The 114,916-nt window shown below is 53.5% G+C and carries 103 protein-coding genes and 1 pseudogene (2 of these 104 cut by a window edge); 66 read left to right on the top strand and 38 right to left on the bottom strand.

Annotated features, from left to right (window positions below):
• The 3 genes in view from ACW17M_RS00810 to ACW17M_RS00820 are tightly spaced (at most 58 nt apart) and all read right to left on the bottom strand, a layout consistent with a single transcriptional unit that may run on beyond the window.
• Positions 1–1,267, bottom strand: the 5' portion of a protein-coding gene (locus ACW17M_RS00810) for a tripartite tricarboxylate transporter permease (RefSeq protein WP_022521125.1). It extends 236 nt beyond the left edge of the window; the window shows 1,267 of its 1,503 coding nt (coding positions 1–1,267); its start codon is at positions 1,265–1,267; its stop codon lies beyond the left edge, outside the window.
• Between the two features lie 21 nt (positions 1,268–1,288).
• Positions 1,289–1,765, bottom strand: coding sequence for a tripartite tricarboxylate transporter TctB family protein (locus ACW17M_RS00815; protein WP_400670005.1), 477 nt, complete (start codon positions 1,763–1,765; stop codon positions 1,289–1,291).
• A gap of 58 nt (positions 1,766–1,823) precedes the next feature.
• Entirely contained in the window at positions 1,824–2,825 is a 1,002-nt protein-coding gene (locus tag ACW17M_RS00820; RefSeq protein WP_022521127.1) for a tripartite tricarboxylate transporter substrate binding protein, read from the bottom strand.
• A gap of 445 nt (positions 2,826–3,270) precedes the next feature.
• On the opposite strand from ACW17M_RS00820, the gene ACW17M_RS00825 reads away from it, so the two are divergent.
• The 8 genes from ACW17M_RS00825 (at position 3,271) to hglS (ending at position 12,283) form a co-directional block, all read left to right on the top strand.
• On the top strand, positions 3,271–5,115 hold the full coding sequence (locus tag ACW17M_RS00825) for a bifunctional sugar phosphate isomerase/epimerase/4-hydroxyphenylpyruvate dioxygenase family protein (protein ID WP_230804261.1): 1,845 nt from the start codon (positions 3,271–3,273) through the stop codon (positions 5,113–5,115).
• Positions 5,116–5,172: 57 nt separating this feature from the next.
• Positions 5,173–6,039 (top strand): shikimate dehydrogenase family protein, encoded by an 867-nt coding sequence (locus tag ACW17M_RS00830; protein ID WP_230804259.1) that lies wholly within the window; start codon positions 5,173–5,175, stop codon positions 6,037–6,039.
• Positions 6,036–6,485, top strand: coding sequence for a type II 3-dehydroquinate dehydratase (gene aroQ / locus ACW17M_RS00835; RefSeq protein WP_027958712.1), 450 nt, complete (start codon positions 6,036–6,038; stop codon positions 6,483–6,485). The genes ACW17M_RS00830 and aroQ overlap by 4 nt, the downstream gene beginning before the upstream one ends.
• A gap of 30 nt (positions 6,486–6,515) precedes the next feature.
• A complete protein-coding gene (locus ACW17M_RS00840) occupies positions 6,516–7,559 on the top strand; it encodes a Gfo/Idh/MocA family protein (protein ID WP_230804257.1) in 1,044 nt (347 codons plus the stop codon).
• A 225-nt stretch (positions 7,560–7,784) separates the two neighbouring features.
• Positions 7,785–8,771 (top strand): Bug family tripartite tricarboxylate transporter substrate binding protein, encoded by a 987-nt coding sequence (locus ACW17M_RS00845; protein WP_022521133.1) that lies wholly within the window; start codon positions 7,785–7,787, stop codon positions 8,769–8,771.
• 72 nt (positions 8,772–8,843) lie between these two features.
• On the top strand, positions 8,844–9,350 hold the full coding sequence (locus ACW17M_RS00850; protein ID WP_457546735.1) for a tripartite tricarboxylate transporter TctB family protein: 507 nt from the start codon (positions 8,844–8,846) through the stop codon (positions 9,348–9,350).
• A 27-nt stretch (positions 9,351–9,377) separates the two neighbouring features.
• Positions 9,378–10,874, top strand: coding sequence for a tripartite tricarboxylate transporter permease (locus ACW17M_RS00855; protein WP_457546736.1), 1,497 nt, complete (start codon positions 9,378–9,380; stop codon positions 10,872–10,874).
• A 47-nt stretch (positions 10,875–10,921) separates the two neighbouring features.
• Positions 10,922–12,283, top strand: a complete 1,362-nt coding sequence (gene hglS, locus ACW17M_RS00860; RefSeq protein WP_457546737.1) for a 2-oxoadipate dioxygenase/decarboxylase HglS — start codon at positions 10,922–10,924, stop codon at positions 12,281–12,283.
• Between the two features lie 41 nt (positions 12,284–12,324).
• Here hglS and ACW17M_RS00865 read toward each other — a convergent pair whose 3' ends face one another.
• The 7 genes from ACW17M_RS00865 to ACW17M_RS00895 all read right to left on the bottom strand — a co-directional run bounded on the left by ACW17M_RS00865 (position 12,325) and on the right by ACW17M_RS00895 (position 18,639).
• On the bottom strand, positions 12,325–13,068 hold the full coding sequence (locus ACW17M_RS00865; protein ID WP_051912793.1) for an SDR family NAD(P)-dependent oxidoreductase: 744 nt from the start codon (positions 13,066–13,068) through the stop codon (positions 12,325–12,327).
• 51 nt (positions 13,069–13,119) lie between these two features.
• On the bottom strand, positions 13,120–14,070 hold the full coding sequence (locus ACW17M_RS00870) for an AEC family transporter (protein WP_161463599.1): 951 nt from the start codon (positions 14,068–14,070) through the stop codon (positions 13,120–13,122).
• A gap of 201 nt (positions 14,071–14,271) precedes the next feature.
• A complete protein-coding gene (locus ACW17M_RS00875) occupies positions 14,272–14,745 on the bottom strand; it encodes a hypothetical protein (protein ID WP_457546738.1) in 474 nt (157 codons plus the stop codon).
• A 168-nt stretch (positions 14,746–14,913) separates the two neighbouring features.
• Positions 14,914–15,612 (bottom strand): GntR family transcriptional regulator, encoded by a 699-nt coding sequence (locus ACW17M_RS00880; RefSeq protein ID WP_457546739.1) that lies wholly within the window; start codon positions 15,610–15,612, stop codon positions 14,914–14,916.
• Complete coding sequence (locus tag ACW17M_RS00885) at positions 15,612–17,123, bottom strand: tripartite tricarboxylate transporter permease (protein ID WP_457546740.1); 1,512 nt, start codon at positions 17,121–17,123, stop codon at positions 15,612–15,614. The genes ACW17M_RS00880 and ACW17M_RS00885 overlap by 1 nt, the downstream gene beginning before the upstream one ends.
• Before the next feature lie 12 nt (positions 17,124–17,135).
• Positions 17,136–17,597 (bottom strand): tripartite tricarboxylate transporter TctB family protein, encoded by a 462-nt coding sequence (locus ACW17M_RS00890; protein ID WP_457546741.1) that lies wholly within the window; start codon positions 17,595–17,597, stop codon positions 17,136–17,138.
• A gap of 55 nt (positions 17,598–17,652) precedes the next feature.
• The gene (locus tag ACW17M_RS00895; protein ID WP_230804246.1) at positions 17,653–18,639 is read right to left on the bottom strand and encodes a Bug family tripartite tricarboxylate transporter substrate binding protein; all 987 of its coding nucleotides are present in this window, start codon (positions 18,637–18,639) and stop codon (positions 17,653–17,655) included.
• A gap of 500 nt (positions 18,640–19,139) precedes the next feature.
• Here ACW17M_RS00895 and ACW17M_RS00900 point away from each other — a divergent pair, with 500 nt between their 5' ends.
• Genes ACW17M_RS00900 through ACW17M_RS00910 form a run of 3 tightly spaced genes read left to right on the top strand, consistent with a single transcriptional unit; the run spans position 19,140 to position 21,218 of the window.
• On the top strand, positions 19,140–19,304 hold the full coding sequence (locus ACW17M_RS00900) for a hypothetical protein (protein ID WP_457546742.1): 165 nt from the start codon (positions 19,140–19,142) through the stop codon (positions 19,302–19,304).
• 46 nt (positions 19,305–19,350) lie between these two features.
• The gene (locus tag ACW17M_RS00905) at positions 19,351–20,235 is read left to right on the top strand and encodes an isocitrate lyase/PEP mutase family protein (protein ID WP_457546743.1); all 885 of its coding nucleotides are present in this window, start codon (positions 19,351–19,353) and stop codon (positions 20,233–20,235) included.
• Positions 20,232–21,218, top strand: coding sequence for a C-terminal binding protein (locus tag ACW17M_RS00910; RefSeq protein ID WP_161463594.1), 987 nt, complete (start codon positions 20,232–20,234; stop codon positions 21,216–21,218). The genes ACW17M_RS00905 and ACW17M_RS00910 overlap by 4 nt, the downstream gene beginning before the upstream one ends.
• Here ACW17M_RS00910 and ACW17M_RS00915 read toward each other — a convergent pair.
• From ACW17M_RS00915 to ACW17M_RS00940, 6 genes are all read right to left on the bottom strand, one after another.
• Positions 21,208–21,921 (bottom strand): GntR family transcriptional regulator, encoded by a 714-nt coding sequence (locus ACW17M_RS00915; protein ID WP_159177793.1) that lies wholly within the window; start codon positions 21,919–21,921, stop codon positions 21,208–21,210. The two genes, ACW17M_RS00910 and ACW17M_RS00915, sit on opposite strands and share 11 nt — an antisense overlap.
• A 198-nt stretch (positions 21,922–22,119) precedes the next feature.
• A complete protein-coding gene (locus ACW17M_RS00920; protein WP_457546744.1) occupies positions 22,120–22,995 on the bottom strand; it encodes a shikimate dehydrogenase family protein in 876 nt (291 codons plus the stop codon).
• Complete coding sequence (locus ACW17M_RS00925) at positions 22,992–24,878, bottom strand: bifunctional sugar phosphate isomerase/epimerase/4-hydroxyphenylpyruvate dioxygenase family protein (protein WP_457546745.1); 1,887 nt, start codon at positions 24,876–24,878, stop codon at positions 22,992–22,994. Before ACW17M_RS00925 ends, ACW17M_RS00920 begins: the two co-directional genes overlap by 4 nt.
• 28 nt (positions 24,879–24,906) lie before the next feature.
• Positions 24,907–26,172, bottom strand: coding sequence for a TRAP transporter large permease (locus tag ACW17M_RS00930; protein WP_009286280.1), 1,266 nt, complete (start codon positions 26,170–26,172; stop codon positions 24,907–24,909).
• A complete protein-coding gene (locus ACW17M_RS00935) occupies positions 26,169–26,666 on the bottom strand; it encodes a TRAP transporter small permease (protein WP_457546746.1) in 498 nt (165 codons plus the stop codon). Before ACW17M_RS00935 ends, ACW17M_RS00930 begins: the two co-directional genes overlap by 4 nt.
• An 87-nt stretch (positions 26,667–26,753) precedes the next feature.
• The gene (locus ACW17M_RS00940; RefSeq protein ID WP_457546747.1) at positions 26,754–27,800 is read right to left on the bottom strand and encodes a DctP family TRAP transporter solute-binding subunit; all 1,047 of its coding nucleotides are present in this window, start codon (positions 27,798–27,800) and stop codon (positions 26,754–26,756) included.
• Positions 27,801–27,968: 168 nt separating this feature from the next.
• On the opposite strand from ACW17M_RS00940, the gene ACW17M_RS00945 reads away from it, so the two are divergent.
• The 8 genes from ACW17M_RS00945 to pcaG all read left to right on the top strand — a co-directional run bounded on the left by ACW17M_RS00945 (position 27,969) and on the right by pcaG (position 35,802).
• A complete protein-coding gene (locus ACW17M_RS00945) occupies positions 27,969–28,634 on the top strand; it encodes a TetR/AcrR family transcriptional regulator (RefSeq protein ID WP_161463591.1) in 666 nt (221 codons plus the stop codon).
• Between the two features lie 198 nt (positions 28,635–28,832).
• Positions 28,833–30,161, top strand: coding sequence for a class-II fumarase/aspartase family protein (locus ACW17M_RS00950; RefSeq protein ID WP_457546748.1), 1,329 nt, complete (start codon positions 28,833–28,835; stop codon positions 30,159–30,161).
• A gap of 201 nt (positions 30,162–30,362) precedes the next feature.
• Positions 30,363–31,196 (top strand): CoA transferase subunit A, encoded by an 834-nt coding sequence (locus tag ACW17M_RS00955; RefSeq protein ID WP_161463589.1) that lies wholly within the window; start codon positions 30,363–30,365, stop codon positions 31,194–31,196.
• Entirely contained in the window at positions 31,196–31,969 is a 774-nt protein-coding gene (locus ACW17M_RS00960; RefSeq protein ID WP_089691070.1) for a CoA-transferase subunit beta, read from the top strand. The genes ACW17M_RS00955 and ACW17M_RS00960 overlap by 1 nt, the downstream gene beginning before the upstream one ends.
• A gap of 26 nt (positions 31,970–31,995) precedes the next feature.
• A complete protein-coding gene (gene pcaF / locus ACW17M_RS00965; RefSeq protein WP_161463645.1) occupies positions 31,996–33,198 on the top strand; it encodes a 3-oxoadipyl-CoA thiolase in 1,203 nt (400 codons plus the stop codon).
• Between the two features lie 11 nt (positions 33,199–33,209).
• Positions 33,210–34,379: an alpha/beta fold hydrolase gene (locus tag ACW17M_RS00970; RefSeq protein ID WP_457546749.1), complete on the top strand. Its 1,170-nt coding sequence runs from the start codon at positions 33,210–33,212 to the stop codon at positions 34,377–34,379.
• A 33-nt stretch (positions 34,380–34,412) separates the two neighbouring features.
• Positions 34,413–35,144, top strand: a complete 732-nt coding sequence (gene pcaH, locus ACW17M_RS00975; RefSeq protein ID WP_457546750.1) for a protocatechuate 3,4-dioxygenase subunit beta — start codon at positions 34,413–34,415, stop codon at positions 35,142–35,144.
• 25 nt (positions 35,145–35,169) lie between these two features.
• On the top strand, positions 35,170–35,802 hold the full coding sequence (pcaG, locus tag ACW17M_RS00980) for a protocatechuate 3,4-dioxygenase subunit alpha (RefSeq protein WP_457546751.1): 633 nt from the start codon (positions 35,170–35,172) through the stop codon (positions 35,800–35,802).
• A 94-nt stretch (positions 35,803–35,896) separates the two neighbouring features.
• On the opposite strand, the gene ACW17M_RS00985 is transcribed toward pcaG, so the two are convergent.
• From ACW17M_RS00985 to ACW17M_RS00995, 3 genes are all read right to left on the bottom strand, one after another.
• Entirely contained in the window at positions 35,897–36,919 is a 1,023-nt protein-coding gene (locus tag ACW17M_RS00985; RefSeq protein ID WP_457546752.1) for a TRAP transporter substrate-binding protein, read from the bottom strand.
• A gap of 83 nt (positions 36,920–37,002) precedes the next feature.
• A complete protein-coding gene (locus ACW17M_RS00990) occupies positions 37,003–37,971 on the bottom strand; it encodes a PDR/VanB family oxidoreductase (protein ID WP_457546753.1) in 969 nt (322 codons plus the stop codon).
• Positions 37,968–39,011, bottom strand: a complete 1,044-nt coding sequence (locus ACW17M_RS00995) for an aromatic ring-hydroxylating dioxygenase subunit alpha (protein ID WP_457546855.1) — start codon at positions 39,009–39,011, stop codon at positions 37,968–37,970. Before ACW17M_RS00995 ends, ACW17M_RS00990 begins: the two co-directional genes overlap by 4 nt.
• Before the next feature lie 166 nt (positions 39,012–39,177).
• Here ACW17M_RS00995 and ACW17M_RS01000 point away from each other — a divergent pair, with 166 nt between their 5' ends.
• Together ACW17M_RS01000 and ACW17M_RS01005 are read left to right on the top strand one after the other, a co-directional pair.
• Positions 39,178–39,855: a GntR family transcriptional regulator gene (locus ACW17M_RS01000; RefSeq protein ID WP_457546754.1), complete on the top strand. Its 678-nt coding sequence runs from the start codon at positions 39,178–39,180 to the stop codon at positions 39,853–39,855.
• Between the two features lie 217 nt (positions 39,856–40,072).
• On the top strand, positions 40,073–41,266 hold the full coding sequence (locus ACW17M_RS01005) for a DcaP family trimeric outer membrane transporter (protein ID WP_457546755.1): 1,194 nt from the start codon (positions 40,073–40,075) through the stop codon (positions 41,264–41,266).
• 161 nt (positions 41,267–41,427) lie between these two features.
• Here ACW17M_RS01005 and ACW17M_RS01010 read toward each other — a convergent pair whose 3' ends face one another.
• Together ACW17M_RS01010 and ACW17M_RS01015 are read right to left on the bottom strand one after the other, a co-directional pair.
• Positions 41,428–42,666, bottom strand: a complete 1,239-nt coding sequence (locus ACW17M_RS01010; protein WP_457546756.1) for a thiolase family protein — start codon at positions 42,664–42,666, stop codon at positions 41,428–41,430.
• Positions 42,667–42,756: 90 nt separating this feature from the next.
• Positions 42,757–44,565: a feruloyl-CoA synthase gene (locus ACW17M_RS01015; protein WP_457546757.1), complete on the bottom strand. Its 1,809-nt coding sequence runs from the start codon at positions 44,563–44,565 to the stop codon at positions 42,757–42,759.
• A gap of 143 nt (positions 44,566–44,708) precedes the next feature.
• On the opposite strand from ACW17M_RS01015, the gene ACW17M_RS01020 reads away from it, so the two are divergent.
• The 6 genes from ACW17M_RS01020 to ACW17M_RS01045 all read left to right on the top strand — a co-directional run bounded on the left by ACW17M_RS01020 (position 44,709) and on the right by ACW17M_RS01045 (position 50,880).
• Positions 44,709–45,212, top strand: coding sequence for a MarR family winged helix-turn-helix transcriptional regulator (locus tag ACW17M_RS01020; RefSeq protein ID WP_457546758.1), 504 nt, complete (start codon positions 44,709–44,711; stop codon positions 45,210–45,212).
• Positions 45,213–45,366: 154 nt separating this feature from the next.
• Positions 45,367–45,978, top strand: a complete 612-nt coding sequence (locus ACW17M_RS01025) for a TRAP transporter small permease (RefSeq protein ID WP_161463581.1) — start codon at positions 45,367–45,369, stop codon at positions 45,976–45,978.
• Complete coding sequence (locus ACW17M_RS01030) at positions 45,978–47,297, top strand: TRAP transporter large permease (protein WP_457546759.1); 1,320 nt, start codon at positions 45,978–45,980, stop codon at positions 47,295–47,297. Before ACW17M_RS01025 ends, ACW17M_RS01030 begins: the two co-directional genes overlap by 1 nt.
• A 163-nt stretch (positions 47,298–47,460) precedes the next feature.
• A complete protein-coding gene (locus ACW17M_RS01035) occupies positions 47,461–48,291 on the top strand; it encodes a p-hydroxycinnamoyl CoA hydratase/lyase (protein ID WP_161463580.1) in 831 nt (276 codons plus the stop codon).
• Between the two features lie 35 nt (positions 48,292–48,326).
• Positions 48,327–49,775, top strand: coding sequence for an aldehyde dehydrogenase (locus tag ACW17M_RS01040; protein WP_457546760.1), 1,449 nt, complete (start codon positions 48,327–48,329; stop codon positions 49,773–49,775).
• Positions 49,776–49,833: 58 nt separating this feature from the next.
• A complete protein-coding gene (locus ACW17M_RS01045; RefSeq protein WP_161464196.1) occupies positions 49,834–50,880 on the top strand; it encodes a TRAP transporter substrate-binding protein in 1,047 nt (348 codons plus the stop codon).
• A gap of 181 nt (positions 50,881–51,061) precedes the next feature.
• Here ACW17M_RS01045 and ACW17M_RS01050 read toward each other — a convergent pair whose 3' ends face one another.
• On the bottom strand, positions 51,062–52,006 hold the full coding sequence (locus tag ACW17M_RS01050; RefSeq protein WP_457546761.1) for a ketopantoate reductase family protein: 945 nt from the start codon (positions 52,004–52,006) through the stop codon (positions 51,062–51,064).
• A 332-nt stretch (positions 52,007–52,338) separates the two neighbouring features.
• Positions 52,339–53,238: a LysR substrate-binding domain-containing protein gene (locus tag ACW17M_RS01055; protein ID WP_427770911.1), complete on the bottom strand. Its 900-nt coding sequence runs from the start codon at positions 53,236–53,238 to the stop codon at positions 52,339–52,341.
• A gap of 99 nt (positions 53,239–53,337) precedes the next feature.
• Here ACW17M_RS01055 and mdlC point away from each other — a divergent pair, with 99 nt between their 5' ends.
• The 7 genes from mdlC (at position 53,338) to ACW17M_RS01090 (ending at position 62,015) form a co-directional block, all read left to right on the top strand.
• Positions 53,338–54,924, top strand: coding sequence for a benzoylformate decarboxylase (gene mdlC / locus ACW17M_RS01060; RefSeq protein WP_457546762.1), 1,587 nt, complete (start codon positions 53,338–53,340; stop codon positions 54,922–54,924).
• 74 nt (positions 54,925–54,998) lie between these two features.
• The gene (locus tag ACW17M_RS01065; protein WP_457546763.1) at positions 54,999–56,018 is read left to right on the top strand and encodes a TRAP transporter substrate-binding protein; all 1,020 of its coding nucleotides are present in this window, start codon (positions 54,999–55,001) and stop codon (positions 56,016–56,018) included.
• 51 nt (positions 56,019–56,069) lie between these two features.
• On the top strand, positions 56,070–57,521 hold the full coding sequence (locus tag ACW17M_RS01070) for an aldehyde dehydrogenase (protein ID WP_457546764.1): 1,452 nt from the start codon (positions 56,070–56,072) through the stop codon (positions 57,519–57,521).
• 443 nt (positions 57,522–57,964) lie between these two features.
• Positions 57,965–58,990, top strand: coding sequence for a TRAP transporter substrate-binding protein (locus ACW17M_RS01075; protein WP_457546765.1), 1,026 nt, complete (start codon positions 57,965–57,967; stop codon positions 58,988–58,990).
• Between the two features lie 12 nt (positions 58,991–59,002).
• The gene (locus ACW17M_RS01080) at positions 59,003–59,548 is read left to right on the top strand and encodes a TRAP transporter small permease (RefSeq protein ID WP_427770171.1); all 546 of its coding nucleotides are present in this window, start codon (positions 59,003–59,005) and stop codon (positions 59,546–59,548) included.
• A complete protein-coding gene (locus ACW17M_RS01085) occupies positions 59,538–60,827 on the top strand; it encodes a TRAP transporter large permease (RefSeq protein ID WP_457546766.1) in 1,290 nt (429 codons plus the stop codon). Before ACW17M_RS01080 ends, ACW17M_RS01085 begins: the two co-directional genes overlap by 11 nt.
• 156 nt (positions 60,828–60,983) lie before the next feature.
• Positions 60,984–62,015, top strand: coding sequence for a helix-turn-helix domain-containing protein (locus ACW17M_RS01090; protein WP_161462945.1), 1,032 nt, complete (start codon positions 60,984–60,986; stop codon positions 62,013–62,015).
• Positions 62,016–62,070: 55 nt separating this feature from the next.
• On the opposite strand, the gene ACW17M_RS01095 is transcribed toward ACW17M_RS01090, so the two are convergent.
• The 3 genes from ACW17M_RS01095 to ACW17M_RS01105 all read right to left on the bottom strand — a co-directional run bounded on the left by ACW17M_RS01095 (position 62,071) and on the right by ACW17M_RS01105 (position 65,991).
• Entirely contained in the window at positions 62,071–63,315 is a 1,245-nt protein-coding gene (locus ACW17M_RS01095) for a serine hydrolase domain-containing protein (RefSeq protein ID WP_457546767.1), read from the bottom strand.
• Positions 63,316–63,441: 126 nt separating this feature from the next.
• Positions 63,442–64,554: an NAD(P)-dependent alcohol dehydrogenase gene (locus tag ACW17M_RS01100; protein ID WP_457546768.1), complete on the bottom strand. Its 1,113-nt coding sequence runs from the start codon at positions 64,552–64,554 to the stop codon at positions 63,442–63,444.
• 27 nt (positions 64,555–64,581) lie between these two features.
• Complete coding sequence (locus ACW17M_RS01105) at positions 64,582–65,991, bottom strand: aldehyde dehydrogenase family protein (RefSeq protein ID WP_457546769.1); 1,410 nt, start codon at positions 65,989–65,991, stop codon at positions 64,582–64,584.
• Positions 65,992–66,257: 266 nt separating this feature from the next.
• On the opposite strand from ACW17M_RS01105, the gene ACW17M_RS01110 reads away from it, so the two are divergent.
• Positions 66,258–67,148, top strand: coding sequence for a helix-turn-helix domain-containing protein (locus ACW17M_RS01110; protein WP_400669865.1), 891 nt, complete (start codon positions 66,258–66,260; stop codon positions 67,146–67,148).
• A 160-nt stretch (positions 67,149–67,308) separates the two neighbouring features.
• Here ACW17M_RS01110 and ACW17M_RS01115 read toward each other — a convergent pair whose 3' ends face one another.
• The 4 genes from ACW17M_RS01115 to ACW17M_RS01130 form a co-directional block, all read right to left on the bottom strand.
• A complete protein-coding gene (locus ACW17M_RS01115; protein ID WP_400669861.1) occupies positions 67,309–68,271 on the bottom strand; it encodes a porin in 963 nt (320 codons plus the stop codon).
• 500 nt (positions 68,272–68,771) lie between these two features.
• Positions 68,772–70,706, bottom strand: coding sequence for a tripartite tricarboxylate transporter permease (locus tag ACW17M_RS01120; RefSeq protein ID WP_457546770.1), 1,935 nt, complete (start codon positions 70,704–70,706; stop codon positions 68,772–68,774).
• Positions 70,707–70,786: 80 nt separating this feature from the next.
• On the bottom strand, positions 70,787–71,902 hold the full coding sequence (locus tag ACW17M_RS01125) for a type 2 periplasmic-binding domain-containing protein (RefSeq protein WP_141440301.1): 1,116 nt from the start codon (positions 71,900–71,902) through the stop codon (positions 70,787–70,789).
• Between the two features lie 71 nt (positions 71,903–71,973).
• Entirely contained in the window at positions 71,974–73,089 is a 1,116-nt protein-coding gene (locus tag ACW17M_RS01130; RefSeq protein WP_457546771.1) for a 4-oxalomesaconate tautomerase, read from the bottom strand.
• 146 nt (positions 73,090–73,235) lie between these two features.
• On the opposite strand from ACW17M_RS01130, the gene ACW17M_RS01135 reads away from it, so the two are divergent.
• Entirely contained in the window at positions 73,236–74,144 is a 909-nt protein-coding gene (locus tag ACW17M_RS01135) for a LysR family transcriptional regulator (protein ID WP_141440303.1), read from the top strand.
• 253 nt (positions 74,145–74,397) lie between these two features.
• On the opposite strand, the gene ACW17M_RS01140 is transcribed toward ACW17M_RS01135, so the two are convergent.
• Entirely contained in the window at positions 74,398–75,300 is a 903-nt protein-coding gene (locus ACW17M_RS01140) for a helix-turn-helix domain-containing protein (protein WP_457546772.1), read from the bottom strand.
• A 146-nt stretch (positions 75,301–75,446) separates the two neighbouring features.
• Here ACW17M_RS01140 and pobA point away from each other — a divergent pair, with 146 nt between their 5' ends.
• The 19 genes from pobA to ACW17M_RS01235 all read left to right on the top strand — a co-directional run bounded on the left by pobA (position 75,447) and on the right by ACW17M_RS01235 (position 93,196).
• Positions 75,447–76,631: a 4-hydroxybenzoate 3-monooxygenase gene (pobA, locus tag ACW17M_RS01145; protein WP_457546773.1), complete on the top strand. Its 1,185-nt coding sequence runs from the start codon at positions 75,447–75,449 to the stop codon at positions 76,629–76,631.
• 421 nt (positions 76,632–77,052) lie between these two features.
• Complete coding sequence (locus ACW17M_RS01150) at positions 77,053–78,093, top strand: TRAP transporter substrate-binding protein (protein ID WP_427770191.1); 1,041 nt, start codon at positions 77,053–77,055, stop codon at positions 78,091–78,093.
• Positions 78,094–78,167: 74 nt separating this feature from the next.
• Positions 78,168–78,644 (top strand): TRAP transporter small permease, encoded by a 477-nt coding sequence (locus ACW17M_RS01155; RefSeq protein ID WP_427770192.1) that lies wholly within the window; start codon positions 78,168–78,170, stop codon positions 78,642–78,644.
• Positions 78,641–79,930: a TRAP transporter large permease gene (locus ACW17M_RS01160; protein WP_427770194.1), complete on the top strand. Its 1,290-nt coding sequence runs from the start codon at positions 78,641–78,643 to the stop codon at positions 79,928–79,930. Before ACW17M_RS01155 ends, ACW17M_RS01160 begins: the two co-directional genes overlap by 4 nt.
• Before the next feature lie 84 nt (positions 79,931–80,014).
• Positions 80,015–81,172 carry an amidase gene (locus ACW17M_RS01165; RefSeq protein ID WP_457546774.1) on the top strand — a complete coding sequence of 386 codons (1,158 nt, stop codon included), beginning with the start codon at positions 80,015–80,017 and terminating at the stop codon, positions 81,170–81,172.
• Complete coding sequence (locus ACW17M_RS01170; RefSeq protein ID WP_141440310.1) at positions 81,156–82,301, top strand: acyl-CoA dehydrogenase family protein; 1,146 nt, start codon at positions 81,156–81,158, stop codon at positions 82,299–82,301. The genes ACW17M_RS01165 and ACW17M_RS01170 overlap by 17 nt, the downstream gene beginning before the upstream one ends.
• Positions 82,302–82,337: 36 nt before the next feature.
• Complete coding sequence (locus ACW17M_RS01175; protein ID WP_141440311.1) at positions 82,338–82,682, top strand: IacB protein; 345 nt, start codon at positions 82,338–82,340, stop codon at positions 82,680–82,682.
• A 36-nt stretch (positions 82,683–82,718) separates the two neighbouring features.
• Entirely contained in the window at positions 82,719–83,993 is a 1,275-nt protein-coding gene (locus tag ACW17M_RS01180) for an aromatic ring-hydroxylating oxygenase subunit alpha (RefSeq protein ID WP_141440312.1), read from the top strand.
• A 5-nt stretch (positions 83,994–83,998) separates the two neighbouring features.
• Positions 83,999–84,484 carry an aromatic-ring-hydroxylating dioxygenase subunit beta gene (locus tag ACW17M_RS01185; protein ID WP_339652525.1) on the top strand — a complete coding sequence of 162 codons (486 nt, stop codon included), beginning with the start codon at positions 83,999–84,001 and terminating at the stop codon, positions 84,482–84,484.
• Complete coding sequence (locus tag ACW17M_RS01190) at positions 84,484–85,242, top strand: SDR family NAD(P)-dependent oxidoreductase (RefSeq protein WP_457546775.1); 759 nt, start codon at positions 84,484–84,486, stop codon at positions 85,240–85,242. The genes ACW17M_RS01185 and ACW17M_RS01190 overlap by 1 nt, the downstream gene beginning before the upstream one ends.
• 16 nt (positions 85,243–85,258) lie before the next feature.
• Entirely contained in the window at positions 85,259–86,215 is a 957-nt protein-coding gene (locus tag ACW17M_RS01195) for a PDR/VanB family oxidoreductase (RefSeq protein WP_427770200.1), read from the top strand.
• A 24-nt stretch (positions 86,216–86,239) separates the two neighbouring features.
• On the top strand, positions 86,240–86,788 hold the full coding sequence (locus ACW17M_RS01200; RefSeq protein ID WP_141440316.1) for a TRAP transporter small permease subunit: 549 nt from the start codon (positions 86,240–86,242) through the stop codon (positions 86,786–86,788).
• Positions 86,781–88,106 carry a TRAP transporter large permease gene (locus tag ACW17M_RS01205; protein ID WP_427770203.1) on the top strand — a complete coding sequence of 442 codons (1,326 nt, stop codon included), beginning with the start codon at positions 86,781–86,783 and terminating at the stop codon, positions 88,104–88,106. Before ACW17M_RS01200 ends, ACW17M_RS01205 begins: the two co-directional genes overlap by 8 nt.
• Positions 88,107–88,225: 119 nt before the next feature.
• Positions 88,226–89,254, top strand: a complete 1,029-nt coding sequence (locus ACW17M_RS01210; RefSeq protein ID WP_427770205.1) for a TRAP transporter substrate-binding protein — start codon at positions 88,226–88,228, stop codon at positions 89,252–89,254.
• A gap of 43 nt (positions 89,255–89,297) precedes the next feature.
• The gene (locus ACW17M_RS01215; protein ID WP_088700097.1) at positions 89,298–89,489 is read left to right on the top strand and encodes a 2-hydroxymuconate tautomerase; all 192 of its coding nucleotides are present in this window, start codon (positions 89,298–89,300) and stop codon (positions 89,487–89,489) included.
• A 32-nt stretch (positions 89,490–89,521) separates the two neighbouring features.
• The gene (locus ACW17M_RS01220; RefSeq protein ID WP_141440319.1) at positions 89,522–90,451 is read left to right on the top strand and encodes a flavin reductase; all 930 of its coding nucleotides are present in this window, start codon (positions 89,522–89,524) and stop codon (positions 90,449–90,451) included.
• A gap of 104 nt (positions 90,452–90,555) precedes the next feature.
• A complete protein-coding gene (locus ACW17M_RS01225; protein ID WP_141440320.1) occupies positions 90,556–91,122 on the top strand; it encodes a nuclear transport factor 2 family protein in 567 nt (188 codons plus the stop codon).
• 92 nt (positions 91,123–91,214) lie between these two features.
• A complete protein-coding gene (locus ACW17M_RS01230) occupies positions 91,215–92,273 on the top strand; it encodes a maleylacetate reductase (protein WP_457546776.1) in 1,059 nt (352 codons plus the stop codon).
• Between the two features lie 44 nt (positions 92,274–92,317).
• The gene (locus ACW17M_RS01235) at positions 92,318–93,196 is read left to right on the top strand and encodes an intradiol ring-cleavage dioxygenase (RefSeq protein ID WP_427770212.1); all 879 of its coding nucleotides are present in this window, start codon (positions 92,318–92,320) and stop codon (positions 93,194–93,196) included.
• A gap of 283 nt (positions 93,197–93,479) precedes the next feature.
• On the opposite strand, the gene ACW17M_RS01240 is transcribed toward ACW17M_RS01235, so the two are convergent.
• The 4 genes from ACW17M_RS01240 to feaR form a co-directional block, all read right to left on the bottom strand.
• On the bottom strand, positions 93,480–94,775 hold the full coding sequence (locus ACW17M_RS01240) for an NAD(P)/FAD-dependent oxidoreductase (protein WP_457546777.1): 1,296 nt from the start codon (positions 94,773–94,775) through the stop codon (positions 93,480–93,482).
• Between the two features lie 85 nt (positions 94,776–94,860).
• Positions 94,861–95,286 (bottom strand): RidA family protein, encoded by a 426-nt coding sequence (locus ACW17M_RS01245; RefSeq protein ID WP_457546778.1) that lies wholly within the window; start codon positions 95,284–95,286, stop codon positions 94,861–94,863.
• A 73-nt stretch (positions 95,287–95,359) separates the two neighbouring features.
• Entirely contained in the window at positions 95,360–96,496 is a 1,137-nt protein-coding gene (locus ACW17M_RS01250; protein ID WP_457546779.1) for a tyramine oxidase subunit B, read from the bottom strand.
• A 647-nt stretch (positions 96,497–97,143) separates the two neighbouring features.
• The gene (gene feaR / locus ACW17M_RS01255; protein ID WP_457546780.1) at positions 97,144–98,070 is read right to left on the bottom strand and encodes a transcriptional regulator FeaR; all 927 of its coding nucleotides are present in this window, start codon (positions 98,068–98,070) and stop codon (positions 97,144–97,146) included.
• A gap of 425 nt (positions 98,071–98,495) precedes the next feature.
• Between feaR and ACW17M_RS01260 the strand changes: the two genes are divergently transcribed.
• The 5 genes from ACW17M_RS01260 (at position 98,496) to ACW17M_RS01280 (ending at position 102,865) form a co-directional block, all read left to right on the top strand.
• Positions 98,496–99,830: a hypothetical protein gene (locus ACW17M_RS01260; protein WP_457546781.1), complete on the top strand. Its 1,335-nt coding sequence runs from the start codon at positions 98,496–98,498 to the stop codon at positions 99,828–99,830.
• 350 nt (positions 99,831–100,180) lie between these two features.
• Positions 100,181–101,611 (top strand): FAD-dependent oxidoreductase, encoded by a 1,431-nt coding sequence (locus tag ACW17M_RS01265; RefSeq protein WP_457546782.1) that lies wholly within the window; start codon positions 100,181–100,183, stop codon positions 101,609–101,611.
• A complete protein-coding gene (locus ACW17M_RS01270) occupies positions 101,611–102,000 on the top strand; it encodes a c-type cytochrome (RefSeq protein ID WP_457546783.1) in 390 nt (129 codons plus the stop codon). Before ACW17M_RS01265 ends, ACW17M_RS01270 begins: the two co-directional genes overlap by 1 nt.
• Before the next feature lie 24 nt (positions 102,001–102,024).
• Complete coding sequence (locus ACW17M_RS01275) at positions 102,025–102,480, top strand: hypothetical protein (RefSeq protein WP_427770224.1); 456 nt, start codon at positions 102,025–102,027, stop codon at positions 102,478–102,480.
• A gap of 19 nt (positions 102,481–102,499) precedes the next feature.
• Positions 102,500–102,865, top strand: a complete 366-nt coding sequence (locus ACW17M_RS01280; RefSeq protein WP_427770226.1) for a cupin domain-containing protein — start codon at positions 102,500–102,502, stop codon at positions 102,863–102,865.
• A 54-nt stretch (positions 102,866–102,919) separates the two neighbouring features.
• Here the strand turns inward: ACW17M_RS01280 and ACW17M_RS01285 are convergent.
• Positions 102,920–103,615: pseudogene (locus ACW17M_RS01285) on the bottom strand (transposase); the annotation flags it as partial.
• 103 nt (positions 103,616–103,718) lie between these two features.
• Positions 103,719–105,128 (bottom strand): APC family permease, encoded by a 1,410-nt coding sequence (locus ACW17M_RS01290; RefSeq protein WP_457546784.1) that lies wholly within the window; start codon positions 105,126–105,128, stop codon positions 103,719–103,721.
• Positions 105,129–105,932: 804 nt separating this feature from the next.
• Here ACW17M_RS01290 and ACW17M_RS01295 point away from each other — a divergent pair.
• The 4 genes from ACW17M_RS01295 to ACW17M_RS01310 all read left to right on the top strand — a co-directional run bounded on the left by ACW17M_RS01295 (position 105,933) and on the right by ACW17M_RS01310 (position 111,388).
• The gene (locus ACW17M_RS01295; protein WP_427770230.1) at positions 105,933–107,420 is read left to right on the top strand and encodes an aldehyde dehydrogenase family protein; all 1,488 of its coding nucleotides are present in this window, start codon (positions 105,933–105,935) and stop codon (positions 107,418–107,420) included.
• A 276-nt stretch (positions 107,421–107,696) separates the two neighbouring features.
• Positions 107,697–108,605 (top strand): helix-turn-helix domain-containing protein, encoded by a 909-nt coding sequence (locus ACW17M_RS01300; RefSeq protein WP_427770232.1) that lies wholly within the window; start codon positions 107,697–107,699, stop codon positions 108,603–108,605.
• 319 nt (positions 108,606–108,924) lie between these two features.
• Positions 108,925–109,188, top strand: a complete 264-nt coding sequence (locus ACW17M_RS01305) for a hypothetical protein (protein WP_159177746.1) — start codon at positions 108,925–108,927, stop codon at positions 109,186–109,188.
• Positions 109,189–109,249: 61 nt separating this feature from the next.
• Complete coding sequence (locus tag ACW17M_RS01310; RefSeq protein WP_457546785.1) at positions 109,250–111,388, top strand: methyl-accepting chemotaxis protein; 2,139 nt, start codon at positions 109,250–109,252, stop codon at positions 111,386–111,388.
• Between the two features lie 357 nt (positions 111,389–111,745).
• Here the strand turns inward: ACW17M_RS01310 and ACW17M_RS01315 are convergent, their stop codons facing one another.
• Positions 111,746–113,386 carry a GMC family oxidoreductase gene (locus ACW17M_RS01315; protein WP_427770234.1) on the bottom strand — a complete coding sequence of 547 codons (1,641 nt, stop codon included), beginning with the start codon at positions 113,384–113,386 and terminating at the stop codon, positions 111,746–111,748.
• 213 nt (positions 113,387–113,599) lie between these two features.
• On the opposite strand from ACW17M_RS01315, the gene ACW17M_RS01320 reads away from it, so the two are divergent.
• Both ACW17M_RS01320 and ACW17M_RS01325 read left to right on the top strand, forming a co-directional pair.
• Positions 113,600–114,706 (top strand): NAD/NADP octopine/nopaline dehydrogenase family protein, encoded by a 1,107-nt coding sequence (locus tag ACW17M_RS01320; RefSeq protein WP_457546786.1) that lies wholly within the window; start codon positions 113,600–113,602, stop codon positions 114,704–114,706.
• A gap of 24 nt (positions 114,707–114,730) precedes the next feature.
• On the top strand, positions 114,731–114,916 hold the 5' end (the start) of the coding sequence (locus tag ACW17M_RS01325) for a 3-hydroxybutyryl-CoA dehydrogenase (RefSeq protein ID WP_457546787.1). It continues 792 nt past the right edge of the window; only the first 186 of its 978 coding nucleotides appear in the window; the start codon lies at positions 114,731–114,733; its stop codon lies beyond the right edge, outside the window.

A 114,916-nucleotide genomic window follows, 5' to 3' on the forward strand; every position in this document is an offset into this window, starting at 1 on the left:
AGTAGCCCAATATGCCAAAGCCTAGCATCCAATAAACTTCTGTCATGCTGCTGTTAAGCGAGTAGGTACCTACCACACACAGCACCAATATCAGCGGGATCATAATGGCTTTAGGCACTTCAACAATTTTTGAAAAAAGCTTAATACCGGTGAGTCCAAAGATGAGCAGGAATATATTGGCCAATGCTAAATTGCCGACCGTAAACCAAAAGATATAGGGTGTTTCGATCATCAGCATTGGGCCTGGATTCAGGCCATGAATGACTAGTGCACCGATAATAACGGCGGTGACTGCGTCACCCGGCATGCCGAGGGTAAGCATAGGTACGTAAGCGCCACCCACTGCTGCGTTATTGGCGGTTTCAGGTGCCACAAGCCCTTCATACGCGCCTTCACCAAAAGGCACTTCAGGGTTTTTAACGGTGCGCTTGGCGTGATCATAAGCAAACAGTGATGCAATATCTCCACCAGTACCGGGGAGAGCGCCAACCACGACGCCGATAATAGACGTGCGTAAAGAAAGCGGTAAAAACTTGAGCACCATATTAAGAGGCGGAACGATCTTATCGACGTTCTGTTTAACGGGCACTTTGGCCATATTATGTAGCTGGTAAAACGCTTCCGCGACACCAAACAGGCCAATCATGACCACCACGTAATGAATCCCGCCCAGCAGTTCCATACTGCCCATGGTTAGGCGTGGCTGGGCGGTTACCATGTCCATGCCGACCAACCCAATGGTGGCCCCCAGGGCGACAGAGAAAATACCGCGTGCAAGCGATTTACCCGATAGCGAGCTGACCAATAGCAAACCCATGACGGCGATTAAAAAGTAGTCGCGGGGGGCAAATTTAAGAGCAAGATCGGCAAGGTGCGGGGCCGTGGCAGCGAGTACGGCCACACCAATCAAGCCACCGATGACCGACATCACGGTGCTCAGACCGATCGCTTTGCCCGCTTCACCTTTCTGGGCTAACGGGTAACCGTCGAAAGCAGTTGTGACCGCTGATGGAGCACCAGGAATATTAAGCAGAATGGCCGTGCGCGAACCGCCGTAAACGCCGCCGACATAAATACCCACCATCAGCGCTAGCGCGTTATTAATGTCCCAGGAAAACGTAAATGAAATCAGAATAGAGACGGCCATTGTAACCGAGAGGCCGGGAATGGCACCGATGTAAATACCGGCGATAACGCCAAGGGCAGTTAAGCCCAATAGACCTGGATCAAGCCAAGCCATGAGCAGATAGGAGAAGGTATCACTCATTGGATGCCTCGGGGTTCATAATCAAGGAAGATAGACACGAAACACTATCGTGAAAAGTACATAAATTACCGCAATGGCAAGTGAAGCAATCACTAAAGAACTAATGATTTTTCCTTGCCGATAATAAATGAACATAGCGGCTAAAAAGATAAAGGTGCTTACATAGAAGCTTGTCCATACGATAGCTACTAAATAGAGCATCGATACTATCGAGAACACAACAATATGAGTTTTAAAATGCTCATGTAAAAACACTTTAAACTCTTGGCCTGCGCTACGGATTTGTGGGTCTCGCTGCTTGCGCCGATGGCTGAAAAGAATCGCTATTGAGGAGGCAAGCATTATCAAGGCGAGCCCGACAGGAAATGAGCCAGCGGAATTCAGCTGCACTCCATTATCGATACGATAAGCCTCGTAGAGAACACCGACACTAAAGAGCAGAAGCAGCCAGTCAAATACCTTTTCACCCGCTTGAACGCGCTCAATTTTTTTAGTCATACAGAGACTCCAAGGGGACAGGTGGTAGTCCTGTCCCCTAAGTCATAGGAAGATAGCGTTAGGGGCGTGGAATGCCTAACTCTTCAGGGGATTTTTCGACCGCATCCGCTTCGAACATTGACCACGCTGTGACGGACTGCCAGTTATCCAAGTATTGCTGCGCTTCTTCGCCGTTGAGGTTGAGCGATTCGCCACCAAAATTGGCCAAGAACTCTTGGAAACCATCGCTAGCAACGGCTTGCTCGTAAGCATCTTCCAGAGTGGCTTTTACGTCATCAGGTGTATCTTCACGCACAAAGACGCCCCAGAACGGGCCCCAAGGCAAGAAGGAATCAAGCTCTGGGATAGCATCGGTGATCGGCGGAACATCCGGTAGGTCTTCCAGCTCTTCGCTACCCAGCACGGCAAGGCCCTTCAGGCGGCCTGCGCGGATCTGTTCGGCCACAGCGGAAAGGCTTAGCGGCATAAAGTCGATATGTTCACCCAGCAGTGCCGTAACACCAGGTCCATCCCCACCGAAGGTCACTGTGCGAACATTAAGATCGTCAACAGAGTTGATCATTGCGTGAATCGTGCTGGGCAAGCCACCGGCACCGGTTCCGCCCATTTTGAGCTCGTCGGGGTTCTCGTGGGCGTACTCAAGCAGCTCCGCGAAAGTATCGAATGGGCTATTAGGATGGGTGGCAATGACCACCCGGCCTTGGCCGATAATATTGATAGGGTACATATCATCGTAGGTGAAATCGGCTAAGCCCATCAGCGGGTATAGCTGGGGGTTCTCCGCACCAAAAAGGAGGTTATAGCCGTCAGGACGCTGGCGCATAACATGGTTCATGCCAATAACGCCGGTACCGCCAGGGCGGTTGGTTAGAACAATAGTGGTATCCAGAACCTCTTCAACATGGGGCGTCAGGCTGCGTACGACGTTGTCGGTGGCGCCCCCGGCTCCCCACTGGATGGTGCCTTGAATGTTACGGTCAGGATAATCGGCGAGGGCGCCCCCCGCGACTGCCAAAGAGCCGATAGCGATAGCCAACTGGGTGAAAAGTGGCTTAGTCATAATGCTTATCCTCCAACGAGTTATTATATTAGTTCGCCTTACGAACTTAAGTGCTTAAGGCGAACACTAGTGATCGCTATGGCGGCTGTCAATCAACAAACCTTCGTATAAGACCAAGGTTTAATATTGCGTGATGGCCGTTACAAGGCAGTACTAAACATGCTGTTTTAGCAGGTGTTAATAGAGCTTTGGGCTTATTAGCCATTGTTTCTGATAACAATAAACCTCTATTACCTCTATATAGTAACGGTTTTTGATAGGTGTCGTGTTAGTCGTATAGGGAACAGGTTGCCACACCCCCTATCCTATCGTGCATAATGCGAACTAAAGAGCGCTATGCGAACAATGGTCACCTATACTGAAAGCCATTAGCTCAGCCATAGCGACACATAATAGTCGTGGTGCTAGAGCTCATTCGCTTGAAAGCACTACCTGGGAGGATGCTATGCGCGCAATTGCCACTGTTTGTTTAAGCGGAGACCTGCGAACTAAGCTGGAAGCCATTGCCCGTGCCGGTTTTGATGGCGTAGAAATATTTGAAAACGACCTGCTCTCTTTTGATGGCTCGCCGCAGGAAGTGCGTGCGCTGTGTGAGCGCCTGGGTCTGAAGATCGTTGCCTTTCAACCGTTTCGCGATTTTGAGGCGATGCCGGAGCCGCAGCGCAGCCGCAATCTAAAGCGTGCAGAGCGTAAGTTCGAACTGATGGAGCAGTTAGGTACTGATTTTCTGCTGGTGTGTAGCAATGTATCTCCTCAGGCCATGGATGATATGGATCGCGTAGTGGCCGATTTGCGCGAGCTTGCCGAGCTGGCAGCGAAGCGGAATATTCGGGTGGGGTTTGAAGCGTTGGCCTGGGGGAGGCATATTTCTGACTACCGCGATACGTGGGAAGCCGTGCGGCGCGTCGATCACCCTAATTTGGGCATTGTGCTCGACAGCTTTCACATTCTATCGCGTGGTCACGATCTCTCTGCCATCGGCAAAATCCCTAAACAAAAGATCTTCTTCGTCCAGGTGGCAGATGCGCCGCTGCTGGATATGGATGTACTGCAGTGGAGCCGTCACTTCCGCTGCTTTCCCGGCCAAGGTCGCCTACCGCTGAAAGCCTTCATGGCCGAACTCGCCAAAACCGGTTACGACGGCCCGCTGTCGCTGGAAATTTTTAGCGACGCCTTTCGCGCCGCACCAACCGAAATCACTGCCCTGGATGGTCTTCGTTCGCTCATTCTGCTCGAAAACCTTATCGAGGAGGGCCCCTGGGCAAGCCCTATTCCCCCGGCGCCCAACTACAACGGCATTCATTTTATAGAGTTTACCCTCGACGAAGAGAGCGCCGCGCCGCTCGGCGAATTTATCGATGCACTGGGCTTTCGTCATGTAGGCCGCCATCGTTCCAAAAATGTCGAGCTCTGGAAGCAGGGTGAGATTCATCTGGTGCTCAATTTTGAAACGGACAGCTTTGCCCATACTTTCCGGCTGCTTCACGGCACCTCAGTGTGTGCGGTGGGTTTCCGTGTTGATGATGTTGAACGCGGGCTTGCCCGTGCAAAAGCATTTAAAGCACAGACATTCCGTGGCCAGGTGGGCGAAGGCGAGATGGAAATCTCAGCGCTGCGGGGTATAGAAGGCAGCCTTGTTTACCTGGTGGATGATCAAGCGGCTGAGGACTTGCAGTGGCGAACCGATTTTGAACTGTTTGACCAAGAGAGCCGCAATGAGGCCGGTCTCACCCGGGTAGATCACCTCTCTTACGTACTGCCCGCTACGCAGCTACTCAGTTGGCAGCTCTTTCACCGCACCGTATTTGGATTTAACGCGGCCGCAGAGAACGAGATCATCGACCCAAGGGGCATGATGATCAGCCAAGCGGTGATTAGCCCAGAGCAGAGTATTCGCATCCCGTTGACGGTTTCACAGGCCCAGGATACCCAGCCAGGGCGTTTTCTGAGCGAGTTTCGCGGTGGCGTGCAGCAGATCGCCTTTGAAAGCCACGATATCTTCGCCACGGTTGATGAGCTACAAGCGCGCGGCTTGCCGCTGCTGAAAATTCCGCAGAATTACTACGACGATCTTGAAGCACGCTACGGGCTGGAAGAGGAGCTGTTAGAGGCAATGCGTAAGCGCAATATTCTGTTTGATCGCAACGACGAAGGCGACTTTCTCCACGCCTATACCGAAACGTTCTCGGGCCGATTCTTCTTCGAAATCGTTGAGCGGCGTGGAGCCTACCAGCAGTTTGGTGCTGCCAACGCGGGCATTCGCCTGGCCGCTCAGGCCGCCCAGCGCTAATTAGACAAAACGAAAACAATGCGGCGGTGCAAAGCGGCACTGCTCGGGAGGATAGCAATGAAACTTGGCCTAATCGGTAAAGCGATTATGAACTCCAGTTCACCGGACTTGCATGTTCGGCTGGGGCAGCTCACTGGCATACTTACTACTTACGACCTGTTTGATGCCAACGAGCAACCGATTAAGTCACTGGCAAAACAGGTAGATAAAGTCATCGCCGCAGGCTATCGCGGAGTTAATGTGACATTTCCCTGGAAAGAGACCGCCGTTGGGCTGGCCTCCCGTCTATCCACGGGCGCAAAAATGGTCGGCGCTGCCAATACATTGGTGTTTGAAAACGGCGAAATCATCGCGGAGAACACAGACTTTACCGGCTTTATGAGTGGCTTTCGTGCCACCTTAGGTGAGCGCAAACCGGGCCGCGTACTGTTGATGGGCACCGGCGGCGTCGGCAAAGCCGTTGCTTTTGGCCTGGGGCAACTGGGTGCAAGCGAGGTAATCCTGATGGATCTGGATGACGCCAAGTCGCGCCAGCTGGCCAAGGAGCTACAGCAACACGGTTTCACTGCATCGACCATTACCGCCGCGCAGCTGGCTGATACCGTGCCCCACTGCGATGGGCTAGTAAACTGTACACCGATTGGGCACGAAAAAAGCCCCGGCTGCCCGCTGCCTGCAGAGCTGGTGCAGGCGCACCACTGGATTTTTGATGCGGTGTACGTGCCCGCCGTCACTGAATTTATTTCCGCGGCAAAGCAAGCGGGCGCTGCGGTGGTTAGCGGGGTTAGCCTGTTTGTGTATCAGGGCGTCGACGCCTTTAAGCTGTTCTGTGAAGATGAAGCTAAACGCGAGGCGGCTGACCAGCAGTCAACCACGCTATTTGCCCACTACCGTCGCGAACTACTCAAGGAAACTGACGAATGAGCCAAGGTAAAGTATTAGTGCTGCACGGACCTAATTTGAATCTGCTCGGTACCCGCCAGCCGGAAATTTATGGCTATGAGACCCTTGAAGACGTCAATAACGCGCTACGTGAAAAAGCCGTCATGGCTGACTGGGAGCTTAACTGCCTGCAGAGCAACCACGAAGGCGCGCTGATTGATGCTATTCATGCGGCACGGCTTGATGGTACCCAGGCAATTATTATCAATCCCGCTGCCTATACCCACACGTCAGTAGCGATTCTGGATGCGCTTAACGCCTTTGAGGGTAAGGTCATCGAAGTGCATATCTCTAATGTACACAAGCGCGAAAGCTTCCGTCACCACTCCTATGTATCGCTGCGTGCCGATGGCGTCATTGCCGGGCTGGGCACACAGGGTTATCAGGCCGCGCTGGATGCGATCATGAAAGCGGCGAGCATCTCCTAGGGTGATCCATTAATAGTTGAGAAGGTTGTCATGACCAGACTTCGACTAGCCTTGGTGGGGGCGGGTGTTATCGGTCGTCGCCATATCGGCTTGATCCAGGAGAGTGCCCAGGTAGCGCTAACCGCCATTGTTGGCCCAGGGGCTGCAACGCAAACCCTTGCCAATACGTTGGCCGTTGAGCACCACCAGGATCTACCCACGCTTTTTGCCCGGCAAACAGTAGACGGGGTGATTTTGGCAACCCCCAACGCGCTACATGTGGAACAAGCCCTGCTGTGCATAGAAGCAGGTGTGCCTGCGCTAATTGAAAAGCCCGTGGCGCATAGCGTGGCGGAAGGCGAGCGGCTGTTGAACGCGGCAAGCACTTCCTCAGTCCCTCTTTTAGTCGGTCATCACCGGGCCCATAGCCCCATTTTAGCCAAAGCGCGTGCCATCATTGCCGAAGGGGTGATTGGGCAGCCGGTCGCTATTCAGGGAAGCGCGCTTTTTTATAAGCCGGATAGCTATTTTGACGAGGCTGCATGGCGCAGGGAGCCGGGAGGTGGGCCTGTGTTGATCAACCTAATCCATGAGATTGGTAATCTGCGCTCACTGTTGGGCGATATCACCCATGTGCAGGCGATGACCTCCCAGGCCACGCGCCAGTTCACCGTGGAAGATACCGCGGCCATTAACTTTCGGTTTGCTAACGGCGCGCTGGGCACATTTTTACTGAGCGATACGGCGGCCACGCCGCGTAGCTGGGAGCAGTCTAGCGGTGAGGATCCTGTCTACGCGCATTACCCCGATGAGGAGTGTTATCTGGTGGCCGGTACTCAGGGGTCATTGTCGGTACCGACGCTGCGCATCAAACGCTACTGTGAGGAGCAAGTTGCTTCATGGTGGGAACCGTTTGATGAGCTGACACTCGATGTTCGCCGCGATGACCCTTTGGATTGCCAACTCGCTCATTTTGTCGCCGTTATCCGCGGCGAAGCAACGCCCTTGGTCAGCGTGCACGATGGTTTGCAAAACCTAAGAGTCGTTGAGGCGATTTACGATGCGGCTGCCACAGGCCGGTGTATAGCACTCTAGGCGAGTTATCAAAATAAGTTGTCGTTCCACAACAAGAGTTAACATTTCTGATAGTTAGAATACTGTCTATTGATAAACCTATTAAGTTAAATATGCTTTAGTTTTAGATGTTTATACTAAAGTCGTGTTTTTTATGACTAAAGTAAAAGAGTAATCTCGCTGTATGTAGCGCGAATAGATGTACGAAATGCGAACATAAAAACAAAGCAATAATAGGAAGTTAAAATGAAAAAAATCTTTGCCGCAACCTGTCTCGCCGTTTGCAGCAGCGCCTTGGCTCTCGGTCTCACTGTTTCCTCCGCTAGCGCCAATGAGTGGCCGACTAGCGATATTCGCCTGGTCGTTCCTTATGCGCCGGGTGGCACTACCGACGTCTTGTCCCGTCGTGTTGCTGATCTCCTTCAGCAAGAACTCGATGCCAATGTCATTGTAGAAAATCGCCCGGGCGCGGGCTCCACTGTAGGCACTGGCAGGCTGGCCCGCGGTGGCCGTGATGCTGACCACACCATCCTGATGGCATCCCCAGGGCACACAATTGGTGCCGCGATTTACCCAGACCTGGCCTATGACCCCGTTGAAGATTTTGTCTTTCTACAAAATATGATCGATATCCCCAATGTCATGGTGGTGCCCGCAGACAGCCCCTATGAGAATGTTATTGAGTTTATCGAAGCTGCGAAAGAAGACAACATGACCTTCAGCCACAGCGGCGTAGGTAGCTCCATTCATATGTCGGGTGAGTTATTCAAAACGCTGACCGAAACGAATATGACGGCAGTGCCTTTTGCGGGTAGCGGCGCGGCGCTTCCTGCGTTGCTGAGCGGCGATGTGGATGTTTCGTTTGAGAACATGCCAGCGGTGCTCTCGCACATACGTTCAGGTGATCTACGTGCGCTGGCGGTTACTTCTGCCGAGCGTTCCGAGTACCTTCCCGATGTCCCGACGTTGTCAGAAATTGGTGAATATAACCTCGACCAGTTCATCACGACTGCCTGGTTCGGCCTGATTGCGCACAGCTCCTTCCCTGAAGAGGCCCAGAGCACAATGCGAGAAGCGCTAGCCAATGTCATGGAGCGCGAAGAGTTTCTGGATTTCGCCGAACAGCTGGGTGCTGAGCCGGGCCAAGTGGCCGGTGATGAGTTCAAACAGTTTATCGCCGATGACCTGCAGCGCTGGGAAGAGGTTGCCGAGCAGGCTGGTATCAGTCAATAAGTTCAGTAACCCCCAATAAGTTAAGGCGAGGGCTATGTCCTCGCCTCTCTTATTTGTTAGGAGAAGGCAGCGATGACGACATCGGATTCCCATCGCAGGGTGAAGATAAAGGACATCGGCGATGTTATAGCAGGCGTTGTCCTGCTGGGATTTGCCCTTGTGCTGGTCTTTTACCTGGTACCCAACTACATCAATGAGCCGCCCATTCTGCAAAACCCGATGATGTCGCCCCGCTGGCTGCCTACGATCGTGGGTTGGTTGATTTTGCTGTTTTCCATTCTGCTCATCTTTCAAGGCTTACTGGTAACAGGTGCTCGCGAGGAAGATGAGCGAGCGATTGAAAAGGGCTCGCCGCGGCGTTTCTTTATGATGGTCGTTGCGTTAGTGATCTACGTTGCCCTGTTTGAAACGATGGGCGCGGTGTTCTGTGGCATCCTTGCAACGCTCGTCTTGTTTGTGGCCCACCCTGTGCGCACATGGTGGGTGTATAGCTTGGCCTTCCTGTTTCCCATCGTCGTGACATTCTTATTTGTTGAAGTGATGAATGTACCGCTTCCGATAATGCCGTTTTGGCTCTGATTGACTGATTCTCGTACTAGGTGAGCTATGGAAAATTTTTCGGAAGTCATACACCTATTCTTTACCCTGGAGAACTTCCTGGCGATCGCCGTGGGGGTTGTCATCGGTGTGGTGGTGGGTTCGATCCCAGGATTAACCGCGACAATGGCGGTGGCATTAGCGCTGCCCTTCACCTTCTCAATGCAGCCGATTGCCGCCATCTTGCTGCTGGTGGGGATTTACAAAGGGGGGATGTACGGTGGTTCGATTACGGCGATCTTGATACGCACGCCAGGCTCTCCTGCTGCTGCCTGTACGCTGCTTGACGGCTATCCCATGGCCCAGCAGGGGCATGCGAAGAAAGCCCTCAAGGCGGCGCTATACTCTTCGGTTATCGCCGATTTTATCTCCAACATCGCGCTTATCTTCTTTGCCGCTTATCTGGCTAAGATCGCGCTTAATTTCGGCGCCCCGGAATTTTTCTGGCTGATCTGCTTCTCGCTGACCATTATTATTTCCTTGGCCAGTGGCTCGATGATTAAAGGCTTAATGGCGGCTTTGCTGGGTATTCTGCTTTCCATGGTAGGGCTTGACGATGTCTTTGGCTCTCAGCGGTTGACCTTTGGCAGCTACAACTTAATGGATAGCATCTCCTTTATTCCTTTGTTGATTGGCCTGTTCGCCATACCGGAGATTATTGAGTTTTATCGCAAAAAAGCGGTGCCGCATATTAAGGCTAAGGCCAGTGGTGCTGGCTTGGCGTTTTCCGAACTGAAGCGCTGCATGTCGAGCATCGTACGGGGCAGTTTAATTGGGGTCATCATCGGCGCGATACCGGGTACTGGCGCCACCGCGGCGGCGTTTATTTCTTACAGCGATGCGCGCAGGCGCTCGCCTAATAAGGCTAACTTCGGCAAAGGTGAAGTCGAGGGCGTTGCGGCCGCGGAGGCGGGCAATAATGGCGTCGCGGGCGCTACCATGATCCCTCTGCTCTCGTTAGGTATTCCTGGTGATGTGATTACCGCGATTATCCTCGGCGCCTTTATGGTGCATGGTTTGACGCCTGGCCCGCTGATGTTCCAAGAGAACCTATCGCTGATTTATGCGCTGTTTATGGGCATCATGCTCAGCTCCGTTATTTTGCTGGTGGTGGGTAATGTGGCAATTAAGTACTTCTCATTAATTGCTGATATTCCAAAGCCGATTCTGTTTCCCATCGTCCTGATGTTTTGCGTATACGGCGCCTATGCGGTCAATAACGATACCTTCGATGTTGGGTTGATGTTGGCCTTCGGTGTACTGGGATATATCTTCAATCGGGCGGCGATACCCGCAGCTCCTTTTCTGATCGGTTTTATCCTGGGTCCGATGTTTGAAGATAACCTGCGCCGCTCTCTTTTAATCGGCTCCAATGACCTATCAATTTTTGTACGTGGCCCGATTACTTGGTTCTTTATTGCCCTGACAGTGGGCTCGATTGGCTTGGCGTTTTATCGCTTTTGGGAGGCGCGCAGGAAGCGCCCTATAACGTCTAAGACCTCCTAAACCGCTAAGGCTTTACAAACATTTGAATGTGACAAGAGAACAAGTCAATGAGTGACCACTTTTATAGTGCCGATCGTATCCGTGACCGCTTTTCCCAAGCGATGTCCGATATGTATCAGCAAGAGGTACCCCAGTACGGCACGCTGCTCTCGCTGGTGGCGGACGTTAATCGAGAGGTCATTGAGCGCGATGTCAGGCTAGCGGACACGCTCACTGCAAACGGTGAGATGGAGCGGTTGCACGTTGAGCGACACGGCGCTATCCGGGTGGGCAGCCCCGAAGAATTGGCGCTGTTGCGCCGCATGTTTGCCGTTATGGGCATGTTTCCGGTGGGTTACTATGACCTTTCAGTCGCTGGCGTGCCTGTTCATGCAACGGCGTTTCGTCCCATTAACGATGAAGCGCTGAAGTTAAACCCTTTCCGTTTGTTCACGTCGTTACTCCGGCTTGAGCTCATTGCAGATGCCGAGCTGCGCGATCGGGCGGCGGCGATTATAGCGTCGCGAGAGATCGTCACCCCGCAGGCCGTCGCCCTGATCGAACGCTTTGAAGCTCAGGGTGGGCTTAACGAAGCCGAGGCCGAAACCTTTGTGGTTGAGGCGCTGGAAACCTTCCGCTGGCACCGTGATGCCACCGTCGATTTAGCGACCTATCAAGCGCTACACCAAGAGCATCGCTTGATCGCGGATGTGGTCTGCTTCCGCGGGCCGCATATCAACCACTTGACCCCGCGTACCCTGGACATAGACGCGGTGCAGCAGCGCATGCCGACAAAAGGTATTACCCCGAAGGCGATTATTGAAGGGCCGCCTAGGCGCCACTGCCCAATTCTATTGCGGCAAACCAGTTTTAAAGCACTGGAGGAGTCCATCTACTTTGCGGATGAGGCAGAAGGCCAGCATACGGCGCGCTTTGGTGAAATCGAGCAGCGCGGGGTTGCCTTGACCCGTAAAGGGCGAATGCTTTACGACCAGTTGCTGGCTGCTTCACGCCAGGGCGATCCAGCCGTTTCTAATGCTGACCATCAAGCTCATTTAGCCCAAGCGTTTGCTGAGTTTCCTGATGATCAAGACGCGCTGCGCCGCCAAGAGCTGGCATTTTTCCATTACCGTGCAGTGCCGGGGGCTACCACGGCAGAGGACGCCACTAGCGATAACATCGAACGGCTTTTAGCAACGGGTGCACTGGTAGCAACGCCCATGATCTACGAAGATTTTCTACCGGTGAGTGCGGCGGGCATCTTCCAGTCTAACCTGGGCGATGGGACGCGCGATGAGTACAGCAGCCACTCCAGCCAGCAGACGTTTGAGCAGGCCCTGGGCACCGCCGTGACGGATGAAATTGCGCTGTATGAGCGTCGCCAAGCCAACTCGCTGGCCCAGGCACTTGCCGAGCTGGGCGGCGCATAAGGGGGAGCATTCCTGCGCTGAGCGCGCAGCCCTTGGTTGGCCTATCCGACCGTAACACCGCCGCAAACAAACAGCGTTTGGCCGGTCATAAAGCCGCTGCGGTCGTCGCAAAAGAAGCTGACGGCCTGGGCTACGTCTTCGGGCTGGCCCATACGCTTTAACGGAATATTATCGATGATGCGACGGGCGCGCTCAGAATCGGGAGGATTATTCTCCCAAAAGGCACTGGTAGCGATGGGCCCTGGGGCAACGCAGTTAACCGTAATGCCGTGTTCCGCCAGCTCCAACGCCCAGGTTCTCGCCATAGACTGCAGCGCTCCTTTCGTGGCGCTGTAAATGGTGCGCGCCTCTTTGCCGAGCACCACGCGGCTGGCATTGATGACGATGCGCCCCATACCGGCTGCTTTCATGGAAGGCAGCAGTGCCTGTGTGCATATCAGCGCCGAGCGGACGTTCAGGTGCATTAATGTGTCGAAGTCTTCAAGCCGCGTCTCTTCAAGCAGCGCGGGGGCGACAATGCCTACGTTATTGATCAACCGGGTCACCGTATGGCGCTCGGCTATTTTCGCCATCACCCGGCGAGAGGCATCGGCATCGGCAAGGTCGACCAGGACGGCATCAGCTTGCAAAGACGCTGCTTCCGGCTCAACAATATCCACCACGATAACCTGGTAACCCTCTTGCTGGAGACGCAGTGCAATGGCTTGGCCGATGTTTCTAGCCCCGCCGGTCACCACGGCGCAGTGATGCTGAGATGTTCTGCTTTGATCAGAGTGTGGATGCATTTTTGTTATCCTTGGCGGTCATCAATCTTTGTTTTTGTATAAACCCAAACGTTAAAACGTCATCAGTCCCGACATCGTCATCAACCAAATTATTAGGCTAAGCGTAAAGAAGGAGGCGATAGTCGCCACCAGCAGAGCCGCCGCGCTCACCCCGGCTAAGCCATAGCGCTGGCCGAGTAGGGGGTAAATGCTGATCAACGGTGCGGCAGCAAACAGCAGCGCACCGGCCATATAAAGTGGGTCGATACCTGGGACAAGATAAAAGGCGATGAATATAGCCAGCGGGTGAAAGAGGAGTTTGCCGGCCACTATTTGGCCAACGTCCCTGGCCATTCCTTTCACCTGCAGGCCAAACAGCGCCCCGCCAATGACGAAAAGCGCCGCAGGGCCAGCTGCGTCGGCTAGCATATCAATGGCTTTAAACAGCGGGCCAGGTATCTGTACGTGGGATACCGCGAGACTAATGCCGACCAGTAACCCAATCAGCACCGGATTTTTGATTAGGCTAAGCGCTGTGTGTTTGACCGTTTTCCATACGCTGGAACCTTGATGGCTGCCCATTTCGGCCAGAATCAGCGCCATAGGAATAATAATCAGCGTTTCAATGATCATATTGAGCGCCAACAGCACTGCCGCAGGTGAACCGATCACCATGACTGCCACGGGATAGCCGACAAAGCCGCTATTAGCCGCTGCCATACCGAGTGCCTGCATAGCACTGGCGCTAAGTGGTTGGCGCTGTAGTTTTAAGCAGAGCAGTAACCCCGACCCGAAAACAGCGATAGAGCCCAGGCCGTAAGCAACCAGATAGTTGAGCTTGAAAATATCTCCCAGAGGCTGCTGGGTTAACGCTCGAATCACGAGCGCGGGCAGTGCGCAGTAGAGCACAAAGACGCCCACCCCCTGCATCTGCTCGCGCTGGATAATGCCGCTCCATCTCGCTATATAGCCTAAGCCAATTAGTAGGAATATGGGCGTGGTAATCCCAAGTATAGCGAGCATGGCGGCCCCTTAGCGCATGAAGGCAAATGGTTAAGTTCGAATAACGAATAATTGTACGCTATTTCTCTTGTGCTTCATGGCATGGAGTGAACAGAAGGCGTGACAAGTTGCTCGATATAATGCGTACGCAGCGGTGTCACATGCGGATCGATCTGTTCAGAGGCGATGCAATCGGTGTTTTCAGCCCGCAGAGGGTCAGGGTCAAACAGCAGCATCTTGAGCGCTGCCGTTAATTTCAGCTTCCAAGCGCTGCTGCTCGGTGACGCGCACAAAAGCATTCGGCGCGTCCAGCCCTTGGTAACCTTCACGCTGCACCAGCTCGAAGAAGAACGCTTGTCGGCCGGGCTGGGTATACAACTGATGGAAGTCACCGTCGCTGTCCTGATCAAAGAGGATGTGGTGCGCTTGCATCCATTGCAGGGTTTGCGCCGATAGGTCGAAGCGCGCGGCCAGGTCGCGGTAGTAATTCCCGGGAATCGGCAGTACCGGCGTGCCCGCCTGCTGCAGCGCTGCGCTGATGTCGCGCATGGCGTTGGTGTGCAGGGCGACATGATGAATCCCCGAGCCGCCGTATTGGCGCACAAAGCGGTTGCTGGCGGTATCCGGCGAGGCGCTGGCGTCCACCTTCTCTTCCAGCGAGCCGCTTAGGCAAACCGTGGCAATGGATGAGTACATGGCATCACGCTCCTTACATTGAGTAACATCAGTAACCCGCCAGGCGCGGCAGAAAAGTGACCAGCGCTGGTACGAAAGTAATCAGCAGCAGAATCAACACTGCATTTCTAGAATATTTCCGCGTAAAAAGTTCTTGGGTACAGTCTCTCTACTTGTTTTCCTGAAGAATTAACCCCTTAAACTTTGGTTTTTATTGCTGTTTTGGATAGCCAGCGCTTTTAGATAAACATTTTGCGTGCGCATTATGTGTTCATGGAGTGTTTCTTCAAATGCAGATATTTTGTTTTCTTTCAAGTGGCTAATCATTGTTATATGTTCTCTAAAGCTTATTGCTCTTAGTTCACTTTGAGGAGAAGTGATAGAGACTCGTAAAGCAGCAATGCGACTATTAACTAAGTTGAATGCATTGCTCAAGTATTTATTGTCACAGTATTCAAAAAAAGTTTGGTGATATGAGTTGTCTAGCTTTGAATATTCGAAAGCGTTGTTACTCTCCATTGCAACGTGCATTTTTTGAGCAATATGTACTAGCGATTTTACTAGTTTTATTGGTTTTTTATAAAAGCTACGTTTTGCCGCTTGTAGCTCTACCATAAAACGGAAATCACAAATGTCTACTACATCTGAATTGTTTGGCTTAAACACAAAGCTGCCACGCTTAGGTTTTACGATAACAAGACCAACTGTTTGAAGTCTTGCTAGAGCGTCTCTAATGGGGGTTCTGCTTACACCTAACTTGAGAGAAAGCGCTTCTTCAGAGATCTTTTCACCAAGGGCAAAATCACCATTTATAATAGCTAACTGAAGCCTCTCAGTAACTATGTCAGTCAATGATTGAACGGCTCCAATATGGAGTTTTTGACTCATTATAAGTACCCACTGCGTTGAGTGTTTTGGTACTTTCGGAGAAGGCCTAGTAATAAAGGCATAAACCATATGAAAAGTGTAATAATACCAAGCGTTGCAGCTATCGGGCGTGAGAAAAACTCAAGAAAATTGCCGTCACTTTTTATGAGAGATGTAATTAAATTGCTTTCAAGCATTGGCCCCATAACGATTCCCAAAATAGCAGGAGCTACAGGCAAACCATTCTCTTCCATAAAGTAGGCTAGCAGTCCCAATAACAGCATAATCACAATGCCCGTGTATGTGTTGTCGATAGCATAAGAGCCAGCTATGGCAAAGATTAAAATGAAAGGAATTAAAATTGATTTTTTTACCTGTAAAAGATGGCGTGAAATTAATATGGCAACCAATCCAAGAGGGATTATTAATAAGTTGGCAACTAAGAAAGTGATAAAGATAGCAGTTACTTCTACACCTTTAGTAATAAAAACCAAGGGCCCAGGGTTTAGTCCCTTGGCATAGAGAACGCCGATGACAATCGCTGTAATTGAATCTCCAGGAATGCCAAATACCATCGCGGGAACATAAGCACCAGAAAGTGAAGAATTGTTAGCAGAGCAAGCGTCGACTAATCCTTCATCATGGCCTGAGCCGTATTTTTCGGGATACCGAGACATTTTTTTGGAGACAGCGTATGCAATCCAGCTTCCAATATCTGAACCAGCACCAGGCAAAATTCCTACTGCGTTGCCTATCGCAGAGCCACGCACCATATTAATCTTATACTTATATAAGGTCTTGCCTAGCCCTGAGAATAGAGAGCGAACACTGACATGTACAGGTGCTTCTTCGCTTGAGTCTTTATAAACGATTGTGCGAATAATTTCGGGAATAGCAAACATGCCAATTAATGCAGGAATAAAGGCAACTCCTGAAAGTATCGCATCTATTCCAAAGACAAAGCGAGGGTGTCCAGCGGTTGAGTCGAGGCCAATGGTTGCAATAAAAAGCCCTATGCCCAGTGAAAGCAAGCTTTTAAGTATTGAACCACTACCTAACATCACCGCCGCCGTCAACCCGAGTAGTGCCAGCCAAAAGTACTCTGTGGAGGTGAAGTTTAATGATACTAAGGCAAGCTTCGGTGCAGTAAACATTAGAACCAATGAACCAAAGATACCACCAAAAGCAGCACAAAAAACCGATATACCAAGAGCATGACCTACTTTACCTTTAACTGCGAGGCCATTCATATCATTAACATACGCAGCCGATGCAGCTGTGCCAGGAATTCTCAGTAAGGCGGTAGGAATGTCAGAAGCAAAAATCGCCATAGCAGCTGTTGTCACGATAGCGGCGATGGCAGGCACTGGATCCATAAAAAAAGTAATGGGCACCAATATCGCGGTCGCCATTGTGGCTGAAAGGCCAGGGATAGCACCAACAAACAGGCCAAATAACGCACTAGCAAAAATAATGCTTAGTGTCGTGTAATTAAATACTAAGGGAAGGGCGCTCGCAATATTATCAATCATTTTGAATATTCCCTAAATAAAAGATCCTGATGGAAGCGGGACACGTAGCTGATGCGATAGCAAATAATAAACCAGCATCACAAAGGTCGCAGCAATCCCAAGCATGAATGGCTTACGGTGCCCTTCTAACCATAGTAATGCGGTGACCAGTAAAATTCCCCCTAATACAAAGCCAACTGTTTCAATCCAAAGAGCGAATAACATGCCGCCCACAATTACGACTGAGAAACTTAGTATTCGTGCTTTTTTTAACCATCCTTCATTTACTGCTATGAAAGGTGTTTTTTTCCTTGATTTGAAATATTGGATAGCTATTAAAATACCTCCAAGAAGAAAGCCGCTACCAATTAAAGTCGGGAAAGTAGAGGGACCTACCATTTGGCCAGGCATCTCAGGAAACGTGTTAGCATGAGAAATAATTAACAGGCCAGCAATAATAAATACTGCTCCCAGTATTACATCATTGAATTTCATACTTTTATTATCCAAAATTAAAAAGGGTACATTAAATTTAATGTACCCTTCCGTATTATTTTACAATGCCCAAAGATTCTAATGTTTGGCCTATGTTTTGGTCAGAGGTTTCCATAAATTCTACGAAGTCATCACCTTCCAGCCATAAGGTTTCATAGCCCCGATTTTCCATAAACTCTAAATAAGTAGGATCGCTCACCACAGCGCTCATACTCTCTTGTAGTGTTTCAATGATCGCCTCATCAACCCCGGCTGGTGCCACCAAACCGCGCCAAGAACCAAAAGACCAATCCTGACCAGTGGCTTCTTCAAACGTAGGCAGTTCTGGTGATGCCGGGGATCTGTCTGTATTAAGTAACACGAGCGGTTTAATGAGCCCAGCGTCCATCAGTGCACGTGCCTCAGGCATTGAAGCGGCGGCAAAGTCAATTCCTCCTGCTGCAAGGTCTTGGAGACCAGGCGCAGCTCCCTCAGACGGAACCCAGGCAACCTTATCGGCAGGTATATCCGAAGCCAGAAGCATCCCGGCAGTTGCAATATGATTTACGCCCCCTTGCGCCGATCCACTGGCTTTCAGTTCACGATGGCTGGATGAGCGGATATCGCTTAATAAGTCTTCGATATTTTCATAGTTACTTCTAGATGATACAAAAATGGCAGCAGGGTCAGCGTTATAAAGCCCAATAGGTGAAAAATCTTTATAACTGAGTTCTGTCAGGCCTTGATAATGCATGCCGCCGATTTCTAACGTGGCGACCCCGATGGTATAGCCATCTGCTTCAGCATTGGCAATAGCTGAGTGGCCCACAACGCCAGAGCCACCTGTGCGGTTAATGACGGGAACAGGTACGCCAAGATTTTCTTTTAGCAATACGGCAATCATGCGTGCCGTCGCATCCGTACCACCGCCAGCTCCCCAAGGAACAATAAGATTGATGGGTTTATCCGGCCAACTGTCGGCTTGCAGTGGTGATGATACAAGAACCATCAACGAGGCAAAACTGAGTACTTTGCATAGGCGGCTTTTCTTTAAATGAGTCATCACATGCTCTCACATTGTTATGGATATCTTGTTGTATGTAACACGCAACACTTCAGTTCAAAAGGCGAGGCGCGTCAAGCTTTAATGGAACTCTTTGTCTTAGCCAAAAGTATTAAATAAATACAAGCAACTGTTTTTATTGATTAATTTTTCATGTCCTGTTTGTGAACACTGATAGTTTTAGCAGAAATATATTGAGCTTTACGTGCAGCAAAACGCTATTTCCTCGCCAATAGCGAGCCTCCATATTCCCTGTCGAGGCGAATAAGCGTAAGTAGTCAGCTTTTATATCGCTCGCCTAATTTTTTTCAGCGCTTTAGTAAAACTTTTCCTTGACGGTATCTGCCTCGGTTGTTGTATGTTGTATGTAACACTCTACATAAACAAGATGGCGGTGTGCTTACGGCACCTGTTTTCGGATTTGGAGGAGCTATTGCCGCAATGCATCGCAATATGCATATCGGTTTCGAGCTGGCGCACCACCGTCGTTACGACGAGCGATGCTGGCATTGGTCAATGGACTGGTTGTGGTGGTCTGCGCGCTATTCATGACGGGGGTGATACAGCAATTCAGTATCGCATTTGCCGCTGCCGCTGAATGGCTGCTACTGGACGCCCCTTATGCCACCGGCGAGGTGCTGCGCATTGCCGGAGGGCGACGCTAACACTGGCATGCTTACACAGAAAATCTTTACGAAAAAAGGTATCCCAATGACGGAAAGAACACCGATCACTCAGGCATCATTGCTTAAATCAATGATTGCCAGGGGCGATATTATCGCTGCTCCTGGCGCCCCCGACTCTCTATCGGCGCGCTTGGTCGAGCGAGCAGGCTTCCCCGCTATCTATATGACGGGCTTTGGTGCCACTGCCAGTCGTTTGGGGATGCCCGATATTGGGCTTTTATCCCAGACTGAGATGACCGAGCACGCCCGTAATATGGTGCGCGCTGTCAATATCCCCATCATCGCCGATGCCGATACCGGCTATGGCGGGCCAAGCAACATTTACCGCACCGTGCAGGAATACCTGCAAGCCGGGGTCGCCGCGATCCATTTGGAGGATCAAGAGGCGCCTAAACGCTGTGGCCAGCGAGCGGGTGTACGCTTGATCGATGCCGATGCCAATGTACGACGTTTAAAAGGCGCCATCGCCGCACGTGGTAGCCAAGATATGCTGATCATTGGTCGCACTGATGCGATGCCTGCCGCAGGGCCCGAGGAAGCGATTCGCCGGGCGAAAATGTATCAGGATGCTGGTGTCGACCTGGTGTTTGTCGATGGCATTAAAACCATCGCCGAAATTGAGGCCGTCGCTAAATCTGTCGAAGGGCCTAAGGTCGTGTCGATCGTGGATGGCAACGAAACGGTCAAGCTGAACCAGGCGGCACTGCAGGAAATGGGGTTCTCGGTCGTTTTTTATGCCGTCACCCTACTGTTTACCGCGAGCAAGGCCATGGAGAACGCGTTGGTTCGCCTGCGCGAGGACGGTACTCCAGCGAATGTCGGTGATCAGCATAACTACAGCCAGTTCACCGACATCGTAAACCAGGACTTCTTTAATGCCTTTGATGACCAGTATGGAGCGCGTTCATGAACCCCAAGATTGTCGTTACCGATTTTGAATTTCCCGATTTAGCGCCTGAGCGAGCGGTCATTGAAGCGGCTGGTTTTCAGTTAATCGAAGCTCAGTGCAAGACAGAAGCCGAGGCCATCGCTGCCTGCGCCGATGCGGATGCCATTATTAATCAGTATTGCCAACTGACAGCAGGGGTAATCGATAAACTAGAGCGTTGTCAGGTTATCTCTCGTTACGGTATTGGGCTGAACACTATTGATGTGTCGCGTGCCACCGAATCTGGCATCTATGTTGCCAATGTGCCAGACGGCTCATTGGAAGAGGTATCGGATCATGCGATTGCACTCATGATGGCGCTGAAACGAGGCATTGGCACCTATGATCGAGCCTTAAGAGCAGGTACATGGGACTACACCGTTGCCAAGCCACTATCGCGGTTACGTGGGCAAACATTGGGCTTTCTTAGCTTCGGTCAAATTGCTCAGCGTATGGCACACAAGATGTCGAATTTTGGTTTGCGTATTATTGCGCATGACCCATACGCCGATGTAGCTGTTGCGAAGGCCGCAGGTGTTGAGCTGGTGACTTACGACAAGTTAATCGCTGAATCCGATATCTTGTCAGTACATGTTCCGCTGACCGATGAAACCCGGCACATGATTTCGGATGAACAGTTTGCGGCGATGAAGCCCACGGCGCTAATGCTTAACACCGCCCGCGGCCCAGTGGTTGACGAGGATGCGCTGGTACGTGCACTGAAAGGTGGCCAAATTGCAGGCGCAGGGCTCGATGTGTTTGAAGCCGAACCTATTGGCGCTGATCACCCGCTATTATCGCTGCCCAATGTTATTACTAGCCCGCATTGCGCTTGGTATTCAGAAGGTAGCGAGTTCGAGATTCGCTCAAAGACTGCGCAGAACATCGTCGACGTATTGCAGGGACGTGAGCCGACTTATCTCGCTAATCCGTCCGTCCGCGATATCCTTCGCGTTAAAGCCTGACGGTGGATCGAGCCGGTGCAGAGGCATCATGATCCGTTTCGGATAAGCGTTCGACGGCAACGAGTTGAGTGCGGTGAACATGCGTTTTCAGCACTCTCTCAAACCTAGCCATGTCCTGTTGTTTTAGAGCATCGATGATGTCGCCATGTTCAGTATAGCTGGCCTCGCGGCGCTCTTCCCTGGCCGCTGTCAGTACGGTTCGGATTGTCGCTAGTCGTGCTTCGACCAGCATATAGGCGTCCTGTACCAATGCGTTGGAACAGTGTTGGAAGAATGCTTTGTGAAAGGCGGTATCCAGTGCGGCATAGCGCCGGGTGTCACCGCTTTTATGAGCGCTGGCCATTTCATCGAACAGCCCTTGAAGAGTTTGAATCAATGTCTCACCTCCGCCTCGCATGGCGAGGGTGCAGGCTTCACGCTCTAGCATTTCACGGTATTCGCACAGCTGACCTATGTCGACGATCGTAGGATTGAAGACAAAACTACCTCGCTTGGGACGGATTTCAACCAAGCCTGTAAATTGCAGTGCGTTTAGCGCATCGCGTACCGGCGAGCGGCTGACACCAAACGTTTCGGCGAGCGACTCTTCTGAGATTTTCTCACCCAAGGTGAACTCACCAGACACAATAGCATCACGAATCCGCTCCATAACAAGTGTTGCCAGGGACTGGGGGCGCTGGATCTTAAGAGGTTTGGGAGCCATAGGTATTCCGCACAGTGGGTGGTGACTGCATCTAGTATGTAAAGTACCACACACCGTAAATCTAAATATAGTTGTGTCGTTTTGTTTCAACTTGGGAGAATTTGATATGGACACCACGGATAACGCGTTCAATACAGAGTTAAAGGGTACGGTTGCCATCATTACAGGAGCAGGTGGTGGCATTGGCGAGGCCCTTGCTTATGAGTTAGAGCGCTGTGGTGCGACTAACTGCTCGATATAATGCGTACGCAGCGGTATTACATGCGGGTCGATCTGTTCAGAGGCGATGCAATCGGCGGTGAAGAAGCGAAACGCATCCACGCCCTGGAACACAAATAGATCAACACCCGACAGTGTTTTGGCGCCCGCCTGATGGGCGGCGTTTAACAGCTCGGTGTGGGCGGGGATGTAAACCGCATCGAAGACCCAATGCTGGGCACCCAGCCCGGCGGTATCGATGGGGCAGCCGGGGTGATTGATATGGCCAATAGGTGAGCAGTTAACCACGCCCCGCCAATGAGGCAGTTCCTGCTGAGCCTGCTCTGGCGTGATGCACGTCGCCTTAATACCCATCGCGTTAAGATCACGGCTGAGGCTCTCTGCCCGGGCAGTGTCATGTTCAAGAATATTGATGTGGCTAACGGCAAGTTCTCCCAGCGCGCACGCTACCGCACGCCCAACGCCACCGGCGCCAATCAGCAGTACCTCACCCGCGGGCTGGCTACCGAATGAGTGGCGGTAGGCGCTGATAAAACCGGTGTAATCGGTGTTTTCAGCGCGCAGCCCCTCAGCGTCAAACAGTAGAGTGTTGGCGGTGCCTACCCGCCGTACGCCTTCACCGCGGATATCGGCGAGCTGTGCGGCTTTTTCCTTGAAGGGGAACGTAACGTTGGTGCCCCGGTACCCCTCGTCACGCAGCCTTCGTATCGCGCTGGAAAAATCAAAATCCGTCGCTCCCCGGCTATCGACTAAATCGTAGCGTACCGGCTCGCCCAACGACGCACCCAGGCGCTCGTGCAAATCGGGAGATTGCGATTTAGCAATGCCTTCGCCTACCAGTCCAAGTTTGATCATGTTTGGCTCTCTCCCGAGTCGTGGTTTGGCGTTTCTTGGGCAATACCATCAATTTCCGCTTCCAAGCGCTGCTGCGCGGTGACGCGCACAAAAGCATTCGGCGCACCCAGCCCTTGGTACCCTTCACGCTGCACCAGCTCACAGAAGAACGCCTGGCGGCCGGGTTGGGTATACAGCTGATGGAAGTCACCGTCGCTGTCCTGATCAAAGAGGATGTGGTGCGCTTGCATCCATTGCAGGGTTTGCGCTGGCAGGTCGAAGCGCGCGGCCAGGTCGCGGTAGTAATTCCCGGGGATTGGCAGTACCGGCGTGCCCGCCTGCTGCAGCGCAGCGCTGGTGTCGCGCATGGCGCTGGTGCGCAGGGCGACATGGTGAATCCCCGAGCCGCCGTATTGGCGCACAAAACGGTTGCTGGCGGTATCCGGCGAGGCACTGGCGTTAAGCGCCAGACGAAAGCGGCCGTTGTGGTTCTGCAGCACCTGGCTCTGGATCAGCCCGCGGGGATCGGTGACATCGAAGGAGGGCGTTGGCGCCAGCTGGAAAATAGCGCGGTACTGCAGCATCAGCGAGAGGTAGTCGTGGTAGGAGAGCGCCACGCTGATATGATCGATATCCACCAGCGCCCCCTGAGGAACCGGCTGCACATCGACAGGGAACTCGCGATCCCAGGTGCGGCTTAGCTGCGAGTCATCAATAATGTAGGAAAGGCTGCCATCCACATTGCGCAGTGCACTCATGCGGTGGCTGGCACCCACCTCTTCGGGCTCGACAATATCGTAGCCAAGCTTGTCCGCCCGCTTGAACGCTTCATAGGCGTTGCCTACGCGTAGGCCAATGGCAGTGATGGCGGTAGCGTCGCGCCCCGGCACACGGCCGGTGAAACTCGCGTCAGTGTTGAGCACCAGATTAACCTCGCCCGCAGCCCAGCGCTCGGCGTTAAGCGTGTGGTGGCGCCCCACGCAGGCCATACCCAACGCACTGAGCAGCTCGCGCAGCGGTGCTAAATCCGCAGGCTCAACGGCGATTTCCAGAAAGGCGACCGACTCGATCGGCTGTGGTGCGGGAATGCCACTGTCGCCCTGCATGCTGCGTAGCAAGTGATAGGAACGCAGGCCGTCCCGGGCAGTTTGGTCGCTGTGCCCCATGCGAAAGACATCGTTAAAGATCTCGTGGGAGAGCGGGCCGTCGTAACGGGTCTCATCCAACATGGCCATGAATTTATCCATCTGCAGCTCACCCTGGCCGGGGAAGCAGCGGTAGTGGCGGCTCCACGACAGGTGATCCATGGAGAGACGCGGCGCATCGGCGGTCTGAACCAGAAAGATGCGATCCCCCGGAATGCGACCGATGGTGCCCAGCTCCGTCTGGCGGGAGAAAATATGGAAGGTATCCAGTACCAGGCCGACATTGGGGTGGGCTGCGCGGCGCACCACTTCCCAGCTGTCGCGGTAGTCGTGAATATGGCGGCCCCAGGCCAGTGCTTCATAGGCCACTCGCAGGTTACGCCGCGCGGCACGCTCGCCGAGCTCATAGTAGTCATCGGCGGCGCGGCTTAGTCCCGGTAGTGAGTCGGGATGAACGGTGCTGCATGCCATAAGCAGATCCGTGCCGAGCTCCTCCATCAGGTCAAACTTGTGCTCGGCGCGGTCAAAGGCCCGCTCCCGTGCGCGGCCCTGGAGACCCTCAAAATCGCGGAACGGCTGAAGCGTCACCAGCTTAAGGCCGCGGGAGCGAATCAACTCACCCGCTTCCCGCGGCGTGCCGGTGAACGCCGTGAGGTCATTTTCAAACAGCTCAAGCCCCTCAAAGCCGGCTTGAGCAATGGCGTCTACCTTCTCTTCCAGTGATCCGCTTAGGCAAACCGTGGCAATGGATGAGTACATGGCATCACGCTCCTTACATTGAGTAATATCAGTAACCCGCCAGGCGCGGCAGGAAAGTGACCAGCGCTGGTACGAAGGTAATCAGCAACAGAATCAAAAACTGCACGCCCAGCATCGGCAGAATGCGGCGGATAATCGGCCCCATTCCCACGCCGGAGACGGAGTCGGCAACAAACAGGCAGAGCCCCATGGGCGGTGTGATCAGCCCCATCATCAGGTTGAAGATCACCACGATGCCGAAGTGCAGCGGGTCGATACCCAGCGCCATGGCGATGGGGTGAAGGATGGGTACCAGTACCAAAATGGCCGCGATGCCCTCCAAAAACAGCCCCACCACCAGTAGCAGGAGAATGACGGCAATCAGGAAGGTCCACTGGGTGTCGATGCTCATCAGCGCCCACTCGGTGAGCATGTTGGGCACGCGCTCGAAGGTTAATACCCAGTTGGCTGCGGCAACGGCCCCCATGATGACCATGATCACGGCGCTGTCGCGCATGGCCCGGGCGAAGATGCCAGGCAGATTCACCAGTTTGATATTGCGGTAGAGCACCACGCCCAGAATCAGCGCGTAGACCACGGCAAAGGCCGCCGCCTCGGTGGGCGTGACGATACCGGCAAGAATGGCACCGACCACAAACACCGGCATCAGCGCGGGCAGCAGGCCGTGGAGAAGGGCGTGGCGGCGCGACTGCTGTTTTGACTGGGTGGCGCCAAGGTCACCAGCAAAAAAGTAGACGTAGATGGAGAGCCCCAATGCCAGCAAAAAGCCCGGCACGATACCAGCCAAGAACAGTCCCGGTACCGACACACCCGACACTGTCAGTGCATAGATAATCACCGGAATACTGGGTGGAATAATCGGGCCAATGACCGAAGAGGCAGCTGTGAGCGCAGCGGCAAAATCCCGGGGGTAGCCCTCTTTTTCCATTGACGGTATAAACACCCGCCCTAACGCGGAGGTGTCGGCAATCGCCGAACCGGAAAGACCCGCAAAAATCACCGAGGCCCAGATATTGACGTGTGCCAGCCCCGCCTTTAGGCGGCCGACAATGGCGGTGGCCAGGTTAATAATTCGATGGGTGATACCCGCTTCGTTCATCAGCTCGCCGGCCAGAATAAACAGCGGGATCGCCAGCAGTGGGAAGGACTCCATACCGCCGAAAAACTGCTGCGAGACGATACGGATGTGGTAGGGCAAATCGCCGGTACTCATTAACACCGTCAATGAGCCGAGGATGGCAAAGGCAAACGGCACCCCGAGCAGTACGAGGGCTAAAAGTAGTATAAAAATCATGATGAAGCCTCCTCACCACGCTGATCACACAGACGCAGCGCGCCCATTACCAGTGCAGAGAGACAGAGCAGCGCGCCACCGATGAGCATGGAGGCTTGAAACAGCCACATTGGCATTCCTGTGCTCGACGAGGTGCGGCCTCCGCGGGAGGCGATAAACTCACCGGCTGACACCATCAAGCCAATGCCCACTACTAGCACTATTAGGTCGACAGCCACGGCTTGCCAGCGCACCCAGCGCGGCGGCAGCAAGCGACGAATAAGGTCAAACCCGATGTGCTTGTCCTGTAGGTACGCCCAGGACATGCCAAACATCAGCCCGTAAATCATCAGGTAGATGGCGGTATCTTCTCCCCAGGTAATGGAGCCGCCAAAGGTGTATCGCGCAAAGGCATTGCCTGCGACCAGCAGAAAAATCAGCACCATGGCAAGCCCTGCCAAGCTGCCATTGAACAGGATCAGACCGCGGTGTAACCGGGCGAGAAGAGGAGACATAAGAGCACCTTCGATCGATAGTCAGGCACGCAGGGTTGCGAGTGAACCTCCGAAGGCCCACTCGCAAGCGCTTTGGTTCGGCGGGGATTAGAAGCGTGCGGAAGCCTCTTCCACAGCGGAAGAAAGGCGCTCGATCCACTCTGCGTTATCGCCAAGTTCTTCGGTCAGGTACGCCTGAACCGGTGGCTGGGCGGCTTCGCGGAAGGCTTCCATCTGCTCAGCAGTGGGCTGGGTGATCTCCATACCCTCTGCTTCCAGTTTGGTGATCCCCTCTGCCGAATTGAACTGCTGAATGGCACGGCCGGTAGTGCCGGCGACCACAGCGGCGCGCTTCACCGCGGCTTGCTCCTCTTCGCTAAGCGACTGAAATATCTCATCGTTGATCAGCAGGTGATCCACGCCGTAAACGTGACGATCCAGGGTCAAATAATCCTGAAACTCATAGAAGTTATTGCCGTAGATCACTGAGATGGGGTTCTCCTGGCCATCGACTACGCCGGTGGCAAGGGCCGTTGGCACCTCCCCCCAGGCGATGCCCTGAGGCTCTCCACCTAAAGCACTGACCATTTCCAAGTAGAGCGGAATAGTCTGCACGCGGAACTTCAGGCCCTGCATATCCTCAGGCGAGTTGATCGGGCGCACGGAGTTGGTGAAGTGGCGGAAGCCCGTTTCGCCGTAAGCCAGTGTGCGTAGGCCAGTCTGTTGCAAGCAGTGTTCGGCTAGTGCTGTACCAAACTCGCCGTCCATTACTTGCCACGCCACTGGCGCTGACGGGAAGGTGTAAGGGATATCCGTTACGGCGACCGCCGGGCAGAAATTAGCGTAGGCGCCGGAGACCATCGCAATGCTGATGGTGCCATCCTGGGCGCCTTCAATCAGCTCGGTTTCACCGCCTAGTGAGCCAGCGGGGTAGAGCTCCACGGTGAGATCAGTTTCGGCTTCCACCAGGTTTTTAAACACCTGACCAGCTGCGCCTTTTTTCGAAGTAGTCCAGTCATCTGGGTCAACGTGGGCGAAGCGTAGCGTCTGGGCAGAGGCGTTTGCGGCAGTCACTAGCGTGGCAGCGGCGATGGCGGCTGCTAGCGTGCGCTTCATGGACGTTTGTTTTAGTGCAAACAGTGGGTGTAGAGACATTGTTGTTGTCCTCTTATTGGGCCGTTGTCATGGGGTCTGGAGAAGCCTTCGGTCTTGGCGTGCTTGGCTCTTCCATCCTTTCCTGAGCAACAATGTACGAAATGGTACGTTCAGTCAAGCTATGGCATACTAGACAAAAGACGACCACGACAATAAAAGGCACGCTCTATGACAGCCCCTTCGACCAAGGCCAACCCCCCTGCCGCGCGGCGACGGCGTAAAAATGATCCCGAATCCGTGCGCGCCGATATTCTTGCGGTGGCTACCCGCGAATTCTCAGAAAAAGGCCTCTCTGGGGCCCGGATCGATGAGATCGCCGAGAAAACACGCGCCTCTAAGCGCATGATTTACTACTACTTTAATGATAAAGAGACGCTCTACCTACACACCTTGGAAGCCGCCTACCAGAAAGTGCGCCTGCAGGAGGCCGAGCTGGATCTTGACCACCTGGCCCCGCTCGAGGCGCTTAGCCGACTGGTGCGTTTTACCTTCTGCCACCACGCCAAAAACCCTGACTTTATTCGCCTGGTAATGATCGAAAATATTCATCATGGCCGCTTTTTAGCGCAGTCAGAGTTGATTCAATCACTCAATGCCGGGGTGATTGATGTACTCACCAACGTCTATATCCGCGGTGTAGAAGAGGGTTGTTTTCGTGAAGGCTTGGATCCTCGGGAACTGCACTGGCTGATTAGCGCGCTGTCGTTTTTCAATGTCTCAAACCAGCACACCTTTTCGCGGATTTTTGATTGGCACCAAGCCGCGCCAGAGAATCAGCAAAAATTAGAAGATCATGTTACCGATATGGTGCTGCGTTACGTGCGTCCTGAATAAGCAACGCCTCAATTGTAGTCACGAGTCAGCACATGTTGATCCGCAAGCTTGCCTTCCGAAGCAGGGCGACGCTTGTGAGTTCACGCCTACCTAGTTAACGTACAGTTCGAATAGCGAACATATGTACAATTTTGTCTTGAGCCATGCTTTTTGAGCTATTTTTAGGCTCAGGACAGCGTTAATAGGAAGCCTATCGCCATGCCCTCTGCATTTTTAAAACACCCTTTCATGAGCCAGCGAGCCGTTGCTGAGTGTGAAGATGACGCCATGGTGCGTGCCATGCTGGCCTTTGAGTTGGCTCTGGCCGAGGTTCAGGAAGCCAGCGGCGCCGTGCCTGGTGGCGTTAGCCAGCAAATGCGTGGGCAGCTTGAGAGCGCCAACGTTAATGTTGCTGAGATCTCCGAGGGTATCGCCAGCGGCGGCAATGTGGCGATTCCCTTCGTTAAACAGAGCCGTGCGCTGCTTGCCGATGAGATCAAGCGCTACTGGCATCAAGGCGCGACCAGCCAGGACGTGGTCGACTCTGCGCTGATGCTGCTGCTCAAGCCACGCTTAGCCGCACTAGACGATCTGCTATTGCGCTGCCGCTCGGCCGCGACGGCGCTGATGGATACTCATATCGACACGCCCATGGTGGGGCGCACCTTAATGCAGCAGGCGCTGCCGATCACCTTTGGGGTGAAGGTGGCTCACTGGGCAATTGGCCTGGAGCAAGCGCGCCGACGTTTATGCGCTGTTGAGCTTCCCGTGCAGTTTGGCGGTGCGGTGGGCGTGCACTCGGGTTGGGATAACCTCGGGCTTGAGTGGATGGACGCGCTAGCCGAGCGTTTAGGCTTGTCGGTGCCGGTGCTGCCCTGGCATACCGACCGCTACCCGATTCATGCCCTCGGCACGGCGTTAGATGCTGTTGCCGGAGCCGCTGAAAAAATCGCCCTGGATGTGTCGCTGCTCACTCAAACCGAGGTCGGCGAAGTCGCGGAACCTTCGGCACCAGGGATGGGGGAGTCGTCATCCATGCCCCATAAGCGTAACCCTGTACGCAGCGCGCTGATTCGCGGTGCAGCACGACAAGTGCATGGTCACACAAGCGTGTTGATCAACGCTGCCGCCCAACCCCTTGAACGTGGATTGGGCGAGTGGCATGCAGAGTGGGCACCGCTCATGGAAGGCGTTTTGTTGGTTGAAGGCGCGTTGGAGCAAGTGGCCGTGTTGCTGGAAGGACTCGAAGTCTACCCCGACAACATGTGGCGCAACCTGGCAGCCACCGGCGGCGGCATCATGGCCGAGCCAGTCGCACGTTTGCTGGCGCCTACGCTAGGCGTGGAGAAAGCTAAAGCGGTTAGCGCTGAAGCGGCAGAAACCTCACGCCGGGAAGCACGCCCCTATTCAGAGGTGCTTGCCGAACATTCTGATGTGAAAGGGACCGTAGACCCCGATGCGCTGCGTAATGCCTGCGACCCTGCTTTATACCTTGGTAGCAGCGCAGCCCAGGTCATGCGCGCCAGAAAATGGCTAGAAGCCCAATAAGCGTATTTAAAAACAAAGTGTTAAGTGCGGTTGTGAAATGGGTGATGGATTCGGTAGGTCGTTAGGCAGGCGCCGTTGGGTTTGACCCAATTAATGTTCAGCAGTAGATTGTTCGTATAGAGGATCTATGTTCGCTTAACGAACAACCTCCTGCAGTTCACTAACAAATACGCCAACGACTCGCTAAGAGAGGCACCCATCATGGCCGAGTTTCTCAGCTTGCATGACGCGGTAGCGCGCTACGTCCAAGACGGCGCCACCGTGGCCATGGAAGGTTTTACCCACCTGATTCCGTTTGCCGCCGGTCACGAAGTGATCCGCCAGAAGAAGCGTGACCTGACGCTGATCCGCATGACCCCGGATATCATCTACGATCAGATGATTGGCGCGGGCTGCGCTAAAAAGGTGATCTTCTCCTGGGGCGGTAATCCCGGCGTGGGCTCGCTGCACCGCCTGCGCGATGCGGTTGAGAAAGGCTGGCCGCGTAAGATCGAGATTCTGGAGCATAGCCACGCGGCCATGGCCTGCGCCTTTGAAGCGGGCGCCGCCGGGCTGCCGCTGGCGGTTTTTCGCGGCTATATCGGCAGCGAGCTGCCCAGCGTCAACGATCAAATCAAATTCATCGAGTGCCCGTTTACCGGCGAACGCCTAGCCGCCGTGCCGTCGGTGCGCCCGGATGTCTCGATTATCCACGCCCAGCGGGCGGATCGTCAGGGTAATGTGCTGGTAGAGGGTATCGTGGGTGTGCAGAAAGAGGCGGTACTAGCGGCCAAGCACAGTATCGTCACGGTAGAGGAGATCGTCGATGACCTCAACGCCCATCCTAACGCCTGCGTGATTCCCAGCTGGGCCATCAGCGCCATTGCGGTGGCCGAGAAAGGCGCACTGCCCTCCTATACCCACGGCTATTACGGCCGCAGCAACCGCTTCTATAAAGAGTGGGATGCCATCGCTCGCGATCGCGACACCTTTACCCAGTGGCTCGACGACAACGTCTTTAACGCTGTTAAAAATCATGCAGAGGAGAACAGCTAATGAGTCTCGAATATACCTCTTCTGAAATGATGTCGGTGACCGCCGCACGGGCGCTGGAAAATGGCATGACCTGCTTTGTGGGTATCGGACTGCCCTCGGAAGCCGCCAACCTGGCACGGCTGACCCACGCCCCTGATGTGGTGCTGATTTATGAGTCCGGCACGCTGCAAACCAAGCCCGATATTCTGCCGCTCTCCATCGGTGACGGTGAGCTGTGCGAATCAGCGCTGACCACCGTAGCGGTGCCGGAGATGTTTCGCTACTGGCTGCAGGGCGGCAAAGTCGACGTGGGCTTTTTAGGCACCGCGCAAATCGACCGCTTTGCTAACCTTAACACCACGCTGATCGGCGATTACAAAGCGCCCAAGGTTCGCCTGCCAGGCGGCGGCGGTGCGCCGGAAATTGCCACCAACGCCGGTGAAGTGTTTATCACCCTGAAACACTCCAAGCGTGCCTTTGTGAAAGATGTCGATTTCGTCACCACACTAGGCTTTGGCCGCGACGGCAAAGGGCGCGATAACGTACCTAATATCGGCAAAGGCCCCACCCGGGTAATCACCGACCTGTGCGTGATGAAGCCCGACCCGGAAAGCAAAGAGCTGGTAGTGGTGTCACTGCATCCAGGTGTCAGCCGCGAAGACGTGATTGAGGCGACCGGCTGGGAGATTCGCTTTGCCGAACAGCTTGAGAGCACACCAGAGCCCAGCGAAAACGAGCTGACGATTTTACGTGAGCTCAAAGCGCGCACTGAGCGGGCCCACGCGGACGCATAAAGGAGCTATTTATGAGCGATGTTGTTATGCAAGACGTCTTTCTATGTCATCCCCGCCGCACCGCCGTGGGACGCTTTGGTGGAACCCTGGCCAGCGTGCGCCCGGATGATTTTGCTGCAACGATTTTTAAAGCCGTACTGGCAGAAGCGCCGGATCTCGACCCTGCTGCCATTGAAGAAGTCTTTATGGGCTGCGCCAACCAGGCCGGCGAAGATAACCGCAACGTAGCGCGGATGTCGTCGCTCCTGGCGGGTATTCCTACCTCAGTGCCCGGCACGACCATGAATCGCCTCTGCGGCTCGGGTATGGACGCGGTGGGCACGGCGTTTCGCGCCATTAAAGCGGGTGAGATGGAGCTGGCGCTGGCCGGCGGCGTGGAGTCCATGTCTCGCGCGCCCTACGTGATGGGCAAGGCCGATAGCGCTTTCGCCCGCAATCAAAAACTCGAAGACACCACCATTGGCTGGCGCTTGATCAACCCACTGATGAAGAAAGCCTACGGCATTGATTCCATGCCGGAGACCGCAGAGAACGTCGCCGAGCAGTTCAATATCTCCCGGGAAGACCAGGATGCCTTTGCCCTGCGCTCCCAGCAGAAGGCCGCTGCCGCTCAAAAAGCCGGGCGCTTTGCCCAGGAGATCACCGCCATCGAGATCCCGCGCCGCAAGCAGGAGCCGCTGATCTTTGACCAGGATGAGCATCTGCGGGAAACCACGTTGGAAAAACTGGCAGGTTTGCCCACGCCTTTCCGTGAAGGCGGCAGCGTTACCGCGGGCAACGCTTCTGGCGTCAACGACGGTGCGGCGGCGATGCTGGTGGCCAGCGAAGCGGCGGTCAAACAGCATGGTCTTAAGCCGATGGCGAAAATCATCGGCATGGCCACAGCAGGCGTAGAGCCGCGCATTATGGGCTATGGCCCGGTACCGGCAGTGCAGAAACTGCTCAAGCGCACGGGTATTTCGATGGATGAGATCGATGTGTTTGAGTTTAACGAAGCGTTCGCCGCCCAGGCCTTGGCGTGTATGCGCGACCTCGGTCTTAAAGACGACGACCCTCGCGTCAACCCGAACGGTGGCGCGATTGCGCTGGGGCACCCGTTGGGTATGTCCGGAGCCCGCCTGTTGTTGACCGCCGCCCATGAGCTGCAAAACAGCGGCAAGCGCTATGCGCTGTGCACCATGTGCGTTGGGGTGGGTCAGGGTATCGCTACGTTGATTGAACGCGTTTAACGGAGACCGTCATGGCATTTCATAGCATCAATGGCCGCAGCGTGGCCTACCGGCTGCTCGGCGCTGAAAGCAATCCTCTGGTGGTGCTGGCGCACCCCCTGGGCATGAGCCAAGCGGTATGGGATGACGTGATTCCCGCGCTGCTGCCCCGCTACCGGGTGCTGACCTGGGATCTACCCGGCCACGGTGCTAGTCAGGCAGTCAGCGGTACGCAAATTACGCCCGCTGATCTAGCCGCCGAGGCCTTGGCGTTGGCAGAACTGGCGGGCGCTGAGCGCTTTCACTTTGCCGGGACGTCCATTGGCGGTGTCGTCGGCCAACAGTTGATTGCAGAGCATAGCGACCGCCTGCTCTCCGCTACGCTGACCAATACCGGCGCGGTGATCGGCAATCCGGATCTCTGGAACACCCGCGCAGGGAGGGTACGTCAGGAAGGCTTGGCGGCGATGTCTGAAGAGATCGTGCCGCGCTGGTTTGCCCCGGCGGCGTTTGAGGCAAGCCCGGAGCTGAAAGCAGGCTGGTGCACCCAGATGGGCCGTGGCGACGATGAGTCCTACGCTCAGCTGTGTGAAATGCTCGGTCGGGATATCTTTACCGGCAAACTTACCAGTAAGAGTACGACGGTACAGCTATTTGGTGGCAGTGAAGATATGGCCACGCCGCCCTCGACGCTGGAAGCCCTGGCAGCGGAGTTCGATGATGCACCGCTGGAGATTTTTGACGGCGTCGGCCATGTGCCTGCGGTAGAAGCCTCGGCGCTGTTCGCGCAAAAGCTCCTCGCCGTGCTGGCAACGGATCTAGGTGACGTAGCCAACCATGGCGTGGCGTACGCCACCGGCCTGGAAACCCGCAAGCAGGTATTGGGAGACGAACATGTGGCGCGCTCGACCGCCAACGCCAACAGCCTGGATGCCCCCTTCCAGCAAATGATTACCCGCCTGGCCTGGGGCGAGCTGTGGAGCAACGACGACCTAACCCGCCGCGAGCGCAGCATGATCACCACCGGCATTCTCGCCGCGCTAGGGCGCGAAGAGCTCACGCTGCACTTGAAAACCGCCAAGCGTATTGGCCTAACGGAGGCCGAGCTGCGCCAAGTATTGATGCACGTGGCGATTTACGGCGGCGTTCCAGCGGCGAACCACGCCTTTGCTCTTGCCAAAGAGCTGGGCTGGGGTGAATAGCGAATCAAAATAATTGATGAGAGGTAAAGGGCGATGACCCACGACAATAAACGCTTTGTGGCCCGTGACCGCAACTGGCATCCGCCTGCCTACGCGCCGGGTTATAAAACCTCGGTGGCGCGCTCGCCCCAGCAGGCGCTAGTGAGCATGCAGCAGCCAACCGCATCCGAGCTGACCGGCCCCGATTTTAGCCACCTGCGCATGGGGCCCCACGATAACGATCTACTGCTTAACTTCCGTCAGGATCCAGGCCAGGGCGGTCTCCCCCAGGGCGAGCGGATTATGATGTTTGGCCGAGTGGTGGATCAGTTTGGTAAACCGATACCGCATACCTTGGTGGAAATGTGGCAGGCCAATGCAGGCGGGCGCTACCGCCACAAAAACGATAAGTATCTAGCGCCGTTAGATCCTAACTTCGGCGGTGTAGGTCGCTGCTTGACCGATGAGCAGGGTATATACCGTTTTCGTACCATCAAACCAGGCCCCTACCCGTGGCCCAACGATATGAACAGCTGGCGCCCAGCGCATATTCACGTATCGGTGACCGGCCCTTCGATCTCTACCCGGCTGATTACTCAGATGTATTTTGAGGGTGACCCACTGATTCCCCTGTGCCCCATCGTGCATACGCTGAAAGACCCTCTCGCGGTTGAGACGATGGTTGGACGGCTCGATATGGCCCACAGCAAACCGATGGACTGCTTGGCCTATCGCTTTGATGTAGTAGTGCGCGGCGAGCTGCAGACCTTCTTCGAAAACCAATAGCTGAGAATCAATAAGGGGATACCTCATGAAGCAGCCTAATAGCCAGCCGACCAGCGACCTGATGCTGTGGGAAACCGCCTCGCAAACTGCTGGCCCCTACGTGCATATTGGTCTTGCTCTCGCTGCGGCGGGCAACCCCGTACGGGATGAAGAGGTCTGGAGCGAGATGGCTAAGCCTGACGCCGAGGGTGAGCATATCGAAGTGGTCGGAATTGTCATCGACGGCAACGGCGATCTGGTGCGCGATGCCTTTATTGAGGCGTGGCAGGCCGATGCTAACGGTGACTACCAAGCCGATTACGACCTTAGCAAACCGTTCAATAGCTTTGGCCGCACCGCGACGACGTTTGATCACGGCAGCGAGTGGTCGTTGACCACCATTAAGCCCGGCGCGGTGAAGCACCCCAGCGGCCAGCCAATGGCGCCGCACATTAACCTCACGCTGTTTGCCCGCGGGGTGAATATTCACCTGCAAACACGGCTCTACTTCGATGATGAAGCTGAAGCGAACGCCCAGTGCCCGGTGCTCACGCGTATCGAATCACCGGCACGCCGCCAGACCCTGATCGCCAAGCGCGAAGAGGTGGAGGGTAAGGTGCTTTATCGCTTCGATATCCGCCTGCAGGGCGAAGGCGAGACGGTGTTTTTTGATTTTTGATCTGAGCATGCAGGGTTTTTAATACAGCTATAAAGGCAGCCAACTGGCTGCCTTTATAGTATGTCGATAGCGATGGCTACTTCTATTTCTTAACCTAAGCCGGGCAGCTTTGCTGTAAATCCATCGCAGCTTCGTAGATTTCATTGGCGGAGCCACCAACCTCCTCCAAGTAATCATCTATGGTTTGCTGCAGCACAGGGCCCCATTCGGGATCTTCCAGGGCGTCTTCGATGACGACGAACTCATGTCCGGCTTCGACGGCTTCTTCACGGCCTTGTCGTATCATCTCGTCGTAAACTTCCGCCGCGCGAAGCGACCACTCTAAGCCGCTGTGGTCATCAATCACCTGCTGTAAATCGGCCGGCAGGCTGTCGTAGCTGCGCTGGCTCATGGTGGCGAACAGCGAAAGGTCATAGAGGGGGACTTCAGTATGGTACTGCGCCAGTTCGTTCAGCCGGAAGGTCTTCATGCCTTCCCAGTTGAAACTGAGGCCGTCGACGACACCACGCTGCATGGAGGTAAACACATCCGGCGCTGGCATACCCACCGCCTGGGCGCCTAGGCGTTCGAACATGTCACCCACCACTGGCGTTGGGCGGCGTAGGCGAAGCCCCTCAAGGTCAGCCGGTGTTTCAATAAGCTGATCTTTTGTATGCAGATAACCGGGGCCGGTAGTAAACAAGAACAGAGGGCGCGTGTCGGCGTATTCCTGTTCAAAGTATCCCTGATCGTAAAGCGACTGGAGTATGCAGGCTCCTTGGCGGGCGCTCGATGAGACCCCCGGTAGCTCGACGACTTGCGTGAGTGGGAAGCGGCCCGCCGTATAACCTTGGGCAGAGGCGCCAATATCGGCGATACCGCTGACAGCGCTTTCGTAGGTTTGAGCCGATTTCGCTAGTGTCTGGCTGGGGAAAACTTCTACTGTCAGCTGCCCATCTGACGCCTCTTCGACGCTTTCAGCCCAGGCTTGAAACAGCTCACGGTCTATCATTGAGCCACCCGGCCAAACGTGCGCCACTCGAAGTGTGGTACTGGCTTCTACGGCAGGGGCCGCGAATGAAACGGCGAGCACGCCAAACAGGGTTGCCTTGGCTAGGTGGGTGGGGATTTTATTCATTGTCGTTATCCTGATATCTAGTCAACGGGGTACGTTTTTGTGATTGTTCTGGTGATTGCTCTTGTAACTGTTTTTATGATTGCTTAAAGATCCAACACAAGGGTTTTGCTCTTAGCTCTGGAGCAGCAGGGCGTGAACTGGTCGTTGGCCGCGTGCTCATCGTCATCCAGGTATAGATCTCGGTGGTCGGGCTCCCCTTCAAGCACACGGGTTAGGCAGGTGCCGCAGACCCCCTGCTCGCAGGACACCATAATGTCGATGCCATTTTCAGCCAGCACTTGGTAAACCGTTTTGTCGGCGGGCACGGTAAAGGCAGCGCCGCTGCTGGCGATACGCACCTCGAAACTGCCGTCGTCTTCGCTGGTTGTTTCCGCGCCTGCAAAGTACTCGGTGTGCAGTTGATCGGCTGGCCAGCCACACTGTTTGCCTGTGGATATGACGGCGTTAATAAATCCGCTGGGGCCGCAGACGTAGACCTGTGCATCCGCCTCCGGCTCACTAAGCAGTTTTTCCAGGTCGAGGGTTGGGGACGCGTCGTCATCGTCCAGGTAGAAGTATGCTCTATCGGCGAGACTTGATGTGTTGATACGTTCACGAAAGGCCATGCGCTCGGCGGAACGCGCGCAGTAGTGCAGCTCGAAATCCGCATCGGTGCGCGCTAATCGCTCCGCCATACACAGCAGCGGGGTGATGCCGATCCCGCCCGCCAGCAGGTAAGTGCGCTTTGCGGGTTTAAGCGGGAAGTGATTTTTAGGGGCGCTAATGAGTAAGAGATCACCCTCTTGAACCTCATCGTGCATGGCGATGGAGCCTCCTCTGGAGGCCTCATCACGCAATACGCCGATCAAGTAGCGATCCCGCTCCTCTGAGTGGTTGCACAGCGAGTATTGCCGGATTACCCCTTCTTTCACCTGGACATCAATATGGGCGCCGGCGCTAAAGGGGGGCAGCGGTCGACCATGCGGGTCGGCAAGCTCAAAGGTGGCAATGCCCAGCGCCTCCTCATGGCGAGCTTTTACCTCGACAATAAGCGATAGAGAGGGGTGGCTCATGCCGTTGCCTCCTGGGGTTGCTCGGCCTGCTCCTCTTTTAAGATGCGGTCAATGATACGGCGTGCCTGTACGCCGCCGCCGTCGATATTGAGTTTCAGCAGTTGGCGGTCGGGATAGCGAAGTAGGTTACGCTGCTGTGCCTCGAGCATCTCAAGATCCTCTTCGAAGATCTTGCCCTGGCCCTCGCGGATCTTGTCGGTGAGCGCCTGATCTTCCGGCTTGAAGTTGCGGGCCATTCCCCAGAAGTACCAGATAGAGGTGTCTGATTCTGGGGTGATAAAGTCGACTACGATACTTGAGGCTTTTACATTGGCCGGTGCGTTGGCCCCGCCATTGCCCGCGTGGGCCACGCCGACTTCGATTAACACATGGCTGGGCGGGGTAAAGCGGCAGATCTGCCAGCGGTCTACAGGGACGTCGTCAGCCAGCCCGTTCCCCCTGAGGGCAGCCTGCCAGAAGGGCGGCGCGGGTATGTTTTCCATTTCACGGCTGGTGACCACCTCATCGCCGTTAATCGTTGTTTCAGGTGCGGATTCTTCGATCTCAGGTTGGCCAATACTGGAGGCGTGCACATAGGTCTCATGGGTAAGATCCATGAGGTTGTCGATCATCAGGCGATATTCACACTGAATATGGTAGAGGCCGCCGCCATAAGCCCAGTCGGGGTTGTTGGCCCAGTGCAGCTCGGGGATCAGATCGGCGTCAGCTTTATCGGGGTCGCCGGGCCAGATCCAGATAAAGCCGTGGCGTTCTTCAACGGGATAGGCACGATTGCTTGGGAAGCCGCGAACCCGCTGGCCGGGCATACTGTCGCATTTGCCGCTGCAGTTCATTTCAAGGCCATGGTAGCCGCAAACCAGCCTGCCATCACGTACAAAGCCCAGGGAGAGCGGGGCGCCACGGTGAGGGCAGAAATCCTCCACGGCGGCGACGCGACCTGCATCGCCGCGGAAGAAAACTAGTTGCTTGTTGCAAATAGTTCGTCCGAGCGGCTTTCCGGTAAGCTCTTCAGGGGTGCAGGCGACGTACCAAGTGTTCATTGGAAAGGGGGCTTGTTGAGTCACGGTTAACTCCTTTTTGGTTTAGTGTTGTAATTATGATTATTGGATCCAAAGTAAAGGCTAGGAAGGTTTTTGCAGTCAACCTATACTTTCGTAGAGCTCGCCAATGAATAGCAACACAGTGTTGATATGAGAGGAAAAATAAATGAGCAACAACGATAAAAGTGTCGTCAGTCGGCTGCGAAAATTGATCAGTGAGGGTGCATACGCTCCAGGGGAGCGCCTTGGTGAAGTCGCGGTTGCGGAGCAATTGGGTGTTTCGAGAACGCCGGTAAGGCTGGCTTTTCGCACTCTGGAGCAGGAAGGGTTGCTGCAGCAGGCGGGCAAACGCGGGTTTATGGTGCGTGAATTTACCCAAGCAGATGTGCACTGCGCGGTTGAGGTTCGTGGGGTGCTGGAGGGGCTGGCCGCTCGGCATCTGGCGGAGCAAGGGCTGCCGTCTAGTGTCGATAAGGAATTGAAGTTTTGGATCCAAAAAGGAAAAAAGCTAATCGCCAAAGGATACCTTGTAGAGTCCGATATCAATCAATGGAGTGAGCTTAATGCACATTTTCACGGCATTATCATTGACTCTATCGGCAGCGGTGTCGTAGCAGATGCCATTGCAAGAAATAATCACCTTCCCTTTGCTGCCGCCGACTCAATCATTATTGATGGCGATGACTTGGGGCGTGAATTTAAAAAATTGCAGTTAGCTCAGTTTCATCATGAGCTTATATTTCAGTCACTTAAGAGAGGAGAGGGGGCCAGGGCCGAAATGCTGATGCGCGAGCATGCGCTGATCGGGCTGCGGTACCCTGAATTACTGGCCGATTCTGAATAAAAATATCTGATAATTTAGTTATAGAGTGTAATTAAACCAAAGTATTAATTAGATAAAATCATTTTTATTCAAAGGCTTAGTAAATACAAAAGGTGTATGGCCTCCATTGTAATTGACAGATGGAGGTTTTTTTTGCAGCTTTGGTACGTAATGCGGATCAGAGTTCGCATTGAGAACAACTACAACTAGCCACTACGACCAAAAGCAGAGACAAACAATGAAAATTAACCACTTTGTTGCATGCGCCCTTCTCGCTCCCTGTGCGCTTGCTGCCCAGGCCCATGCGTTTGATGTTGTAGAAGCCGGACAACCTGTCGTTACCGGTGAGCCAAGCCGTGTAGGTCCGCCCTGGAATCATCGATCAACGATTAATATTCCAGGCACCAAAACAGATATTGCCTTTGGGGGGTACGTTAAGCTCGATGCGTTTTACGACTTCGACTACGACCTGGGAACATCAACTAATCCTTACGCCGTTATGAACCCAGGTAATAGAACCGATGGTCGAACCAGCTTTACGGCCTATGAGTCCCGCCTGAATTTCCGCACCCACACCGCAACTGACTATGGGCGTTTAACCACTTACTTCGAAGGGCATTTTGTTCCTGATGGTAAGTTCGGGCTACGCCATGCGTATGGCGAACTGAACGGTTTTCTCGCCGGGCAAACGTGGTCAAATTTTATGAGCTTCGTGGGCGGGACACGCACCCTGGCACTAGGAGACCCTAAGGGCTACGCCTTCGAGCGGCAGGCTCAGTTGCGCTATACGCAGCCTGTTGGGGAAGGGAGTTTCTCGGTTGCATTGGAAAACCCCACTACGGTTATTGCCCGCAATGATGCTTCAGTGGCCGATGGGGAGAGTCAGCTGCCAGATTTGACGCTGCGCTACGAATATAAGCGTTTATTTGCGCTATCGGGGATAGCGCGTCAACTTTCGACCAATAACATCACCAATACCATTGATGACGAAGTCACTGGCTATGGGGTGCAGGCGCAGTTTAATTTGCCATTTAATGCGTCAACCAGCTTGCGAGGCAGTGCCACCTACGGTGAAGGTATCGGTAACTATATGGGTAACCCTGGCAACGTAGGTCACCGTAACGCACCTGACGTCTATGTGAAGGGTAACAATCTTGAGACTATTGAAACCCAGGCATTTGGTCTGTCACTTAATCACTACTGGACGGATAGCTGGTTCAGTTCTGTGGGCGTTTCGCGTCTTGAGCAAGACCTACCCGCAGGCTATGGCGATCATTTCGAAACGCTCGACTATGGGTTTGCCAATGTGATTTGGGATGTTACCGAGCGCATGACGGTAGGTCTTGAGTACCAGCATGCGGATATCGAACAGGTGAATGGGGTCTCCAATGATGCGAGTCGCCTTCAGGCGAGTGCCACCTTCCAGTTCTAGCGATCTACGCTTTGCAGTGATGTGAATGTGTAAGTGATTAACCGCTGTTTCGATTACGTTTTAGGCTGGCGCTTTGCCAGCCTTTTTTGGGTCACGGATGGAAGAGAGTGCTTTCTAAAGCTGACACAAAAGGGCGTAGATTAAAGACGTGAACGAGCGGTTTATTCGGCTGAGTGCTCAAGCAGAATGGCCATGCCTTGACCTCCGCCAATGCAAGCTGCTGCTATGCCATAGCGCAAGCCATCTCGCTTGAGTTGTCGGGCCAAGGACATTGCTAGCCGCAAGCCCGTTGCGGCCAATGGGTGGCCGATGGCGATAGCTCCGCCATGAACGTTGAGCTTGGTTGGGTCGAGATCCAGCTCACGGGCGACTGCGAGCACCTGCGCACCCTGAGCCTCGTTGATTTCTAAACGGTCGATGTCATTGAGAGTGAGGCCGCTACGTTCCAGCAGCAGCCGAATAGCGGGTGCTGGCCCAATACCCATGATCTCGGGGGCTACGCCAACCACGGCCGTGGCGCATAGGCGTGCGAGAGATGACCTGGCCGCGTGAGTCCCTGCCATCACCAGCGCCGCTGCTGCGCCGTCGACCACGGCGGCGCTGTTACCAGCCGTTTGTACGCCGTCGTCGTATACCGGCGGCAATTGGTTCAATATGTTCCGAGGCGAAGGCCGAATATGCGTATCCTGGTCTACGCGGGGAATTTTACGAGGTAGACGAATGCCCCTATCACTATAACCGGGGAGGGAGAAGGTTTCGTTTCCAACCGCAATAATATCCGCGGAGAGAATCCCTTGCGCTTGGGCTTCGACCGCTCGGGAGAAGCTGCGCTCGGCATAGGCGTCTATCTGCTCACGAGTGATGGCATAGCGCTGCGCCAGTGTGTCGGCGGTCTGAATCATCGATACATTGGGTGCCGGATCCATTAGCGCTTCCCACAGGAAGTCTTTGAAGGCCACCTGCGCACCCAGTTTGAAGCCACCTCGGTGCGTGTAGGCTGCAATCGGATTGCGGGTCATGGATTCTGTGCCGACGCACAGCACACACTTGGCCTGCCCGAGTGCAATCTGTTCTGCAGCTTGTTTCAACAGCTCAAAACCGGTGCCGCAAACACGCTGTGTGTGTAGCGCAGGCACCTCCTGAGGGACGCCTGCATACAATCCAATATGGCGGGGGAGTAAATAGGCGTCGAAACTTGCCTGTGCCACTGACCCGGCGATCACCGAGTCAATGCATGTCGGTGGCGTACCGCTCACGTCTAGTACTGCCTTGGCGACCTTGATGCCCAGGTCAGTGGGTGAGATCGCCCCCAGGACACCGTTCAGGTCGGTGAACGGTGTGCGTAAAGCGGCAACTAAGTGGGTGTCCTCAAATGCCGTGTAGTGCCCGCGTGTCATCATGATGCTCCCAAAATAGCGTAGCGGGCGGCATATGGCCGTCCATGCTCTCCAGTGGTGGCGTCTGACGTTCTGATGTTAACAGTGCCGGTGTTAAGACGCTGGGCTGGTGGGTAGGATAATGCGTGGATCGTGGGGTGGCTCAGCATAGAGACAAGCCACGAGATCCGAGTAGCGCTCGCGCACGAGTCGTTGATTCACCGAGCCCTTGTCGGTCAGTTCGCCACGGTCAACGGAAAGCGGTTGGTCGAGTAGCAATAGGCGCTCTAAACGCATGGAGCTTGACTGGCCGCGGCAGTGGGTAGCCAGGCGCTGCGCGAACCACTGGTGCAGGCTGGCGTTGGTGGCCAGAGCATCAAGGGAGATATCCGCTGAGCCAAGCTGCTGCTCACAGGCGGGAAGGTTCAACACGACGATTCCCGTCAGGTAGTCACGCCCTTCGCCGATCACCACTATGTCCTGTACCACCGGGGCAAAGTGTTCGACAAGGTGTAGGCGCAGGGTGCCCACATTGACCCAGGTGCCGGTCACCAGTTTGAAATTCTCGCTTAGTCGGCCATCAAAGATTAGCCCCCGTTCGGGGTGGTCGGGGTCAAGAAGGCGCATGGCATCCCCGGTACAGTAGTAGCCTTCGTGATCAAACGCCTCGCTGGTTCGCTGTGTATCGCGCCAGTAGCCCGGCGTGATGTTAAGGCCCTTGAGGCGCGCCTCCCACTTATCATCCGTCGCTACCAGTTTCAGCGCCATGCCAGGTACAGGCTGCCCGATTAGTCCCGGTGTATCGCTGGGCTCTTCGGTGCAAAATGCCAGGCATGCTTCGGTGGAGCCCAGGCCCGTTAACATGGGGACGGGGGTGCCGCGAGTCTGTTCGCCTAACGCTTCCAGAGCAGCGCGCACATGGGCGGGTAGCACGGCACCGCCGAAGTGCAGCATTTCCAGGTCGCGGAAAAAAGCCTCACGCAGGGTGTCATCATTACGCAAATGCTCGACCAGCGCTTCAAACCCCTTGGGAACATTGCAGTAAAACGTCGGCGACACTTCGCGCAGGTTCTCGATGGTTCGCTGAACCCCCTGGGCGGTGGGGTTACCGTCATCAATGTATAACGAGCCTCCGTTATGAATCGCCATCCCCAGAATCGTATTGCCGCCGAAGGTGTGATGCCAGGGTAGCCAATCGACTAGCACGGGTTTGCGCTGCTCCAAAAAGCCCAGTCGTTTCGCCAGCATGGCTTGGTTGCTGCATAGCATGCGATGGGTGTTAATCACCGCCTTCGGCATGCCCGTCGACCCTGAGGTAAAGAGTAGTTTGGCGATACTGTCAGGCGTTACACGGGCGTAGGCATCGTCAACCTCAGCGCTTGCCGGCGTCGCTGCCAGTGAGTCAAACGCCAGGGCTCGCTGAGCAGGTACCTTGGCCACACAGGTGACGTTATTATCGCAAATGGCCGCCAGCGCCCGACTAAAGCGCACCTCCTCATCGACAAATAGTATCCCTGGGGTCACCAGTTCCACCACATGTCGCAGTTTAACGAAGTCCTCGGATAACAGCGCGTAAGAGGGTGACACCGGCACGTAGGGAATGCCCACATGCATGGCGGCACAGGCAAGCAGTGCGTGATCGATGCTGTTTCCCGACAGCACCATCAGCGGCCGCTCCGTCGACAGGCCATGATTAATCAGTGCTTGTGCCAGGCGGTTCACTTGTGGCATTGCTTCTCCGAAGGTTAGCGTTCGCCACCTGTGTCGGCCCTCTTCTCGCTCAGCTAAAAAGGGGCTCAGTGGTGTTTCGCTTGCCCAATGGGTTAGGCGCTGGGTCATGCTGCTGGGATAACTGGGAACATCGCCCCCGTGTAGCCGGTACTCATGGAAGGTGGTGTTAGTAAGCGGAGGGGGGAGTGACATGAATAGCTCCATAGTGAAAAATCTTGGATTTGTTGTGTGCTGTCATCTTGGCGAATATAGTTATAGTTGTTAACTAGATGATTAGCTAGGATGCTGATTTAAGACCATAGTTGTAATTATTTAAATGAGATAGGAATTAACGCATGGCCATATCTAAAAAGGGCACGTCTATTCAGCAAGTTGAGCCTGACGAAAAAGAGCCGACTTCTGTCGCCGGTCTGGTGCTTGAAAATCGCCTTGGTTACGCCTTGAGAAGGGCTCAGCTTGCTGTTTTTAAACATTTTAATGAGGCCATGCAGGAGCATGAGATACGGCCTGCCCAGTTCTCTTCGCTCGTGGTGATTGAAGGCTATCCAGGCATCACTCAAACCAATTTAGCCAAGGTGCTGGACATTGATCCGCCCAGAATCGTTAGCCTAATTAATAATCTAGAGGAAAGAGGGCTTGCTTTGCGGGTGCGATGTAAGCGAGATCGGCGGTCACACGGGATTTTTCTTAGCAAAAAAGGCGAAGCCTTAACCGAACAGCTAAAAGAACTGGCTGAACAGAGTGATATCAATGCAACTCAAACACTTAGTGAGATTGAACGGCGTCAGCTGCTATCTCTGTTAGTGAAAATATACGCAGCGGACACCATCGAGGAATAAAACTTTAGGCGTATTTTTGTCGGCAACGCTTGCATGCTCTCTCAAAGACAATTACTTATATTAAGTAACTAGTTTGGTTGTGACGGTCTCGCGGTGTATAGCGCAAGGTGGGTTTCAGCCATACAGCGAATTCCAAAAACAAAGAGACGAAACGATGAGCAGCTTAGCGACGGTACCGACACTCGGCACTGCATTGATGCGCCGTAGTCTTGAGACACCCTGTAGGGTTGCCGCGATAAGCGGCGGCTTGCTGGTCGCAGCACTCGCGATCATCACCGTCGTCAGCATTCTTGGCCGGTGGGTAGCCAGTGCGCCAGTATTAAGCGATATGACGATGCTGGAGTGGGTGGGCCCAATCACTGGTGATTACGAACTGGTGGAAATGGGTACTGCCATTGCCGTTTTTCTGTTTTTACCTTACTGCCATCTTCGCGGTGGGCATGTCACGGTGGATTTACTGGTCATGCATGCGCCGCCCATTGTTCAGCGGCTGCTCGCCGTTGTCGCCGAAACGCTCTTTTTGGTGGTGGCAGGGTTAATGACCTGGCGCCTCTTTCATGGCTTGCTCGATAAACGACGCTATATGGAAACCAGCATGCTGCTGGATATACCGCTCTGGTGGGGGTACGTCGGCGGCCTGGTGGGTTTCGCGCTGTTGACGCTTGTCTGCCTGTATCGCACCTGCGATGCGTTTACTTACAACCCGCAACAGCCCGATTCGACTCAAGCTCAAGTTAAAGAAAATTCCGCCCAAGGAGACCTGTGATGACACCTCTCACGTTGGGCGCTAGCGGCTTTGTGGTACTGCTGTTCATGATGGCGACGCGTATTCCTATCGGCCTGGCCATGCTGGTGGTGGGTGCCGTAGGGATGATGCTGATCACCGGCCCGATGGGCATTTTAAATGGCTTAAAAACGCTTCCTTACGAACACTTTTCCAGCCATACGCTATCCATTATTCCGCTTTTCCTGCTTATGGGGCAGTTCGCGGCGAGAGCCGGTCTTTCCCGGGCCATGTTTCAGGCGGCCAACGACTGGCTGGGGCACCGCCGCGGTGGGCTGGCGATGTCCACCATAGGCGCTTGCGGCGCTTTTGGGGCCATTTGTGGTTCTTCGCTGGCGACCGCCGCGACCATGACCCAGGTAGCGCTGCCCGAGATGGAACGCCAGGGCTACCGCGGCAGCCTGGCGACCGGTGCCTTGGCCGCTGGCGGCACCCTGGGTATTTTGATTCCCCCCTCTGTGGTGCTGGTTATCTACGCCATCCTGGCCGAACAGAACATTAACGAAATGTTTGCTGCTGCCCTGGTGCCGGGCTTGTTAGCGGTGTTCAGCTACATGTTGGCCATCTCGCTCTACGTGCGCTTTTTTCCTGACAGTGCGCCGAGCAAGGCAAAAGCCTCCCGCGGCGAGCGCTGGCGTTCGCTGCTGGAGGTATGGCCCGGCGCGGCGATCTTTATCGTGGTGATTGGGGGTATCTATACCGGCATCTTTACGCCTACCGAAGCCGCCGCCGTCGGTGCGGTCTCCACCGGTGCCCTGGCAATCACAAAAGGCGGATTGCGTTGGAACGGCCTGCGGGACTGTGTACTTGAAACCGCGGTGACCTCGGCAATGATCTTCTTCATTGTACTTGGCGCCAGTGTCTTCAATAGCTTCCTTGCCCTGACCCAGCTTCCGCAAATGACCGCCGGTTGGATAGTGGGGCTCGAGATCAGTCCCTGGTTGGTTCTGGCTGGAATTCTGTTCTGCTATTTAGTGCTTGGCTGCTTTATGGACAGCCTCTCGATGATCTTGTTAACCGTGCCTATCTTTCTGCCTATCGTCACGGGGATGGACTTCGGCATGCCCGCAACGGATGTGGCGATATGGTTCGGCATTTTAGCGCTGGTGGTCGTCGAGGTTGGCATGATCACGCCGCCGGTGGGGCTGAACATTTTCATTATCCACTCCATGGCTCCCCGCATTCCTTTAACGGAGACCTTTAAAGGCATCCTGCCTTTTTTAGCGGCCGATCTTATTCGCATTATCTTGCTGGTGCTCTTCCCCGCCATCTCGCTGGGCTTCGTCTACTTAATCAATTGATCAAGGTGGACACATGTCCCATGACGCGAGCCAGCGAAGGTTAACGCCCACCTTGATGGCGAGGAGATAGCTAATCGAAAAGTTCAGCGCTGAACAGATTGTTAAACAGTCGTTTTTGATAAGTAACGTTGTAAGTCGTTTAAGAAAACCCAAGGAGCAAGAGATGAGTAACTACCAAGATCGCTGGCAAACCGTGAAGGTGAACGTCGAAGAGGGCATTGCCTGGGTGACGTTGAATCGTCCTGAAAAGCGCAACGCCATGAGCCCGACGCTCAACCGTGAAATGATCGATGTGCTCGAAACGATCGAGCTGGACCAAGAGGCCCACGTGCTGGTGTTGACCGGCGAGGGTGAATCCTTTTCAGCCGGCATGGATCTTAAAGAGTACTTCCGCGAGATCGACGCCAGCCCCGAGATTGTTCAGGTCAAGGTGCGCCGCGACGCCTCTACCTGGCAATGGAAGCTACTGCGTCACTACGCCAAGCCCACCATCGCCATGGTCAATGGCTGGTGCTTTGGCGGGGCCTTCTCACCGCTGGTTGCCTGCGATTTGGCGATTGCCGCCGATGAGTCGGTATTTGGCCTCTCAGAAATCAACTGGGGTATTCCCCCAGGCAACCTGGTCAGCAAAGCCATGGCCGATACTGTGGGCCACCGAGAAGCGCTCTATTACATCATGACCGGGGAAACCTTTACCGGCCCCCAGGCAGCTAAAATGGGGCTGGTTAACAGAAGTGTGCCATTAACTGAATTACGCGAAGCCACCCGCGAGCTGGCCGCTACGTTGCGTGATAAGAACCCAGTTGTGATGCGTGCTGCCAAGATCGGTTTCAAAATGTGCCGCGAACTGACCTGGGAGCAGAACGAGGAGTACCTCTACGCCAAGCTCGATCAGGCGCAGCAGCTGGATCCTGAGCAGGGCCGGGCGCAGGGGCTCAAACAGTTCCTCGATGACAAGAGCATCAAACCGGGGCTGGAGAGTTACCAGCGATAAAACAATAATCGCCAACCTTTGAACGAGAGTCAGTCATGGATATTAATCTGTTAATCGGCAGTGAGCGCTGTGCCGCTCATCAAGACGCGACCTTTACTCGAGCCAACCCTCTCACCGGTGATATCGTCACCCAGGCCGCGGCGGCATCTGCTGGCGATGCGATCCGGGCGGTTGAGGCGGCTGCGAAGGCGTTTCCCGCCTGGTCAGCGACGGGACCCGGCGAAAAGCGCGCCAAACTACTCAAAGCTGCAGAGGTTATGGAAGCGCGACAGGCTGAGTTTATCGAACGCATGGTAGATGAGACCGGCGCCACGCCAGGCTGGGCAGGCTTTAACGTCATGGTCGCCGCCAGCATCCTGCGCGAGGCGGCGTCGCTGACTACGCAGGTAGGCGGTGAGGTAATACCCTCCAACGTGCCCGGAAGTTTGGCGATGGGCGTGCGGGTACCCTGCGGCGTGGTGGTGGGGATCGCCCCCTGGAACGCGCCTATTATTCTTGGTACGCGTGCCATTGCGACGCCGCTTGCGTGTGGCAACACGGTGATTCTTAAGGCTTCTGAGCAGTGCCCCGCGACGCATCACCTGATTGGTGAGGTACTGATTGAGGCGGGTCTGGGCGATGGCATCGTTAACGTGGTGACCAATGCGCCCCCGCAGGCCGCCGAGATCGTCGAGTCGCTGATTGAGCACCAAGCCGTGCGCCGTATTAATTTCACTGGCTCTACTCAGGTGGGGCGCATTATTGCCGAAAAGGCCGCGCGCCATCTTAAGCCGGTCTTGCTGGAACTTGGTGGAAAGGCGCCGTTCGTGGTGCTTGAAGATGCCGACCTGGATGCTGCCGTTGAGGCCGCCGCCTTTGGCGCCTTCTTCAACCAGGGGCAGATCTGTATGTCCACTGAGCGGCTGATTGTGGTGGATGCGGTCGCTGATGCCTTCGTCGAAAAACTGGCTCGCAAAGCACAAACGCTGCGCGCGGGCGATCCCCGGGGAGAAGGTAACGCGCTGGGTACGCTGATCAATCGCGAATCGGGCGAGAAGCTCAACGCCCTGCTTGACGACGCCCAGCAGCATGGCGCTCGTTTAGCCTGTGGCGGCAAGGCCGAAGGCGTCATTATGCAGCCTACCGTGGTCGATGGGGTTACCCAGGCGATGCGCCTGTATGGCGAAGAGTCGTTTGGTCCGGTGGTGGCGATGATGCGTGTTAAAGATGAAGAGGAAGCCTTGCGTGTGGCGAACGATAGTGAGTATGGCCTTTCTGCCGCCGTCTTCAGTCGCGACACCGCCCGGGCGATGCAGTTTGCGCAGCGCATTGAGTCGGGTATTTGCCATATCAATGCACCCACCGTTCACGATGAGCCGCAGATGCCCTTTGGCGGCGTTAAATCGAGCGGCTACGGACGCTTTGGCGGTAAGGCCGGGATCGAGGAGTTCACCGATCTGCGCTGGATGACCATGCAGCTTGGCCCGCGCCATTACCCTATTTAGATAAGCGCAAGAAAGATGTCTTGCTAGTAAAGCGAAGTAAATAAAGGAGTTCATTACAATGACAATAAAACCCACACTCGCCAGCCTCACGTTGTTAACCGGCATACTCCTCAGCGGTAGTGGCTATGCCCAAGACACGGTGACCCTGCGCTTGCACCACTTTGCTGCCCCTGCCACGCCAGTGCAGACCGAGTATCTGGAACCTTGGGCTAAGCGTATCGAAGAGCAGTCCGAGGGGGCTATCAAGGTGGAAATATTCCCTGCCATGCAACTGGGGGGCTCAGCACCATCGCTCTATGATCAGGCAAAGGACGGGGTGGTGGATATTGCCTGGACGTTGCTCAGCTATACGCCTAATCGCTTCCCGGAATCCGAGGCATTCGATCAACCCTTCCTGCCCACAACGGGCGAAGCCACCAGCATGGCAGCCCATGAGTTTGCGACAACGCATATGCAGGCTGCCTTTGAGGGCGTCTATCCTATCGCTGTATTTGCCCATACGCCGGGCAAAATCCATACCAGAGATGTGGCGATTGAGAGTGCTGATGAGCTGGATGGGCTGGCTATTCGTGCCCCTTCGAAAACCATGAATCGCTATCTGGGACTTCTGGGGGCTCAAGCGGTGGGTATGCCGATGCCACAAATTCCAGAAGCGATTTCGCGCGGGGTAATCGATGGCCTGACACTGCCCTTTGAAAGCGCTGCGGCTTTGGGCGTGCTGGACGTTGCCCAGAATCACACCTTTTTCGAGGGCGATCATGGTTTATATACGGCAATGATGGTGCTGGCCTTAAACCAAGCTAGTTACGATGCGCTTTCACCAGAGCTGAAGCAGGTAATCGACGATAATGCGGGGCTTCAAGAGGCGCAACGAATCGGCCAGGTCATGGATCAAGCGGAAGAGGACGCAATTGAAGCTATTGAAGCGACGGGTGAGGGTGAAATGTTCTACATCGCTCAAGACGCACTGGCACCCTGGCAAGCGGCTGCCGAGACGGCCACGGCCCAATGGATTGACGACATGGGGGGCCGAGGCTTTGATGGTCAACTGCTTTATGACGATGCGACTCGATTGGTAGAGAAGTATACCGAGCAGACAGAGTAGTCCATATCCCTACCTGCACCATCCAACGCGCTAAGGTTATGTTTACCACTAGCAAAAAACCCGCCTTCTGGCTTACAGCTAGAAGGCGGGTTTTATTATATACTTACGCCGGACTTGCCAAGGCTTTAATTTAATTTTTATTAGTACATAAAGCCTTAATTATGCAAATCAATTGACCTCCTCATTTTAAGTGCCGGTCAATGTGGCGAATAAGCCCCAGAATAGTGCGAGTAACAGGTACCGCGATGTTGTGCTCCTCTGCACGGCGTACTGCAGCGCCACAAATAGCTTCAATTTCGGTAGGCCTTTCTGCAAGTACGTCCTGGAGCATAGAAGGTTTATGGGAAGCGTGCAGTTCCAGTGCTTCGCTCACGGTTTTCTCGATACGCTCATTCTGAACAGCAAAGCCACATGCATGGGCGGTAGCACAAAGTTCACCGATAATTTGAAATGCAAGTTCTCTAGTGTCCGCATTAGCGCCCACTTGGCCAACGGTTGATCTAGTGACTGCACAAAGGCCATTTAAAGCCGCGTTAAATATCACTTTTTCCCAAATTGCCACCTCTACCTGTGGATCAATAATGGTTTTTATCCCACTGTGTGTGAAGAGCTCAGGTATATAATTAAGTATTGGTGGCGCAACCGTAGATGAGGCGGCGGCTAGCCTGACAATGCCTTCACCATGAGACTCCACATACCCTGGCCCCTTCATGTCTGCAGGATAAGTGGTAACACCAACCACAATATTTTTTTGATCTACGAACTCCATAAGAGAAAGCTTATTATCGAGACCATTTTGCAGGCTTAAGAGGACAGTATTAGAGTCTATTGCTGAACTTATCGCTGTAATTGCCGAATTTGTGTGCATTGTTTTAGTGAAAACTATAATAAGGTCATAGGTTTTACTCACTTCCCAAGGAAAAAGCACCGGGATAGGGATGTACCGCTCACCTTTATCTGTCTTGAGTTTGAGACCATTTTTGCGCAAAGCATCAACATGCTCTGCATTAACATCAATCAAAGTAACGTCCGCACCGCCTTCGGAAAGTCTCCCTCCTATTAGTCCACCCATTGCTCCTGCACCAAGGATAGCGATACTAGGTTCTTGTCTGGTTTGGTTATTCACTATTTTATCCTCTTAAAAGCTCTACACTTAGAAATTTATATTGTTTAATTTTGACTAAGTCTATTAAAGGGGTGGTCAGGCGTGTTAGGCAGTTTTGAACAGCGCTAATATTCTCTCGTATGCACGTTTATAAACTGTCATTTATACTGCATTGCTTTTAAATAAATCAAATAAATAAATTGTAGATTGGTCATAAAGCATATCTATAGCCCGTTAATGTCATCATCCATGTGCTATATAAGCTGTTCAAACAGCGGTGCCACTGACAGCTGAATTTTCGAGAGCTGGTTGGATGTGCCACACGGCTTATATCAAACTAGCTTGCGAAAAAATCACTTTTCCTCAGTGATAGCGGTAATGATGCTTTCACAAAGCCAACGTTGAGCTGGCGAACGCGAAGTGTGTGCCTGCCAGTAAAGAGTTACATCGAATGGAGGTACTTCGAATGGTAATTCAAGTGCTTTTAGTGGTGCTTCATTCACAAAGGCAGAAGCAATTTGCTGAGGTAAAATCACTACCAAATCGCTCTTTTGCAGGACTCTCGGTAAAATAGAGAAGTGGGGCACTACGAGGCTAACCTTACGCTTCAACCCCAGCCCTACCAGCACATCTTCTGCCAGACTATGCCCTGACGAAACAGCAACCACAGCATGTTTAGCATCCATAAACTGCTCCAAGCTGAGATGATCATCAATACTTGGGTGATGGCGATTCAACAGGCAAACATATCGCTCCTTGAGAATGGTTCGGCGCTCTACACCAGAGGCAGTAATAGGCCTACTACAGATGACCGCGTTAACCTTCCCTGCTGCCAGCCACTCTTCGACCTTGTCGATTTCCAAAGCAATGACTTCAAGCTCAACATTTGGTGCCTCGGCGTGTATATGGGAGAGAATGCGTGGCAATAGTGCTAGCTCGCCGAGGTCAGTAAGGGCTAGTCGAAATCGCCTATGTGAAGAGCGCGGGACAAACTCGCGATTTTCCTCCAGCGTACTGTCAATCTGGGCTAATGAGTCGCGCAGTGTTGGGTAGAGCTGTATCGCAGTGAAGGTCGGCTCCATGCCGTCTCGAGAACGCACAAAAAGACGGTCGTCAAACAAGTCGCGCAATCTCGAAAGTGCGTAACTCACTGACGGCTGAGTGACGTTCAAACGATCCGCTGCCACCGTGACGCTACGTGCATCAAAGAGAGTGACAAATACCCTGACTAGATTTAGATCAATAGCAGCCATGTAATAGATACCATTTATATTTTATAGAACATATATTTATTTGATGGATTTTGAAAGGCCAATTAGTGTGAAACAAACGTCTTCACACTAGAGCCAAATATGTCAACCGTACACTCTATTACTTACCAGCTTCTCCGCCGACAGGGACTCAACACTGTTTTCGGTAACCCTGGCTCCAATGAACTGCCGTTCCTAAAGCGCTTTCCTGAAGACTTTCGTTACATCCTTGGCCTTCATGAAGGAGTAGTTGTTGGCATGGCCGACGGCTACTCCCTGGCCAGCGGGCAGCCGGTGCTGGTCAACTTACATGCAGCCGCAGGTACCGGCAATGCGATGGGAGCACTGACCAATGCTTGGTATTCCCATTCACCGTTGGTCATTACGGCAGGCCAACAAGCGCGTTCTATGATCGGTGTTGAAGCGATGCTGGCTAATGTTGATGCATCGTCACTTCCACGCCCATTGGTTAAATGGAGTTACGAGCCTGCCTGTGCAGAGGATGTGCCGCGTACGTTGAGCCAGGCGATTCACATGGCTAATCTGCCAGCCCGTGGGCCGGTCTATGTCTCGATTCCTTATGACGACTGGGATCATGAACTTGAAGATGACGCAGCCCAAGTCGTTCAGCACGACGTTAGCCATGCCGGTTTACCGTCAGCCACCCAGCTGGAAGCCTTGGCTGAAAACCTCAAGCAAGCTCATAGCCCCGTGTTAGTACTAGGGCCTGAGGTTGATGCTGTACGTGCCAATTCACTGGCCGTGGAGCTGAGCGAGCGACTCTGTATGCCGGTATGGGTGGCGCCGTCTGCTTCACGCTGCCCGTTTCCAACACGCCATGCCTGCTTCCGCGGTGTGTTACCGGCGGCCATTTCGGGAATTTCGGATAAGCTGGATGGCCATGATTTGATACTGGTGATTGGTGCCCCGGTGTTTCGCTATCACCAATATGCGCCGGGTCGTTATTTACCCCAAGGCGCGAAATTGTTGCATTTGACCGGCGACGTGCAGGAGGCTGCCCGCGCCCCGGTGGGCAATGCTCTAGTTGGCGACATCCATGCCACTCTGGAGGCTCTGCTGCCATTATTGGCACAAAGTGACCGTGTTCTGCCCACCCCCCTTCCTTTGCCACCACCTCCGGCGGTTTCCTCTGGGCGTCTAGCCCCGGAGAGTGTCTTTGACTCCCTTAATACCCTGGCGCCAGAGGATGTGATTTACGTTAAAGAGTCGACGTCGACAGTGACTGCTTTCTGGCAGCGCGTTGAGATGCGCCACCCTGGCAGCTTCTTCTTCCCGGCGGCAGGGGGGCTCGGGTTTGGCTTGCCTGCTGCAGTGGGCGTGCAACTAGCTCAACCCAATCGGCAGGTGATTGCGGTCATCGGTGACGGTTCAGCGAATTATGCTATCAGCGCTTTGTGGAGCGCCGCCCAGTACAACGTTCCGGTGGTATTTATCATTCTCAAGAACGACACCTATGGAGCGCTACGCTGGTTCTCGCGGCTGCTGGATGCAGAAGACGCTCCGGGGCTCGACGTGCCTGGGCTAGATTTTTGTGAATTGGCTCGGGGGTACGGTGTTGAGGCGGTTCGTACTGAGACGCTTGAGTCCTTCGAGGACGCGCTATGCCGGGCGCTGGATGCTTCCCGCCCAATATTGCTGGAGGTGCCGACAACAACGATAGAGCCTTGATACGACGCTATACCCAGAGGGCGTGGAGATCACGCCAAACAATGAAGGTAATAACAATGACAGAGAGAACCCTCATGAAAAAAACGATATCGCCACTGCTATTCAGCATATCTACAGTAGTTCTATGTACGTCGGTTAATGCTGACACAACACTACGCATGGCCCACCTGTGGCCTGCCAGCTCGACGGTTAACCAGGAAATTTATCAAGCCTGGGCAGAAAAAGTAGAGCAGGAGTCTGGCGGCCAGTTAAAAGTAGAAATCTACCCTTCTCAAACTTTGAGCAAGGCTGACCAGGCTTACGAGGCGGCGGTTAATGGCGTCGCTGACATTGCCATCACTGTACAAGGCTATACCTCCGGTCGCTTCCCTCTCTCCGAGATCGTGCAACTTCCTGGCGTATCCACTAGCGCATCGCAAGGGGCTTGTATTTTACAAACACTCTATGATGAAGGCGACATAGCGGAGGAGTACGAAGATGCCCATACGCTATTTTTATTCACCACTGGGCCAGCCTATTTACATACACAAGATTCCGAAATTAAAACGCCCGCTGATTTAGAAGGCCTTAGGATGCGTCACCCCAGTGAGGTAGCAGGAGAAATGCTCACAAGTATGGGGGCGCACCCAGTGGGTATTCCTGCACCAGATATTTATACGTCACTGCAGCGTGGCGTGATAGATGGATTGAGTTTCCCCTGGGAAGCCATGACGGTGTTTCGTATCAACGAGTTAGTGAATCATCACTTGGAGTTGCCATACTATACAGGCACGTTCGTAGCCACTATGAACCAGGCCTCTTATGATCGCCTCTCTCCCGAACTAAAAGCAGTGATTGATAATAATAGTGGTATGGCATGGGCTAGTAAGGCCGGTCAAGTTTTTGATGATATTGATAAAACTGGACGTGAAGAGGCTGTGGCTCAAGGTGATACCATCTATGCAGTGGAAGATCCCCTCAATGACCCCGCCTGGGCTCCCCCTCTTGAGCAAGGTACTGAGAACTACCTTGAGCAACTTGAGCAGAGAGGCTTGGATAGCGCTCGCTCTGTCTACGAGAAAGCTCTGACGTTACGCGATCAGTGTGAAGAATAAGTATTGGCGCAACGGTAGTCAGCCTTACCATTTAAATTATAGGAATACGCCATGAACACTCTCGATCTGCTTATAGGTGGTCATTCACGCTCAGCTCACGAGTCCGCCACCTTCGAGCACACCAACCCGCTGAGCGGAGAAACTGTCACCTGTATAGCGGCCGCATCGGTTAGCGATGCTCAGGCCGCCGCCGAGGCTGCAGCCCGTGCCTTCCCGGCCTGGTCAGCGACGGGCCCCGGCGAAAAGCGCGCCAAGCTACTCAAAGCTGCAGAGGCCATGGAAGCGCGACAGGCGGAGTTTATCGAACGCATGGTAGATGAAACCGGCGCTACGCCAGGCTGGGCAGGTTTTAACGTCATGGTCGCCGCCAGCATCCTACGCGAGGCGGCGTCGCTGACTACACAGGTAGGTGGTGAGGTAATACCTTCTAATGTGCCCGGCAGCCTAGCGATGGGCGTGCGGGTACCCTGCGGCGTGGTGGTGGGGATCGCCCCCTGGAACGCGCCTGTTATTCTTGGCACGCGTGCCATTGCGACGCCGCTGGCGTGTGGTAATACGGTGATTCTTAAGGCCTCTGAACAGTGTCCCGCGACGCATCACCTGATTGGGGAGGTACTGATTGAGGCGGGCCTGGGCGATGGCATCGTTAACGTGGTGACCAATGCACCACCTCAGGCCGCCGAAGTCGTCGAGGCCTTGATTGAGCACCAAGCCGTACGTCGTATTAATTTCACTGGCTCTACTCCGGTGGGGCGCATTATTGCCGAAAAAGCGGCGCGCCATCTTAAGCCGGTCTTGCTGGAACTTGGTGGAAAGGCGCCGTTCGTGGTGCTGGAAGATGCCGACCTGGATGCTGCCGTTGAGGCCGCCGCCTTTGGCGCCTTCTTCAACCAGGGCCAGATCTGTATGTCCACTGAGCGGTTGATTGTGGTGGATGCGGTCGCTGATGCCTTCGTCGAAAAACTGGCTCGCAAAGCACAAACGCTGCGCGCGGGCGATCCCCGAGGTGAAGGTAACGCGCTGGGTACGCTGATCAATCACGAATCGGGCGAGAAGCTCAACGCCCTGCTTGACGACGCTCAACAGCATGGCGCTCGCCTAGCCTGTGGCGGCAAGGCCGAAGGCGTCATTATGCAGCCTACCGTGGTCGATGGGGTTACCCAGGCGATGCGCCTGTATGGCGAAGAGTCGTTTGGTCCGGTGGTGGCGATGATGCGTGTTAAAGATGAAGAGGAAGCCTTGCGTGTGGCGAACGATAGTGAGTATGGCCTTTCTGCCGCCGTCTTCAGTCGCGACACCGCCCGGGCGATGCAGTTTGCGCAGCGCATTGAGTCGGGTATTTGCCATATCAATGCACCCACCGTCCACGATGAGCCGCAGATGCCCTTTGGCGGCGTTAAATCGAGCGGCTATGGTCGCTTTGGCGGTAAGGCCGGGATTGAGGAGTTCACCGATCTGCGCTGGATGACCATGCAGCTTGGCCCACGCCATTATCCCATTTAGCTAGTGCAAGAAGGATGTCTGGTAAGAAAGCGACGTCAATAAGAAATCCTTATGGTGGGGCGACTCGCTCGGTAGAGAAATATATCGATCTGACAAGGTAATCGTATTTTTCACACTGAAGCCGCCTTGGTGTGTTTAAAGGTGGCTTTTTTTGGTGCTTCAGGCGATCGTTAATTGCGCTACTAGTCGCTGCTTCGACCATAGTCGTGAAGTAATATTGGAAAAGTCCAATTTTTTGTTGTCATTGTGCCTTTTGCGCTGGGGGTGTTGGCCGGAACACTGAGGATCTGAGATCGTGCGGGTGCAAAGGCTTGCTGCGGTGCTTAAACATAGACGAATGTCGATTAGCCCTACGCCTGATAGTGGACTAATGTGGTCTCATAAGGCGAACTAGTATTCGCTATGCGAACTCACAATAATCCAAAAAAGTCCTGGAGGCTCCTATGAAAATGTCCCTATCTCGTTGTGTTTTGGCAGCGGCAATTACTGGCCTGGCGGTTAGCTCGGCCCAGGCAGAGACTACGCTACGTATGGCCCACTTTTGGCCTGGCCCTTCAGGCGTTAATGAAGGTGTTTTGCAGGCATGGGCCGATACGATCGCCGAAGAATCCAATGGCGATCTAACCATTCAAATGTTTCCCGCCGGTACCTTAGCCAAGCCGGATTCCATTTATGAAGCCGCTGCCAACGGTATTGCCGATATTGGTGCTACTGCCCAGGGCTATACTGCCGGCCGATTTCCTCTCTCACAGATCGTTGAACTACCTGGGGTAGCGAGCACGGCAACGCAAGGTGCTTGCGTACTGCAAACGCTTTATGACGACGGCCATTTGGACAGCGAATACGAAGATACCCGCCCGCTGTTTATGTTTACCACGGGCCCGGGTGGCATCCACACCATCGACACCGATGTGCAAACCCCTGCTGACCTGGAAGGGCTGCGCATTCGACGCCCCACCGCTGTGGCGGGTGAGATGCTGGAAAATATGGGCGCAAGCCCCGTGGGTATGCCAGCCCCCGATATTTACACCTCCATGCAGCGCGGTGTCATTGATGGCCTGAGTTTCCCTTGGGAAGGTTTAAAAGGCTTCCGCATCAACGAGCTGGTGAGCTACCACACCGAAGTACCGTTTTACACTTTGATCTTTGTCGCCACCATGAATCAGCGCGCGTACGATAATTTGACGCCTGAACAGCAGGCGGTAATCGATAATAACTCAGGCATGAAGTGGGCTGAAAATGCTGGTGCGGTGTTTGACCGCCTAGACGTAGAAGGCAAACAGGAAGCTGCTGACGCTGGCCATACCATTCGCGAAATTGAAAATCCGCTAGCGCATCCTGATTGGCAAGAACCGCTCGAAACCGGTATTGAAAACTACCTAACGCAGCTGGAAAAGCGCGGTTTGGATCAGGCTCGAGATGTATATCAAGCAGCACTGGCAGCCAGTGAGTCTTGTGGTACCCAATAGGGGTAAGGTCTTATGAAGTCTACTCTCCGCTCTCAACAAGTTCTCTACAAGGCCAGCCACTGGCTGGCCCTCATTTGTCGCTTGGTGGCTGGCATCGCACTGATTGGGCTGCTGGCAGTGACCATTGCCGATGTAAGTACGCGTTATCTATCGCGTGTAACGGAAGGTGCGATTGCACTGCGCGTTTCCGGCAGCGTAGAGCTGGTCAGCTATTTGATGCTATTTGCGCTATTGGCCGCCATGGCTGCTAATGTGGAGAAAAGCCAAGTGGTGGTAGAGGCGTTCTCTCACGGCTTGCCGCAAGCGATAAAAAATCGCCTGCAAGGGCTCTTTTTCCTCGGCTTTATGGCGCTGGGGCTGATTCTATTTGTGGGCTTGCTGGATTCGGCCGCAGCGGCCAGCCGGCACGGCGAAATAACCCAAGACCTGCGACTGCCCATGGGGCCGATTTACCAGTTGGCAGCGGTGCTCAGTTTGCTGCTGGGAATACGTAGTTTTATTCACGCCTTGCTCGGCGTTATTTATGCAGTGGGTGAGGAGGCAGCGCATGGGGAGTGAAGCGACTGGTGCCATTGGGCTTGGGCTTTTATTGGTATTGATGATTCTGCGCGTGCCAGTTGCTCTCACGATGCTGATCGTGGGGGTGGTGGGCTTTGCCCAGATCATTAGCTGGGATGCGGCTGTTGCTCAGTTAAAAACCGTGCCGGTGGAAGTACTCTCTAACTACAGTTTCAGCGCCGTGCCCATGTTTATCTTAATGGGCGTGCTGGCTGCTCATTCGGGGATGGCCGGTAAGCTGTTTGATTCAACCCGTATTATTTGCGGTGGCTGGAAGGGCGGCCTGGCGATTGCGGCCGTGGGCTCTTGCGGCATCTTCTCCGCTATCTCCGGCTCTTCATTAGCGACTGCGAGCACCATGACCCGGGTGGCGTTACCGGAGATGGAGCGCTATGGCTATAACCGTGGTTTAGCGACCGGCGCGCTGGCCGCAGGCGGCACGCTGGGCATTATGATTCCACCCAGTATCGCGCTGCTTATCTACGCCATTCTTACCGAACAGTCCGTTGGCGATATGTTCATGGCGGGGCTGATTCCCGGTCTGCTGGGGCTGGTGATGTATGCACTGACCATTACGGTAGTGATGTATCTGCGCCCTTCACTCGCCGTGGCGGGTGAACCCACTGCCTGGAAAGAGAAGCTGCTCTCGCTGACCGGCTTAGTGCCCTTCTTTGGCGTTTTCCTGGTGATGATTTTAGGTATCTATTTTGGTGCCTTTACACCGACGGAAGGCGCTAGCGTCGGGGCGTTCGCCACGCTGCTTTACGCCCTGGTAAAAGGCATGCGCGCTGCGCAGCTATGGCATAGCGTACAAGAGACTTTGGCGCTCTCTGCGGTGGTGTTCTTTATGCTGGTGGGGGCTGAGACGCTGGGTTACTTCATCTCGGTGTCGCGCATTTCGTTCTCGATTACCGACGTGCTCTATGGCATGGATCTTACGCCTATCGTCGTGGTGTTGTGCATCCTGGCGCTCTACTTTGTGTTGGGTATGTTTATGGATTCCATCGCGATGCTGGTTATCACCGTACCGGTGGTTTATCCGATTATTCAGGCGATGGGTATCGACCCGGTATGGTTCGGTATTTTGACTGTACTGACCGTTGAGCTGGGGCTAATGACACCGCCGGTGGGGATGAACGTGTTTGTGATTAAAGCGATGGCGCCACACGTCGGGCTAGGGGAGATATTTAAAGGGGTGGCGCCTTTTGTGGTTTCTGACTTAATACGACTAGCGCTATTAATCGCCTTCCCCATTTTGAGCACGCTGTTTCTGCTCTAGCTGGTTTTAATCTAAGCATCGTTGGGACAGTAACGATAAAAGGAGTTAATGCCAACGCAAGTGTGGAGAGACTGGCGCTGGTGCTTGATGAGCCGTGGCGGCTCAATGCTCACGAAATCACCGACAAGGGCTTTTGGGCCGTCAGCAGGTGAAAATATGGACATCAAGACCAATGAGGCACGAACACTCCAGTGTAATGCCGATGTATTGAAGCGTTTCAGCCGTGAGTTAATGGAACTGACCCAGTTGCCAAGATGCTCGATACCTGAGAGATGGCTATGTGAAGCCGTACAAGGCTTCGCCAATATTGTGGGCTTTGATGCCGCATGGTGGGGGCAACTTTATCTACCCTCAGATACCTCGTCATCTACCTTTTCACCCAGTGTCATGATGGATGGCAGCTTGGGATTGAGTTCAACTTTTGCGCAAGAGTGGCATAGCATTTCCGGGGTGGATCGGTTCGCTAAGGCTTCAATGTCCTACCTGGGCAAAGCCGTGCGGGGAGGCCATGACGATTTACCCAACACGGATTGCACCGAGGTTGAATCTTTTTGTCAGCGGCATGACATCTTGCATAGTATGGCCGTAACGCTAGAGTTTCCATGCAACGGCATGCTGTTTTTTGTGTCGGTTTATCGCAGCAAAACAAGCAGTGAATTCGACAAGCTTGATGCAGTACTGATGGAAGAGTTTCTTAACCATCTGGCGTATTACTGGAAGCAGTACCTAGCCAAAATTCGTTTTGATACCCTGCCCAATGGCTGGGATAGCTATGCACTTTCCAATAGGAAGGGAGAGCTCCTCTATATTGGTAAAGAGGTTCGCGTGGCTCTCGAACGAAAATATGTCGGCTGGCAAGGTTCTAGCCTGCCACGCCTTATCTCCGACCAGCTAAGTACGGCACCGCACACGCTAATGTCTAATGAAAACAAAGGCATCATTGTGCACCACTGTGGTGACCTCGTTGCCCTGACACTGTGTTCTCATCAGCGTTCAAACGTGCTTTCCCCGCGTGAACTCAGTGCCGCTAGACTCTATTCTCAGGGTAGCTCCTACAAGCAAGTTGCCCGAGCACTAGGCATCACCCCGGCAACGGCGAGAACTTACCTGCGTAGCGCTTATGTGCAGTTAGGTGTTAGCAATAAAGTAGAATTGCTTTCAGCGCTGCGCCAACCTAACGAGCCATAAAATGGCCGCGGCCTTGGTATACCAAGGCCCGGTGTGAGTCGTTTTTAACTGAGTCTTACTCAGAAACAAGCTCAGAGAGCTTATCGAAGAAGGCGAAGTTGTCATCGTCCCAGCCTTTGGCATCTGGCGTGTGGCTTAACTTAACTATCACGGTTTGCTTGTCCGGGTCGATATAGATGTATTGGTTGTAGATACCCATGGCGGTGTATGCATCGGTATCAGGGAACGTCCACCACTGATATTGATAGCCGATGGGGGCACCTTCCGAAATATGCTCATAGCCAGGGTCGGAAACGGTGGCCTCTGTTACCCAGCTGGCGGGTATTACTTGGGTGCCGTTGGCCTCGCCCATATTGAGCATCATCAGGCCGAAGCGACCCAGGTCGCGCAGGGTGGCGTTAAAGCCAGCGCCATAGAACTCATCACCGCTATCCATGATCCAAAAGCCATCTGCTTCCATACCCGCAGGCTGCCAGATCTTTTCAGACATGTACTCAGCGACCGTGGTATCTAAAACACTCGCCAGCACACAGCCCAGCACACTGGTATCCAGGGTGGCGTAATTAAAACGTTCGCCGGGTTCGTACTCCGGTTCGGAAGAGGCAATGGCGTAATCGCACCAGCGGTAGTTGTTAGCCACAAGCGCGTTGTCGTGCACTTCCGTTAGTTGAGTGTCTCCGCCGAACTCATAGACTTCTTCCCAGGCAACCCCTGAACGCATTCGCAGCACGTCAGTGACGCGAACATCGCTGTAACCAGTGCCTTCTAACTCGGGTAGGTATTTAGTGACCTTGTCATCAAGGCTTTCAATTTTGCCCTCTTCCACAGCGACGCCTACCAAGGTCGCGAGAATCGACTTTGAGGCCGAGAATACCGCGTGCTGGCTGTCATCACTGAAGCCATTGCGGTACTGCTCATAGGCGATTTTGCCATCCTTAATAACCAACAGGGCGTTGGTTTTAGTATTTTCCAGGTACTCTTCTAAAGAAACGTCATTCCCTTCAAACGAGAAGTTGTCATCTATTTCAATTAACTCAGACTCAAGTGGCCATGGCGTTGACGAAGCTGCCACGCGGCGGGTGGCAAACATCTTGTCTAGCTGTTGGAACGTCAGGAAATTGAGGTCAGGGTTAAACATATTGGCCCGAGCATTAATCATCGTCTCGGTGACCCACTGCTCGCCGTTTCCTTGTTCACTGTTTTCTTGTAGAGAAGATGCCAAGCAGGCCGTTGAAGCGAGAGAAGCGATTGCAGCAAGACAGATAGCATTGTTCTTGGAAGTGTTCTTGGAAATGGTCATGAGGTTCTCCTAGCGAGGGGCTGGCCTTAATGGCCATGGGGGGCCCGCGGGTGATGCGTGTTCGCTATCCATACTAGAAAGAGTCTTTCGGGAAGTAACCCCTGCAAATGCAGAGGGGGGGCAGTATTAGCGGTCAGTAGAATGACGCACGATGGGCTTGATCGCCCGGCCATGCTCGGCATCGTCGATCGCCTGGTTGATCTGATCAAAATCGTAAAAGGTCACCAATCGATCAAAGGGGAATCGGCCCTGTTCATACAGCCGAATCAGCGCCGGTATAAAAACATCGGGCAGCGAGTCGCCTTCCACAATGCCCCGCAGGCTACGTCCTGCTGACATCATATGGGTCAGATTCAGTTCCACCGTGGTCGTGGGGTCGGAGGCGCCGACAATTCCGCAAGTGCCGCGCGGTGCCAGAGCCGCCACCGCTGATTGAATGACGGCGGGCAGGCCTGTGGTATCGAGCGCATGATCAACGCCGATGCCGCCCGTGGCGTTAAATATCTGCTCCGTTAGCTCCTCTGAATCAGCTGCAAAGGCATGGCTAGCGCCAAGCTCACATGCCAGTGCCAGCCGCTGTTCGTGGATATCTACCGCAATAATGGTGGTCGCACCGGCGACCACCCCCGCCATGATGGCTGAAAGACCCACGGAGCCGGTGCCAAACACGAGCAGCGAGTCGCCCGGCGCCACCTCAAGCGAGTTCAGCACCGCACCGGCACCGGTTTGCACACCGCAGGCCAGGGGGCCAAGCAATTCCAGTGGCGCTGAAGGGGGTACCTTGACGATATTGCGTTCATGGCAGAGGGCGTGGCTGGCGAAAGAGGATTGACCGAAGATATTGGCGTGAACCGGCTCGGCATCTTTCGATAAGCCGCTGGAGCCATCGGCACGGGTGCCAAAAAAATTCCGTGGGAAAAAGTCATGGCAGTAGCTGGCCTGGCCACCTGAGCAACTTGGGCAATGGCCGCAGGAGTTGAAGGTCATGACCACATGGTCACCGACTTCCACTTTGGTCACTCCGGCCCCAACCGATTCAACGATACCGGCACCTTCATGGCCGAGCACCACGGGCTGGGGCGTGGGAAGCTGCTGATCGCGCATGGCGATATCAGTGTGACAAATGCCGGTGGCGACCACACGCACCAGGATTTCGCCCGCGCGGGGCGCTTCAAGCTGTAACGTTTCGATAGAAAACGGGGCCCGAGGCGAGCGGGCAACGGCGGCAATGATATTCATGGCATGCTCCTGCTGGTTTCAAGAAGATTACTTGGCGACCACTACCGACTGAATAGCGGTGTATTCATGGAGTCCTGCCTCGGCGAACTCCACCCCGATGCCGGACTGCTTATGGCCGCCGAAGGGAATGTGCGGCGCCATGGCGAAGTGCTGGTTGACCCAGGCACTGCCTGATTCCAGCCTACAGGCGATCTGCTTGCCCAGAGTGAGATCCTGAGTCCATACCGAACCGCCAAGGCCATAAGGCGAGTTATTGGCCCGTTCTATGGCCTCATCGATATCATCAAAGCGCAGCAGTGAGCGTACCGGGCCAAAAATCTCTTCATCCACCAGCGGGTTACCTTCCTCGATATCGCGAATCAGGGTGGGTTCGACGAAGTAGCCTGGGCCGTAGGTATGGCCACCGGCAATGATGCGGCCGTGCTGGGGAGCCAGTTTCAGCAGCGTTTGTACTGCCTCAAACTGTTGACGGTTCTGTACGGGGCCATACTGAGTCGCCGGGACTAACCCATCGCCTAGTTTGGCGGCGCGGGCCAGCCCGGCGAGGGCGTCGCACATGCGGTCGTAGATGTCGGACTGAATATACAGGCGCTTAATCGACATACACACCTGGCCTGAGTTGACGAAGGCCAACGCGAATAGCCGTGGTGCCACGGTGTCGATGTCCACATCATCCAGCACGATAGCGGCGTCGTTGCCACCTAGCTCCAGGGTGAGGCGCTGCAAGCTATCGGCTGCAGAGCGCATAACCGCCCGGCCGGTGGTCGTGGAACCCGTGAAGGACACCTTATTGATGCCGGCATGACCGGTCAGCAAGGGGCCAACATCACCACCGTCCGGCAGTATGCTGACCACGCCTGGCGGTACCAGGTCAGCAATCAGTTCACCCAGGCGCAGGGTCGCCAGCGGTGTGGTGGGGCTTGGTTTGATCAGGCAGGTGTTGCCTGCAATCAGCGCTGGCCCCAGCTTGTAGCAGGCCATCACCAGCGGAAAATTCCAGGGCACGATAGCGGCTACCACCCCCAGGGGGCGGCGGTGGAGCTCGGCGCGCTGGTGCTCGTCGTCTTGCAGCGTGCGGGGTGAAAGATCCATTTCAGCGAAGTAGCGCAAGATGGCCGCGGCCTGGCTGGTTTCGACCGCGGCGCCTGCCAGAGGCTTGCCCTGTTCCAGGGTTATCCACCGCTGCAGCTCCTCGGCATTTTTCTCAATGCAGTCAGCGATGGCGTGTAGCACGAGGCGGCGTTGTTCAATGGGCGTGTCCCGCCAGGCTGGCCACACCTTTCTTGCCGCGCTAATGGCACGCTCGACGTCTTCAGGCGTGACCTGGGGGCAGTAGGTCAGGATCTCTTCATTACTGGGATTGATGACGGGCATCTGCTGAGTGCCAGCGATCAGCTCACCATTAATGAGGGCGTGAAATTTATGATTATTTTGCATGCTGCTTCTCCTGTTGCGGCTACCCCATTCAATGCCGCATCGCGTGCTTGGTCTTGTGCATCCCTGCAGACCACTTGACGATTTCTGCAACGCTGGGTTGCCAAGCATAAGCACCTGGATCAAGCTGAGTAATCGTGAAGTCCAATCAATAATAGAAACAACAAAATCGGAGCCATCCTGACATGAATGCCCTTACCTCAAGAGAGGCAGCATTCCCTGATAGAGCGCCGCCATTCTCGTTGAACACCACCAATCTGGAATCTTTCGTGCAAGCAAACGAAAGGCAGCTGCTGCCCCTTGAGGTCGCGCCATTAACATCCACGTTTTACGCCAAGCTGCGTGGGCAGGACTTGCTGCGAAGTCGACTGGTATACATCGCCAGCTCGCCGGTGCGCGTCGCTCGCACACCACGGCTAGCGGCGCAAACCAATGGCGATCATACCTTCAAGCTGGTCTGGCAATTACGTGGTGGAGCGCTGATGACGCAGGGCGGTCAAACCATCCGGTTAGCCCCTGGAAAGATGACTATTTATCGGCTATCGAGCCCCTACCGATTGCATACCGACGGGGATTATCGTGCCCTTATGCTGAAAGTCGATCTTGCCGATATGCCCGAATGGCGACGGTTGGCCGAACGTTGTGAAGGGCTTGCGATCCCTGTAGATGCCGCTGCGCATGCCGCTCTAGCCGCACTGCGTGTTCAGCTTAGGTGGGGCAGTGACCCATCGAGAGGCCAAGTGGAAGACGCCGCTCTGGAGCTGGTGTTCGGGTCGTTTTGGCGCCACCAAAGGGAGCGGCTTTATCACGCCCCCATGCCCAGTGAACGGCTTACCAAAGCACGGCGTGTGGTGCTTGAGCGCCTTGCCGATACGCAGCTGGCTCCTGAAGATCTGGCCTATGCCCTGAACATGTCGGTGCGAGGGCTTTACGATGAGTTCCGGCGTTATCGTATGGCACCACCCGCAGCATTCATCCGTGAACTACGCTTGGAGCAGTGCTACTTGGCATTGTTAGACGCAACTCCTCAAAGGTGCAGCATCACTCATATCGCTCTGGAGCACGGTTTTTCTGATGGTGCGCATTTTGCGCGGGTGTTCCGCAAGCGCTATGGGGTCTCACCTGGCGATCTTCGGGCGCGAGGACGTCCCTACGCATAGCTTAAAATTACTTTTAAATAAGATTTTCGAAGTCAACAACCAAGTGACTGAGGTGTTGCGCTTGATTTTTGAGGCTATCGAGATTTAAACCCCGAAGGTCGAACTGGGAGTTCAACTTTCGGGGTGCTGTGTAGACCTGTATTAATGGGCTCTGTGAAACTTAGAAATCGTATCGAACCCCTAAAGCCCACCAATCCTTATCAATCGCATTGATCTCCCTATCTGTACTGCTAGCATATTCTAAATATACAAACATTGGATCACTAAGCCGGTAGCTGCCACCCGCAACGTATTGGACGTCACTCAAATTCATGTCACTATTTTCCATATAGCTGACGTTCCCGTATATTTTGCCTTCTGAGTAACTAAAAACGGGTGCTATACCATAATGACGAATATCTCCCTGCTCTTCAAATAACGCACCGACACTTAGCTGTGGAGATATTTTGTAGGTTACGCTTGCCCCGAGTAGAGCATCATCATCACCTTCTGCTTCATCATAGCCAGCGGCAAAACGTACCGGGCCTGTTTCATAGGCTACATATCCCATTAGGTTAAGTGTTTCTTCTTCACCTGCATCTTCATCTTCTGGATCGAGCTTTCCAGCGACACCCAGGCTGAAGCCATCGAAACTTTGGGATTCAAAAGAGATAGAGTTTCCACGGGCGCGGTCACCACCTTTTGCCAAGGCTCGCCAATCCACAGTGTTTCTTACATTGATAACCTTGGGTATGTTCTGATAATAGATGGAGTCAAAGTTACCAACCTTTACGGCTCCGACGTCTTCAAATCGTAGCCCTACATACGTGTTCCTTATATCATCAATGACGTTAGGCCGTGCCTCGTCACGATCATTAGCGGTGAATCTAAACTCGGCTCTTATAAAACCCTCTAACTTAGGATTTATCCTATGTCCAGCTTTAAAGCCAAGGCGTGAACCTTCTTCACTAATGTAGTCGTTACCGTCGTCATTGTTTAACGTCAAGTGTATACGGCCATATAGGTCAAAGTAAGTTTCTCCGTCTTCATACACATTGAATGCCTGTGTGGTTCCTGAAAACCCTAAACCTGCTACTAGTGCCAATGTAGAAATGCCATGGCATTTTTTGTTGTTCAACAACATGTTTACTCCCTAATTTATCTTTTTGAGTTTTTTTTTACACTGCCGTGAGATTTTCTTTTTCTTTTTGGCCCTCCTCTTTTTTATTAAATGTTGTATGGCGTAGGCATTAATAAGCTGCTCACGCAGCCAAAGCGGGGTCATAGAGGGTGGCTAAAGTTACCAACCTGTAACCCAGCGATGCTGGAGGAGCTTGTAAGCGCAATACGCCCTAGTTTTTATCGGTCAGTCTGAAATCATCGATCTCAGAACATCTGGTGAGTAACTTTTATTGGGTGACGCTCGTTGATTCCCTTTAGTCGCAGGTGCCGTTTCGACTGTAATGATGAGCAGTAACTCTGGCGCTGAATCTGCAAGCGTTTTTGGATGCGTTCGATCAGCTGGCCTTGAGCGTCTTAAGGACATCGAGTGTGAAATCGGTAATCATGGTGTCTCCTGGTTTTCCATGGGTCGGCATTTTCAGCCCTAGCCGACCCAGAATTGACGGGTGTAACCGGCGGTTCTCAACCGAAAAGCCACGGGTCGATCAGCCCACTTGGATAGGTCAGTGTTAAGAACTCAGCCATGCCGACCAGGAAAACGGTGACTCCAAGCGCCATGCTAGCGGCGATCCAGGGTTTGAGCCGTGCGATCACCAGCAGGAAGGTGAGGCAGAATAGCGTAGCTGCGGTGATGAAACCGAGCAGCACCATTGTCGCCACCAGCGCAAAGAAACCGACCAGCCAGAGTCCTTGCTGACGCATAGCCTGGTTTTGCCACAGGGGTCGATGCATCACGCACCGCGCGATCTCCAGCAAGCAGGAAACGGCAAGAATCGCGATCGCCAGACGAGGCATGATGCCCCCGATCAAAGAGAGATCGGCAACATCTACCCAGGCGACGGCGGCGGTGCCAAGTAGCGTGACGAAAAGCACCACGTCGATCACACCCAGGCTGGGGGGCGCCGCTGCTGCAGCACCGTCGGTCTGACGGCGTTTGGCCCATAGAGAGCGCAGCATGGGAATTAACATCGCGCTAAGGATTAGGGCACCGATAATCAGCACACCGGGACGTTGGAAGGCGCCCATTCCCTGAAACTGGACTGCTTGGTAGAAGTAGGATTCGGCTCCTGGGGCAAGTACGAAGCCGATCAGGAATGCCGGACGTGACCAATTCGCCTGTTTGAAAAGAACCCCCAAGATACCGACCGCCCCGAGGGCGAGCAGATCGCCCGTGGCGCGCGTGGCCTGAAAGGCGGCAAACATGATCAGCACGGTGATCAGCGGTGCCAGAGTGACAAAGGGCAACCGGGTCAGGCTGGCTACCGGGCGAGCGAGAGCCAGACACAATGCAGCCCCCAGGATGTTGGCCAGAGCGAGTGACCAGATAATGGTGTAGGTCAGATCCAGGTGAGTCTCGATCATGCCGACGCCGGGCTGCAGGCCAAGCAGCAGAAGCCCGCCGAGGAAGACCGCAGCCGTACCTGAACCGGGCACCCCAAACAACAGGGTCGGTACCATAGCACCACAAGCGCAGGCATTGTTGGCAGACTCTGGGGCAATCACACCGCGGATATCGCCCTTGCCAAACTCCGACTTGTCTTTGGCGGTTTGAACCGCATGGCCGTAGGTGAGCCAGTCGACCACGGAGCCGGCCAAGCCAGGAATGGTGCCGACTAAACTACCGATACCCGCGCAGCGCGCAACGAGCCCACGGTTCTGGCCCACATCCCGAATGCCTTGCCGCCAGCCCTTGCCGAGCTTACAGGGCTCTTCGGCGATTGCACCGCGCTTGACCAGCAGGTCGATGATTTCGGGCAGAGCAAAAATCCCCAGGCCAACCACCACCAGTGGCAGGCCATCATAGAGATAGTCGAGCCCAAAGTTCATGCGGAACTCGCCAGTGGCCGGCGCCATACCAATGACACCCACCAGCAGGCCTAGTCCGCAAGCGGCAAGGCCCTTGAAGAGGTCTTGCCCTGAGAGTACAGCCACCATCGACAGGCCGAGCAGGGTCAACATGAAGAGCTCGGAGGAAGAGAACGAAAGCACCAACGGGCGCGCGATCAGGATGAATCCAGTCAGTACGACAGCACCGACCAGGCCGCCGATCATCGAGGATAGAAAAGCGCTCGACAGCGCACGGGCTGCCTGGCCACGCTTGGCCAGCGCGAAGCCATCGATCACCGTCGCCTGAGAGGCACTCGAGCCGGGAATTCCCAGTAGCACGGAGGCAAAGGTATCGCCAGTGGGAATCACTGCGACCAGGCCCATCAGCATGCCAAGAGCCACGGTCGGCTCCATGCCATAGAGAAAGGGGAGCAGCAGCGACATACCGGCGATGCCACCAAGACCGGGGATGATGCCGACAACAAGGCCGACAAGAACCCCCACGGTCATGAAGAGCAAATGGGAAACAGTGAATAACTGTCCCAAGCTGGAAAGAAGGATATCAAGCATGGCGTGTGGCTCTTGAGTTATTTAAAAAGAGGGAGCCCGGGGCTACCGACCCCGTCGGGGTCGGCACATCCCGCACCGCGTCAGATCTTGGCGCCGTGCTCCGACTGAAGCCAGTCGGCCAGCCATTCGCGGGTAGCATCATTGATGGACATAGCGTCGTCGAGATGGCGCTGTGCAGTGTCGCCGATGACTGGCGTGTACGGGCCCAACTGGGCTGCAGCCGCCTCCTTGAATGCCTCAGTACTTACGAAGTCGCGAGCCGCCTGCCGGTAAGTATCAATCAGGGCTTGCGGCGTTTCTTTTGGCACCATGATCAGCTTTTGCAGAGCATAGCCGGACGCGAAGAACTTGCGGAATGCTTCATAGGCGTCTCCTGTCGGTGCCTCGCCATGGTGCTCCTGGTAGACCTCGTTGAAGGTGGGCAGCTCGGGGAAGGCTGGGTCGCGGACGATCTCTCCCTCATCGTTCAGCATGCCCAGCGAGAAGAGTGGCACGGCCTTGCCGGACTCCACCAACGGCGTGACGTTGCTCAAGTAGGCAGAGGTGGTCTGGAAGTCGATGTCGGCTTCGCCACGTTCAAAGGCTAGGCGGCCCTCACCGCGGCTGCGCATACCGAACACCGCCTGTACATCAGCCCCCAGCATATCCAGAGCGATCAATACCGGAAGCTCGACGCCAGTGGGGTTCTGCGCCGCTAGCTTAACTGGTTGTGTCAGCAAGGCATCCAATGCCGCGTCGGCCGTCTCGCCCAAGCTGGGCTGGGCATAAACGACACCCCCGGTTGGCGTGGCCAGGATGGGAGTCCAATCGTTGTAGTCATAGCGAACGCGAGGGTCATCCAGCATGGCCGGATACTGAGTCGAGGCGGAGGTTCCCAGCCAATCACTGCCGTCCGTTTTGGCACGCAAGGCGAAGACGTTGGCTCCATTGATGGAACCGCCGCCGGGAACATTGTCGATCATTAAAGTCGGCTCTCCTGGTAGAGAATTGCTGAGCCAGGGAGAGAAGAAACGCGCCCAGACATCCGTACCACCGCCGACGCCAAATGGAATAGTCCATTTGATGTTACCTGGTACTTCGACATCCTGGGCCTGGGCAGAGGTCATTAAACTCAAGCCCGTGAGGGTAAGCCCCAGTAAAGCAGCTTTCTTGAGCCCAAGTGTGATGGTGGGGGCTACAATCTTTTGGGTTTTCATGGCGTTACTCCTAGCATATTGTCGTTGTCGTTATTAAAGATGAGTCGGATGAGAGGACCCAACTGTTTCTATTAAGTCAGTAAATCCAGCCTAGGCGTGGCAGGAAGCGAGTAGAAAATGGAACCACTCATGATTTTTCTGGCAGTGCGAATCAATGACACGCGGGTAATATCGCAGAAATCGTTATTACGGTGCTCAACGTCGATGTCGATGTAACCGGAAGGATGCTCCAGCTTCACCTGCGCCAGAAGCTTGCCAGGTGAAATTCGCTTGTTGTCTAACGCGATGCGATGGGCAATGGTGCCTGGGACACTGACCGCCGAGGCTAATGCGATGGCACCGGTCACGGCGATGGCCTTGTGGCAACGATGGGGCACGAAGTAGCGCGTGCACAGAGTGCTGCCGTTGTCCCGAGGCGCGGATAGGAGCACCGGTTTGGGCAACACACCTTGGCTGACGTCGCCCAGACCCATTCGCCGTCCAGCCTCCCGGCGAATAATCTCAAGCCGTTCGAGGGCGTTACGGTTATCATTCAATTCGGCGGGCTCTTCATCACCTCTTAGGCCTAGATCGGCGGCGTCTAACATGACAATCGGAGTCGCTGCGTCGAGACAACTAACAGCGACACCCTCAATCATGTCACAAGCCTGCCCAGTCGGCAGTAGGGCGCCCGTCTTGGTGCCGATAACGTTGAGGAAGCCGAGCATGATGCCGGCTGAGCTCCCCGGCACACCGCTGATGGAGGTATCGCCCTCGTAGGACACCTGACGGCCAGGTGTTGGCACATGGCACTCGATCAAGCGCTGGGTGTTCAGATTTCGAACCCGAACGAGAGTCGTTCCCTCTTGGGGTTCAACCAACCCGGTTTCGATTGCATAAGGGCCTACGGCGGAAAGCATGTTGCCGCAGTTGGGATTGAAGTCCACATGGTGATTCAGCACGTCGACTTGGGCGAATAGATAGTCGACGTCGGCCTCCGGGTCGGAAGAGCGTTCCACAATCGCGACCTTGCTAGTCAACGGGTCGCCTCCCCCAATACCGTCGATCTGTAGGGAGTGACCGGATCCCATCAAACTGAGCAGGATCTTGGCTTGAGCTTCCTGGCTACTGGGGAGATCACTCATGCGTAGGAAGGGGCCTCGGGAGGTGCCGCCACGCATGATCATGCAAGGAATGCTATTTAACATTGTTCATGCCCGTCTCTGAAAATCATGATCTGAGCATGTCAGTGAACATGTAATGCTTCAAATGCAAATAAAGAGCAGTTCTAATGTGTTTTTTGGATTAATGTGATAGCGTTATCAAATACATTACTTCGTGCAAGAATATACGTATGCAGCATCGGCTAGAATTTTTGGATCTTCAGGCATTCATTCAGGTGGCAGAGCTAGGCTCCTTCCACCAAGCAGCGCAGCGGCTGCATATCTCACAGCCCGCTCTGTCTCGGCGCATCCAGAAGCTTGAGGACTTGCTAGAAGTTGAACTGCTAGAGCGAACCACTCGGCGTACTCGCCTGACCCCCATTGGTGCAGATTTCCTGCCGCGTGCACGCCGCATGATTGAGGAATACGAGTCTTCAATTCTGGGGATACGCGAGCTCGCGACGCACCAGAAAGGCACCGTGACCATCGCCTGCCTACCCACCGCCGCTTTCTATTTTTTGCCCAGCGTGATCCGAGGCTTCAGTGAGGCTTGGCCGGGTATTCGCATTCGTATCCTCGACGTTAGCGCCAATGAGGGACTAGAGCGGGTCATCAGTGGAGAAGCAGACTTTGGCATCAATATGTTTAGTGCACAAAGCACCGAGGTTCGCTTCACTCCCCTTTTGCGTGATCCTTTCGTTCTCGCTCTGAGATCAGATCATCCACTTGCGGCAAAGGAAGATATTGGTTGGGCGGATCTCGAACAGGTCAGATTAATCACCGTCAGTCGAGATAGTGGCAATCGCACGCTATTGGACAATGCGCTTGCTGCTGAAGGTATACGCTTGAACAGCTTCTACGAGGTTCAACATCTTTCCACCTCGCTTGGTCTGGTGGAATCCGGTCTGGGTGTGGCGATCCTGCCTAGAATGACGATGCCTGGGGCGGATCATGACACCCTCTGCTCTCGGGAGCTTCCAGAGCCCCGCATTCAGCGCACCATTGGTCTAGTCAGAAGTAATTCGCACAGCATATCCAGCACAGCCCAGTTATTTATCGATATGCTTCTCGAACACTGGGGAAGCTCGGCTAGCTCCTAAAAGCATTTCAGTTTGGCAGTGATGTCTTTATTGTTAGCTCTTCTACTTTTCATATTGATTTAGTCTGAGCTAACAGTCGATCCATGGGGCTAAAAACCAACTAGATTACTCTTGTCTCTGAGTGTCCTCGTTCAATCCTGAAACAGGTGAGTTCATTTATGGGTACGTGTATGTGAGTGTAATTTTCTGCTTATAATAGGATTATTGCAAAACCATAACACCTTTCCATCAAGCTCTTAAAACGGTTTTGTTCTTATGATTGTGCTTGCTGCCGCAAGCGAAAATCCCGCGGTGAAAGCGTGGTGTTGCGCTTAAAAAAGCGCGTGAAGTAAGCCGGTTCAGAGAAGCCTAAGCTGTCAGAGACTTGGCCAATGGTCATATTGGTATAGGTGAGCTGGCGCTTGGCTTCCAGCAGCAAACGTTCATGCAGCAATTGCAGGGCGCTGCGCCCGGCGAGTTGGCGGCAGAGCATATTCAAGTGCGCGCTACTTACCCCAATCTGCTCGGCTAACTGTTCAATACTCGGCTGCTCGCGATAGTGCGCTTCGATTAGCGCTTGATAGTGCTCTAAATGCTGCCGCCCTTTGTCACTTTGGCGGGGGCCATAACGTTTTGTCGTGCTGCCGGTATAAGCACAAAGGCGCGATAGCTCGACCACCAAGGCTTGAATAAGTGCTTCGAGTAGGCTGTTTCGTCCAGGGGCAGGTTGGCGGTACTCCTGGTCGACCTGAGACACCAGTGTGGCAATTCGCTCGGCCCGATTGGACTGGAGTAGAGGGTAGAAGTCTGCTTTTTTTAGCGTACTGTTCTCACCCATTAACGCATGTAAGTGGTCTGCCAATGGCTTGGCCAGGGTAATGATGTGCCCCTGCACATCCGGTGAGAAGTGAAAGCCATGAATGGTCATGGCGGGCACCACGATAGCGCTGGTACTCTGCAGCTGATGGTTCGTTCCCTCCAGTTCTAACTCAACGCTACCTTGAGCAATAAACAGAATATGCACTAGATCGGCGTGGCGATGCGGGCGTATACGCCAGTCATGTAACTGGCTGCGCTCAGGAATGGATTCGCAGTGGAGCAAGTCTGGCGTGGGCCAATGCTGCGTCTCGCCATAGAGCTTAAATACGGGCACGGACGTTGCCGACGAGGCTGGCATCACCGGTATCTCCTATACGACTAAGGTGGGGTGAAAAAGCGCTAAATGTCCAATAATTGATCTAGATCATGCCTTATTATGCGGCGTGTTTCATTGAAAAATACAAGTCATAAGTTTTAGATAATGACAATGATGAGGCATCCCCTATGAAAACACAGGTCGCGATTATTGGCGCTGGCCCTTCTGGTCTACTGCTGGGGCAGCTACTCCATCGCCAAGGCATTGATAATGTGATTGTTGAGCGGCGTAGCGGTGAATATGTATTGAGCCGTATCCGCGCCGGTGTGCTTGAGCAAGGCATGGTGGACTTGCTGCGCGAAGCGGGTGTTGACCAGCGCATGGATGCAGAGGGCTTACCCCATGACGGTTTTGAGCTTGTTTTCGACAACCGCCGCGTGCGGGTCGCACTGGATGAGCTGACCGGCGGCAGTAAAGTCATGGTTTACGGCCAAACCGAGGTGACGCGGGATCTGATGGAAGCCCGCGCCGCCGCTGGCGCGACAACGCTCTACGAGGCGGAAAACGTGCAGCCCCACGACCTGGAGAGCGACCACCCCTACCTCACCTTTGAACATAACGGTGAAACGGTCAGGCTTGAGTGCGACTACATCGCTGGGTGCGATGGCTACCATGGCGTCTCCCGCCAGGCGATCCCTCAAAACCGCATAAAAGAGTTTGAAAAAGTCTACCCGTTTGGCTGGCTGGGTATGCTCTCGGATACGCCGCCGGTCTCCGATGAGTTAATTTACGCACGTCATGAGCGTGGTTTCAGTCTCTGTAGCATGCGCTCTGCCACTCGCAGCCGTTACTACCTTCAAGTACCGCTGGATGAAAAGGTAGAAGATTGGTCTGACGAACGCTTTTGGGAAGAGCTCAAGCGCCGCCTGCCTGACGAGGTGGCCACAAAGCTTGTCACCGGGCCTTCCATCGAGAAGAGTATCGCGCCGCTGCGTAGCTATGTAGTCGAACCAATGCAGTACGGGCGACTGTTTCTAGTCGGTGATGCGGCGCATATTGTACCGCCCACCGGTGCCAAAGGGCTTAACCTGGCCGCCAGCGATGTGAACACGCTCTATCGGCTAATGGTGAAGGTTTACCAAGAAGGCCGCACGGATTTGATCGAGCGCTATTCGCAAACGTGCCTGAAGCGCATCTGGAAGGCGGAGCGCTTCTCCTGGTGGATGACCTCCATGCTGCACAATTTCTCTGATGAGGAAGATTTCAACAGCCGCATGCAGTTGGCCGAGCTGGGCTACGTAACCAGCTCAAAAGCGGGGCTGACGACCATTGCGGAAAACTATGTGGGTTTGCCCTACGAACCGTTGGAATAGCATCTACCCTTTGTCCATTTATCCTCCTTGCCCAGGCTGATGCTTGGGCTTTTTTTGTGCCTTCTCGCTCAGTTTAAACGGCGTTTTCGTGGACTATTTCCGTGGTCTAAGTGAGTAATGGCGATGGGGCTTCCGCTTGAGCGTGGCGAATTAAAAGCGAGCAGATCCGCTCCAGTGTGCACAGTATTGGTGCGCTGTAATACTGGCCAAGGCATTCGACTATTTGGCTAGCCGACTAGTTATTGTTACTAAATCAATCTATCTTATTGATAATAATTGTTTTAATTTTAAACGGCGAGTTTTTTGCAGAATAAAAAATAGATTTACGCCTGGGTATTTACTTTACTTTTCATGTGATGTTGAATGTTTTCTGCTAGGATTACCTGACATTCAACACAAAAACAAATAGGGCTAATGACCAATGACCAGCCAAAAAAAGCTGTGGCTCGAAACTTCTCTCCGACTGACACGCTTGAGCGGCGTATGCGCTGGGGTGCTACTCAGCACCAGTGCGTTAGCGGATAATATCAACCTCAGCTATGCCTTCTTTGCGCCTTCCCAAACCTTTCCCGCCGTGCAGATGGAACACTGGGCGAAAGAGCTTAACGAAAGAACCGATGGCCAGGTAAACGTCAACACCTTCCCTGGTGGAACGTTGCTGACGGCTGCCAACATGTTCGATGGCGTCTTAAACGGTGTTGCCGATATCGGTCTCTCTGCCACCTCATACGAGCCGGGACGTTTTCCGTTACTCAATTTGGCCGGAAATCTAACGGGTATCGACGTGAATTCGCAGACAGCCAGCCAGGCAGTGTACGAACTGATCAAAGAGTTCCCTGCAGAAACGCTGGGCTTGGAAGAGTTTAAAGTCATTACGGCGTTCACCTCAGAGCCTGGCTACCTACATACTCAAGAATCAGTGACTTCGCTGGAGGATCTTGAGGGCCAAGAGATCAGGGTGCCAGGCGACAGTACAGCCGTTGTTCAAGCCCTTGGTGGCGTGCCTGTGGGTCTCACCCAATCGGAAACGGGGGAAGCCCTTCAGGCGGGTATCGTTAGTGGCTATGTAGGTTCCCGTGAGACGCTGATGGATCTGCAGTATGCCCGCAATGTGAGCTATATCACTGACTATCCTCTGACCAACGTTGTCTTCGTTGCGGTGATGAATCAGCAGCGGTGGGACGCTTTACCTGAGAACGTTCAGCAGGAGATCGATGCATTGGGTGCCGAAATGGCCTCCTATGCAGGTAAGTATCTAGATGAACACATCCAGGAATCCTTGACGTGGGCTGCTGAGAACCATGATCTTGAGCAGCTCTCCTTGTCCGAGGAGGAGGCAGAGCGCTGGTCGACCTTGCTGGAGCCCATCAATGAGCAACGGCTGGAAGAGGTGGCTGCTCAAGGGCTTCCTGCTTTTGAGTTGCGCGATCGGTTTATTGAGCTGATTGAACAAAACCAATAGTTGCCTACGCTTTTTGTCTGGGCGCATTTATTTGCGCCCAGTAAGCGCCATGCTGATAGACCTAGGTAGTTACCATGAATAAATTTAATTGGGTAATTAGCCGTCTCTTACTCTATGTAGCCGGCTCGGCATTACTAATGATGGTATTTTTGGTGGTCGGTAACATCGTAATGCGCCAAGTTAGCTCTTCATTTGGTGGTACCACCGAAATGGTGGGCTGGCTAACAGCAGTGGTAGTGTCGCTATCGCTCGCATACTCCCAGCTTACTAAAGCCCATATTGAGCTGGACTTGCTGGTCGAACATTTGCCCCCCCGTCTGCAAAGCGTTCTCTATGTCTTGGTCTCAGGCGCAAGTTTTTTATTCTTCTCCATGGTGGCTTGGAAGCTTTGGGAGTATGGCTTTAGCGCTATGCAAAGAGGCTCTTTATCGCAAACACTGCGTATTGCGTTTTATCCCATTGTTTATCTAGTGGCACTAGGGTTTTCTGCTTTTTGCTTGGTTCTTTTAGCAGACTTTTTGAGTAGTCTAAAAAAGGTGGTAACACAATGAGTATGACGCTGGTAGCTTTGTTAGGCGTACTCTGTTTGTTTCTTCTTATTTTGTTAAAAATGCCGATTAGCTTCGCCATGTTCATGGTGGGTTTTTTTGGCATGCTTTACATGACTAGCCCTATTGCTGCGTATAACGTTATTAGCTCAGGAATCTGGGAGCAGTTATCGGGTTACTCTCTTAGTGTCATACCCTTATTTATTTTTATGGGGGAATTGCTGTTTCGCTCGGGGATAACGGAAAAGATATTTGCAGCTGCCTATGCCTGGATAGGCCATTTCCGTGGCTCCATGGCCACAACGACGATCCTTAGCAGCGCAGGTTTTGCAGCGGTTAGTGGTTCGAACACGGCCACGGCAGCCACTGTCGGCACCATTGCTCTCCCCGAAATGAAGAAATTTGGCTATAGCCGCGCGCTCAGTGCAGGCAGTGTCGCGGCGGGGGGCACCCTGGGGGTCATCATTCCACCAAGCTCTGTGCTGATTGTTATTGCGCTACAAGCTGAGCTGGCCATTCGCGACCTGTTTCTGGCCAGTATTGTCCCTGGGCTTATCCTGGTCGTGCTGTTCATCGCGACGATTGGACTACTCTGTCGGCGTCGCCCCGATATGGGGCCAGCAGGTGTGCGTTCGAGCTGGTCCGTAAGGTGGCGTTCGCTGAAAGGTATTATCGAAATTGGTGCCCTGTTTACACTGGTACTGGGGGGGCTATTTGCGGGCTGGTTCACCTCAACAGAAGCTGCTGCGGTGGGCTGTATTGGCGCAATGCTGATTACCCTGATACAAGGAAAGCTCTCTTGGGCAGTCTTGAGTGAGGCCATCGCTAATGCACTCAAATCATCGGCCATGATCTTGATGTTGGTTGCTGGAGCGGTCATTTTCGGGCGTTTTCTTACCATCACAAGACTGCCTTTCATGGTGGGCGAGTGGGCGGCGGCATTGCCCTTGCCAGCCATAATGGTAATGGCCTGTATTCTGCTGATCTATGTGATCGGCGGAGCGCTAATGGATGCGATGGGATTTTTAATTATCTCAATCCCGATTTTCTTTCCCGTAGCGCTTGCCTTGGGTTACGACCCAATCTGGTTCGGCGTGGTGGTATGTATCGTTACCAGTATGGGGGCGATTACACCGCCGGTGGGGGTGAACGCTTTCATTGTAAAGAGCTTGGATGCAGAGTTACGAATGGGTGAGACATTCCGTGGTGTAGGTTACTTCATACCTCCTTATCTGCTGTGCATTGCCTTGCTGTTGGTTATTCCTCAACTTGTATTGTTCGTCCTTTAGCGTTTACCCGATTATATAAATGGTTATAAATTTTATGCCTATTTACTTGAAGTTTCATGTGATAAGTCTAGCGAGGTGGCTGAGGTGACTATATTGACATCGAGGTTAAGCCTGGGGCAGGGGCCGCGCAAAGTGGTCGTCAAAGATACGATCGATATCGCCGGTTTCCCCACCTGTGCAGGATCCGCTGCCCTTGCTGACACACCGCCAGCCGTGGCCCATGCAGAGATCGTCGAGCGGACGCTCAAAGCGGGATACCACATCGTGGGGAAGGCCAATCTGCATGAGCTGGCGTTTGGTATGACGGGCATCAATGCTTGGGCTGGCACGCCAGAGAATCCGCGCTACCCCAGCCTTATCCCTGGCGGTTCTTCCAGTGGGTCGGCCGCCTCGGTGGCCGCTGGTCTTGCCGATATTGGCATTGGTACAGACACCGGTGGCTCTATTCGCGTCCCCGCTGCTTGCTGTGGTGTCTACGGTCTTAAGCCCACCTTCGGGCGCTTGAGTCGCCAAGGTGTTATGCCATCGGAAAGTAGCCTCGATTGCGTAGGCCCCTTGGCTTGTGACCTTCACGTACTGATAGCTTTCATGGCGGCGATTGACCCTCACTTTCAGTCGTCAATGGAGGGGGCCGCTCCTGTACTGGGGTGTATCGGCGTGAGTGCCGAGCAGGCCATTTGGGCAAGCATCGAGGAGCAGCTTAGCCTTTCTGGCCTGGCGCGTGGGGATATCGCGTTGCCCCTTATGGCCGAGGCGTTCGAGGCTGCCATGGTGATCATTAATCGTGAAACTTTCCGTGCCTGCGAAGCGTTGCTTGCCACTGGCAAGGTGGGCGCGGATGTCGATCAGCGTTTGCAGGCCGCTGCCGCGACGACCGATGCCGAGCTAAAGGAGGCGGAGCGCATACGTCGTGCCTTTACCGCCGAAGTAGATGCAGTGCTAGAGCGGCATGATGTCCTGGTGCTGCCAACGTTGCCGCATTTTCCCATGACCGTTCAGGATGCGTTTTCGGGCCACCAGGATTTGAAAATATCGTCCCTTGCGCGGCCCTTCAACCTATCTGGGCATCCCGCCTTATCGATCCCTCTTGAGTCTCAGCAAACATTGCCTGTCTCCATGCAACTGATTGGACGTCGTGGCGATGACGCGGGTGTATGCAGGGCTGCTTTGCAACTCATGGGTCGGGTTTCGTCAGCGGGAGAGGAACAAAAAAAAGGAGTGAATCATGCAACAACACATTGATAAATCACAGTGGGGAGGCGAGGAGCGTTTTGATGCGCTGCTTGAGTCAATCCGATCCCGGCGCAAAGAACTCGAGGAGTTGCGCCATATCCCCATGGACATCATTGACGAGTTCAAAGCCATTGGCGTCTATCGCGCCATGGTACCTGCCACCTACGGCGGTGATGAGAAGTCGCCCGCCGAGTTCCTGAAAATGGTCGAAGCGATCTCGGCGGCGGATGGCTCCTCTGGCTGGGTAGCGAGTTTTGGCATGAACCCCGCCTACTTGGCCGCGTTACCCGAGGAGACCCTAAAGGAAGTGTGGGGGGATTCCCCTGACATCGTCTTCGCTGGAGGGATTTTTCCACCCCAACCCGCTGAGCGGGTCGATAACGGTTTCCGTATCAAAGGGAGATGGAAATTTGCCAGCGGTTGTATGGGGGCATCGCTATGTGGCGTGGGCATTCTCCCCGCTGAAGAAGGTGCTCTGCCACGCATGGCAGTGCTGCCCCGCGACCAGGTGAAGATCGACCCGACCTGGGACATGTTGGGCATGGTAGCCACCGGCAGCCACGACCTCGTGGTCGAGGACGCTTATGTTCCAGAGGCCTGGACCTTTGTGCGCGGCGGCAAGCCCAACGTCGATACCGCCTTCTTCCGCTACCCATCACTCTCCTTCGCCGCTCAGGTGCTGGCAGTGACTACCCTGGGCTTGGCCCGGGAGGCACTGGATATCGTCCGCGCCATGGCCGGTGGGCGTAAATCAGTCACCGGTGCCCCCAATCTGGGTGAGCGTGAGTATGCCCAGATTGCCCTCGGCAAGGCCGAGGCCAAAGTTCGCGCCGCCCGCGCCTTCTTCTACGAGAGTACCGACGCCGCCTGGGCAAGCATTCAGGCCGGGGGCGAGCCAAGCCGTGAGCAGGTCAACCTGCTGCGACTCTCTACCACCCATTTGACCCAGGAGTGCGCCGAGTCGATTCGCAGCGTATATCAGATCAGCGGCATGACTGGGGCCGACAACGGCCACCCCCTGTCGCGAATCCTGCGCGACTCGCAGCTGTGTACCCAACACGCCTTTATGGGCGAGATCACCTGGAAGAATGCCGGCGCCATATTCTTCGGCCACGATCCTTTACCGGGCTACCTATAACCGCCCTACGTAGTTTAACCAACGGAGATCAACACTATGCATCGCGTACTTTTCTGCATCGGTATCAACCAAAATTTCATGAACGCTACGGCCGAGGAAGGCAAGCAAGTCTGGCAAGCCTTCAGCCAGATGATGCAAGGCATCGATGAACTTCCTGACGTCACTATCCTGGGGATCATGGATGACGACCGCATCATGGTCGGCCCTTCCACCACCGCCCCCTGGACCGCCTACATCATGGCCGATGTCCCTGATTACGAGACTGTTGTAGCCGCCTGCAACTTCTTCCGCACCATCCCGGTGGGGGATGGCACCTATAAGCTCTGGAAATACGCCCGTGTCGAAGCGCGTATCGGCCGTGAGTTGGTGGTACCTGAATAAAGACAGCATTAGCTGGCTAGGCATGAGGAGAACAAAATGAACCAATTAATCGACGTCAAAAACATCGCGCTCGAACCAGATCAACTGGTCAATAACGATAAGATTGCGACCCCGATGTACACCAGCTCGGCGCTGTTTGAGCAAGAGCAAGAGAAGATTTTCCGTAACACCTGGGTATGGGTAGCGCATACCAGCGAGATCCCCGATAAGGGGTCTTTTAAGCTGTCCAAAGTAGGTCGTGAACCGGTCATCGTGGTACGTGACCGTAAGGACAATATCCATGTAATGGTTAATCGCTGCCGCCACAGGGCAGCGACGGTGTGCGAGGTTCACAAGGGCAAGACCTCATCTTTCCAATGCCCTTATCACGGTTGGGGCTATGGACTCGATGGCAGCCTGCGTGCTTTGCCGAATCCCGAACAGTATGGCGATGATTTCGATAAGTCACAGCATGGGATGCTCAAGCTACGCGTTGAAAGCTATCAGGGCATGGTCTTCGCCACTTTCAACGAGGGCATTGAGCCATTGGAAGACTTCCTTGGTGCTGCCAAGAAGTGGATCGATCTGTTTATGAAACAGGGCGGTGGATACCCTGTAAAAACCCTTGGCGAACATCAGTTTTCGGTGCCAATGAACTGGAAGGTTCAGCTCGAGAACACCACCGACGCCTATCACTTTCCGATCGTGCATAAGTCCTTCCTGCAATCCCTCGATGAGGAAGCCGAAAAGACGTTCACCTTCCTTGATGGCGAAGGCTTCGTTGAAGACCTGGGTAACGGTCACTCCGTCATGGTCATGATTCCCGAACTCGTCGATCTAGAGGAGGACCTCGATCGCAAGATTCCAGAGCGTTTTGCAGAGCTGGCGCAGGCGCTGCGCGACGAAGGCTACCCGGAAGACCAAGTCCGTCGCATTGTGCGCGCGGTAGGTGGCTCCGGGTTCAACCTTAATCTGTTCCCCAACGTGGCGTGCTCAATGGCCTTCTTCCGGGTGTTGACGCCGGTTGCTGTCGATAAAACTGATATTCGCCACATTGCCATTGGTATGGAGGGAGGTCCCGACATCGCCAATCGCGTACGCCTGCGCTTGCATGAACACTTTCAGGGCCCCATGGGCTTTGGTTCTCCCGACGATGCCGAGGTCTGGGAGCGAATCCAGCGGGGGGTCGATGGCGGTGCCGAACTACCGATTCTGGTCAATCGTGGCATCGAGAAGGAAGTGCCGGGCGAGGCAGGGCCACGTGGTCATGTATCGGATGAAACGGGCATGCGTGCCGCCTATGCGATGTGGAAACGGATGATGCAGGAGTGAACGAAATGAACACAATCGACAATGAAAGCCTGCTCTGGCAGGTCACGCAGTTTATCTGGCACGAAGCGGCGATTCTGGACGCAAAAGAGTACGACGCTTGGCTTGATCTGTGGCAGCCAGAGGGCTTGTACATCATTCCTATCGAGGACGCCGACGATTACGCGGCAGTGCTCAACCTCTGTTACGACGATGACAAGATGCGCCGGGATCGTATTAAACGCTTCCAGGATGGTTTCTCGATCTCTTCGGCACCCCCTGCCGTCACCGTACGCACCTTGTCTCGTTTTGTGATCGATGCCGTCGATGGCAATACGGTTGTCGTTTCATGCGCGGAGCACCTGGTTGAAGACAAGTTTGGGCGTCAGCGCATTTGGGCCGCCAATGTGCGCTACACCCTCACGTCCTCCGATACCGGCTTCCGTCTTCAGGAGAAGGTGGTTCGTCTACTCAACTCTGATGGAGTGCTGAATTCGTTCAGCTATTTGTTCTGATGAGCGTACCACTACCCGACAAAATTCAGACCGCGGTGGTGACCGGCGGCGCACGTGGACTCGGGGTTCACATCGTACGCGCACTGCATAAGGCGGGGTTTCGTGTCGTTATCACCGATATCGACACCGGACCCGCCGAAGCGCTGGCATCCGAGCTCGACCTGGCCGGGGAAACCGCGGTGACCGCAACCCTCGATGTCGCCAAGCCAGAGGATTTCCAGTGCGTGCTGGACAAGATTGTCGCGCGCTGGGGCAGTTGCGAAGTGCTGGTCAATAACGCAGCCCGAACCGCTGTACAGGGAGTGTTTGATATTGACCCAGCCCACTTTAACGAAGTGATGACCACCAACGCTGGCAGTGTCTTTGCCGGTTGCCAGATCTTTGGTCGCCACTTCAGAGAGCGTGGCTATGGGCGCATCGTCAACCTGGCGTCGCTGGCAGGGCAGAACGGCGGTACCGCCACTGGCGCTCATTATGCAGCCTCCAAGGGCGCCATTCTGACCTTGACCAAGATTTTCGCCCGCGATCTGGCGGCGGACGGGGTGACCTGCAACGCCATTGCGCCGGGGCCGCTGGATACCCCGATGGTGCGTGAGGTACTCGGTGACCATCTGGATAAAGCGCTTGCCAATATCCCCGTAGGCCAGCTGGGCTCCCCTGAGCTGGTCGCGCAAATGGTGAGCTTTCTTGCCAGCCCTCAGGCGGCTTTTGTAAACGGTGCCTGCTGGGACGTCAATGGCGGCATTTACATGCGCTGAGCATCTGGAGATGACAATGCAAGATGACATCATGACCCTGCACGTTGTGCGCCGCGATATTCATACCAATGAGATCGCAGTGATCGATCTGGCTGCTGAGAGTGGCGCTGATCTGCCTGCCTTTGAAGCAGGCGCCCACATTGATATTCACCTTGATGAAGGGCTGGTGCGCCAATACTCGCTGAGTAATCCCCCAGGGGAGCGCCACCGTTATCGGCTCGGGGTGCTGCTCGACCCCGCCTCTAGGGGAGGATCCAAGGCAGTACACGAACGCCTACACGAAGGTGTCCAGGTGAAGGTTGGCGTGCCACGCAATCTATTCCCACTGGATGGATCGGCACCGCATAGCCTGTTGGTGGGCGGTGGCATCGGTATTACGCCAATGATTGCCATGGCGTACGAGCTGCGCGATGCCGGACGCTCCTTCGAGTTGCATTACTGCTGCCGTGGGCGTGAAAAGGCAGCTTTTATTGATGAGCTTGAGTCTGCCTTTGGCGATGCGTTAGTAATGCACTTCGATGATGGGGAGGCCTCCCAGCGGCTGGAAATAGAGACGTTGCTGGCGTCACAACCCGCCCATACCCACCTCTATGTATGTGGTCCCACCGGTTTTATGGACTGGGTGATTAATGCCGCCCGTCAGGCGGAGTGGCCGCAGAATCGTGTGCATTCAGAGTACTTCTCTGCAGAAGTGGATACCAGCGGCGCCGCATTTGAAGTGGAGGCGGTTGCCAGCGGCATCACCGTTCAGGTGGAAGAGGGCATGTCCATCGCCCAGGCGCTCAAGGCGGCGGGCGTCAAGGTCAATGTTTCCTGTGAAGAGGGGGTTTGTGGCACCTGTATCTGCGAGGTGCTGGAGGGCACTCCCGATCACCGTGACCACTTTCTCAGCGAAGAAGAAAAGGAAGATAACGACCAGATTGCCGTGTGCTGCTCCAGGGCTAAAAGCGCACGCCTAGTCATTGACCTTTGATCCGCCAGCGTAAAGGGAAACCGCATGCATGCCGTCAAAACAAGACTATGTGAGCCGATTCTAAACCTGTGTGGCCTCTGCCTGTTACTGATCGCCTTTGTCATCGGTGCGGGGGTGTTGATGCATTTGTTTGGAGTGTCGCAACTCATTGCGTTTGAAACGCCCCATTGGCTGGTGGGGGGAGCAATTACGTTCAACTCTTTGATGGGGTTACAGGTACTGCTTTTTGCAGTGGCCATCATGATGGCCATCGCCCCGGTCTTACTACTGGACCGGCACGTTAGGGTTGATGTGTTCCACTCCCGTTTATCGGCACGCTATCGGCATGCGATCGATATTGTCGGGCATGCACTGTTCGGTATTCCTTTCTTTGCGTTGCTACTTCTTCCCGCCTATCGATTTGTCGAGCGCGCCTACTTGACCAGTGAGCGCTCGACAGATGGGGGGCTGACGGACATATACGTTATCAAGGCCACCCTGCCTATCGGTATCACCCTGTTTTTGGCGGTGCTGGTATATCTGTTAGTGAAACGAACTTGGTTATTTATATCAGGGAGCTCGGATCATGCTTGAACTCTGGCTGCCTCTCTCCATGGTGTTGCTGCTATTCGCGGGTATTTTGTCGGGCTATCCGGTGGCACTGGTGTTGGGTGGGGTGTCGGCCATTTTTCTGCTGTTTTCAGATCTCCCCTTGGCCTTCTCCAATCTCATGTTGACGCGCGTGTATGCGAACGCGCTGAGCAACTGGCTCTACGTTGCCATCCCGATGTTCATCATGATGGGGTTGCTGTTGGAGCGAACCGGCTTGGCCCGTGATGCTTTCCGCGTCAGTGAACGCTTGCTGCGCAGGCTTCCTGGCCATCTCGCGCTGACGGTGCTGTTCATCGGCGGGTTGATGGCAGCAACTACTGGCGTTGTTGGCGCTTCCGTTGTCCTGCTGGCGGTACTGGCGCTGCCTCGAATGCTCGATGCTGGCTACTCAGCATCGGCGTCGGCGGGGCTCATTTCAGCCTCGGGCACGCTAGCCATTCTGATGCCGCCTTCCGTTATGCTGATCATTCTATCCAGCCTGGTGTCGGTACCCGTCGGCCATCTGTTCAAGGCTGCCTTGATCCCGAGTGCTTTGTTGCTACTGCTCTACACCCTCTATTCGCTTGCCCTTGCATGGGGGCAGCGGCATTCGCCTTTAACGGATATCAAACGCCCAGATGAGCAGCAAGGTGGCGGCGTTGGGCGCAACCTGCTGGCGTTGTTCCCTTTCCTCGTACTGATCCCCATCGTACTGGGGACCATCGTCTATGGGGTGGCGACGCCTACGGAGGCCAGCGGTGTGGGCGTGCTGGCGGTGTTGGGGTTTGCCGGTGTCATGCGGAAAATTGATGTGGAATCGGTAATGACAGCGGCGAGAGAGACCGTGGTATCGACTGCCATGATTATGATGTTGGTCATTACGGCGACCTGCTTCTCGCTAATTTTTAAAGGGGTCGGCGGTGATGGCTTGATTCGCAGTAGCTTGGGGCTGATGGGGGGAGGCAGCTGGAGCGTGTTAATCCTCATCCTGTTGCTGGTCTTCGTGCTGGGGTTCTTCCTGGACTGGTTGGAAATATCCCTGATCCTGATGCCTATCTTTGTGCCTATCATCACCCAGCTGGAACTGTCGAATGGGCTTACCGGTGGAGCGCTGCTGGTGTGGTTTGCCATTCTGTTTGCTATCAATTTGCAGACTTCCTTTCTCACTCCCCCGTTCGGCGTATCGCTCTTCTATTTGAAAGGGGCCGTGGGTGATCGCGTTGCCACTCTGGATATTTATCGAGGCGTACTGCCCTTCATCGCCATCCAGCTGTTCGTCTTGCTACTGATTCTGCTGTTTCCGGGGCTGCTCATGCTGTAAGTCGTTGCATCAACCATCACCGCACAGAACTTATCGACACAGAACTTATCGACACAGAACTTAGGAAATGGAACTTAGGAAATAGAACTTACTAAACAAATAGAACAGGAGTGAACACCATGACGTTGTCTTTGAAGAGCACCATTATCGGTACTGGAGCGTCGCTGCTCGCCTCCACCGCGATGGCCCAGAATTTGACCCTGCAATCCGCTTTTCCCTTCAGTCTTGAGGTCATCGATACCTCAATACATCGCTTTGTCGAGGATGTCTCCACGGCGACCAACGGGGAGCTGACCTTCACTCCTTATGATGCCGGATCCTTTTCGCCCCCGTTCGAAATTCTGGAGAACGTCGGTAACGGCAGCCTGGACGCAGGTTGGTCGGCCGCCAGCTACTGGGCAGGTCAGATTCCAGCCGCCGCGCTGTTTCAAAGCATTCCCTTCGGCCCTGATGTACCGAAGTACCTGTCCTGGCTATATGGCGGCGGCGGTCTCGAACTGTGGGAGGCGCTGTACGCACCCCATAATGTCGTACCGATTCCCTGCGGCAGCATGATCTCTGAAGCGGGCGGATGGTTCACCGAGGAAATCACCAGTGTTGAAGACCTCAATGGCATGAGCATGCGCATTAGTGGTCTGGGTGGAGAGGTGATTAGTCGCTTGGGAGTGTCGCCAGTTTCCATTCCTGCTGGCGAGACGTTTCTCGGGCTTGATACGGGGCGCATTGGTGCCGCTGAGCTCAGCTTTCCCACCATTGATACCAGTGCGGGCTTCTTTGAAGTTGCCAAGCACTACTACTTCCCTGGCTGGCATCAGCCCGGCAGCCTCAATGAACTGCTGGTTAACGCTGACGTCTGGGCTGGCTTGGCAGAAAGCCAGCGCTTGGCCGTGCGCAATGCCTGCAGTGATTTGAGCATTCGTATGTTTGCCCACGATATGCAGGCCCAATCCGCCGCCCTGGAAGAGTTTCGCAGCGCTGGAGTAACCGTTGAACGCTTCCCTGAAGAGGTGTTGGCTGCCTTGCAGTTGGCCACAGAGGAGGTGCTGGAAGAAGCGGCTCAGCGTGATAACGACTTTGCCGACGTCATTGAGTCGTATCAAAACTTTAGCGAGCGCTATGACGAGTACCGCGAGCTAACCGCTTTTTAACCACCCCGAGCCAACCGCTCAAATACGGATAATGAGGATTGCGATGCCTACCGTTCACGTTTACATGATGTCAGGCCGGACACAGCAGCAGAAGGAGTCACTGATCAGCGAAGTCACGGATGCTGTGGTTTCTTCGCTGAGTGCGCCCAAAGAGAATGTTCGGGTAATTATTAGTGAGGTACCCAAGAGCGAGTATGGAATTGGTGGCGTCACCGGCGAGAAGCTAGGGCGCTGATTTATAAAAACAAGCACGCTGGAGAATGAAAAATGAACTTTGACGCAAGAGATTTCCGCCGCGCCCTAGGCAAGTTTGCTACTGGCGTCACGGTGGTAACTACCCGCAACGCCAGCGGTGAAAATTTTGGCGTCACCGCGAGTAGCTTCAATGCGGTGTCGATGGATCCGCCGTTGATCCTGTGGAGCATAGATAAAGGGGCTCACAGCCTCGCTACGTATCAAGTTGCTGAGCATTTCGTTGTCAATGTGCTGAGCAATGCCCAAGTAGATATCTCAAATCGTTTTGCAAGCCGTGGCGAGGATAAGTTTGCCAATATCACCTTTGAGGAGGGGGTTGGTGGAGCCGCCAAGATAACGGATGCGGCGGCCCATTTTGAGTGCCGTACCTGGAACGTCTATGAGGGTGGGGATCACCTTATTATTGTTGGTGAAGTGGTGCGTTATGCTTATCGGGACGCGGGCAGCGCGCTCGTGTTCCACAATGGCCGTTATGCGGTGCCTGAACCGCATCCCATGTTGCTACCTGTGAATGAACAGAGTTCCTTGAATGGTCGTTTGGGTAAGCATTTGCTCTACCTGATGCGCGAAGCCCTCGCCGCCTATCGCGGCGATTTCTATCCTCGGCTCGCCAGCCTCGGAGTCAATGACAATGAATGGCGAGTACTGACCTTACTGGCGGATCGTGGTGTTCTAGGGGTCGAAGATTTGGCCCGGTCTGTGGCCCAGCCTATTGCGGATCTCAACGATACATTGAATGGGCTACAAGAGCGTGCGCTAGTGGTTCTAGCAAACGATGGAAGTGTCCTGCTCAGCGAAGCGGGAGAGACGTTAGCGCTGCGCTTATTGGCTATGGCAGATGACTACGAGCAGCGTCTCTTCGAAAGTTTAGAGCCAACCGAGATAAGCACAATCAAATCAGGGCTAGGGCGAGTAATCGAACGCCTTGGTACTACTGCTTAAACATTGAATTCATTGGCAAGTAGGCTTGAGAAAGCACTACTTTCTTAAGACTAATTATAAGACAGATGGCGTGTTTTTCGCGCCGCAAAAACTTGGAGATTAAAATGACACAGGTATCTGATAACGAACTGAAAGCCTTGGTATCACGTATCGAAGTACTCGAAGCAGAAGCTGAAATTCGCCGTATTCAAGCACGTTATATGTTTTTATGTGACACGCCGATTCCCGAGTATGGCGTGCAAAGTGATGATGAGCGAATTGATTTGATTATGGATTTGTATACAGAGGACGCTGTATGGGAAGGCGTTGGAGAATATTACGATAATCAATTTGGTCGCGCAGAAGGGGCTGCTGCTATCCGTAAGCATTTCGAAGGATTTTGGAAAAAAGACCAAGACCCTAAGCTCTTGCTAAACGTTCACTATCTGACATCAGAGCAAATTCATGTGACTGGTGATACAGCGGAAGGCCAATGGGTACACTGCCAACCCTGGATATTCTCTGATGGTAAGGCACTGCTTCGCTCATCAAGATTGAATAATGGTTTTCGCAAAGAGTCTGATGGTAAATGGAGAATTACTAGGACACGTACAGAGAATGTGTTTGTTGCACCTCTTAAGGAAGGTTGGGCGTCTGACTTTCCTTCTCAATCAATGTTGCTCAAACCCTGATTATATAACTTGTAAGGTTATTAAAAGCTTTGTGGGCTCATTATTACTATACCTTGAGCCCACTGCATTCTCTAAACAGTCTAGGTAAGAGCATGCCATACTCTTTTTTATATTCTACCAATCCTGCACGTATTGTTTTCGGCCCTGGCAGTTTGGCGCAAATTGCTGATGAGGTGCGCCGGCTGGAGTGTACCCGAGCGCTGGTACTGTCGACTCCTTTTCAGCGGGAGGATGCCGAGCGCCTTAGTCGTCAGTTGGGAGAACTGGGAGCTGGCGTCTTTAGCGAAGCGGCTATGCATACCCCTGTAGAGTTGACTGAGCAAGCAATGACAGCCTTTGCTGCAGTGAAAGCTGACTGTGTGGTTGCGCTAGGGGGGGGCTCCACTATTGGCTTAGGAAAGGCGATCGCTTACCGTAATAATGCGCCTCAAGTTGTCGTAGCCACGACTTACGCCGGATCGGAGGTTACTCCGATACTGGGGCAGACAGAGAACGGTGTGAAGACTACCGTTAAGGATGCATCGATTCTGCCTGAAGTCGTGATCTACGACGCCGAGTTGACTCTAGGGCTACCGGTATCAATGAGCGTGACCAGCGGTCTAAACGCCATGGCCCACGCTGTGGAAGGGCTGTACGCCAAAGATCGCAACCCTATCACCACGTTGATGGCTATGGAGGGTATTCTCAGCCTTAAGGAAGCTCTGCCCGTCATCGTTGAGCGGCCAGAAAATGTGGAAGCTCGCAGTAAAGCTCTCTACGGTTCCTGGTTATGCGGTACCGTGCTGGGCACGGTTGGTATGGCTCTGCATCACAAGCTGTGTCATACCTTGGGCGGGAGCTTCAATCTGCCCCACGCCGAAACCCATGCCATCATGCTAGCTCATACTGTGGCCTACAACGCTCGGGCTGCAAAGGATGTACTCACACCCGTTGCCGAGCTATTTGGTGGTGAGTTGGGTGGAGGGCTTTACGATTTTGCCAGATCCCTAGGTGCCCCCCTGGCGCTCAAGGAACTAGGGTTGACCGAGGCCGAACTGGATCTGGCTGCTGGCCTAGCGATGAAGAGCCCCTACTGGAACCCTCAGCCTGTCGAGCAAGAAGCGGTACGTGAGTTGTTACAGTATGCCTGGAGCGGTGCCCGCCCCGAATGATCAATCAGGGCTTGTCAAAGCGAGGCCCCAGCAAGGAAAACAGTATGGCCAGAATAGGTTATTTCACTGAAGAAAACTCCATCGAGGCAGTTAACGGTCGCATGAGTAAAGAGACCGCTCCGCGCTTGCAAGCGGTCATGGCCTCACTGATCAAACACCTACATAGCTTCGTCAAAGATGTCGAACTCACCCAGGAGGAGTGGGAAGCAGCTATTGAATTTCTTACCCATACCGGTCAGATATGCGATGACAAACGCCAGGAGTTCATCTTGCTCTCTGATACGCTAGGCGTCTCGATGTTGGTAGATGCGATCCAGCACCGCCGCCCCCCTGGTGCTACTGAGAACACGGTTTTCGGCCCCTTCCATGTGGATGGTGCCCCAGTACTTGAAATGGGTGCCAATATCTCCCTGGACGGTAAGGGAGAAACCTGTCTCTACGAGGGCCGCGTGCTTGATCTGGACGGTAACCCTGTCGAAGGTGTGCGAATCGACGTGTGGTCAGACAACAGCGAGGGCTTTTACGATGTCCAGCAACCGGGAGAGCAGCCGACCTGGAATAATCGCGGAGTATTCATTACCGGTTCCGATGGTCGCTATTGGTTCACCGGTATCAAACCTGTGCCTTATCCCATTCCAGACGATGGCCCAGTGGGACAGATGCTGACATTGCTCGGACGTCACCCCTGGCGTCCTGCCCACATGCATTTCATGCTTAACCATAGCCGCTATGAACGCATCGTAACGCATACATTCGTCTCCGGAGACCCTTATCTTATATCGGATGCTGTTTTTGGGGTGAAGGACTCTTTAATAATCGACTACTTACCCTGCAGTGAAGAAGGCGTAATGTGGAAGGCTAGTTTTGACTTTTTTATGGTTGAGAAAGCGGCCAAGAGAAACACTGAACGCACCAACACCTAGAGGTTGTCGCTGACGTGCCAAAGAAAGCAGTACCCGGCACTCAGCGTTTACAATAGTTTTGCGCTCGGAGCTCGAGACCGCCCAGCTCAGCCACCAGTGCATGATCTTCGTGCCTTACGGCTTAATGCAGTACACAGGCCTTTATTGCGGAACCCTGTAAAGCGAATTACAAGCCAGGTTTTTTTCCACCACAGCTACTTTACCCGTGAATACGCCTGCTTTTTTAGGGAGCTGCCATCCGATATTTGTCAGCGCGCGGCCCGCTAGTTAAATGTAACCAAAATTATGAAAATCGATCAAACCGATAGGGCGTTGGGTCTATGATCGGTGGGTTGCCAGAGAGAAGGTCGGCTGCTAACTCACCAGCAGCTGGCGAGGTACCAAATCCATGGCCGGAAAACCCAGTCGCTACCGTTAGCCCTGGAAGCGTGTCCACCGAACCGATCACTGGGTTGGAATCCGGTGTAATATCGATCATGCCTGCCCACGTTTGTTCGATTTCGGTTTGCTCGAACGCTGGCCATGCTGCTGTCAGGTTGTTTAACGCCTCGTTGATGAGAGTTTGGTTCGCGGGTGGATCTATCGTCCGTACGCGTTCAAAGGGTGAGCGTTGGGTGGCGGACCAACGGCGTGGCAGCGCTAAATCTGTGAAAAAATGCTTGTTGAGTCCTATTCGTAGAAGGCTACGCTGGGCACGCAGCGCCTTCATGTAGTGCATACCGACCCGTAAATGGTCCAGCGTTAGCGGTGCATCCAACGCACCTCGCTGAGTGATAATAAAGCCGCCGTCCCGATGCTTACGAAATGAAAAATCGGGCGCACCGACCGCAATATCAGTGGGACCTTCCATGGGTTTTGTGCGCAGAACAGAGCAAATGAGAGGAAGCGTAGGCAGCGAGACACCGTGATTGCCTAAGAAACGCCGTGACCACATGCCCCCCGCTAAAAGTACCTGATCGCAGCGAATTTCGCCGGCTTCGGTAACCACGCCGTCGACCTTGCCTTGGGATGTCGATAATGTGCGCACTGCGCAATTTTCAACAATAACGGCTCCTTTGGCGATAGCGGCTTTAGCAATCGCGCTGGAGGCGATCGTCGGTTCTGCTCGCCCATCTGAAGGAGTGAAGATCCCACCAGCCCAGTCGCTACGGTTACCAGGTACCATATCGCTTATCTCATGAGGGCTAAGCAGTCGGGAGTCCAATGAAAGATGCTGAACAGAGTTGAACCAGTTTTCATAGACTGACATCTGGGCGTCGGTACGGGCCACAAACATAATGCCTGACTGCCGATACCCGACGTTGCTACCGACACGTTCAGGCATCTCTGCCCACAGGCGGTCAGCGGCCTGGGCTAGAGGAATATCTTCTGCGTGGCGGCTCGTCTTGCGAATCCAGCCGAGATTGCGCGATGACTGCTCGCAAGCAATTCGGCCTTTTTCAAGTACGACGACGGGAATGTTGCGCTCTGCCAAGGTCAGAGCGGCGGTGAGCCCGATAATACCGCCGCCAATGATTACGACAGTTGTCGAAACAGGCAGATGTTGTGATGTCTCGACGGGGATTATTGACGGAGCCATAAAGCCGGTGTCCTTAGGAGTGTGCTTTAGCCTACTAGAAGGTGCGGACTCCTAGGGAGGCCGCACTAGCAGGATAAGTAATCGCTTATTTTGCAGCCGTATTGATCATGTCTGCTGTAGTTTGCGAAGCCCCTTTATAAGCAGTGACTTCGAGCTCGACTTTATAAACGGTTGAACCCAGAGGGGGGCACGTTACCGTGGAGGCTGGATCAACGCCTTTAAATTTTTGCCCGATAATTTCCATAACAGTCGGTACATCTTGCGGATCTTGGATAAACACGCGTGACATAACGACGTCCGCCAGTGAAGCACCGATTGACGATAGAGCGGTTTCAATATTGGCAAACACTTGATGTGTTTGCTCGACAACATCTTCTGGGATCTCTTTTGTTTCTGGGTGGCGGCCAGCCGTATTGGAAACAAAAATCCAGTTATCAACCGCTACTAATCGTGAATAGCTGGCATGCTCTTCAAACGTTGAGCCTGTCTTGACTTTGACTATGTGAGCCATCGTTTTGTCCTATTATGCTGAACCACTGTGTGATCAATCGTTCGACGTACTAAAAGATTGCCTGTGGCTGATATCAGCTCAACACAGGGGTTTCCCAAAGGTTTAGTGAGACGCCGATACCTTTTTCGATAGCATTACGGTAGACATACGTTGCCCATGCCACATCTTCCACTGGCATGCCCCCAACGGATAGCAGGATGATCTCGTCATCATTTTTTCGCCCTGGCGCTTCGCCCGCCACGATTTCGCCTAGGTCTTCCAGCTGGTCGAGAGTAATCTTCCCCTCGGCAATCATGTCCATAAAGCGAACCCCAATCACTGGAATATAGTGGTGGGCTGGCTTGGGCACTTCTTCGTACCAGGCCTGATAAAGTCCAGTATTGTCGAGGACTTTACGTGCCTCTTTCTCCATTCCTTCATCCAGGTTGCATAACGCTGGCATGGAGAGAAAAGCGCCGGGTTTGACCCACTCTCGTTTGACGAGGGGGTAGGTTGAAGGATCACCCACTTCACCAGAGTTGCAGTAGGTGACGATATCGGAATCGCGTACCACGGCTTCAATACTATCGACTACCAGAATATTAGTGATTTGCGGATAGCTGTCTTTAACCCATTGGATGAAATTGTCGAGACTTTTTTGCCCGCGTCCTTTCACCTTGATCGTATCGATAGAGGGGCAAACCGCCATAAAGGCAGAGACAGATGTTTTTCCCATCACACCTGGGCCTAGTAAGCCAATGACTTTGGAATCCTTGCGTGCCAAATGTCGGGCACCTACGCCAGGTACGGCGCCGGTTCTATAAGCGGATAGCAGGTTGGCCGACATAAAAGCCAGAGGTGCGCCGGTATCAGCATCACTTAACGTGAAGGTAATAATAGAGCGTGGTAGCCCCTTATCTCTATTGGCGATGTTAGACCCATACCATTTGACCCCGGAGGTGCGAAAGCTACCACCTAAATAAGCAGGCATTGCCATCATGCGGCGGTCTGCCGTTGGCTTGGGCATCGTGGGAAATGGTGACTCCTCAGGAAACATGATCATCGCGCCGTGCGAGTCGTTATTGGGGCCTGCCATACGGTAATCACCCTGGTGGAGCAGGCTGAACACCTCTTCCATCGCATCCACGCAAGCGGGCATATCAGTCACACCGGCGCGTATCATGTCTTGCTCGGAAAGGTAAATAAAGTCGATTTGTGTGTTATTTTTCATTGTAGACCTCGGCATCGTCGTTGTTTTCCTCAGGGGCTTAAAACAGCGGCTACCTCTATACATAGTGCTGTGAAATACGTCACCCATAAGTGTTTTTGAGCGTGGTTTCCGACACGCTGTTGAATAAAGCTACGTCTCATAAGTCGGCAGCGTTAGCACAAATCGGCAACTTGTTACTGCTAATGAGGAAGAAACGATAAATTTTTATTTTAACTTTTTCCTAATATTCATCTCTCTTAGGTTTTGGAGCGCCTGTTAGTATTTTTGATAACGTAACAATGCCAAAGAGGTTGTTTTTAAGCTTTTGTAAAAGATAGGAAAAAAACTAAGTGTCATGCTGATCCAAGTGGTCTAGACAAAAAACGACAATTAAGTTTCCGGTGATTGCTTAACGTTCTCCTTAATAATAGAAAATTGTGTATCATTAGATGCTAATTTTAGGAGATAGGACGTGCAGCAAGCGTTTGACTGCATGGCGATAGAAGCCGGTTCCGCTGGCTGTATGATCGCCCATCGACTCATCCCGGCAACGGGGAGCCCCTGCTTTGTTGGTTGGCAAGGCCAGCACATTCAAGAGCAAAATATACGAATGCCAGCAGACCAGGATTTACCTTACAGGTTAAAGAGTGAGACGTTATCAAAATCCTTTAATCGGCTATTTTTTGGTGTTGCGCACGATAATCCCTTGGAGGCATACCGTAGTGTCGTTTGAACACACGGGAAAAGTGCGCTGAGTCAGCAAAGCCCCAATTGTAGGCTATAGTTGTGATCGGTAGGCGGCCGTTACCAGTTTGGGTCAGTTCGCGGGCGCAGCACTGCAAGCGCTGACGATTAATATAACGGCATATGCTTTCACCGTTCATTTCGAATTGACGATAGAGATGACGCACCGATACGTTCAGGCGGGCAGCCAATTCATCCGGCGTAGGTGGCTCCATCAATGCTTCATTGATCATTTGCTCGGCGAGACGCCGCAACGGGCTCCCCGTTTTGATAGCGTCTTCAACGTGCAAGCAGGGTTGCAATAGACTGATCAATGCATCCTGTAGCGCTTCACCATGTTGCTTGCCTTCGCTCAGGGTTATGTGATCCTTGCTAATCTGCTGAAACATTCCATAGAGCAGTCGTCTGCTAAGGCTGGCCTGCTCGAGCTTGCCAAAGCGGCAGGTACCGGTAGGTAAAAGTCGATCAACAGCGTCACGGCAGAGATGGATCGACAATTGATTGATTAACCCCTGTGGCTTCATCTCAAACGCCTGAGCTGAATCAAGTAAAGCCATGTCATTAGGCTGTAGAGTAAAGGAGTGATTATTGTTAAGTATCACCATATTGCCTTGGCGCTGTAAGACAAGGAAATAGAAGCGATCATCTCCCCGTGTAGCGACTCCACGTTCTCGACGGATTGAGCGAGCGTTCACACGTATGTCCGCTAGTGTGAGACCACCCAAGTCATAGCGTTGAATATTGCCAACAAAATGTTCGGGACAGTTTGCGCGCTGGGTTACAAAACGTCCGCAGACGGCTTGCATAGCATCATTCCAGCTATCGAAATCATAAGCAGTTTGCACATTCACAGCAGATCTCCTTTTTAGGATGTTCTTGTACTAAAACCCATGCCTGCGGTTGAAGCGGATGATTGCATGAATATTCATGTATTATTTGTATCAGAAAAATACCGAAGAAGCGAAGTAGTTCCTCATAGCTCACCCTCGGTGTGGGTGTCGTCTGGCTGTACCCTAACTATCTCCCGGGGCCGATTTGAGTACTGTAATGTCCGTTATATTCCCCAGAGCGCAAAGAGGCGCTGCTGAAATAGCTCGTAAGGAGGTATTTCCGATGTGCTGATAGATAAGAAATGACGCAGTATCAGCTGTCAAAACGGCAGGGAAATCCATGTTTTCGTCAAACAAAGACAAGATGTGCGTACCACGACTGAATACCCTTGATGGACTGCCCAGAAATTAAAGGGGTAAGACAAAATAACAAGGGGCTCTTCAATATGAAATTATGCTACTCCGCTTTTTTACCTGTTGCTGCTGTTACCAGTGGCGTAATTGCAGCGTCACTTAGCAGTGCGCAGGCTGCTGAAATATTTAGTAATACTGACACCCAGATTGGTGCCAACATTGAGGTAGTGCTGGGGGCCTTTCATAGCCAGGAAGGATACGCCCAGAGCGAAACCAGTGCGCCCGGTGGAAGGGGCTGGCAGGAAGGGTTTGCCAAATATGGACTGGATGCCACGCATGCGCTAGGGGAAAGCTCGTTTTATGCCAACGTAGCCTGGGTATCCAGCGCGACTACCGGCCAAGGCGATGCGGCAGGTTATACGACCGGAGATGAGCGTAAAACCCGTCTGGAAAATTTATACGCCGGCTGGAAATCGGGCAATGCCTTGCCTGCCTTGGGGGTAGACGGCATCGATTTTTCTCTGGGGCGTCAGCGTATCCAGCTCGGCGATGGGTTTTTGATCTCAGGCGATGCACTCAACTTTGGTGAGGGGGTATTAGGGGGCGATCTTGACCGCGGCGGCGCTTACTATTTAGCAGGACGCCAGTCATTTGAAAACACAGCTGTGCTGAAGCTAGGGGGAGAGCAAGGCTGGCGTGGGGATGTAATGTGGCTAGCATCAGGCAACCCTGCACAGGCCAAGTCAGAACTGGCCGTTGCTAACCTTGAGCGTGTAACCGATAGCGGTACGCTTGGCATCTCCTATCTTGATGTACTGAAGACGGACGACGACTATGCTTTCCTCTACCCTGACCGGGAAAACGTTAAAGTCTATAGCGTGCGGGGGCAAGGCAATGCCGGTGTCGAAAACCTGTTTCTCTCTGGCCAATACGCGCTGCAAAAAAATGGCAGCGACGGGGACGAAAACGCGTGGTACCTAGAAGCAGGCTGGACTTTTTCAGACGCCGCATGGACGCCCAGTGTTAGCTACCGTTTCAGCCGTTTCTCGGATCAATATGACACTCTTTTTTACGGCAATGGACGTGCGTTAGGCACTTGGTTCCAAGGAGAAGTAGCCGCTAACTATGGCGGCCCGTTTAATGTTAATACGCGGGTTCATCAGCTGAACGCATCGTTGTCGCCTTCTGAAACGCTGAGCTTCGGCGCGATGTGGTATGACTTTACCTCTTTGTCAGATGACGCCGGGCCTAATACCGGTGGGCAGGAGCTCGACTTATATGCTTTTTGGGCGCCTAGTGAACACTGGTGGGTAATGCCGCTGATTGGACATTATACCCCGGATGCCTCAGCCACTGGTGGTGGTACTCAGCTCGGCAGCGATAGTGCCAATCTGTACACGCAGCTTTTGGTTGGATTTAATTTTTGAGGCAGGAAGCCGGGCATGGGTGAGGAAAATCGCCTACTTACCGCTGACAGAAGAGTAAAACACCAACAGATATCTCACAACTAGGCATTGGCTATTTAAGAGTACTAAGAAGGAGGCCGGGATGGTTAGAGAGCTAGCACAGTTACCGGGACCATACTCCTAGCAGAACAGACATGGGAACGCTGACGGGAGGGGTGGCTGATCAGCGTGAGTCATTAGGGAAAGCATTGGCAAGGGAGAACAACATTATGGCAATGCGACACAAGCGGCTGAGCTCCGCCCATTGGTAGTGTCGCTGACAAGGGTTGATTGCCCGCACCACAACTACAACCACTAGAACGGAAATAAAAATGGCTAAATCTTTGAATCGTCGCGATTTTCTTAAATCCTCGGGTGCCATGGTGGCGGGAAGCATGGCGGCCGGTACTCTCGGCCTCTCCACGAATGCTCATGGATCGGACGAAGATGCCAGTGTCTATGACGTAATCGTTGTCGGTAGCGGCTTTGCCGGTGTGACCGCCGCCCGTAATGCGAGCCAGGCCAACCTGCGAGTCCTGCACCTGGAAGCCAGCGCCCGTCTCGGTGGCCGCACCTTCACGAGCCACTTCGCCGGTCACGATATCGATCTGGGCGGCAGCTATATCGGCTGGGGGCAACCCCATGTCTGGGCCGAAAAGATGCGCTACCAAGTAGCTATTGATGAAACCGCAGGAGCAAGAGCCACGCATTACGTCTGGCATAATGAGTCAGGAGAAAGACAAGAAGGCTCTCCCGATGATTTTTGGTCACTCATGGGGCCTGCAATAGATCGCTTTTACGCTCCTGCTCAGGAAGTCCTGCCAAGGCCATATGATCCTCTTCTCATGCACGATAACCACGGTCTTGACATGATGTCTTCTGAGGAAGCTGTCAATGCATTAGGCCTGCCTCTCGATCAGCGTACATTGATACAGACTTTCGCCGCGATGAATGGTCACAGCGATGCGGATCAGAGCAGCTATCTTGATCAACTCAGGTGGTTCGCACTGTCGGGATTTAACCAGGACTTCATGTGGGACAATATCGGACGCTATAAAATAAAAGGTGGTACTCAAACCCTTCTAAGAAAAATTCATGAGGATAGCCGAGCAGAGTTTAAGACGGGCCAGCCTGTCAGAAAGGTCGAGCAGGTTGACGATCGCGTCAGCGTTACGACCGCAAGAGGAGAAACTTTTATTGCCAAGAAGTTGATCCTTTCCGTGCCGTTGAACGTGGTGTCGAGCATTGAATTTTCACCCTCCATCTCCTCAATCAAGATGGACACCAGTCAGCAACGCCATACCGGATCTGGAATAAAAACATACATTCGGATCAAGGGGAATCACCCTGTAATGTTTGGCCAAGGCAACCAGGATATGCCCTTTACTTTTATCTGGACAGAATATGAAGATGAGAACAGCCAAATTCTAGTAGCCTACGGAATTTCCCCCGAACAACTGGATACTACCGATGCAGAAGCTATCCAGTCTGCTGTCAATCAATATTTCCCAGACACTGAGATCATTGATTTTGCCAGTTACAACTGGAACGTCGACCCCTACGCCCTGGGGACTTGGTGCATGTATCGTCCCGGCTGGCTGACCGAGAGGCTGGAAGAACTCCAGCGCCCGGAAGGTAATATCCATTTCGCCACTTCGGATATCGCCAGTGGCTGGCGCGGCTTCATCGACGGGGCCATCGAGTCCGGCGCCCAGGCCGCCGAACAAGTATCGGTGCTGCTCAAGGCAGAGGCGGACTCATAATGAGATTGAAACTTACCCATTGGTTACTGGGACTCCCCTGTCTTTGGGGGTCCATCGCACCGGCATTGGCCGCGAATGACTGCGATATAGATCTAGGCAGGCAGGCCTTCGCCACCTGCAGCACCTGCCACTCCAATGATGCCAGTGGGACACACTCCGTCGGCCCCAACCTTTACGGCGTCATCGGTCGAGCGGCTGGTACCGCCCCAGGTTACGGCTATTCGGTCGCCTTGGAGGAGCTCGACACCGAGTGGACCCCTGAAGAGTTGAGCAAGTTCCTGATCAGCCCTATGGAGTATGCTCCGGGCAGCATGATGGCCTATGGTGGGCTGAAGAACGAAACACAGCGCAATGCAGTGATCTGTTACCTGGAGCAGTCTTCTGAATAACCTCGCCAATAAGGATCCAATGTCATGAAGAAGTCTCTGCCACTCTTGCTGTCCCTCTTGACCGTATCGATGGGTGCCAATGCTGCGGGCCTATCGGAGGCCGATAGGGCAGTTATCGAGAACAAGCTCGAGGCCGTCGAGGCGATGTGGAGCGAAGGTGACTACGAGGGCATCGCCCGGTCTCTCTATGTCGAGGAGACGAGGATCACCGGTGAGGATACCCCTGACGTCTATACCGGGATGGAGTCACTGACCGGACTCGTCGAATATCTCGTGGATACCAGTAACGCCGTCGAACTCACCCAGGTTCAGGCCAGCCCCGTGGGCGAAATTGGTGTCATCAGCTGGGTGAACTGGTATGTAACCCCAACCGAAGGCGAGGACTTCGTCATGAAGAGCTTGATGGTCTGGGAGCAACATGACGGCGACTGGAAGGTAATGGCCGATATGTATGCCGCTGGCGAAATCGACGAAGGATAGGGAATAAAGGATAAGCAATATGATATCTCTCAAGTTGAAGCAGGCCTACAGTGACCTGGAAAGCATCGGCAGCGTCGCTAACATGGGTGCCGAGGTGCTGGAGGGCGACCCGCAGGCTTCGAGCAGGATGCTGGAAGGCAATATCGGCGATCCACTCAGTTGCGGTATTTTCGGCTGTACCGGGGGCAAGTATCGCGTTGTCTACCCCTTTAGCGAACATGCCACCGTCGTTGAAGGCACGGTAGTACTGACCGATGAATCCACGGGAGAATCCATGGAATACCATGAGGGTGACTCCTGGTTCGTCAAGCAGGGAACACCGGTCATCTGGGACGTTAAAAGCGACACTTTCATTAAGCACTTTGGTGCTGCAACCCAACCCTGATGAGCTGTAGCCGTAGGTTGCTTGGCGGTAGTCGATATGATGCCAATCACATCAGTTCAGCATCCGAAGGCGACAAAAGTGCCTATCACTCCATAACATGATGCGTTTTATTGGCCAGTACTGGCCAATAAAACGCACCAGTAACGCCAGGCTCGCCCAGCTGTAATGGCTGTCGCTGTTGTCAGTGATGCTCAGATACTCACTAATAGATGGCGGCCACAGAAGACATACAGCAGGAAGTAGCCGCGGTGATCGTAATAGCGGTTAAAGAACTTCTCGGCTTGCTCACCGTGTACAACGATATCGGTGCCATCAAAGTCCAGCATGCTCCTCTTCGGGGTGCGTCATGCCGCTCATTGAAGGGGGGCCACCGCAATTCATGGGTCTTGACCATTTGCTTGCCGATCGGCGCTCTGCTCTAACCGGCACAGCGTAGACTCGCCTGCCAGAGTATCATCTTCACCTAGCGCTGCTTGAACAGTTGGTCATAACGCAGTGCTTCATGGTCGTTGAAATCTTCGTAGCCCGCGGCGACACCGAACACCACTGACGAATCAGGAAGTCGCTCTTGCTCTTGTGGCGAATCTGTTCCGGTGCCCAGGGGCATGAAGCGCCGAAGCGTTAGGCGATGTTACTTATAAACTTCCAATAGCAGGAGCAATCCAGCGTCAGAGGTTATGTGGCCCCTGAGAAATCGGCTTCAATATGGCGGCGTGAGAGTGGCGAGAAGGTGAGTTTTTCAGGTACCATTTTGGAGGCGGCTGTTGGTGTTGGTTTTTAGAGTAAGACCCTGAAACGTTAACACTTTCAGCCGCTTTTTTTACCGCGAAAGAAATTCGGGCTAACACTATAGCTATTCGGGGGTGAAAAGACCTTTCTTCATATATAACTTAACCCATAATATAGCGATGATACTAATAACTAGCAGAAGACTTCCCGCAGTAGCGTAAATTTGCTGTGTTAACTCAGGTGTGGGGGAGTTATTGAATGCAACGTAACCCATCCCGATAATTCCCAGCAGTTGCGGCACAGGGAAGAAAGGGCTTTTATAAGGACGAGGTAATTCTGGATAGCGAATTCGTAAAACAATGATATCAATATGAGCTATGATATAAGCCAATAACCAGCTGGTAGATGCTGAGATAACCAGTACGATGATAAAATCAATACTCATCGAGATCATGAATATAGAAACCATTAGCGACATGAACACAATGGCTACCCATGGAGTTCCAAACCGCTTGCTGGTTATTTTTAACTGCGGAAACGATTGCCCGTTTTCTGCCATACCCTGTAGCATGCGCGAAACACTGGCAAGAACTGTATTGACAGTACTACAAGTCGCTGCAATGGCCATCACAGTCGCAAAGAGAAGGCCAGCCTTCCCAAAAACCGCATTCGCATAATCAAGATAAGGAATAGGTGTGCCGATTAGCGTTTCGGGCGTTAAGTACTTAGAAGCTCCCCAGATAAAGAAGGTATATATACCTAGCATTATACATAGTGACAGCATCATTGCCCTAGGAATATCCCTCTCTGGTTTTTTGACTTCATTTACCATTGGGCAAATAAATTCAACACCTACAAACATCCACATTGCGAGGGAAATAAGTCCAATTGTATCTAAACTTAACGCCTGTTTAAAATCCCAGGTAAGTGCTGAATTTTCCAGCACGGGGTGCGGCTCGGCGATCCCAGTTACAGCTGTTAATCCAATAGTTATCAATGCACATACTAGAATAAAAGCAAAGAAATTTTGAGCCTTTGCAAATACATTTGTTCCTAAAATATTGGTGATTGTTAAAGCAATTAAGATAACAAACGGTATCAGCATCGGGGGGAACAAGCCGGGCAATAACTCATTCAATATCGCATCTACCAGAAACATTTCGGCAGGAATCCCTAGCACTCCCACAACGACGTAGCCTGCATATACGGCCAGAATTGCAGGAAAGTGCCCGATTGCTTTTTCGGTATACGTACCTAACGTTCCAGCATGCGGAAACATAAGCGACAGTTCAGAGAAGGTCATAGCATTGAAAAGAGAAAGGATGAACGCAATAATAACAGCTGCGACAAAGGCTGTCCCTCCAATGCCCACACCCTGCAAGGCCGACAGCATCGATCCCTGAACTATAACTAAGCCAATACAAATAGAGATCATCGTAATGAAGCCGAGGCGAGACCTCTTTCGAGCCTTCCCATCTACAAGGGGGTCATAGTCCCCCACCATTCCTGATTTAGGGTTATCTACTTTATTCATTTTTTAACCTCACGAACCAAAAGGCAATTTGTTGAGTATTGTTAGGTAAAACCACGGTCTTAATATACTCATATGTAAATTGTTTTTACTTGATCCTTTCTGCCATAAATTTGAATTTTTGTGACCAATTTTTCCTGGCAACAGGCCAAACTTTGTACTTCCTATCTGCAATTATATTTCTTTAACTTGCCAGAAGTATGCAGCCGAAGTGCCTGGAAGTTTTATCGCAACACATATTAGGGTTCCTAGTTATCCTGCGCTTCCATCGGTTTCGGCAGCCCCATATCTCCTGACAATTAAGCCGCTTAAAGCTGCACGCTGACTAAATAAAGAAGCCCAAGAAACCCAGGTTCTTCCATAGCACTGAACCTGGCATTTTATATTAAAGAGGATTGCGTGAGCCCAGCGATATAATTCATATTTTTTGAAATAGCTGCAAAATTTTTTTATCGATAGAGATTGAATTCCGAGTTCATCGAAAAAATTTAATAGGCCTTAATTAACTTGGTCTTCAAAAACTTCTCCTCACTAGGCTAGGCAGCCATAGACAACAAGCTTGGCAGCCACAATCAATTTTCGATTGCGGATTAAGGATCCAATAGAGTTTACGATGATCCATGCAGCGAAGCTTCAATGTCGATACGAGATTAGGGCTACATCGTTGTTCTGTGCGCGGTGAGAGCCATGATCCTTGGCATCGTGCCACTTGAGCTTTTTTACGATCAGATGAAGGGGCTTTACGGTCTGATTGACTAACGACTGCTACCTTAACTTTGAACTATCTCACGTTGCCCAGGAGCCCTCATGAACGAAATACAGCTTTTGCCTCAGGTTCAAGACTTTCTTCAACAGAACCACGCCCACTTTATTGACGGCCAGTACTATAAGGGCCATTCCAATACTAGTATCCCGGTCATTAATCCGGCTAACGAAGAAGTGGTTACCGAGATTGCGAACGCCAGCAAAGCCGATATCGAAGCAGCGGTCTTTTCGGCCCGCAGTGCGTTTAAAGGAAGCTGGGCAGAGACCTCTCCTTATCAGCGCGGTGTGGTTCTTAACCGCTTAGCCGATCTTATCGAAGCAAACGGCGAGGAACTGGCCCAGCTGGACACCCTTTGCTCAGGCAAAACTATTCATCTATCGCGGATGTTCGAAGTTAGTCAAAGTGCAATATTTTTGCGTTACTTCGCTGGCTGGGCGACCAAAATTAACGGCGAAACTATGAGTCCTTCTTTTCCCTCCATGGCTGACGAGAAGTACACTGCGTTTACCCGTCGCGAACCAGTTGGCGTAGTAGCAGGCATCGTGCCGTGGAATTCGTCTGTGATGATCGGTGTGTGGAAAATCGCCGCCGCGTTAGTCACCGGCTGTACTATCATCATCAAACCTAGCGAATTTACTCCGTTGACAATGCTACGTTTGGCACAGCTAGCGGTAGAGGCCGGCTTGCCTCCTGGGGCGTTTAATGTGCTCAATGGAGCAGGAGGGGTCGGTGCGCAACTGATTAACCACCCGCAAGTGTCTAAGGTCTCTTTCACCGGTTCAGTGCCGACCGGTCTTAAAGTTGGCCAAGCTGCAATGGCAGCTAGCCTTACACGTGTGACATTGGAACTGGGGGGCAAGAACGCAGCTGCGTTGCTGCCGGATGTAAATGTCGATGCGGCTGTTGCAGGCTTGATACAGAGTGGATATGTACACCAAGGTCAGGTCTGCGCGGCGCCGGAACGTGTGTACGTACCACGTGAGCGATTACAAGAGGTGATAGAGAAATTCAGCGTTGCTTTAGAGCAGCTGACTATCGGCTCTCCACTGGATGAAAGTGTACAGTTCGGGCCGCTGGCCAACAAACCGCAGTTCGACAAAGTTATGGAGTGTTTGCAGGTCGCTCATCAGGAGAGCAAGGTGTTATTTGGTGGTAAAGCACTGCCTCAGCCTGGTTACTTCGTAGAGCCAACCCTATTGCTAGCGCTTAGCTCGCAAGATCGGATGTTACACGAGGAAACCTTCGGCCCAATAATCACCCTGTTAGCGTATGACGACGTAAATGAATTACCTGCTTTGATCAATGATTCACCTTTCGGATTGACTGCCAGTGTTTGGAGCAACGATCTCTCCGGCGCACTGCGCCTAATAACTGAAATTGAAGCAGGTACGGTGTATGTCAACATGCATACTTTTATCGACCCCGCAGTGCCGTTTGGAGGTATCAAGGCTTCTGGTACGGGTCGAGAGTTTGGCAGTGCATTTATTGAGGATTATACCGAAATTAAATCTGTAATGATTCGCTACTGAAGCCTTGTCATCAGGTTGGCGCCTCACTGGCGTCGACCTTCTTTTACAGTTTCAAAGTAAAAGCTGTGTATTCTTAGGTAATAAAAGTCATGAAAAAAACATTAATTAAATTTAATTTAGAAAATATGGATAGGCTAAAATAGCTAAGCTGACAAAAACATTTAAGATGACCATCCCTAAGAATTGTTAATATCAAACAACAACTTAACCTAGTATTTAACATTGCTAATAAAGATTTATCTTTTAAATTCTACCCCCTTCAAAAAGTGGCCCCCCATGCCTATTGCATTCCATCATTGTACAGATGTAACCGAGCATGCCATGTGGTTATCTGGTTGGCAGCAGGAATTTGATCAGATTGACGAAGGGAGCTTTGTTGGGGAAATCATTGATATAAGCGAGCCGGGAATAAGGCTTTTCCGCGAAAGAGCCAACCTCGCCGTCTCACAATTAATGCGTTTTCCAGAAGATCAGTGGCATTTAGCCATGCCGCTACAATGGCCTAACAATTCCCTCTTTCGCTCTGATGCCATTACGGTACTGCCGCGTTGCAACGAGTTTTTGGGTATATCACCAGCTGGCTACGACTTGCTAGTGGTCTCTATAGACCTTAACCGCCATAGCTGGCTAGAACAGAATGCAAGAAAATCCCGGGTGCTCGCAGTTACGCCGGATTTATTCAAGATGGTCAAGCAGCAGTGGTGGGCATTGACAGAGCATTTAAGAACCTGCAGTGGAGAAGCTACTCCATGCACCCAGCAAGCGATAATGTGCCAGCTAAAGGAGGGTATAGACTTGTTACTTGGATCACCATCTTGCACTGTGGTGTCTGATGACAGTAGCAACTACCGCACTCGTCGCTATGTAGTGGATCGCTGCCATGCACTGTCCAAGATGCATCCAGACAATCCGCCTTCGATGATGGCGCTTTGTCAACAACTCAACATCTCACGGCGCACACTACAGTATAGTTTTCAGGCTGAGACAGGTCAGTCTCCGGTGCATTATCTTAGGGCGCTACGTCTCAATGCGGTGCGCCGCAGCCTGATGAGAGACCCTACCCTTTGCTTGGCTGATGCGGCAGCGCAGCAGGGGTTTTTTCATCAGAGTTACTTCAGCCGCGAATACCGTCGCCTATTTCTTGAGCTTCCCTCTGACACTCGCAAACGAAGCCAGGAAGCATAAGAAAGCGCAACACATCGATTAACAAATAATCAATCATATAAAGAATGGAATCGATAATTAGCTCCGCCACCAATTGAAAAGACTTATGTCACAACAACGCGATACCTGATAGGCCCGGTGTTGTACTTGGCCATTGTGCTCTGGTCTCTGATTTTCTGCCAGTTATCAACTTTAATTTACAAAGCTCCGAATGCCTTTTTTTCCGTTAAGCTGGCCACAGAAGACAAAAAATTGTCAGTAGCTGCCAAGTTTTCAAGAGAACTGTATGTTTTGATCAATAATACGAGCGCGAAAATACAAAAATCGTAGAGGCGTAACAATGTATATAAAAACTTCTCTCCCACCCATCGCAAATTTCTCTGAAACAGCGCTTCTCTTAACTTCATTATATTCCCTAACTGCGAAGGCTTATGAAATCTATAAAGAAAATGGCCCGTCAATCGATGCTGATCACGAGGCAACTCTAGGGATTTACAATAGCCAGGACAGCTATTCCCAGTCCGGCACCCTGGACGAAGATGAGCAAAGTTGGCAGGAAGGCTATGTCAAAGATGGCATGCCATGTTCAGAAATTATTATTTAATTTCTAACGCTTTAAGACATCTGCTGCCAAAAAATAAGATAAAACTTAAGGGGTAATAGTCATGCACTTCCGGTCGCTGCGAATCTTCGTTACTGTGCTGGTAGGGGCCTGCTTGGCAGTCGCGGTTCTGATACTCACTGTCTATGCAGTAGTTACCAACTCACAAGCCCAGGAGCGATCTAGCCACGTTACGGAGCAGATGATTCAGGAAGGTGCCAAGCATCGGCTCTACGCAGAGGCCGCCTATCAGGCAGAAAAGATACAACTGCAACTAGGACAGGCATTGGGAGTTGCCAAGAGCCTGGCAAACGTCAATACCCTCATGGGAGTGAAGTCCGGCCAGGAAGACGCGCAACTCGATCTCAACCGACAGGAGGTCATGACCGTCATTCGCCAATTCATGGCCACGAATCCTGAGATCACAGATGCCTATATTGGCTGGGAGCCCAACGCCTTTGGGCCAGATGCCCCTTTTGCCGCCACCAGTGTGCCGGGGCACAGTCCTGATGGTCGATTCATGCCACTCTGGTATCGCGACGAGAACGGCTCACTCCAAGTGATGCCTCAGGGGGCAGATATTATCGAAAGTGATACCCTGCAGCCCAACGGCCTGCGCGAGGGTGAATACTACCTGTGTCCAAAGGAGACGCTGGCGCCCTGCATTACCGATCCAGCTGCTTACGAAGTCGAAAGTAAAACCGTCATGCTGACCTCCTTCAATGCACCGATCGTCGTTAATGGTGAGTTCATGGGCAGCGCCGGTGTCGATCTGTCCGTTGACTCCCTCCAAGCCACATTGAGCGAGGCCAACCGGGCTCTCTATGACGGGGCTGGGGAAATGGCACTGATCGCTTCACGAGGCGGCGTGGTCGCCTACACCCAGGAAGCAGCGATGCTGGGTGAGCCGATGGCGAAGACACTACAGCCCGCGCTGCAGGAGCGTGTCACTCAGGCCCAGCAGGGAAATCTTATCTTCGAAACCGATGCCCAGCAGGGCATGGTCGAGCTCTATTGGCCGTTTACCATAGCGGGGGTCGGCAAGCCTTGGGTGCTAATGATTCGCCTACCTGAAAGTGCTGTGCTCGCGGGGCTGCATGGTCTGCAGGAGCAGATGCAATCCCAGCGTCAAGCCGACATGCTGGGCATGTCCCTTATGGGTCTCATCATTGCCGGATTGGGACTACTGGCGGCTTGGTGGGTAGGTGGTAGTATCGCTCGCCCACTACGCCAATTGGCTGAGCGTATGCGTGATATTGCCAGTGGAAATGGTGACCTGACACAGCGTTTGCCGGTACATGGGCGTAACGAGAGTGCCGCGCTGGCCATACAATTCAATGCGTTCGCCGACAAGATAAACAACGTGCTACTTGATGTCCGTGAGAGCAGTGATTCGGTGCGGGTTGCAGCCAGTGAGATTGCGATGGGCAGCCAAGACCTGTCGTCGCGTACCGAGACTGCGGCCACCAATTTGCAGGAAACCTCCGCGTCGATGGAGCAGCTTACCAGCACTGTCGAGCATACGGCGGCGTCCTCGCGGGAGGCCAACCAGCTATCCTTGTCAGCTTCCGAAGTCGCCTCCCAGGGTGGTGAGGTGGTTTCCCGGGTAGTGCATACCATGGATGAAATTGATGCATCGTCCCGGCAGATCGCCGAGATCGTTTCGGTGATGGATGGCATCGCCTTTCAGACCAATCTGCTGGCGCTTAACGCCTCGGTAGAAGCAGCACGCGCCGGCGAGCAGGGCCGTGGCTTTGCGGTGGTTGCTGGCGAGGTACGCCAGTTAGCCAGCCGCAGCGCCGAGGCCGCACGCCAGATCAAGGAGTTGATTGGAACTTCAACAACCCGGATCCAGGCCGGTGCCGAGTTGGTGCGGGCTGCCGGAAAAACCATGGATGAGATCGTCGCCAGCGTGGCGCGGGTCACCGGCGTACTCGGCGAGATCAGTGCGGCCACCAAGGAGCAAAGCCAGGGCATCGGTCAGGTCAACCAGGCAGTCGCTGAACTGGATCACATGACCCAACAGAACGCAGCGATGGTTGAGGAGTCCACGGCGGCGTCTGACCGGCTCAAGGAGCAGTCGCTGCGTCTGAGCGAGGTGGTAGGTGCGTTTTTTCTGATGGAACGTGGCGCAACCGGTAGAGAAACCACTCCTGCAGAAAGACTCTCGCAACAAGCTGGACAGCTGATGCTTGATGAGTAAACGTAAGTAGAAGATCGAGCCCATGCCGTTTAACGAATCGTGCATCGATCGGCAAGCGGTCACGTGTGACTTGACGCCAGCGCTTACGGCATGGGCCTCGCATTGTTTCAGCTTGCTTATACAGAATATGCTCTGGGCTTCGATAGCGGTGAGAACATGGCCCAGTCTACGTATGGAGAGCTGTGCTAAAGGACTGGCTACTCAGCAGGAAACCGATCAATCTATCACGCAGATTGCCTAGCAAGTGGGAGTTCGCGAATTCAACCCATTTCAACCACTCTTTCAAGCATTAATTTCATAACTCGCCGCGTGAGGTTAGCCGCAATGCACTAATGCAAATAACGGGGAAGAGGCCGCTTACTCATTACAACGAGCAGGCGTGGTGGAAGTTGCTTCAGTAAGCAATATCAAGTCTGCCCCGCGTTCACCCAGCATGATGGCTTGAGCATTGGTATTGCCACTGCTAATTTGCGGGCAAGCAGAGAGGTCAATGACTCGCAGGTTGGTCACTCCATGCACACACATCTGCAGGTCGGTCACCGAGGTAGAGGGATGTGTACCGATTCGGCAAGTCCCCCCGGGGTGATACACGGTTTTGATGGAATGGCGTATAAACTTTTCGATCCCGCTTGTATCACGCCAATCAATGCCTTCTGGTGCGGTCACCTTCTTAATAAGTCCTTTTAGTGCAGGTTGCTGCATGAGCTTAAGGCCAATCTGAACGGCTCGGATTTGGCCATCTAAATCATCTTGGTCTCCGAGATAGTTCGGATCGATAAGGGGTAGATCGGTTGGGTCTGAGCTGCGCAATCGCACTTCACCACGTGCTTTGGGGCGAAGGTGACCAACCTTGACAGTCAACCCATGTTCTGCCGCGGGTGGCGCTTCACCTGGCGTATTGTCGAAATTATCCAGAACAGGTAGAAACATTAGTTGAATGTCCGGTCGGCCAACGCCCAAGCTATCAATGAACGCACCACCTTCCAGAATATTGCTGGTCAATAGGCCGCTACGGAAGGCTAGCCATTGCGCCATATGTTTGATTCCGCGAAGACCTTTATCTTCTCCCAGTATGCTGTTTTGTGAATGAGTAGTGGCGTTGAGCGAGAGATGAAGATGGTCATGCAAGTTTTGGCCAACAGGTAGGTCAATTATTGGCTCAATACCGCGACTGGATAGATGCTCTTTGGGCCCGATACCTGAGAGCATAAGTATCTTTGGACTGCCAAATGCGCCCGCACTCAGGATAACTTCTTTGCGCGCCCGAACGGTTATCGGCGTGCCGCCTTTTTGGCTAAATTCCACGCCTAGCGCGCGGCCCTCTTCTATGATGACTCTGTGTATCAGAGTCCCTGTGGTGACTGTTAGCTGGCTACTTTTTTGTGCCGTTTTAAGATAGGTTCTAGAGACGCTGGCACGAGCGCCATTTAGAGTAGTTGTTTGATAAAAGCCAATGCCTTCCTGAGTAGCGCCATTGAAATCATTAACGTAGGGAAGGCCCATCTCCTGGCCAGCGCGCATAAAAGCCATTGTTAGTGGGTGGCGATAGCGGTTTTCACTGACAGGTAGAGGGCCGTTTTGACCGTGGTACTGGCCGCTAAGGCTTTCGTTTGATTCCGCTTTTCGGAAATAGGGCAGTACGTCTTGATAACCCCAGCCGGTGCAACCCCACTGAGTTACCCAGTCATCGTAGTCCTTGTGCTGACCACGAATGTAAATCATCCCATTTACCGAACTTCCACCACCCAGTACTTTTCCCTGCGCGATGATCATTTCGCGGTGATTGCAGTGCTGCTGAGGTACTGTCATGTAGGGCCATGACTTTTGTTGAAATACTTTTACCACTGTCGCGGGGATGGTATGGAAAGGGCTGCTATCTTTGCCCCCAGCTTCGAGTAATAAGACGCTCCCCGCATTGTTTTCGATCAAACGGCTGGCAACAACACAGCCTGCTGAGCCAGCGCCAACCACAATATAGTCATATTCCTGTCTGCACATTAGAGGCCTCGTCATTGGAATTTTATTCTGCCCCTATCCAAGTTGATTTTGTCAGCAGAAAATTGATCAGGGTGGACAAACTATTTGTATTTGGCTGCACGAAGTTAATTGCGTTTTTTGAATATCGGTTGCGTATTGTGGATATCCGTCAGCAACGCTATGGCTATACCGTTTAACGATGCCTGAAGGTGTTAACAAGAAACGGAGATCAGCATGAAAGTCAGTGTTATTGGCGGTGGACATGGTTGCTACGCCGCAGCCATCGAGATGGTGGAGAAAGGTTTCGACGTGACATTGTGGCGTCGGGATGGCAATGCTCTGCAAGAGTTGCGTCAATTGGGCTATTTGGACGTTAAGGATGCGCAAGGTGAACGGCGTATCCAGATTGGCACTCACAAGGATCAACTATCTCTAACAGATAGCCTGACGGAGGCGGCGCAACAGGCGGAGCTACTGATTGTGCCGTTACCCGCCACTTCCCATGACACTCTAGCCGACCAACTAGGGCCGTTACTACGGGATGATCAGGTGGTCTTTCTACCTCCGGGTACTTTCGGCAGCTACCTGTTCCACCGAGCGATGCGAAAAGCGGGCAACGACAGCCAAGTGGCCTTCTGTGAAACGGGAACGCTGCCCTATTTGGCGCGTAAGCACGGTGCTAATAAGGTAGTCATCAGTGTTTATGCAACCCGGCTCCCTACCGGCGTCTTCCCCAGCGAACTGTCAGCACATGCCTTCTCTGTATTGCGGGAGGCCTATCCCAGCGTTGAACCTATCGAAGATGGCCTTAGTGGCGCCTTAATGAACGCTGGCCCTATTATCCACCCGCCTTTAATTATGATGAATGCGGGGCCACTGGAGCATTTTGATGCCTGGGATATTCACAATGAAGGAACCCAGCCCTCTATCCGAAGCGTGACCACCGCGCTAGATAATGAGCGTATCGCGGTGCGTGAAAAGTTGGGTTACAAGCCCTCCCATTTTCCTCTTGCCAATCACTACGCCTCTGAAGGAGAGGAGTGGATGTATGGCCGGGGCGCCCACGGCAAACTGACCGATAGTGGCGACTGGCGAGAGAACATCGACCTTCATAGCCATCGTTACATGCTGGAGGACACCCGGATGGGGCTCTCCTTCATCGTGTCGGTTGGCCGCTGGGCGGGGCAGCCCACGCCAGTAGCGGAGGGGCTTTTGAGCATTGCTTCGGCGATCACCGGCCAAGATCTCTATGCCCAAGGCCGAACGCTGGAAATGCTGGGACTGGACTCGCTCTCCCAGGCGCAGATGCGCTCTTTATTGACGTATGGCATTCAGGCCTGACCTACCGATAGAGGAGACCGCATCATGCAGGACAACATCATCGTCTTGGGAGCAGGAAGAATGGGAGAAGGTATTGCCCTCTCATTCATTCTGGCTGGGAAGGAGGTCGTGCTGATCGACTTCAAGCCGCGCAGCCCTGAAGAGCGTCGGCACTATTATGAGCAGGCTCGCAGTCGGCTAGTGACGGAGCTCAAGTATCTTCAGGAGAAG

This window comes from Vreelandella sp. 2A-K22, assembly GCF_054065485.1.

What these genes read in the sequence shown, in the direction of transcription:
- ACW17M_RS01315 (WP_427770234.1), bottom strand. Translation starts at nt 113,386, where the DNA reads ATGTGCAGACAGGAATATGACTATATTGTGGTTGGCGCTGGCTCAGCA.
- ACW17M_RS01180 (WP_141440312.1), top strand. Translation starts at nt 82,719, where the DNA reads ATGAACCAATTAATCGACGTCAAAAACATCGCGCTCGAACCAGATCAA.
- ACW17M_RS01025 (WP_161463581.1), top strand. Translation starts at nt 45,367, where the DNA reads ATGAGCAGCTTAGCGACGGTACCGACACTCGGCACTGCATTGATGCGC.
- ACW17M_RS00855 (WP_457546736.1), top strand. Translation starts at nt 9,378, where the DNA reads ATGGAAAATTTTTCGGAAGTCATACACCTATTCTTTACCCTGGAGAAC.
- ACW17M_RS00935 (WP_457546746.1), bottom strand. Translation starts at nt 26,666, where the DNA reads ATGTCTCCTCTTCTCGCCCGGTTACACCGCGGTCTGATCCTGTTCAAT.
- ACW17M_RS01185 (WP_339652525.1), top strand. Translation starts at nt 83,999, where the DNA reads ATGAACACAATCGACAATGAAAGCCTGCTCTGGCAGGTCACGCAGTTT.
- pobA (WP_457546773.1), top strand. Translation starts at nt 75,447, where the DNA reads ATGAAAACACAGGTCGCGATTATTGGCGCTGGCCCTTCTGGTCTACTG.
- pcaG (WP_457546751.1), top strand. Translation starts at nt 35,170, where the DNA reads ATGAAGCAGCCTAATAGCCAGCCGACCAGCGACCTGATGCTGTGGGAA.
- ACW17M_RS01010 (WP_457546756.1), bottom strand. Translation starts at nt 42,666, where the DNA reads ATGATGACACGCGGGCACTACACGGCATTTGAGGACACCCACTTAGTT.
- ACW17M_RS01235 (WP_427770212.1), top strand. Translation starts at nt 92,318, where the DNA reads ATGGCCAGAATAGGTTATTTCACTGAAGAAAACTCCATCGAGGCAGTT.
- ACW17M_RS01320 (WP_457546786.1), top strand. Translation starts at nt 113,600, where the DNA reads ATGAAAGTCAGTGTTATTGGCGGTGGACATGGTTGCTACGCCGCAGCC.
- ACW17M_RS01085 (WP_457546766.1), top strand. Translation starts at nt 59,538, where the DNA reads ATGGGGAGTGAAGCGACTGGTGCCATTGGGCTTGGGCTTTTATTGGTA.
- ACW17M_RS00850 (WP_457546735.1), top strand. Translation starts at nt 8,844, where the DNA reads ATGACGACATCGGATTCCCATCGCAGGGTGAAGATAAAGGACATCGGC.
- ACW17M_RS00820 (WP_022521127.1), bottom strand. Translation starts at nt 2,825, where the DNA reads ATGACTAAGCCACTTTTCACCCAGTTGGCTATCGCTATCGGCTCTTTG.
- ACW17M_RS01065 (WP_457546763.1), top strand. Translation starts at nt 54,999, where the DNA reads ATGAAAAAAACGATATCGCCACTGCTATTCAGCATATCTACAGTAGTT.
- ACW17M_RS00900 (WP_457546742.1), top strand. Translation starts at nt 19,140, where the DNA reads ATGCTGGCATTGGTCAATGGACTGGTTGTGGTGGTCTGCGCGCTATTC.
- ACW17M_RS01220 (WP_141440319.1), top strand. Translation starts at nt 89,522, where the DNA reads ATGAACTTTGACGCAAGAGATTTCCGCCGCGCCCTAGGCAAGTTTGCT.
- ACW17M_RS00955 (WP_161463589.1), top strand. Translation starts at nt 30,363, where the DNA reads ATGGCCGAGTTTCTCAGCTTGCATGACGCGGTAGCGCGCTACGTCCAA.
- pcaF (WP_161463645.1), top strand. Translation starts at nt 31,996, where the DNA reads ATGCAAGACGTCTTTCTATGTCATCCCCGCCGCACCGCCGTGGGACGC.
- ACW17M_RS01040 (WP_457546760.1), top strand. Translation starts at nt 48,327, where the DNA reads ATGGATATTAATCTGTTAATCGGCAGTGAGCGCTGTGCCGCTCATCAA.
- ACW17M_RS00945 (WP_161463591.1), top strand. Translation starts at nt 27,969, where the DNA reads ATGACAGCCCCTTCGACCAAGGCCAACCCCCCTGCCGCGCGGCGACGG.
- ACW17M_RS00905 (WP_457546743.1), top strand. Translation starts at nt 19,351, where the DNA reads ATGACGGAAAGAACACCGATCACTCAGGCATCATTGCTTAAATCAATG.
- mdlC (WP_457546762.1), top strand. Translation starts at nt 53,338, where the DNA reads ATGTCAACCGTACACTCTATTACTTACCAGCTTCTCCGCCGACAGGGA.
- ACW17M_RS01090 (WP_161462945.1), top strand. Translation starts at nt 60,984, where the DNA reads ATGGACATCAAGACCAATGAGGCACGAACACTCCAGTGTAATGCCGAT.
- ACW17M_RS00930 (WP_009286280.1), bottom strand. Translation starts at nt 26,172, where the DNA reads ATGATTTTTATACTACTTTTAGCCCTCGTACTGCTCGGGGTGCCGTTT.
- ACW17M_RS01290 (WP_457546784.1), bottom strand. Translation starts at nt 105,128, where the DNA reads ATGAATAAAGTAGATAACCCTAAATCAGGAATGGTGGGGGACTATGAC.
- ACW17M_RS01160 (WP_427770194.1), top strand. Translation starts at nt 78,641, where the DNA reads ATGAGTATGACGCTGGTAGCTTTGTTAGGCGTACTCTGTTTGTTTCTT.
- ACW17M_RS01305 (WP_159177746.1), top strand. Translation starts at nt 108,925, where the DNA reads ATGTATATAAAAACTTCTCTCCCACCCATCGCAAATTTCTCTGAAACA.
- ACW17M_RS00875 (WP_457546738.1), bottom strand. Translation starts at nt 14,745, where the DNA reads ATGTACTCATCCATTGCCACGGTTTGCCTAAGCGGCTCGCTGGAAGAG.
- pcaH (WP_457546750.1), top strand. Translation starts at nt 34,413, where the DNA reads ATGACCCACGACAATAAACGCTTTGTGGCCCGTGACCGCAACTGGCAT.
- ACW17M_RS01215 (WP_088700097.1), top strand. Translation starts at nt 89,298, where the DNA reads ATGCCTACCGTTCACGTTTACATGATGTCAGGCCGGACACAGCAGCAG.
- aroQ (WP_027958712.1), top strand. Translation starts at nt 6,036, where the DNA reads ATGAGCCAAGGTAAAGTATTAGTGCTGCACGGACCTAATTTGAATCTG.
- ACW17M_RS00950 (WP_457546748.1), top strand. Translation starts at nt 28,833, where the DNA reads ATGCCCTCTGCATTTTTAAAACACCCTTTCATGAGCCAGCGAGCCGTT.
- ACW17M_RS01070 (WP_457546764.1), top strand. Translation starts at nt 56,070, where the DNA reads ATGAACACTCTCGATCTGCTTATAGGTGGTCATTCACGCTCAGCTCAC.
- ACW17M_RS01250 (WP_457546779.1), bottom strand. Translation starts at nt 96,496, where the DNA reads ATGAAAAATAACACACAAATCGACTTTATTTACCTTTCCGAGCAAGAC.
- ACW17M_RS01265 (WP_457546782.1), top strand. Translation starts at nt 100,181, where the DNA reads ATGGCTAAATCTTTGAATCGTCGCGATTTTCTTAAATCCTCGGGTGCC.
- ACW17M_RS00985 (WP_457546752.1), bottom strand. Translation starts at nt 36,919, where the DNA reads ATGAATAAAATCCCCACCCACCTAGCCAAGGCAACCCTGTTTGGCGTG.
- ACW17M_RS01005 (WP_457546755.1), top strand. Translation starts at nt 40,073, where the DNA reads ATGAAAATTAACCACTTTGTTGCATGCGCCCTTCTCGCTCCCTGTGCG.
- ACW17M_RS01105 (WP_457546769.1), bottom strand. Translation starts at nt 65,991, where the DNA reads ATGCAAAATAATCATAAATTTCACGCCCTCATTAATGGTGAGCTGATC.
- ACW17M_RS01195 (WP_427770200.1), top strand. Translation starts at nt 85,259, where the DNA reads ATGCAAGATGACATCATGACCCTGCACGTTGTGCGCCGCGATATTCAT.
- ACW17M_RS00925 (WP_457546745.1), bottom strand. Translation starts at nt 24,878, where the DNA reads ATGTACTCATCCATTGCCACGGTTTGCCTAAGCGGATCACTGGAAGAG.
- ACW17M_RS01135 (WP_141440303.1), top strand. Translation starts at nt 73,236, where the DNA reads ATGCAGCATCGGCTAGAATTTTTGGATCTTCAGGCATTCATTCAGGTG.
- ACW17M_RS01030 (WP_457546759.1), top strand. Translation starts at nt 45,978, where the DNA reads ATGACACCTCTCACGTTGGGCGCTAGCGGCTTTGTGGTACTGCTGTTC.
- ACW17M_RS00895 (WP_230804246.1), bottom strand. Translation starts at nt 18,639, where the DNA reads ATGACTCATTTAAAGAAAAGCCGCCTATGCAAAGTACTCAGTTTTGCC.
- ACW17M_RS01270 (WP_457546783.1), top strand. Translation starts at nt 101,611, where the DNA reads ATGAGATTGAAACTTACCCATTGGTTACTGGGACTCCCCTGTCTTTGG.
- ACW17M_RS00915 (WP_159177793.1), bottom strand. Translation starts at nt 21,921, where the DNA reads ATGGCTCCCAAACCTCTTAAGATCCAGCGCCCCCAGTCCCTGGCAACA.
- ACW17M_RS01150 (WP_427770191.1), top strand. Translation starts at nt 77,053, where the DNA reads ATGACCAGCCAAAAAAAGCTGTGGCTCGAAACTTCTCTCCGACTGACA.
- ACW17M_RS01095 (WP_457546767.1), bottom strand. Translation starts at nt 63,315, where the DNA reads ATGACCATTTCCAAGAACACTTCCAAGAACAATGCTATCTGTCTTGCT.
- ACW17M_RS01000 (WP_457546754.1), top strand. Translation starts at nt 39,178, where the DNA reads ATGAGCAACAACGATAAAAGTGTCGTCAGTCGGCTGCGAAAATTGATC.
- ACW17M_RS01015 (WP_457546757.1), bottom strand. Translation starts at nt 44,565, where the DNA reads ATGTCACTCCCCCCTCCGCTTACTAACACCACCTTCCATGAGTACCGG.
- ACW17M_RS00840 (WP_230804257.1), top strand. Translation starts at nt 6,516, where the DNA reads ATGACCAGACTTCGACTAGCCTTGGTGGGGGCGGGTGTTATCGGTCGT.
- ACW17M_RS01275 (WP_427770224.1), top strand. Translation starts at nt 102,025, where the DNA reads ATGAAGAAGTCTCTGCCACTCTTGCTGTCCCTCTTGACCGTATCGATG.
- ACW17M_RS00815 (WP_400670005.1), bottom strand. Translation starts at nt 1,765, where the DNA reads ATGACTAAAAAAATTGAGCGCGTTCAAGCGGGTGAAAAGGTATTTGAC.
- ACW17M_RS00845 (WP_022521133.1), top strand. Translation starts at nt 7,785, where the DNA reads ATGAAAAAAATCTTTGCCGCAACCTGTCTCGCCGTTTGCAGCAGCGCC.
- ACW17M_RS01120 (WP_457546770.1), bottom strand. Translation starts at nt 70,706, where the DNA reads ATGCTTGATATCCTTCTTTCCAGCTTGGGACAGTTATTCACTGTTTCC.
- ACW17M_RS01130 (WP_457546771.1), bottom strand. Translation starts at nt 73,089, where the DNA reads ATGTTAAATAGCATTCCTTGCATGATCATGCGTGGCGGCACCTCCCGA.
- ACW17M_RS01225 (WP_141440320.1), top strand. Translation starts at nt 90,556, where the DNA reads ATGACACAGGTATCTGATAACGAACTGAAAGCCTTGGTATCACGTATC.
- ACW17M_RS00995 (WP_457546855.1), bottom strand. Translation starts at nt 39,011, where the DNA reads ATGAACACTTGGTACGTCGCCTGCACCCCTGAAGAGCTTACCGGAAAG.
- ACW17M_RS01035 (WP_161463580.1), top strand. Translation starts at nt 47,461, where the DNA reads ATGAGTAACTACCAAGATCGCTGGCAAACCGTGAAGGTGAACGTCGAA.
- ACW17M_RS01205 (WP_427770203.1), top strand. Translation starts at nt 86,781, where the DNA reads ATGCTTGAACTCTGGCTGCCTCTCTCCATGGTGTTGCTGCTATTCGCG.
- ACW17M_RS00940 (WP_457546747.1), bottom strand. Translation starts at nt 27,800, where the DNA reads ATGTCTCTACACCCACTGTTTGCACTAAAACAAACGTCCATGAAGCGC.
- ACW17M_RS01140 (WP_457546772.1), bottom strand. Translation starts at nt 75,300, where the DNA reads ATGCCAGCCTCGTCGGCAACGTCCGTGCCCGTATTTAAGCTCTATGGC.
- ACW17M_RS01170 (WP_141440310.1), top strand. Translation starts at nt 81,156, where the DNA reads ATGCAACAACACATTGATAAATCACAGTGGGGAGGCGAGGAGCGTTTT.
- hglS (WP_457546737.1), top strand. Translation starts at nt 10,922, where the DNA reads ATGAGTGACCACTTTTATAGTGCCGATCGTATCCGTGACCGCTTTTCC.
- ACW17M_RS01280 (WP_427770226.1), top strand. Translation starts at nt 102,500, where the DNA reads ATGATATCTCTCAAGTTGAAGCAGGCCTACAGTGACCTGGAAAGCATC.
- ACW17M_RS01295 (WP_427770230.1), top strand. Translation starts at nt 105,933, where the DNA reads ATGAACGAAATACAGCTTTTGCCTCAGGTTCAAGACTTTCTTCAACAG.
- ACW17M_RS01260 (WP_457546781.1), top strand. Translation starts at nt 98,496, where the DNA reads ATGAAATTATGCTACTCCGCTTTTTTACCTGTTGCTGCTGTTACCAGT.
- ACW17M_RS01240 (WP_457546777.1), bottom strand. Translation starts at nt 94,775, where the DNA reads ATGGCTCCGTCAATAATCCCCGTCGAGACATCACAACATCTGCCTGTT.
- ACW17M_RS00885 (WP_457546740.1), bottom strand. Translation starts at nt 17,123, where the DNA reads ATGATTGATAATATTGCGAGCGCCCTTCCCTTAGTATTTAATTACACG.
- ACW17M_RS00870 (WP_161463599.1), bottom strand. Translation starts at nt 14,070, where the DNA reads ATGCTCGCTATACTTGGGATTACCACGCCCATATTCCTACTAATTGGC.
- ACW17M_RS00960 (WP_089691070.1), top strand. Translation starts at nt 31,196, where the DNA reads ATGAGTCTCGAATATACCTCTTCTGAAATGATGTCGGTGACCGCCGCA.
- ACW17M_RS00825 (WP_230804261.1), top strand. Translation starts at nt 3,271, where the DNA reads ATGCGCGCAATTGCCACTGTTTGTTTAAGCGGAGACCTGCGAACTAAG.
- ACW17M_RS01020 (WP_457546758.1), top strand. Translation starts at nt 44,709, where the DNA reads ATGGCCATATCTAAAAAGGGCACGTCTATTCAGCAAGTTGAGCCTGAC.
- ACW17M_RS01080 (WP_427770171.1), top strand. Translation starts at nt 59,003, where the DNA reads ATGAAGTCTACTCTCCGCTCTCAACAAGTTCTCTACAAGGCCAGCCAC.
- ACW17M_RS01310 (WP_457546785.1), top strand. Translation starts at nt 109,250, where the DNA reads ATGCACTTCCGGTCGCTGCGAATCTTCGTTACTGTGCTGGTAGGGGCC.
- ACW17M_RS01155 (WP_427770192.1), top strand. Translation starts at nt 78,168, where the DNA reads ATGAATAAATTTAATTGGGTAATTAGCCGTCTCTTACTCTATGTAGCC.
- ACW17M_RS00970 (WP_457546749.1), top strand. Translation starts at nt 33,210, where the DNA reads ATGGCATTTCATAGCATCAATGGCCGCAGCGTGGCCTACCGGCTGCTC.
- ACW17M_RS01230 (WP_457546776.1), top strand. Translation starts at nt 91,215, where the DNA reads ATGCCATACTCTTTTTTATATTCTACCAATCCTGCACGTATTGTTTTC.
- ACW17M_RS00890 (WP_457546741.1), bottom strand. Translation starts at nt 17,597, where the DNA reads ATGAAATTCAATGATGTAATACTGGGAGCAGTATTTATTATTGCTGGC.
- ACW17M_RS01055 (WP_427770911.1), bottom strand. Translation starts at nt 53,238, where the DNA reads ATGGCTGCTATTGATCTAAATCTAGTCAGGGTATTTGTCACTCTCTTT.
- ACW17M_RS01175 (WP_141440311.1), top strand. Translation starts at nt 82,338, where the DNA reads ATGCATCGCGTACTTTTCTGCATCGGTATCAACCAAAATTTCATGAAC.
- ACW17M_RS00865 (WP_051912793.1), bottom strand. Translation starts at nt 13,068, where the DNA reads ATGCATCCACACTCTGATCAAAGCAGAACATCTCAGCATCACTGCGCC.
- ACW17M_RS01100 (WP_457546768.1), bottom strand. Translation starts at nt 64,554, where the DNA reads ATGAATATCATTGCCGCCGTTGCCCGCTCGCCTCGGGCCCCGTTTTCT.
- ACW17M_RS00880 (WP_457546739.1), bottom strand. Translation starts at nt 15,612, where the DNA reads ATGAGTCAAAAACTCCATATTGGAGCCGTTCAATCATTGACTGACATA.
- ACW17M_RS01115 (WP_400669861.1), bottom strand. Translation starts at nt 68,271, where the DNA reads ATGTTGTTGAACAACAAAAAATGCCATGGCATTTCTACATTGGCACTA.
- ACW17M_RS00920 (WP_457546744.1), bottom strand. Translation starts at nt 22,995, where the DNA reads ATGATCAAACTTGGACTGGTAGGCGAAGGCATTGCTAAATCGCAATCT.
- ACW17M_RS01300 (WP_427770232.1), top strand. Translation starts at nt 107,697, where the DNA reads ATGCCTATTGCATTCCATCATTGTACAGATGTAACCGAGCATGCCATG.
- ACW17M_RS00990 (WP_457546753.1), bottom strand. Translation starts at nt 37,971, where the DNA reads ATGAGCCACCCCTCTCTATCGCTTATTGTCGAGGTAAAAGCTCGCCAT.
- ACW17M_RS01190 (WP_457546775.1), top strand. Translation starts at nt 84,484, where the DNA reads ATGAGCGTACCACTACCCGACAAAATTCAGACCGCGGTGGTGACCGGC.
- ACW17M_RS01200 (WP_141440316.1), top strand. Translation starts at nt 86,240, where the DNA reads ATGCATGCCGTCAAAACAAGACTATGTGAGCCGATTCTAAACCTGTGT.
- ACW17M_RS01210 (WP_427770205.1), top strand. Translation starts at nt 88,226, where the DNA reads ATGACGTTGTCTTTGAAGAGCACCATTATCGGTACTGGAGCGTCGCTG.
- ACW17M_RS01125 (WP_141440301.1), bottom strand. Translation starts at nt 71,902, where the DNA reads ATGAAAACCCAAAAGATTGTAGCCCCCACCATCACACTTGGGCTCAAG.
- ACW17M_RS00830 (WP_230804259.1), top strand. Translation starts at nt 5,173, where the DNA reads ATGAAACTTGGCCTAATCGGTAAAGCGATTATGAACTCCAGTTCACCG.
- ACW17M_RS01045 (WP_161464196.1), top strand. Translation starts at nt 49,834, where the DNA reads ATGACAATAAAACCCACACTCGCCAGCCTCACGTTGTTAACCGGCATA.
- ACW17M_RS01075 (WP_457546765.1), top strand. Translation starts at nt 57,965, where the DNA reads ATGAAAATGTCCCTATCTCGTTGTGTTTTGGCAGCGGCAATTACTGGC.
- ACW17M_RS00910 (WP_161463594.1), top strand. Translation starts at nt 20,232, where the DNA reads ATGAACCCCAAGATTGTCGTTACCGATTTTGAATTTCCCGATTTAGCG.
- ACW17M_RS01245 (WP_457546778.1), bottom strand. Translation starts at nt 95,286, where the DNA reads ATGGCTCACATAGTCAAAGTCAAGACAGGCTCAACGTTTGAAGAGCAT.